This window comes from Bradyrhizobium sp. 170, from assembly GCF_023101085.1.
Lineage (GTDB): Bacteria > Pseudomonadota > Alphaproteobacteria > Rhizobiales > Xanthobacteraceae > Bradyrhizobium.
The window spans coordinates 2,223,006-2,338,348 of sequence record NZ_CP064703.1 but is presented as its reverse complement, the minus strand read 5'-3'; the positions used below and the strand labels follow the sequence as shown (position 1 = coordinate 2,338,348).

At 62.2% G+C, this 115,343-nt stretch carries 84 protein-coding genes, 1 tRNA gene and 4 pseudogenes (1 of these 89 only partly in view); 27 read left to right on the top strand and 62 right to left on the bottom strand.

What is annotated here, in order from left to right; all coding sequences use genetic code 11:
• Together IVB05_RS10835 and malQ are read right to left on the bottom strand one after the other, a co-directional pair.
• A protein-coding gene (locus tag IVB05_RS10835) for a glycoside hydrolase family 15 protein (RefSeq protein WP_247784142.1) crosses the window boundary here: on the bottom strand, positions 1–1,630 show its 5' portion. 170 nt of this gene lie to the left of the window's left edge; 1,630 of the gene's 1,800 nt are visible here — the first part of the coding sequence; the start codon lies at positions 1,628–1,630; its stop codon lies beyond the left edge, outside the window.
• A gap of 18 nt (positions 1,631–1,648) precedes the next feature.
• Positions 1,649–3,598: a 4-alpha-glucanotransferase gene (gene malQ, locus IVB05_RS10830; RefSeq protein ID WP_247784141.1), complete on the bottom strand. Its 1,950-nt coding sequence runs from the start codon at positions 3,596–3,598 to the stop codon at positions 1,649–1,651.
• Positions 3,599–3,909: 311 nt separating this feature from the next.
• On the opposite strand from malQ, the gene treS reads away from it, so the two are divergent.
• The 5 genes from treS to treY are packed head-to-tail and all read left to right on the top strand — an operon-like array spanning position 3,910 to position 15,957.
• Positions 3,910–7,185 (top strand): maltose alpha-D-glucosyltransferase, encoded by a 3,276-nt coding sequence (gene treS, locus IVB05_RS10825; RefSeq protein ID WP_247784140.1) that lies wholly within the window; start codon positions 3,910–3,912, stop codon positions 7,183–7,185.
• The gene (glgB, locus tag IVB05_RS10820; RefSeq protein WP_247784139.1) at positions 7,182–9,329 is read left to right on the top strand and encodes a 1,4-alpha-glucan branching protein GlgB; all 2,148 of its coding nucleotides are present in this window, start codon (positions 7,182–7,184) and stop codon (positions 9,327–9,329) included. Before treS ends, glgB begins: the two co-directional genes overlap by 4 nt.
• 3 nt (positions 9,330–9,332) lie before the next feature.
• Positions 9,333–11,408, top strand: coding sequence for a glycogen debranching protein GlgX (glgX, locus tag IVB05_RS10815; protein ID WP_247784138.1), 2,076 nt, complete (start codon positions 9,333–9,335; stop codon positions 11,406–11,408).
• A complete protein-coding gene (treZ, locus tag IVB05_RS10810; RefSeq protein ID WP_247784137.1) occupies positions 11,405–13,162 on the top strand; it encodes a malto-oligosyltrehalose trehalohydrolase in 1,758 nt (585 codons plus the stop codon). The genes glgX and treZ overlap by 4 nt, the downstream gene beginning before the upstream one ends.
• A gap of 5 nt (positions 13,163–13,167) precedes the next feature.
• Positions 13,168–15,957, top strand: a complete 2,790-nt coding sequence (gene treY / locus IVB05_RS10805) for a malto-oligosyltrehalose synthase (RefSeq protein WP_247784136.1) — start codon at positions 13,168–13,170, stop codon at positions 15,955–15,957.
• A 94-nt stretch (positions 15,958–16,051) separates the two neighbouring features.
• On the opposite strand, the gene IVB05_RS10800 is transcribed toward treY, so the two are convergent.
• Positions 16,052–16,363, bottom strand: coding sequence for a polyhydroxyalkanoic acid system family protein (locus IVB05_RS10800; RefSeq protein WP_247784135.1), 312 nt, complete (start codon positions 16,361–16,363; stop codon positions 16,052–16,054).
• A 167-nt stretch (positions 16,364–16,530) separates the two neighbouring features.
• Between IVB05_RS10800 and IVB05_RS10795 the strand changes: the two genes are divergently transcribed.
• Positions 16,531–16,695 (top strand): DUF3309 family protein, encoded by a 165-nt coding sequence (locus IVB05_RS10795; protein WP_082649702.1) that lies wholly within the window; start codon positions 16,531–16,533, stop codon positions 16,693–16,695.
• 223 nt (positions 16,696–16,918) lie between these two features.
• On the opposite strand, the gene ligD is transcribed toward IVB05_RS10795, so the two are convergent.
• On the bottom strand, positions 16,919–19,564 hold the full coding sequence (ligD, locus tag IVB05_RS10790; protein WP_247784134.1) for a DNA ligase D: 2,646 nt from the start codon (positions 19,562–19,564) through the stop codon (positions 16,919–16,921).
• A gap of 99 nt (positions 19,565–19,663) precedes the next feature.
• Between ligD and IVB05_RS10785 the strand changes: the two genes are divergently transcribed.
• Positions 19,664–20,548, top strand: coding sequence for a Ku protein (locus tag IVB05_RS10785; RefSeq protein ID WP_247784133.1), 885 nt, complete (start codon positions 19,664–19,666; stop codon positions 20,546–20,548).
• A 170-nt stretch (positions 20,549–20,718) separates the two neighbouring features.
• On the opposite strand, the gene IVB05_RS10780 is transcribed toward IVB05_RS10785, so the two are convergent.
• Entirely contained in the window at positions 20,719–20,964 is a 246-nt protein-coding gene (locus IVB05_RS10780) for a DUF6496 domain-containing protein (protein WP_247784132.1), read from the bottom strand.
• Between the two features lie 176 nt (positions 20,965–21,140).
• Between IVB05_RS10780 and IVB05_RS10775 the strand changes: the two genes are divergently transcribed.
• The 4 genes from IVB05_RS10775 (at position 21,141) to IVB05_RS10760 (ending at position 26,332) form a co-directional block, all read left to right on the top strand.
• Positions 21,141–22,748 (top strand): AMP-binding protein, encoded by a 1,608-nt coding sequence (locus IVB05_RS10775; protein ID WP_247784131.1) that lies wholly within the window; start codon positions 21,141–21,143, stop codon positions 22,746–22,748.
• 418 nt (positions 22,749–23,166) lie between these two features.
• Positions 23,167–24,240 carry a TRAP transporter substrate-binding protein gene (locus IVB05_RS10770; protein ID WP_247784130.1) on the top strand — a complete coding sequence of 358 codons (1,074 nt, stop codon included), beginning with the start codon at positions 23,167–23,169 and terminating at the stop codon, positions 24,238–24,240.
• Positions 24,241–24,377: 137 nt separating this feature from the next.
• Positions 24,378–24,929, top strand: a complete 552-nt coding sequence (locus IVB05_RS10765) for a TRAP transporter small permease subunit (RefSeq protein WP_247784129.1) — start codon at positions 24,378–24,380, stop codon at positions 24,927–24,929.
• Positions 24,930–24,949: 20 nt separating this feature from the next.
• Positions 24,950–26,332: a TRAP transporter large permease subunit gene (locus IVB05_RS10760; RefSeq protein WP_247784128.1), complete on the top strand. Its 1,383-nt coding sequence runs from the start codon at positions 24,950–24,952 to the stop codon at positions 26,330–26,332.
• Positions 26,333–26,407: 75 nt separating this feature from the next.
• On the opposite strand, the gene IVB05_RS10755 is transcribed toward IVB05_RS10760, so the two are convergent.
• The 9 genes from IVB05_RS10755 to IVB05_RS10715 form a co-directional block, all read right to left on the bottom strand.
• The gene (locus tag IVB05_RS10755) at positions 26,408–27,058 is read right to left on the bottom strand and encodes a pyridoxamine 5'-phosphate oxidase family protein (RefSeq protein WP_247784127.1); all 651 of its coding nucleotides are present in this window, start codon (positions 27,056–27,058) and stop codon (positions 26,408–26,410) included.
• 149 nt (positions 27,059–27,207) lie between these two features.
• Positions 27,208–27,897 (bottom strand): response regulator transcription factor, encoded by a 690-nt coding sequence (locus tag IVB05_RS10750; protein WP_247784126.1) that lies wholly within the window; start codon positions 27,895–27,897, stop codon positions 27,208–27,210.
• The gene (locus IVB05_RS10745; protein WP_247784125.1) at positions 27,894–30,605 is read right to left on the bottom strand and encodes a sensor histidine kinase KdpD; all 2,712 of its coding nucleotides are present in this window, start codon (positions 30,603–30,605) and stop codon (positions 27,894–27,896) included. The genes IVB05_RS10750 and IVB05_RS10745 overlap by 4 nt, the downstream gene beginning before the upstream one ends.
• A 41-nt stretch (positions 30,606–30,646) precedes the next feature.
• Positions 30,647–31,249 carry a K(+)-transporting ATPase subunit C gene (locus IVB05_RS10740; protein ID WP_247784124.1) on the bottom strand — a complete coding sequence of 201 codons (603 nt, stop codon included), beginning with the start codon at positions 31,247–31,249 and terminating at the stop codon, positions 30,647–30,649.
• A gap of 134 nt (positions 31,250–31,383) precedes the next feature.
• Positions 31,384–33,498 (bottom strand): potassium-transporting ATPase subunit KdpB, encoded by a 2,115-nt coding sequence (kdpB, locus tag IVB05_RS10735; RefSeq protein ID WP_247784123.1) that lies wholly within the window; start codon positions 33,496–33,498, stop codon positions 31,384–31,386.
• 25 nt (positions 33,499–33,523) lie between these two features.
• Entirely contained in the window at positions 33,524–35,227 is a 1,704-nt protein-coding gene (gene kdpA / locus IVB05_RS10730) for a potassium-transporting ATPase subunit KdpA (protein ID WP_247784122.1), read from the bottom strand.
• Positions 35,228–35,343: 116 nt separating this feature from the next.
• Positions 35,344–35,433 (bottom strand): K(+)-transporting ATPase subunit F, encoded by a 90-nt coding sequence (locus IVB05_RS10725; RefSeq protein WP_016846764.1) that lies wholly within the window; start codon positions 35,431–35,433, stop codon positions 35,344–35,346.
• A 575-nt stretch (positions 35,434–36,008) separates the two neighbouring features.
• Positions 36,009–36,170, bottom strand: a complete 162-nt coding sequence (locus tag IVB05_RS10720) for a hypothetical protein (RefSeq protein WP_247784121.1) — start codon at positions 36,168–36,170, stop codon at positions 36,009–36,011.
• 1 nt (position 36,171) lies between these two features.
• Positions 36,172–36,438, bottom strand: a complete 267-nt coding sequence (locus IVB05_RS10715) for a hypothetical protein (protein ID WP_247784120.1) — start codon at positions 36,436–36,438, stop codon at positions 36,172–36,174.
• A 259-nt stretch (positions 36,439–36,697) separates the two neighbouring features.
• On the opposite strand from IVB05_RS10715, the gene IVB05_RS10710 reads away from it, so the two are divergent.
• Both IVB05_RS10710 and IVB05_RS10705 read left to right on the top strand, forming a co-directional pair.
• Positions 36,698–37,714, top strand: a complete 1,017-nt coding sequence (locus tag IVB05_RS10710) for a magnesium and cobalt transport protein CorA (protein WP_247784119.1) — start codon at positions 36,698–36,700, stop codon at positions 37,712–37,714.
• Positions 37,715–37,828: 114 nt separating this feature from the next.
• Entirely contained in the window at positions 37,829–38,980 is a 1,152-nt protein-coding gene (locus IVB05_RS10705; RefSeq protein WP_247784118.1) for a LysM peptidoglycan-binding domain-containing protein, read from the top strand.
• A 57-nt stretch (positions 38,981–39,037) separates the two neighbouring features.
• On the opposite strand, the gene fdhF is transcribed toward IVB05_RS10705, so the two are convergent.
• From fdhF to mobB, 8 genes are all read right to left on the bottom strand, one after another.
• Positions 39,038–41,803 carry a formate dehydrogenase subunit alpha gene (gene fdhF, locus IVB05_RS10700; protein WP_247784117.1) on the bottom strand — a complete coding sequence of 922 codons (2,766 nt, stop codon included), beginning with the start codon at positions 41,801–41,803 and terminating at the stop codon, positions 39,038–39,040.
• On the bottom strand, positions 41,800–43,518 hold the full coding sequence (locus IVB05_RS10695; RefSeq protein ID WP_247784116.1) for an NADH-ubiquinone oxidoreductase-F iron-sulfur binding region domain-containing protein: 1,719 nt from the start codon (positions 43,516–43,518) through the stop codon (positions 41,800–41,802). The genes fdhF and IVB05_RS10695 overlap by 4 nt, the downstream gene beginning before the upstream one ends.
• Positions 43,519–43,838: 320 nt before the next feature.
• Positions 43,839–45,491, bottom strand: coding sequence for an OFA family MFS transporter (locus IVB05_RS10690; RefSeq protein WP_247784115.1), 1,653 nt, complete (start codon positions 45,489–45,491; stop codon positions 43,839–43,841).
• A gap of 378 nt (positions 45,492–45,869) precedes the next feature.
• Positions 45,870–47,873 carry a cache domain-containing protein gene (locus IVB05_RS10685; protein ID WP_247784114.1) on the bottom strand — a complete coding sequence of 668 codons (2,004 nt, stop codon included), beginning with the start codon at positions 47,871–47,873 and terminating at the stop codon, positions 45,870–45,872.
• A 13-nt stretch (positions 47,874–47,886) separates the two neighbouring features.
• Positions 47,887–49,320 carry a sigma-54 dependent transcriptional regulator gene (locus IVB05_RS10680; protein ID WP_247784113.1) on the bottom strand — a complete coding sequence of 478 codons (1,434 nt, stop codon included), beginning with the start codon at positions 49,318–49,320 and terminating at the stop codon, positions 47,887–47,889.
• Between the two features lie 87 nt (positions 49,321–49,407).
• Positions 49,408–49,659, bottom strand: coding sequence for a sulfurtransferase TusA family protein (locus IVB05_RS10675; protein ID WP_247784112.1), 252 nt, complete (start codon positions 49,657–49,659; stop codon positions 49,408–49,410).
• Between the two features lie 41 nt (positions 49,660–49,700).
• Complete coding sequence (gene glp / locus IVB05_RS10670; RefSeq protein WP_247784111.1) at positions 49,701–50,957, bottom strand: gephyrin-like molybdotransferase Glp; 1,257 nt, start codon at positions 50,955–50,957, stop codon at positions 49,701–49,703.
• A 7-nt stretch (positions 50,958–50,964) separates the two neighbouring features.
• Entirely contained in the window at positions 50,965–51,492 is a 528-nt protein-coding gene (gene mobB / locus IVB05_RS10665; protein WP_247784110.1) for a molybdopterin-guanine dinucleotide biosynthesis protein B, read from the bottom strand.
• Positions 51,493–51,584: 92 nt separating this feature from the next.
• Here mobB and fdhD point away from each other — a divergent pair, with 92 nt between their 5' ends.
• From fdhD to IVB05_RS10650, 3 genes are all read left to right on the top strand, one after another.
• Complete coding sequence (gene fdhD / locus IVB05_RS10660) at positions 51,585–52,472, top strand: formate dehydrogenase accessory sulfurtransferase FdhD (RefSeq protein WP_247784109.1); 888 nt, start codon at positions 51,585–51,587, stop codon at positions 52,470–52,472.
• On the top strand, positions 52,465–53,082 hold the full coding sequence (mobA, locus tag IVB05_RS10655) for a molybdenum cofactor guanylyltransferase MobA (protein WP_247784108.1): 618 nt from the start codon (positions 52,465–52,467) through the stop codon (positions 53,080–53,082). Before fdhD ends, mobA begins: the two co-directional genes overlap by 8 nt.
• A gap of 192 nt (positions 53,083–53,274) precedes the next feature.
• Positions 53,275–53,958, top strand: a complete 684-nt coding sequence (locus IVB05_RS10650; RefSeq protein WP_247784107.1) for a hypothetical protein — start codon at positions 53,275–53,277, stop codon at positions 53,956–53,958.
• Between the two features lie 7 nt (positions 53,959–53,965).
• Here the strand turns inward: IVB05_RS10650 and IVB05_RS10645 are convergent, their stop codons facing one another.
• From IVB05_RS10645 to IVB05_RS10635, 3 genes are read right to left on the bottom strand one after another with little or no spacing between them, the layout of a single operon-like run.
• Positions 53,966–55,096 carry an FAD-dependent monooxygenase gene (locus IVB05_RS10645; protein ID WP_247784106.1) on the bottom strand — a complete coding sequence of 377 codons (1,131 nt, stop codon included), beginning with the start codon at positions 55,094–55,096 and terminating at the stop codon, positions 53,966–53,968.
• A gap of 51 nt (positions 55,097–55,147) precedes the next feature.
• The gene (locus IVB05_RS10640; protein ID WP_247784105.1) at positions 55,148–57,097 is read right to left on the bottom strand and encodes a molybdopterin biosynthesis protein; all 1,950 of its coding nucleotides are present in this window, start codon (positions 57,095–57,097) and stop codon (positions 55,148–55,150) included.
• A 13-nt stretch (positions 57,098–57,110) separates the two neighbouring features.
• A complete protein-coding gene (locus IVB05_RS10635; RefSeq protein WP_247784104.1) occupies positions 57,111–58,223 on the bottom strand; it encodes a molybdopterin-binding protein in 1,113 nt (370 codons plus the stop codon).
• 181 nt (positions 58,224–58,404) lie between these two features.
• Between IVB05_RS10635 and IVB05_RS10630 the strand changes: the two genes are divergently transcribed.
• Positions 58,405–59,616, top strand: coding sequence for an ABC transporter substrate-binding protein (locus IVB05_RS10630; protein ID WP_247784103.1), 1,212 nt, complete (start codon positions 58,405–58,407; stop codon positions 59,614–59,616).
• 157 nt (positions 59,617–59,773) lie between these two features.
• On the opposite strand, the gene IVB05_RS10625 is transcribed toward IVB05_RS10630, so the two are convergent.
• On the bottom strand, positions 59,774–60,751 hold the full coding sequence (locus tag IVB05_RS10625) for a TAXI family TRAP transporter solute-binding subunit (RefSeq protein ID WP_247784102.1): 978 nt from the start codon (positions 60,749–60,751) through the stop codon (positions 59,774–59,776).
• A gap of 169 nt (positions 60,752–60,920) precedes the next feature.
• Between IVB05_RS10625 and IVB05_RS10620 the strand changes: the two genes are divergently transcribed.
• Positions 60,921–60,996: transfer RNA gene (locus tag IVB05_RS10620), tRNA-Ile, on the top strand.
• A 55-nt stretch (positions 60,997–61,051) separates the two neighbouring features.
• On the opposite strand, the pseudogene IVB05_RS10615 reads toward IVB05_RS10620, so the two are convergent.
• A pseudogene (locus tag IVB05_RS10615) lies at positions 61,052–61,579 on the bottom strand (tetratricopeptide repeat protein); the annotation flags it as partial.
• 110 nt (positions 61,580–61,689) lie between these two features.
• Here IVB05_RS10615 and IVB05_RS10610 point away from each other — a divergent pair.
• Entirely contained in the window at positions 61,690–61,884 is a 195-nt protein-coding gene (locus IVB05_RS10610) for a hypothetical protein (RefSeq protein WP_247784100.1), read from the top strand.
• Between the two features lie 136 nt (positions 61,885–62,020).
• On the opposite strand, the gene IVB05_RS10605 is transcribed toward IVB05_RS10610, so the two are convergent.
• Entirely contained in the window at positions 62,021–63,112 is a 1,092-nt protein-coding gene (locus IVB05_RS10605; RefSeq protein WP_247784099.1) for an IS5 family transposase, read from the bottom strand.
• Between the two features lie 154 nt (positions 63,113–63,266).
• Between IVB05_RS10605 and IVB05_RS10600 the strand changes: the two genes are divergently transcribed.
• From IVB05_RS10600 to IVB05_RS10575, 6 genes are all read left to right on the top strand, one after another.
• Positions 63,267–63,728 (top strand): hypothetical protein, encoded by a 462-nt coding sequence (locus tag IVB05_RS10600; RefSeq protein WP_247784098.1) that lies wholly within the window; start codon positions 63,267–63,269, stop codon positions 63,726–63,728.
• 82 nt (positions 63,729–63,810) lie between these two features.
• A complete protein-coding gene (locus IVB05_RS10595; protein ID WP_247784097.1) occupies positions 63,811–65,391 on the top strand; it encodes a hypothetical protein in 1,581 nt (526 codons plus the stop codon).
• Between the two features lie 298 nt (positions 65,392–65,689).
• Positions 65,690–67,408, top strand: coding sequence for an SIR2 family protein (locus IVB05_RS10590; protein WP_247784096.1), 1,719 nt, complete (start codon positions 65,690–65,692; stop codon positions 67,406–67,408).
• Positions 67,405–67,980, top strand: a complete 576-nt coding sequence (locus IVB05_RS10585) for a hypothetical protein (protein ID WP_247784095.1) — start codon at positions 67,405–67,407, stop codon at positions 67,978–67,980. Before IVB05_RS10590 ends, IVB05_RS10585 begins: the two co-directional genes overlap by 4 nt.
• Entirely contained in the window at positions 67,977–70,400 is a 2,424-nt protein-coding gene (locus IVB05_RS10580; RefSeq protein ID WP_247784094.1) for an AAA family ATPase, read from the top strand. Before IVB05_RS10585 ends, IVB05_RS10580 begins: the two co-directional genes overlap by 4 nt.
• Before the next feature lie 422 nt (positions 70,401–70,822).
• Complete coding sequence (locus IVB05_RS10575) at positions 70,823–71,497, top strand: hypothetical protein (protein ID WP_247784093.1); 675 nt, start codon at positions 70,823–70,825, stop codon at positions 71,495–71,497.
• A gap of 370 nt (positions 71,498–71,867) precedes the next feature.
• Here the strand turns inward: IVB05_RS10575 and IVB05_RS10570 are convergent, their stop codons facing one another.
• Both IVB05_RS10570 and IVB05_RS10565 read right to left on the bottom strand, forming a co-directional pair.
• A complete protein-coding gene (locus tag IVB05_RS10570; RefSeq protein ID WP_247784092.1) occupies positions 71,868–72,908 on the bottom strand; it encodes a hypothetical protein in 1,041 nt (346 codons plus the stop codon).
• Between the two features lie 155 nt (positions 72,909–73,063).
• Entirely contained in the window at positions 73,064–77,137 is a 4,074-nt protein-coding gene (locus IVB05_RS10565; protein ID WP_247784091.1) for a type II TA system antitoxin MqsA family protein, read from the bottom strand.
• A 409-nt stretch (positions 77,138–77,546) separates the two neighbouring features.
• Between IVB05_RS10565 and IVB05_RS10560 the strand changes: the two genes are divergently transcribed.
• Positions 77,547–78,515 carry a hypothetical protein gene (locus IVB05_RS10560; protein ID WP_247784090.1) on the top strand — a complete coding sequence of 323 codons (969 nt, stop codon included), beginning with the start codon at positions 77,547–77,549 and terminating at the stop codon, positions 78,513–78,515.
• Positions 78,516–78,542: 27 nt separating this feature from the next.
• Here the strand turns inward: IVB05_RS10560 and IVB05_RS10555 are convergent, their stop codons facing one another.
• From IVB05_RS10555 to IVB05_RS10530, 6 genes are all read right to left on the bottom strand, one after another.
• Positions 78,543–79,205, bottom strand: coding sequence for a hypothetical protein (locus IVB05_RS10555; protein ID WP_247784089.1), 663 nt, complete (start codon positions 79,203–79,205; stop codon positions 78,543–78,545).
• 13 nt (positions 79,206–79,218) lie between these two features.
• Positions 79,219–80,301: a Wadjet anti-phage system protein JetD domain-containing protein gene (locus tag IVB05_RS10550; protein WP_247784088.1), complete on the bottom strand. Its 1,083-nt coding sequence runs from the start codon at positions 80,299–80,301 to the stop codon at positions 79,219–79,221.
• A 68-nt stretch (positions 80,302–80,369) separates the two neighbouring features.
• Positions 80,370–84,029 (bottom strand): SbcC/MukB-like Walker B domain-containing protein, encoded by a 3,660-nt coding sequence (locus tag IVB05_RS10545; protein ID WP_247784087.1) that lies wholly within the window; start codon positions 84,027–84,029, stop codon positions 80,370–80,372.
• A gap of 18 nt (positions 84,030–84,047) precedes the next feature.
• Positions 84,048–84,797, bottom strand: coding sequence for a DUF4194 domain-containing protein (locus IVB05_RS10540; protein WP_247784086.1), 750 nt, complete (start codon positions 84,795–84,797; stop codon positions 84,048–84,050).
• A gap of 3 nt (positions 84,798–84,800) precedes the next feature.
• A complete protein-coding gene (locus IVB05_RS10535; RefSeq protein ID WP_247784085.1) occupies positions 84,801–86,252 on the bottom strand; it encodes a Wadjet anti-phage system protein JetA family protein in 1,452 nt (483 codons plus the stop codon).
• A 600-nt stretch (positions 86,253–86,852) separates the two neighbouring features.
• Positions 86,853–87,032, bottom strand: coding sequence for a helix-turn-helix transcriptional regulator (locus tag IVB05_RS10530; protein ID WP_247786653.1), 180 nt, complete (start codon positions 87,030–87,032; stop codon positions 86,853–86,855).
• 153 nt (positions 87,033–87,185) lie between these two features.
• Here IVB05_RS10530 and IVB05_RS10525 point away from each other — a divergent pair, with 153 nt between their 5' ends.
• Positions 87,186–87,623: a hypothetical protein gene (locus tag IVB05_RS10525; protein WP_247784084.1), complete on the top strand. Its 438-nt coding sequence runs from the start codon at positions 87,186–87,188 to the stop codon at positions 87,621–87,623.
• Positions 87,624–87,730: 107 nt separating this feature from the next.
• Here IVB05_RS10525 and IVB05_RS10520 read toward each other — a convergent pair whose 3' ends face one another.
• From IVB05_RS10520 to IVB05_RS10395, 26 genes and pseudogenes are all read right to left on the bottom strand, one after another.
• Positions 87,731–88,033 (bottom strand): DUF2274 domain-containing protein, encoded by a 303-nt coding sequence (locus tag IVB05_RS10520; RefSeq protein WP_247784083.1) that lies wholly within the window; start codon positions 88,031–88,033, stop codon positions 87,731–87,733.
• 2 nt (positions 88,034–88,035) lie between these two features.
• Positions 88,036–89,226 carry a TrbI/VirB10 family protein gene (locus tag IVB05_RS10515; protein ID WP_247784082.1) on the bottom strand — a complete coding sequence of 397 codons (1,191 nt, stop codon included), beginning with the start codon at positions 89,224–89,226 and terminating at the stop codon, positions 88,036–88,038.
• Between the two features lie 83 nt (positions 89,227–89,309).
• On the bottom strand, positions 89,310–90,335 hold the full coding sequence (gene trbG, locus IVB05_RS10510; protein WP_247784081.1) for a P-type conjugative transfer protein TrbG: 1,026 nt from the start codon (positions 90,333–90,335) through the stop codon (positions 89,310–89,312).
• Complete coding sequence (gene trbF, locus IVB05_RS10505) at positions 90,332–91,036, bottom strand: conjugal transfer protein TrbF (protein ID WP_247784080.1); 705 nt, start codon at positions 91,034–91,036, stop codon at positions 90,332–90,334. The genes trbG and trbF overlap by 4 nt, the downstream gene beginning before the upstream one ends.
• A gap of 3 nt (positions 91,037–91,039) precedes the next feature.
• Positions 91,040–92,203, bottom strand: coding sequence for a P-type conjugative transfer protein TrbL (gene trbL / locus IVB05_RS10500; protein WP_247784079.1), 1,164 nt, complete (start codon positions 92,201–92,203; stop codon positions 91,040–91,042).
• Between the two features lie 11 nt (positions 92,204–92,214).
• A complete protein-coding gene (gene trbJ / locus IVB05_RS10495; protein WP_247784078.1) occupies positions 92,215–92,967 on the bottom strand; it encodes a P-type conjugative transfer protein TrbJ in 753 nt (250 codons plus the stop codon).
• 34 nt (positions 92,968–93,001) lie between these two features.
• Positions 93,002–95,563 (bottom strand): conjugal transfer protein TrbE, encoded by a 2,562-nt coding sequence (gene trbE, locus IVB05_RS10490; RefSeq protein ID WP_247786652.1) that lies wholly within the window; start codon positions 95,561–95,563, stop codon positions 93,002–93,004.
• Positions 95,557–95,814 carry a VirB3 family type IV secretion system protein gene (locus tag IVB05_RS10485; RefSeq protein WP_246924998.1) on the bottom strand — a complete coding sequence of 86 codons (258 nt, stop codon included), beginning with the start codon at positions 95,812–95,814 and terminating at the stop codon, positions 95,557–95,559. The genes trbE and IVB05_RS10485 overlap by 7 nt, the downstream gene beginning before the upstream one ends.
• Positions 95,814–96,110 carry a TrbC/VirB2 family protein gene (locus IVB05_RS10480; RefSeq protein ID WP_247786651.1) on the bottom strand — a complete coding sequence of 99 codons (297 nt, stop codon included), beginning with the start codon at positions 96,108–96,110 and terminating at the stop codon, positions 95,814–95,816. The genes IVB05_RS10485 and IVB05_RS10480 overlap by 1 nt, the downstream gene beginning before the upstream one ends.
• Before the next feature lie 89 nt (positions 96,111–96,199).
• A complete protein-coding gene (gene trbB, locus IVB05_RS10475; protein ID WP_247784077.1) occupies positions 96,200–97,183 on the bottom strand; it encodes a P-type conjugative transfer ATPase TrbB in 984 nt (327 codons plus the stop codon).
• Entirely contained in the window at positions 97,176–97,727 is a 552-nt protein-coding gene (locus IVB05_RS10470; protein WP_247784076.1) for a CopG family transcriptional regulator, read from the bottom strand. The genes trbB and IVB05_RS10470 overlap by 8 nt, the downstream gene beginning before the upstream one ends.
• 12 nt (positions 97,728–97,739) lie before the next feature.
• Complete coding sequence (locus IVB05_RS10465) at positions 97,740–99,761, bottom strand: conjugal transfer protein TraG (RefSeq protein WP_247784075.1); 2,022 nt, start codon at positions 99,759–99,761, stop codon at positions 97,740–97,742.
• Between the two features lie 608 nt (positions 99,762–100,369).
• Positions 100,370–101,509: a GSU2403 family nucleotidyltransferase fold protein gene (locus IVB05_RS10460; RefSeq protein WP_247784074.1), complete on the bottom strand. Its 1,140-nt coding sequence runs from the start codon at positions 101,507–101,509 to the stop codon at positions 100,370–100,372.
• Between the two features lie 114 nt (positions 101,510–101,623).
• Complete coding sequence (gene rlxS, locus IVB05_RS10455; RefSeq protein WP_247784073.1) at positions 101,624–103,594, bottom strand: relaxase/mobilization nuclease RlxS; 1,971 nt, start codon at positions 103,592–103,594, stop codon at positions 101,624–101,626.
• 342 nt (positions 103,595–103,936) lie between these two features.
• Entirely contained in the window at positions 103,937–104,476 is a 540-nt protein-coding gene (locus tag IVB05_RS10450; RefSeq protein ID WP_247784072.1) for a S26 family signal peptidase, read from the bottom strand.
• Positions 104,466–104,684, bottom strand: coding sequence for a helix-turn-helix domain-containing protein (locus IVB05_RS10445; protein ID WP_247513406.1), 219 nt, complete (start codon positions 104,682–104,684; stop codon positions 104,466–104,468). Before IVB05_RS10445 ends, IVB05_RS10450 begins: the two co-directional genes overlap by 11 nt.
• A 153-nt stretch (positions 104,685–104,837) precedes the next feature.
• A complete protein-coding gene (locus IVB05_RS10440) occupies positions 104,838–105,644 on the bottom strand; it encodes a DUF2285 domain-containing protein (RefSeq protein ID WP_247784071.1) in 807 nt (268 codons plus the stop codon).
• Positions 105,645–106,176: 532 nt separating this feature from the next.
• Entirely contained in the window at positions 106,177–106,326 is a 150-nt protein-coding gene (locus tag IVB05_RS10435; RefSeq protein WP_247513408.1) for a hypothetical protein, read from the bottom strand.
• A 311-nt stretch (positions 106,327–106,637) separates the two neighbouring features.
• Positions 106,638–106,808, bottom strand: a pseudogene (locus IVB05_RS10430) (DUF736 domain-containing protein); the annotation flags it as partial.
• Between the two features lie 368 nt (positions 106,809–107,176).
• Positions 107,177–108,384 (bottom strand): annotated as a pseudogene (locus IVB05_RS10425) (IS91 family transposase).
• Positions 108,385–108,395: 11 nt separating this feature from the next.
• Entirely contained in the window at positions 108,396–109,274 is an 879-nt protein-coding gene (locus IVB05_RS10420) for a site-specific integrase (RefSeq protein WP_247784070.1), read from the bottom strand.
• A gap of 332 nt (positions 109,275–109,606) precedes the next feature.
• Entirely contained in the window at positions 109,607–109,903 is a 297-nt protein-coding gene (locus IVB05_RS10415; protein WP_247784069.1) for a DUF736 domain-containing protein, read from the bottom strand.
• A 479-nt stretch (positions 109,904–110,382) separates the two neighbouring features.
• The gene (locus IVB05_RS10410) at positions 110,383–111,390 is read right to left on the bottom strand and encodes a tyrosine-type recombinase/integrase (RefSeq protein WP_247784068.1); all 1,008 of its coding nucleotides are present in this window, start codon (positions 111,388–111,390) and stop codon (positions 110,383–110,385) included.
• Positions 111,387–112,307 (bottom strand): tyrosine-type recombinase/integrase, encoded by a 921-nt coding sequence (locus IVB05_RS10405; RefSeq protein WP_247784067.1) that lies wholly within the window; start codon positions 112,305–112,307, stop codon positions 111,387–111,389. The genes IVB05_RS10410 and IVB05_RS10405 overlap by 4 nt, the downstream gene beginning before the upstream one ends.
• Entirely contained in the window at positions 112,301–112,948 is a 648-nt protein-coding gene (locus IVB05_RS10400; protein ID WP_247784066.1) for a tyrosine-type recombinase/integrase, read from the bottom strand. Before IVB05_RS10400 ends, IVB05_RS10405 begins: the two co-directional genes overlap by 7 nt.
• A gap of 131 nt (positions 112,949–113,079) precedes the next feature.
• Positions 113,080–114,275 (bottom strand): annotated as a pseudogene (locus tag IVB05_RS10395) (DUF932 domain-containing protein).
• Positions 114,276–115,343: the final 1,068 nt, after the last annotated feature.

The window sequence follows — 115,343 nt, the reverse complement described above, 5'->3', positions numbered from 1 at the left end:
CAACAACGCGGGTAAGCAGCTCCTGGGCCTTGTCAAACTCGCCCGCCAGCACATAGGCGTCCGCCAGCCATAGCGTGCAGGCGAGGAACGCGCCTTCGGCCGGTTGCTGCTCCACTTCGCGGGGATCGTGCCGCAGCACAAAACCGTCGCGCATCAGATGCCGTTCGACCGCGACCAGCGTGCCGCAGACGCGCGGATCCTCCGGCGGCAGGAATCCGACCGACGGCAGCAGCAGGATGCTGGCGTCGAGCATCTTCGAGCCGTAGGACTCGACAAAGGAATTCAGTTCGGGATCAAATCCTCTTGCGCAGACATCGAGATGAATGGCGTCGCGCAGCACACGCCACTTCTCGAGCGGCGCTTTGAAGCCGAACGTCTCGGCGCTCTTGATGCCGCGGTCGAACGCAACCCATGTCATCACCTTCGACGAGACATAATGCTTGCCTGCGCCGCGGCGCTCCCAGATGCCGTGATCGGGCTTGTCCCATTGCCCGGCGAGGTGCTGCAGCACGGCGCATTCCATCGCCCAGCTGGTTTCATCCAGTTCGAGTTTTGCCACGCGCCACTGATGAAAGGCGTCGATCAGTTCGCCGTAGACGTCGAGCTGCAGTTGCGCGTGCGCGGCGTTGCCGACCCGCACCGGCTTTGCGCCTTCGTAGCCGGGCAGCCATCTGGCCTCCCATTCCAGCAGGCGACGCTGGCCCATGATGCCGTACATGATCTGCATGTTGGCGGGAGAACCTGCCGCCGCCCGCAATAGCCAGCGGTGCCATGCCGACGCTTCCTCCGTGTAGCCGGAGTTCATCAGCGCCAGCAGTGTGAAGGTGGCGTCGCGCAGCCAGCAGAAGCGATAGTCCCAGTTTCTGGCGCCGCCGAGCTTTTCCGGCAGCGAGGTCGTTGGCGCGGCGACGATGCCGCCGGTCGGGGCGTAGGTCTGCGCCTTCAGCGTGATCAGCGAGCGCATCACGAGGTCGCGGTTCTCGCCTTCATAGGTGCAGCGGCTGGACCATTCGGTCCAGAACGTTTCGGTATCCTTCAACGCATATGAGGGGTCGATCGGCTTGGGCACGGGCAGATGCGAGGGGCCGTAGGTGAGCACGAAGGGAACGGTGTCGCCCTCGCCCACCTCGAAATCGGCGACCGTCGTCAGGTCCTCGCCGCGGGTCTCGACCGGCGTCCGCAACACCGTCATGTCCTGCCCGCAGATCGCAAGCAGCGCCGAACCGTCTTCGCTTTTCTTGACCCAGGGAATATCGGTGCCGAAACCGAAGCGGATCACCAATTGCATGTGCATCCTGACCCGGCCGCGAACGCCGCGCACCAGCCGCACCACATCGGAGGCGTTGCCGCGCGGCGGCATGAAATCGATCAGGTCGACCGCGCCGTCAGCCGTCTCGAACCGGGTCTGAAGGATCAGGGTGTCGTCCCAATAGCGGCGCGAGGTGCCGGTAATCTCCCCCACCGGTGCGATCAACCAGCGGCCGTGCTTCTCGCTGCCGAGAAGTGCGGCAAAGCAGGCGTCGGAATCGAAGGCCGGCCAGCACAGCCAGTCGATCGATCCGTTCCGGCCGACCAGCGCCGCGGTTTCGCAATCGCCGATCAGCCCATAGTCTTCGATACGGCACGGCAAGATGCTTCACCGCCTGGGTCAAATCGCGGCGCGCGACCGCTCATGGGTTGCCGCCTTGAGCGCGGCGACGTCGACCGTGGATGTCGTTTCCTCGATCGGCACCGGAAGCCGGCGCCGCCAGTTCGGATGCTCGTCGATGGTGCCGGGGATGTTGGGCTGGTCCACCACGCCGAGCAGGTCCTCCAGCGAGATCGCGAGCAGCCGCGACCTGGTGCGCGCCAGAAAATTCGCCACCGAATAGAGATCGTTGCGGCCGATGGTGTGATGGCTCAGCACGTCGTCCAGCATCGCCAGCGCATGCCAGCGCGCATCGTCGGTTTCGCCCGGATCGATGCCGAGCGAGCGCTTCAGCTTGAGATCGCCGAACGAGCGCCAGCCGGCATAGGTCGAGAGATCGTGGGTGTTGAAGGTGACGAGCGCATTGGTCAAATAGTGGTCGATGTGGCGGAACGAGCCGGCGTCGTCCCGCTCGAACATCATCACGAGATACGACCAGATGCCCCAATCGGCGATCTGGTCGCGAAAGCCTTCCGGCACGGTGCCGAGGTCTTCGCCGATCACGACGCAGCGGTTCGCAACGCTTTCCTGCGCAGTCACCGCCAGCAGCGCCTCGAACGGCATCTGGACGTAGACGCCGTCGCGTGCGCTGAAGCCTTGCGGCACCAGATAGAGCCGCTTCAGCCCGAGCACGTGGTCGAGGCGGATGGCGCCGGCGTGGCGCATCGAGGCGCGCAGCATGTCGCGGTATGGCGCAAAGGACTCAAGCTCGAGCCCGACGGCATTGAAGCCGGCGAGGCCCCAGGTCTGACCGGCGGTGTTGAGCGGATCGGGCGGCGCGCCGACGCCGAGATGGCGGGATATCGCAACCTGCTCGTTCCAGGCGTCGAACCCATCGGCCTGCACACCGACCGCGACGTCGAGATAGAGCCCGACCTTCATGCCGAGCTGCTTCGCCAGTTCGGCGGCGGCCCCCAACTGGCGATCGGCGGTCCATTGCACGAATTCGACGAACTCGATTTCGTTGGCCCCCTCGCCCTGGCGCAACGCGGCGCATCTGGCATCGTCCGGCTGCCGCCACGCTTCCGGCCATTCCCACCACGGCTTGCCGAATTTGCGCCGGAGCACCTCGAAGCAGGCAAAGTGCGACAGCAACGCGCCGCGCTCGGCGCGGAATTTGTCAAAATCCTGTTGGCGGCCCGGCTTGGCGTTGCCCTTGAAAGCGGCAAAGGCCCTGCGGAGCGCCCGCCACTTCAGGGCGGCGACGCCGACGTAATCGACGACATCGCCGGCCCGCAACGGCGCCAGCGCCTCGCTTGTTTCGGAATCGGGCTGAAATTCGGGAAGCTTTTCGACGTCGATATAGAGCGCGTTGAGAAACAACCGGCTGTTCGGCGAATACGGACTGCAATCGCCCGGACGATCGTCGAACAGGGCATGCAGCGGATTGAGGCCGATGCCGTCGGCGCCGAGATGATCGGCGAGTTCGATCAGGCTGGCGAGGTCGGTGAAGTCGCCCATGCCCCAGTTGCGCGCGGAGCGGACGCCGTAAAGCTGGACCGCGAGCAGCCAGCAACGGTCGAACTCGCCGCCAAACGCCCTTTCCGGCGCCGAGATCAGCGGCACGTCCTCGTCGGTCGCAGCGTCGCTCACCTGAAGCCGGTAGACGCCATGCGGCAGGTCCTTGGGCCAGTCGATGGCATGATCCGAGCTCTCACCCTTGGCGATAACCCCTGAGTCCGCAACGATTTTCCACGCCGCCGGAAGCCTGGCTGTAGCCGGGAGCTCGGTTCGCGACGGCCGGCCGGAGCGGACCACGACTGGATGGCCGACCAACGGTCCCGGGGCCTGCGGCGGCAGAGCATCCAGGATGATTTTGAGCGCGGCGGCGTCCGTCACACGGCGGTGACCCTGGCCGTCCAGGAACTCGGTCTGGATTCCCTGGGCTTTGGCTTGAGCAAAAAGGTCCATTCGGCACGTACTTTGCACGCAAACATCAAACGGATGTCGCGAAATTGTCTAATTACGGGAAGGAGATAGACGGTGTCTAACGCTCGGGCCCAGCAACGGTTCCAAGGGAACCAAAGCGAGTCGAGCGGCTTTCTATCTCAGTTACGTCTCCCTTTCTGCAAACGAAACGGGGACGTCATTTCCATGGCAATGGCATCACCGTGAACAAAAAAGCGCAAACCGCCGAGAGCTCCAACGCCGGCGTCTCCCTTCCTATCGACGGTGCCTATCCGCTGAATCCGGATGGCACCCTTGTCGTCGAAGCAAAGGGGATGCCAGCCACTGAGGCCGTCACCGACGAGCTCTGGTACAAGGATGCGATTATCTATCAGCTCCACGTCAAGGCCTTCGCCGACAGCAACAATGACGGCATCGGCGACTTTGCCGGGCTGACCGAGAAACTGGGGTATCTGCAGGATCTCGGCGTCACCACGCTGTGGCTGTTGCCGTTCTACCCCTCCCCCGGCCGCGACGACGGCTACGACATCGCCGATTATGGCGACATCAATCCCGATTTCGGGACGATGAAGGATTTCCGCCGCTTCATCCAGGAGGCGAAAAAGCGCGGCCTGCGGGTCATCACCGAGCTCGTCATCAACCACACGTCCGACCAGCACGACTGGTTCAAGCGCGCCCGCCGCTCGGACCCGAATTCCTCTGCCCGCAACTGGTATGTCTGGAGCGACACCGACCAGAAATATCCGGGCACGCGGATCATCTTCACCGATACCGAGAAATCGAACTGGACCTGGGATCCGGAAGCCGGCCAGTTTTACTGGCACCGCTTCTTCTCGCACCAGCCGGACCTCAATTTCGACAATCCGCGCGTGGTGAGCGCGCTGGTGCAGGTGATGAAGCGCTGGCTCGACACCGGTGTCGACGGCTTCCGCCTCGACGCCATCCCCTATCTCTGCGAGCGCGACGGCACCAACAACGAGAACCTGCCCGAGACGCATGCCGTCATCAAAGGGCTGCGTCGCGAGCTCGACAATTATGCCAAAGGCAAGGTGCTGCTGGCCGAGGCCAATCAATGGCCGGAGGACGTGCAGGAATATTTCGGCCGCGGCGACGAATGCCACATGGCCTATCATTTTCCGCTGATGCCGCGCATCTACATGGCGATCGCGCAGGAAGACCGTTTCCCGATCACCGACATCCTGCGCCAGACGCCGGATATCCCGGGCAACTGCCAGTGGGCGCTGTTCCTGCGCAACCACGACGAGCTGACGCTGGAAATGGTCACCGACGTCGAGCGCGACTATCTGTGGTCGACCTACGCCAACGATCCGCGCGCCCGCATCAATGTCGGCATCCGCCGCCGGCTGGCGCCCTTGATGGACAATGACCGGCGCAAGATCGAATTGATGAACTCGCTGCTGCTGTCGTTCCCGGGCACGCCGATCATCTATTACGGCGACGAGATCGGCATGGGCGACAATATCTATCTCGGCGACCGCAACGGTGTCCGCACGCCGATGCAGTGGACGCCGGACCGCAATGGCGGATTCTCGCGCGCCGATCCGGCGCGGCTCTACGCGCCGACCATCATGGACCCCGTCTATGGCTATGAGTCCGTCAATGTCGAGGCGCAGTCGCGCAGCCTCTCCTCGCTGCTCTCGGCCACCAAGCGGCTGATCGCGGTCCGCAAATCCACGCTCGCCTTCGGCCGCGGCACCATGACGTTCATCCGCCCGGAGAACCGCTCGGTGCTGTGCTATGTGCGCCAGTACCAGGGCGAAGTCATCCTGTGCGTCGCCAACCTGTCGCGATCGGCGCAGGCGACCGAACTCGACCTTTCCGCCTTCAAGGACCGCATCCCGCTGGAAATGCTCGGCCGTACCCGCTTCCCGCCGATCGGCGAACTGCCCTACATGATCACGCTCTCACCTTACGGCTTCTACTGGTTCGAGCTGCAGGAGCGCGACAAGTCGGCACCGGTGGTGCAGCGCGCCGTGCCCGAGTTCGAAACGCTTGTCGTGCCGCTGAACGCGACCTGGGTGTCGCTGGCGCGCGAACGCGGCGTGTTCGAGCGTGACGTGCTTCCGGGACATCTGGCGCGCAGCCGCTGGTATCCGGAACGATCGCCCAAGGCGATCCGGCCGACCCTGACTTCGGCCATTCCGTTCTGCGACATCGGCGACAACCGGCCGTGGCTCGCCTTTTTCGAAACGACGCAGCGCGGCGTCAGCACGCGCTACGTGCTGCCGATGCAGATCGAATGGGTACGCTTCGACCGCGAGCGCTACAATCCGCAGGCGCTGGCTGCCGTTCGGCAAGGCGCCCGCGAAGGCACCCTGCTCGACGTCGCCACCGACCAGATCTTCATCGCGTTGCTGTTGCGCAATCTGCAGCAATCGCTGACGGTCGACGAGAGCGAACAGGGCTTGCGGCTCGAATTCCGGCCAACCAACCGCTTCGGCGACAAGCCGATCCGGCAGCCTGAGCACATCCGCATCGTCGATTCCGAGCAGCCTCGCAGCACTGCCCTGGTCGACAACGACTATGTCGTCAAGATCTACCGGACGCTCCAGGCCGGCCCCAATCCCGAAATCGAGATGGGGCGCTTCCTGACCGACGTCGCAAACTTCCCCAACGCGCCGGCACTGCTTGGCAGCGCCGAGCTGGTCGAGGGCAACGAGAAAAGCGCGATCGGCGTCGTTCACGCCTTCGTCGCCAATCAGGGCGACCTCTGGACCCTGAGCGCGGGCTATCTCGATCGCTTCGTTGAGGAGCAGCGCCTGCTGGCGGCGAGCATGCATCCCGGCGAGCGCGAGGAAGAGATCCCCTATCTGCGTTACATGTCGCAGGCCGGGCGGCGCGTGGCGGAGTTGCACATTGCGCTTGCCGGCAACAGCGAGCTTGCCGAATTCGCACCGGAGCCGACCGGCCGCGACGACGTGCAGCGCTGGATCGACGATTTGATGCTCTGCGCCGGACGCGTTTTCGATGCGCTCCGGCTGCGGCGGGAGACGCTGAAGGAAGCCGACCGCCCGCTGGCCGACCAGCTGCTGGCATTGCAGCCGGCCCTGCCGGATTGGCTGGAAACGCTGCTGCTGCGCGAGGCCGATGCCGCCAACATCCGCTGCCATGGCGATCTCGATCTCAGTCAGTTGCTGATCGTCAAGGACGACATCTTCATCGTCGACTTCGAGGGCGCGCCGCGGCGCAGTATTGCCGAGCGCCGGCGCAAGGCGCCCGCGGCGCGGGATGTAGCCAGCCTGGTTCGATCGATCGATTATTCGGCAACCGCAGCCCTTGAGCGCGCACTCAAAGTGGCCCACGATGAGCAAGGCAAGCTCGGCGCGGCGCTTGGCGAGTGGCGCGACCGGGCGACGGCCGCATTTCTCGCCGCCTACCACGAGGCCATGACCGATCAACGGCTGTGGCCGGCCGATCCGAAGGCGGCAGACGGCTTGATGACCTTCTTCCTGCTCGAGAAGGCCTTGGACGAGATCGAACACGAACTGTCATTCCGGCCGGAATGGCTGCGCGTGCCGCTGACCGGGATCATCAGAATGTTGTCACAACCGACCTTCGAGGCCTCATGACCAAGCTGCCCGCCGAGGCCTACGCCATCATCGAAGGCAAGCATTCCGATCCGTTTCGCTATCTCGGCTTGCACAGCGAAGGCGGCCATACCGTGGTGCGCGCTTTCATCCCCGAAGCTTCCAACGTGGAGGCGATCGGCGAGCATGGCGAGACGGCGCCGCTTCAACGGATTCACGATGCCGGGCTGTTTGCAGGCGCGCTGCCGAACGGCTCCAAACGCTATCAGCTCCGCGCCCGCTTCGGCGAGAACGTCGTCGATCTCGACGATCCCTATCGTTTTCCGCCCGTGCTCAGCGACTTCGATCTTTATCTGCTGGGTGAAGGTACCCACCGGCGGATCTACGACAAGCTCGGCGCGCATCCGATGACGCTCGATGGCGTCGATGGCGTGGCGTTCGTGGTGCTGGCGCCGAACGCCAAGGCCGTCAGCGTGGTCGGCGATTTCAATTTCTGGAATGCGCGGCGGCATCCGATGCGGGTGCGCGGCGTCGGCTATTGGGAATTGTTCGTGCCCCATGCCCACGCCGGCGACCGCTACAAGTTCGACATCACCGACTCCGACGGACGGCATCTGCCACTGAAATCCGATCCGGTGGCATTTGCGGCGGAGGTCCGGCCCTCAACGGCCTCGATCGTCGTCGACGAAAGCAGAATCCCGCATCCGCGCGCCGCGCCGTCGGGCATCAACGCGGTGGGCGCGCCGATCTCGATCTACGAGGTGCATCTCGGCTCCTGGCGACGCAAGAACGGCAACGAATGGCTGAGCTATCGCGACCTCGCCGAACAGCTTCCGGCCTATGCGAAAGATATGGGCTTTACCCATATCGAGTTTCTGCCCGTCAGCGAGCATCCGTTCGATGGATCATGGGGCTATCAGCCGACCGGCCTGTACGCACCGACCAGCCGGTTTGGCACGCCGGAAGACTTTTCCGCCCTCGTCGATGCCTGCCATCGCGAGGGGGTCGGCGTATGGCTCGACTGGGTGCCCGGACATTTCCCCGACGATCCGCATGGGCTCGGCTATTTCGACGGCACCGCGCTCTATGAGCACGCCAATCCGCTGCAGGGCCGCCACCTCGACTGGGGCACGCTGATCTACAATTACGGCCGCACCGAAGTGGTGAACTTCCTGGTCTCCAATGCGCTGTTCTGGTTCGATCGCTACGGCGTCGACGGCCTGCGCGTCGATGCCGTCGCCTCGATGCTCTATCTCGACTACAGCCGGCCCGCCGGCGAGTGGATTCCGAACCGGCATGGCGGCCGGGAAAACCTCGAAGCCATCGAATTCCTGCGCCGCTTCAACATCGAACTGTTCGGACATTTTCCTGAGGCCACCACGGCCGCGGAAGAATCCACCGCATGGCCGCAGGTCTCGCAGCCGGTCGAATATGGCGGGCTCGGCTTCGGCTTCAAATGGAACATGGGCTGGATGCACGACACGCTGAAATATATCGGCAAGGATCCGGTGTACCGGAAGCACCATCACGGAGACATCCTGTTCGGCCTGCATTACGCATTTTCGGAGAATTTCATTCTGCCGCTGTCGCATGACGAAGTCGTGCACGGCAAACGCTCGATCCTCGGCCGCATGCCGGGCGATGAATGGCAGCGGTTTGCAAACCTGCGCGCCTACTACAGCTTCATGTTCGGCCATCCCGGCAAGAAGCTGTTGTTCATGGGCTGCGAGTTCGGCCAGGAGCGCGAATGGAATCACGATCATTCGCTCGACTGGCACCTCTTGGGACAACGCCGCCATAGCGGCATCCAGAACCTGATCCGCGACCTCAACCACCTCTATCGCGCCGTGCCGGCGCTGCACGAGATGGACTGCAACCAGGCGGGGTTTGAATGGGTGATCACCCATGATTCCGGCAACAACCTCTTTGCCTGGCTGCGCAAGGGTTACGACGCGCACGCGCGCTGTCTCGTGGTCGTGAATTTCTCGCCGAACGTCTATCACAATTACCGCGTCCGGGTGCCGTTCGCCGGCAAGTGGAAGGAAGCACTCAATTCCGATTCCGCCCATTATGGCGGCAGCAATGTCGGCAATGTCGGCGAAGTCCACACCCTCGAAGGCAGCATCCCCGAGCTCAGCCTGACCATCCCGCCGCTGGCCGCGATCTTTCTCGTACCGGAAAGCTGACGCATGCGATTGTCCGCGGGAAGCCCCGCCCGCCTAGGTGCAAGCTGGGACGGACGGGGCACCAACTTTGCGCTGTTCTCGGCCAATGCGGAGAAGGTCGAGCTTTGCCTGTTCGACGGTCAGGGCCGCCGCGAACTCGAGCGGATCGAACTGCCCGAGCGCAACGAGGACGTCTGGCACGGCTATCTCAACGACGTCTCGCCCGGGCAGCTTTATGGCTATCGCGTCCACGGCCCCTATGCGCCCGAGCGCGGCCACCGCTTCAACGCCAACAAGCTGCTGCTCGATCCCTATGCCAAGCGGATCGCCGGCCGGCTGGTGTGGAGCGACGCGCATTTCGGCTATCGAACGGGAAGCGCACGCGAGGATCTTTCGTTCGACCGCCGCGACAATGCCCGCGGCATGCCGAAGGCGGTCGTGGTCGACGAGACCTTCAACTGGGGCCGCCGCGAGATACGGCCGAACATCGCCTGGGAAGACACCATCATCTACGAGGCCCACGTCAAGGGCCTGACGCAAAAGCGGGGCGACGTCGCGCCGGGCTGGCGCGGCACCTATGGTGGGCTGTGCTCGCCGGCGATGATCGACCATCTGAAGCGGCTCGGCGTCACCACCATCGAATTGCTGCCGATCCACGGGCTGATCGACGACCGCGTGCTGGTCGAGCGGAAGCTTGCGAATTACTGGGGCTACAACACGCTGGCGTTCTTCGCGCCGGAGCCGCGCTATGCGCAGGACAACGCGCTCGACGCGTTCCGCACCACGGTGGCGCGGCTGCACGACGCCGGCATCGAGGTGATGCTCGATGTCGTCTATAACCACACCGCCGAGGGCAACCATCTCGGCCCGACGCTGAGTTTCCGCGGCATCGACAACGCGTCCTATTACTGGCTCAGCAAGGACAACCCGCGCTACTATGACGACTTCACCGGCTGCGGCAGCTCGGTCAACCTCGCCCATCCGCGCGTGCTGCAGATGGTGATGGACTCGCTGCGCTACTGGGTCGAGGTCTGTCACGTCGACGGTTTCCGCTTCGACCTCGCCACCACGCTGGCGCGGACGCCGAACGGCTTCGACCGCAACTCCTCGTTTCTGACCGCGGTGCGGCAGGACCCGGTGCTGGCAACCGTCAAGCTGGTCGCCGAACCATGGGATCTCGGCATGGGCGGCTATCAGGTCGGCGCGTTTCCATCGCAGTGGTCGGAATGGAATGACCGCTATCGCAGCGCGATGCGGCGTTACTGGAGCGGCGAAGGCAGCCTGATCGGCGACGTATCGCGCCGGATGACCGCCTCATCCGACCTGTTCCATCACGACAACCGCGCGACGCGCGCCGGCGTCAATCACATCACCGTCCATGACGGATTCACGCTGGCCGATCTGTTCAGCTACAACGACAAGCACAACGAAGCCAACGGCGAGGACAATCGCGACGGCTCAAACGACAACCACAGCAACAATTGCGGCCATGAGGGCCCGACCCACGACGCCGCGATCGTTGCGCTGCGCCGGCAGCTCCGCAAGAACCAGCTCGCCTGCCTGTTCCTCGCGCAAGGTACGCCCTTGCTGCTGGCTGGCGACGAGGTCGGCAATTCGCAGAACGGCAACAACAACGCCTATTGCCAGGACAACGAGACCGGCTGGGTGAATTGGGACAATCTCGGCAAGCCAGGCGACGACCTCACCGATTTCGTCGGCCACATGACGACCCTGCGCCGGCGCTTCGCGCAACTGCGCTGCCAGCGCTGGCTCTCCGGGCGCCGCAAGGATGGCTCCTACGGCGTGCTATGGCTGACGCCGGCGGCCGAGGAGATGCAGGAAGCCGACTGGAATTTTCCGGAAGGACGGTTCCTCGCCTACGTACTGGGGCCGATGGAACAAGGTCAGCCGCCGATCTTTATCGTGCTGAACGCCGCCCCCGAAGAGATCGCTTTCAAATTGCCTGCGATGCCCGAGTACAAGAACTGGCACCAAGTGCTGAACACGACTGAGGCCGTGCTGAGCCCCACCGCATTCGCTTCGGGCGCCGCGTCCAGCGCGCCGCCGCGGTCGGTGCTTGCCTTTGCGGGCATGGCATGAATGACCGGCAATTCGGCCCGTGTCTGGCAAATTACGGCACGCGGTTTCGGCTGTGGGCGCCGGCGGCCAACCGCGTCGAGGTGATGCTGGAGCAACCTCACGCGATGAAGCGCGGCGAGGACGGCTGGTTCACCGCCGACATCGCCGGCGTGAAGGCCGGCGCGCGCTACAAATTCCGCATCGATGACGAGATCGACGTGCCGGATCCGGCGTCGGCGTTTCAGCCCGATGACGTCTTTGGCCCCAGCGAAGTGATCGATCACGAAGCCTATCCATGGCGCGCTACGAACTGGCGCGGACAGCCGTGGCAGGAGGCCGTGATCGTCGAGGCCCATGTCGGCACCTTCACCAAGGAAGGCAGCTATCGCGCGATGATCGACAGGCTCGATCATCTCGTTGAAACCGGCATCACCGCGCTGGAATTGATGCCACTGGCGGACTTCGCGGGCTCCCGAAACTGGGGCTATGACGGCGTGTTGTGGTACGCGCCCGACAGCGCCTATGGACGGCCCGAAGATCTCAAGGCGCTGATCGACGAGGCGCATCTGCGCGGGCTGATGGTGATGCTCGACGTGGTCTACAACCATTTCGGCCCCGAAGGAAATTATCTTGGCCGCTATGCGCCTTCCTTCTTCACGGAGGCGCACACGCCCTGGGGCAGCGCGATCGATTATCGCGTGAAAGAAGTCCGCGCCTTCGCGATCGGGAACGCGCTGCACTGGCTGCGCGACTATCGCTTCGACGGGCTGCGGCTCGATGCCGTCAACTCTATCGTCGAGCCGGGTGGGCTGTCGCTGCTGCACGATCTCAGCGCCGCCGCCGGCCAGCTTGCCGCAGAAACCGGCCGGCACATTCACGTCGTGCTGGAGAACGGCGACAACCGCGCCAGCATTCTGGACGCCACGCAGGACCCGCCGCAGGGCAAATACCGCGCGCAGTGGAACGACGATTATCATCACGCCTGGCGCGTGCTGATGACCGGCGAAAAGCAGGGTTATTATATCGACTACCAGCGCTCGCCTAGGTCTGACATCGCGCGCTCGCTGTCATCAGGCTTCGTCTATCAGGGCGAGTTATCTACGTTCCGGCGCGGCAAGCGTGGCGAACCGAGCCGCCATCTGGCACCGATCGCCTTCATCAATTTCCTGCAGAACCACGACCAGATCGGCAATCGCGCGTTGGGTGACCGCCTCGAAGGCAATGCCGACGCGCGGATGATCGAGGCGGCGCTTCAGGTCCTGCTGATCGCACCTCACGTTCCCATGCTGTTCATGGGCGAGGAATGGGGCTCAACTGTCCCCTTCCCGTTCTTCTGCGATTTCGGCGGCGATCTCGCCGATGCCGTGCGCAAGGGCCGTCGCGTTGAACTGGCCTGGGCCTATGCGGAATATGGCGATGAGGTCCCCGACGCGCTCGCGGCTTCCACGAGGGACTCTGCGGTGCTCGACTGGGACAGGCGCGAGGCGCCCGCGGGACGAAAACGTCTGACGCTGGTGCGCGAACTGCTGCGAACTCGGAAGCAACAGATTGTACCCCGACTGGTCGGCGCCGCTTTCGGGAAGGCTCAGGTGGCAGACGATGGTTTGCTGACGGCCGATTGGCGGATGGGCGATGGCGCCACGCTTCGCCTGCTCGCCAACCTGTCGGACCAGGCCATCAGCCATGCGCCCGGTGGGCCGGCGGGAACCCTGATCTGGGGCAGCGAGTTGGGCGGCAGCGTCCCGCCATGGACGGTGCTCTGGCGCATCGGATAGGAAAAATGCCCCCGGCGATCCCGATCGCGACTTACCGCCTGCAATTGTCGGCGGATTTCGATTTCGACGCCGCCGCTTCCGTGGTGCCTTACCTGAAGGCGCTCGGCATCACCCATCTCTATGCCTCACCCTTCATGCGGGCCCGCAAGGGCAGCACGCATGGCTACGACGTCACCGACCACGCCCGGTTCAATCCGGAGCTCGGCGGCGAAACCGGCTTCGAGCGGCTGAGCGCCGTGCTGCGGCAACACGATCTCGGGCTGATCCTCGATTTCGTGCCCAACCATGTCGGCGTGCACTATGACGATAATCCATGGTGGCTCGACGTGCTGGAATGGGGTCCCGCCTCGCCGCACGCCGCATCCTTCGACATCGACTGGGAGCAGTTGCCATACCGCGCCCGCGGCGGCGTGCTGCTGCCGATCATCGGCTCGTCCTACGGCCAGGCGCTGGAAAATGGCGAGATCGAGCTTCGCTATGACGCCGGCGAAGGCAGCTTTTCGGCGTGGTATTTCGAGCATCGGTTGCCGATCGCGCCGGAGCGTTATGGCGAAATCCTGCGCATGATCGTCAAGGAGGCGGGCGCGGAGGAAAGCGTGCCCGGCAAGGCGATGCTTGCGCTGGCCTCCCGTTATCAGGGACCGCGACGCCCCAACCGCAAGGAAGCGCCTGCCTTCAAGGCCGAACTGAAAGGCATCGCGGGAGCCTCTGACATCATCGCCCGGGGGCTGGAAGCCTATCGCGCCGGAGCGGATCGCACCGCGGCAACGCTTTCGCTGCATCATCTGCTGGAGCGCCAGCACTACAAGCTCGGTCATTGGCGGCTCGCTTCCAGCGACATCAACTACCGGCGCTTCTTCGACATCAATATGCTGGCGGGCCTGCGCGTCGAGGACGCCGGGACCTTCGAGGCGATCCATCGGCTGGTCAAACGGCTGATCGCGGAGGGAAAGCTCGGGGGGTTGCGGCTCGACCACATCGATGGCCTGCGCGATCCCGTCCAGTATTTTCAGCGCCTGCGCCGGCTGGTCCGCGAGGCACAGGGTGATCGCGGCGGCCCGTTCTACCTCGTGATCGAGAAAATTCTCGGCGAGCACGAAAAACTGCCTTCGTTCAGCGGCGTTCATGGCACGACGGGTTATGAGTGGCTGAACGCAATCACCCAGGTGCTGACCGACGGAAGCGGCCTGGAGCCGCTCGACGAGATCTGGCGGCAGCTCAGCAACCAATCGCCAAAACTCGAACCGATCCTGCGGGACGCAAAACGCCGCGTGCTGGAAACGCTGCTGACCAGCGAGTTCACGGTGCTGACGCGCCTGCTGGCCCGGATTGCCAGCGGACATTACTCCACCCGCGACTATTCCGCCGACAGCCTGCGGCAGGCGCTCGAACTCTACGTGCTGCACTTCCCGGTGTATCGCACCTACCTGACATCCTCAGGGCTATCAGCGCATGATCGCCAGTTGATATCAGGGACGATCGAACGGGCGCGCGCCGACTGGTTTGCCGCCGACGACGGCATCTTCGACTTTCTCCGCGACACCCTGACGATGGACCTGATCAAGCCCGGGCGCGCGCACCACAGCGCGCCGCGCGTGAGACGTTTCGCGTTGAAGGTGCAGCAGTTCACCGGCCCCATGATGGCGAAGTCGCTGGAGGACACGACGTTCTACCGCTACCATCGCCTGCTCGCGCTCAATGAGGTCGGCGGCGATCCGGCCGCAACAGCGCTTTCGGCCGGCGAATTTCACGGGATGATGCGGGCTCGCGTCAGCGAATGGCCGCATGGCATGACGGCAACCGCGACGCATGACACCAAGCGCGGCGAGGACGCGCGGGCGCGCATCATGGCGCTGGCGGAAATTCCGGGGGAATGGACCAGCGCGGTGGCCCGATGGAAGCTGCTCAATGCGCCGCATCTTTCGGTCGATGGCGATTTGCGCGCGCCGTCGGCAACGTTCGAATACATGCTGTATCAGGCGCTGCTCGGGGCATGGCAGCCGGACGACACCTCGTTTGCGGAGCGGATGCAGGAGTATGCGCTGAAGGCCGCGCGCGAGGGCAAACAGGAAACGAGCTGGCTCAATCCCCACGCGGCCTATGAGGCGGGCGTAAAGGGTTTCATCGAAAAAATTCTCGATCCTTCGCTCTCAGGCGAATTCCTGAACTCCCTGCAAACGCTGGCGCAGCGGCTGTCGCTGCTGGGCGCACTGAACTCGCTCAGCCAGATCACGCTGAAGGCCATGATGCCGGGCGTGCCGGATTTCTATCAGGGCACGGAGCTCTGGGATTATTCACTGGTCGATCCCGACAACCGGCGGCCGGTCGACTTTGCCGAACGCGCAGGGCGGCTCGACGCGCTGGAGAAACCGGATTGGGACCGGCTGGTCGAGAAGTGGCCGAGCGGTCATCTGAAGCTGGCCTGGACACGGCATCTGCTCAAGCTTCGGACCGAACTCGCCGATGTATTCACGGACGGCGATTACGAGCCATTGGAAGTGAGCGGACCGCATCGCGATCATTTCATCGCTTTCGCCCGGCGGCGAGGCCGCGAGGCCGCGGTCACCGTGGTCACGCGCTGGTTCGCGCCGTTGACCGACAGCGGCAGGCATTGGCCTGGTCCGGAGAAATATGACGCCGCGCTGAACGTCGAAGGCTATGCGGTGGAAGGCTTTGCCGATGCCGATGCCAAACAATTGCGCCTGTCCGACCTGCTGACGCATCTACCGATCGCCGTGCTGAAAGCAAGATTCACCGGCGCGGTAAAGCCGCCGCGCAAACGTGCGCGCACCTAGCGATTCATGTTTTGATGCGTTTTCTTGACGCGAACCGGTATCCACCCCGGATCAAGTCCGAGGGCATGCTTCGCTCGAAAACGCTATGGCGACGTCAGCTTTTCTTGGTCAGCAACAGCTTGCCGCGGTTCTGGATCGCAGTCTGGGCCACCTCGGCAAAGCGCTGCAACAGCCATGGCAGCACGACTTCCACCTGCACGTGATCTTCCGCCACGTCGACATGGCCGGCCGCCGCCTGGCCTAGCGCGCGAACGCGGAAGATCATGCGGTTGTCTTCCCATCGCTCCTCATCGACGCTCAGCACCGGTACGCCGGAGGCGGCGCGCGACAGCCCGGTCTTCAGGCGGCGCATGGCTTCGTCGCGTCCGAGGCTATGCGGAATCGAAACTACCAACGGTTTGGTCATTGGCGAAAATCCTCCCCTCAACTTGAGCGTATGTAACCACACACGGTTCGAAGGGAAGAGGCGCGCCGATTATCGCGGTGCAATGAGGAACCTTGATGAATCCGATTTGTTGTTCCTGTCTCAGGGCAGAACAAACAAAAGGGCCCTACCGGGCTGAGGAGAGACTCATGTCAATCGGCACCATCATCCTGATCATTCTCATCATCGCCCTATTGGGCGGATTCAGCGGCGTTGGCGGCGGACCGTTCTATGGCACCGGCTACTACGGCGGCGGCGGGCTGGGCCTGGTGATCGTGATCCTGCTGATCCTGCTGCTGCTCGGGAAGCTTTGAGCGGAAATCGCAGGGTGGGCAAAGGCGCAGCCGTGCCCACCGTTTCATGCGCGATCAAAGATGGTGGGCATGCTTCGCTCCTACAAGCAGCAATCCAAGCAGAAGCTGTCGTCACCCGCGAAGGCGGGTGACCCAGTATTCCAGAGACAGCAGTGATTGAACCGAAACGCCGCGGCGTACTGGATACCCCGCTTTCGCGGGGTATGACAGCATAGGACTACTTCTACATCTTCCCAGCCAATTTCTTCATCGCCGGCTTGATCGAGGCCGCCGCATCGTCGTAGCCGTCCCACGCCTTGGTCTTGGCCAGCAGCGAAGGCACCGTGCGCACCGTGTACTTCTTCGGATCGAGGTCGCCGCGCACCTGTGGCCAGGTCAGCGGCATCGAGACGGTGGCTCCCTCGCGCGCACGCGGCGACAGCACAGCGACCGCGGTCGACAGCCGGTCGTTGCGGAGATAATCGAGGAAGATTTTTCCCTTGCGCAGCTTCTTCGACATGTTGAGCAGATAGCGCTCGGGATCATCATTCGCCATCCACTGGCAAATACCTTGCGCGAAGGCCTTGGCCTCCTTCCACGTGACCTTGTCCCTTGCGCCGTGGAGCAGCGGCGTCACGACGTGCAGCCCCTTGCCGCCGGTGGTTTTGCAGAAGCTTTCGAGGCCCACCGCCGTCAGGCGTTGCCGCATGTCCTTTGCCGCCTCGATCACTTCCGAAAATTCAACGTTCGGGGCTGGATCGAGATCGAACACCAGCCGCCCCGGCGTGTCGTAGTCATCAGGCGCGCAATTCCAGGGATGCAGTTCGAGTCCGCCGATCTGCGCCACCGCCGCCAATCCCTCGACCTGATCGATCTGCAAATAGGGTTTGCGGTCGCCCGCGACCTTGGCGAGTTTCAGGAGATCGGAACCGCCCTGCATGGCGTGACGCTGGAAGAATTTTTCGCCGTTGATGCCGTCGGGCGCGCGGAGGATCGAGCATGGACGGCCCTTGAGGTGGACGATCATCCACTCGCCGACCGACTCGAAATATTGTGCAAGATCGAGCTTGGTAACGCCCTCGCCGCCGCCGCCATCGGGCCACAGCGCCTTGTCGGGTTTTGAGATCGCAACACCCATCACCTCGGCGGATTTGGCCGATGATTTCGCGGACCGCGCTACCGGCTTCGCAATTTGGGTCATGGCAGGCCTCTCCGCGCGTATCTCCTTCGCCGGCTTGTCCTGACGCAGCCCCTTGAACGCGGCCTGCCTGATGTTGCCGCCATCAGTCCAGCCGGCGAACTCGACCTCGGCGACCAACTCAGGTCTCAGCCAATGCACGTCGCGGGCCTTCTTCGGCGCATCCTTGCCGCCGAACGGGCTCTTGTCCGAGGCCGCCGCCTTCAACGCCGGCGTGATGCGCCGGACGACGTCCTGCCCGAAGCCGGTGCCGACGAGGCCGACGAACACCAGATGACCGCCGCGATAGACGCCCGCCATCAGCGAACGGAATTTGCCGTTGGTCGTCTTCCAGCCACCCAGCACCACCTCCTGCCCGCCGCGGATCTTGGCCTTGGTCCAGCTCTCGGTGCGTCCCGAGCGGTAGGGCGCATCCAGTTTCTTGGAGACGATGCCTTCCAGTTCCAGTTTCTTTGCCGATTCCAGCACGGTAGGGCCGCGGTCCTCGAAATGATCGACATAGCGGATCAGTTTTTCCTTTCCGCTCCGTTGCTCCAGCAGGCGCTTCAAGCGTTCCTTGCGTTCTCGCAGCGGCAGCGCGCGTAAATCCTCACCCTTGGCAAACAGGAGATCGAACGCAAAGAAAATGAGGTTACCGGTCTTGTTGTCGGCGATCGCTGCCTGCAGCGGCGAAAAGCTGGGCACGCCGTTGTGGTCCAGCGCGACGATTTCGCCGTCAATCAGCGCATTGGGCAGCGCCTTGGCTGCTTTCGCGATGGCGCCGAACTTGTCGGTCCAGTCCAGCCCCTTGCGGGTCAACAACGCGACATCGCCATCCTCGATCCGCAGTTGCACGCGGTAGCCGTCGAACTTGACTTCATGGCACCAGCCGTCCGCGTTCGGTGGCCGCTCGACGGAGGCGCAGAGTTGCGGCGCGACGAAATCCGGCATCGCGGAAACCTTCTTCGGCTTGGCGCTTGGCGCTGGCGCGCGGGTCCTGGTCTCCGGCGTGGCGCGCAGGGCTGCTGTTTTCCTGCTGGCGCGCGCGTCAGCCGCTTGGCCCCGGTTCGAATGCCAGACTGCGTCGGCCTTTGTCTTGCCTTTGGCCAGCATGAACGGCTTTGGCGCCCTGCCCTTGCCTTCGGCAATCTGCGCCATCGATCGCCCGGAGGCGACGGAGCGATCCTCTTCCAGGATGTCGTTGGCCTCGCCTTCCTTCGCGAACTCGTCGCGGTGCTTGATCAGGAGCCAGTTGGTGCGCTTGCCGCCGTAGCGGTCACCCTTCATCCGCACCAGCACCCAGCTGCCGTGCAGCTTGTCGCCGTGCAGGGTGAACTTCAGATCGCCCTTCTTGAAGCCGCGCTCGGGATCATCGGATTCCCAAGTGCCGCGATCCCAAAGCTGAACGGTGCCGCCGCCATATTCGCTTTCGGGAATGGTGCCTTCGAAATCGCCGTAATCGAGCGGGTGATCCTCGACCTCCACCGCGAGCCGCTTGTCATGCGGATCGAGCGACGGCCCCCTGGTGACCGCCCAGGATTTGAAGACCCCGTCGAACTCCAGCCGCAGGTCGTAATGCAGCCGGGTTGCGTCATGCTTCTGGATCACGAACCGCGGCTGTTTGGCGGGTGCGACCCTGACGTCGCCGGAGGGCTCCGCGGTCTTGTCGAAATCGCGCTTCTTCCGGTAGGTGCTGAGTTTCTTCAACGCCACGGCCAACCCTCAAGCTTCAAGACCGCCCCGCTGCAATACCGGAACGAAAACCCATACTAACCGTTGAAGTTCCCAAACCCAACCATGCCGGAGACAGCAATGGCCCCCCGCGCCTATTGGAAAGGCACGCTAAAACTCTCTTTGGTGTCGTGTCCGGTCGTGCTGTATCCGGCCTCGACATCGCTCGAGAAAACCCGCTTTCACATGATCAACAGGGAGACCGGCAACAGGCTCAAGCAGCAGATGATCGACGCCGAGACCGGCGACGTCGTGGAGAGCGACCAGAAGGGCCGCGGCTATGAGTTGAAAAAGGGCCAGTATGTCGAGATCGAAAAGGAGGAACTCGAAGCCGTCCAGATCGAGAGCAACCACACCATCGAGATCGACAGTTTTGTGCCCAGCGACGAAATCGACAAGCGCTATTACAACCATCCCTACTACGTCGCCCCCGACGGCAAGGCCGCGGTCGATGCCTTCGCCGTGATCCGCGACGCCATGAAGGATGAGGAACGGGTCGCGCTGGCGCGCATCGTGCTGACCAACCGCGAGCACGTCATTGCGATCGAGCCGCTCGGCAAGGGCCTGCTCGGCACCACGCTGCGATATCCTTACGAGCTGCGCGACGAGGAGGACTATTTCGACGGCATCAAGACGCCCAAGATCACAAAGGACATGATCGAACTCGCAGGCCACATCCTGCACACCAAGGCCGCGCATTTCGATCCCTCGAAATTCAAGGATGAATACGAGGACGCGCTGAAGGCGCTGGTGCGGCGCAAGGCCTCCGGCAAGCCGATCAAGGCCGCCGAGCGCGAGGAAAAGCCTGATAACGTCATCAACCTGATGGATGCGCTGAAGGCGAGCCTGAAGGGCAAGCCGGCGGCGAAACGGCGGGCACATGCCCCGGCGTCGCGGCGGGCGCCGGCACGCCGGACGGCAAAGAAAGCGCACCGGTCCGCGGCCCGGCACCGCAAGGCGGGGTGAGACCTATCCCCTCGTCTTTGCCTGCGACAAACGCGAAGCGTTTGCGCAAGGGAGCGAAGCGACGAAGCAATCCATGTCTCCGCATGCAGCGCTATGGATTGCTTCGCGGAGCCTGTCATCGGGCGCGCATTCGCGCGACCCGTTGGCTCGCAATGACGGCAGTTGCTGCCCTACCGCTTCGACTTCTTCGCCTTCCGCTTCTTCGCTGTCTTTTTCTTCGCCGTCTTCCGCTTCTTCGCAGCCTTCTTCGGCACCTTCTTGCCCTTGGCCCTCGCCTCCGACAGCCCGATCGCAATCGCCTGTTTGCGGCTCTTGACCGTCCTGCCCGAACGGCCGCTCTTCAGCGTACCAGCCTTGCGCTTCTTCATCGCGCGCCTGACATCGGTCGACGCCTTCTTCGAGTATCTGCGTGCCATTGCTTTTCTCCGGCTTTCCTCCGTTTGGCGAAAAAGTAATCACCGGTGGCATGCAAAGTTCCTCGCACCTCATAGTCCGCTTGCATTGACCGGCGACGGAAGGCATTTTGGCCGCCGGGGGACGACTGAAACGCCGGCAGCAAGAACGGCGCCGTCCCCGGACCGGGGAGGATTTTATGACATTGACGAAGTCGCACGTCGCGGGCCCAACGACACCTGCGGTGCGGGAGATGACGTTCGGCGATCTCTTGCGCAAGGCGGCTGAGGCGGCGCCCGATCGCGTGGCCCTGATTGCGGGCGTCCCCGATCCGAAGCTGCGCCGGCAATGGACCTACGCGCAGTTTTATCGTGAAGCCCAGCGCACCGCCCGCGCGCTGCTGTCGCGCTTCAAACCGGGCGAGCGCGTTGCCGTCTGGGCGCAGAACCTCCCGGAATGGGTGATGCTCGAATTCGGCGCCGGCATGGCGGGCATGGTGCTCGTCACCGTGAACCCGGCCTTTCGCGCCAGGGAAGTCGAATATGTGCTGAAGCAGTCGCGCTCGGCCGGCGTCTTTGTCGTCAGCAGCTTTCGCGGCAACCCGATGCTGGAGACCGTGCAGGCGGTGGCGCCGAACTGCCCCGAGTTGCGCGAGATCATCTCTTTCGACGACTGGGATTCCTTCATCGCGGCAGGCGACGATGATAGCATCAAGCTGCCGGCGGTCAGTCCCGACGATCCCGTCATGATCCAGTACACGTCAGGCACCACGGGCTTTCCGAAGGGCGCCCTGCTCCGCCATCGCGGATTGCTCAACAACGGCGCCGACACCGCCGACCGGATGGGCGTCGATCCCGGCGACGTCTTCGTCACCACGATGCCGCTGTTTCATACCGGCGGCTGCGTCTGCTGCATGATCGGCGCGGTATCGAAAGCCTCGACCCAGGTGCTGGTCGAAGCCTTCGAGCCTGGACTGGTGCTGGAAATGCTCGGGACCTATCGCGGCAATGCGATGCTCGGCGTTCCCACCATGCTGGTCGCGATGCTGGAACACCCGACATTCGCGGCGACCGACCTCTCGTCGGTCAAGGCGATCTGCTCCGGCGGCTCCACGGTGCCGGCTGCGCTGGTGCGGCTATTGGAGGAAAAGCTCGGCGCACCCTTCACGATTGTGTTCGGTCAGACCGAATGCTCCCCGGTCGCGGCGCAAACCCGCACCACCGACAGCGTCGAGGACAAGGCCAATACGATCGGCCTGCCGCTGCCCAACATGGAAAGCAAGATCATCGACCCCAATACCGGCGAGACCGTTCCGGTCGGCACTGTCGGCGAATTCTGTACCCGCGGCTATCACGTGATGCTCGGTTACTTCGAAATGCCTGACGCGACCTCGGCCGCGATCGATGCGGACGGTTGGCTGCATAGCGGCGATCTCTGCGCGATGGACGCCCGCGGCTATTGCACGGTGGAAGGCCGGCTGAAGGACATGATCATCCGCGGCGGCGAGAACATCTATCCGCGCGAGCTGGAGGAGCTGTTGTTCAAGCATCCGAAGGTCGGCGAAGTCGCCGTCATCGGCGTTCCCCACGAGAAATGGGGCGAAGAGGTCGCGGCCTTTATCCGCCCGGCGCCCGGCGTAACAATCGAAAAGGAAGAACTGATCGACTACATGCGCGCCTCGCTCGCCCCGCACAAGACGCCAAAACACTGGTTCGTGGTGGACGCGTTCCCGCTGACGGGATCGGGCAAGATCCAGAAATTCAAGCTGCGGGAAGCCTGGACCAAGGGCGAGATGACGGCGATCTAGTCTGGAGCACGGTCCTCGCCCCTTCGAGGAGCCGCCCAAAGCACGGCTGAGGCCAAGTCGCGCATGCCGCTCCCCAGTTTCCAGGCCAATCGACAATTGTCCGGATGAGATCCTCGCTTGGCGATGGCTCGCGTCTTCGCGGCGCACCATATCGGCGTTGCGACCGGCTCCGGGAAAATACGGGCGTGGAAGGAATTAAGACGCGACTGCAAATTGCGTCGTCTGCCAAGCGCTTCTTTTTGACAGCTGTGCGCCTTCATGCCACGTTGCTGGGAATGGGGTGAGACAACGTCCGTCCCGGCACCTTCCAAGGCCAAAAAGAAACGTAGCCACCTCATCGAGCGTACCGCCGAACAACCATTGCAGCCGTGTGAGCTGCGGGGCACCGGCATTGCGTGAAACGAAGGGAGGAGCTGCGATGATTAAATCCACACTGATATTGGGATTCGCGGGGCTAGCCGCCTTGGCCCTCACGGCGGTGACCACAGATGCCAACGCGCAGGAAAAAGTCCGCTGGAAGATGCAGAGCGCGTTCGGCAGCCAGCTGCCACACCTCGGCACCTCGGCCGTGCGCTTCGCGAAGAATGTCGAGCGGTTGTCGGGCGGCAAGTTGGAGATCAAGTTCTACGAGCCCGGCGCGCTGATCCCGCCGCTGGAGTGCTTCGACGCAGTGTCCAAGGGCTCGATCGAATCGTGCTGGACGACGCCGGGCTACCACACCGGCAAGTACCCCGCGCTCGCCTTCTTCACCACCGTGCCGTTCGGCCCGCCCGTCGGCGAATTCCTCGGCTGGAAGTGGTTCGGTGGCGGCAACCAGTTGCGCAACGAGATCTACGCCCAGCACGGCCTGATTGCGATCGACTCCTTCGCCATCGCGCCCGAGACCTCCGGCTGGTTCCGCAACGAGATCAAGTCGGTCGAGGAGCTCAAGGGGCTGAAGATGCGGTTCTTCGGCCTTGGCGCACAGGTGATGCAGAAGCTCGGCGTCTCCACCCAGCTGCTGGCAGCGGCCGACATCTATCCTGCGCTGGAGCGCGGCGTGATCGACGCGACCGAGTTCTCGATGCCGACGATGGACACCAAGTTGGGCTTCCATCAGATCGCCAAGTACAACTATTTCCCAGGCTGGCATCAGCAGACCTCGGTGAGCGAGCTTCTGATGAACAAGGCGGCATGGGACAAGCTGTCGGATCAGAACAAGGCGATCATCGAGATCGCCCTCGGCGAATCCGTCATGCACACCTACGTCGAGAGCGACCACGCCCAGTTCGCGGCGATGGCCGAGATGCGCGACAAGCACAAGGTTCAGGTCAAGCGCTGGAGCGACCAGGACCTGGCCGCGCTGGAGAAGGCCTGGCTGGAAGTGCTGGCGGAGGAATCGGCCAAGGACCCGCTGTTCAAGAAGGTCGCTGACCACTACCTGGACTACCGCAAGAAGTTCGCGGTGTGGGGCGTGTCGCAGACGATGAAGACCACCTACCAGAAGGATTGAGCGGAGGCAGCCGGTGCAGCGCGGCTGCGCCGGCTCCCGCCGGGGGGTTGCCTCGCCGGCCGGTGATGAGATCAGCCGGCTGCGCACGGTGCGCTGCCGCGGGGTGCGCCACAGCAGGACTTGTCGCGATGAATGCATTGCTGAAGCTGGCCGAGAGTATGCGGCGGGCGCTCGAGGTTGTTGCCCTGGCGTCCGGCTGGCTGCTCGTTATCATGGCGTGCGTGACCACGTTCGATGTCGTCGCGCGCAAGTTTGGCTTGCAGCTGCCGTACACCAGGCTGCAAGAGCTGGAATGGCACTTCCACGCCGCGATCTTCTCGCTTTGGATGGGCTACTGCTACACGATCAACGCGCATCCGCGGGTCGATACATTCACCGAGATGATGTCGTATCGCCGCAGGGCATGGATCGAACTCGCCGGCTGCCTCCTGCTGGCACTGCCCTACATGGCGCTGGTCGCCTACTACAGCCTGGATTTCGTTGCGCAGTCCTATCGGCTCGGCGAGCAGTCAGACAGCACCGTCGGGCTGACCCACCGCTGGATCATCAAAGGCATCTACGCAGCCGGCCTGTGGATGGTGGTGCTCGGCATCCTCAGCGTACTGCTCCGCGTGATCGTCTTCCTGTTCGGCCAAAAGTCGGAGCGGGAAGTCAATCTGCAAATCGGACATGTGATTACCGACGTCTAATCCAACCGGGGGACCGCAACGTGCTCGACTGGCTGGCCGACAATCTCGCTCTGATCATGTTCGTGTCGATGTTTTTCTTCATTTTCATCGGCTACCCGGTCGCCTTCATCATGGGCGGACTGGCGCTCGCCTTTGCGGTCTTCGGCGCCTGGCTCGGCACCTTCAACCTGATCGGCCTGTCCGATATCGTGCTGCGCATGTGGGGCGGGGTCGCCAACGATCCGGTGCTGGCGTCGATCCCCATGTTCATCTTCATGGGCGCGATCTTGGAGCGATCGGGCTCCGCCAAGGACATGCTGGACGCAACCGAGGTCCTGCTCAAGCGGTGCCCGGGCGCGCTGGCGGTCTCCGTGATGGTGATGGGCACGATCCTGGCGGCGCCGATCGGCGTGGTCGGCGCGGCTGTCATCACGCTGTCGGTGATCGCGCTGCCGCAGATGCTGGCCGCGGGCTACGACAAGCGGCTTGCCATCGGCACCATCGCCTCGGCCGGAACGCTCGGCATCCTGATCCCGCCGGCCATCATGCTGGTGGTGATGGCCGAGATGCTGGCGACCTCGGCAGGTAATTTGTTTCTCGCCGCCATCATGCCGGGCTTTCTGCTCTCCGGCCTCTACCTCGTCTATATCGTGCTCGTCGCGATCTTCAGGCCGGGCGCCGCGCCGAAGCTGCCGCCTGGCTACGGGCCGCAGACCCGCAGTGCGTTCTGGTACGCGCTCTGGCGGGGCCTGTTCCCGATGACGGCACTGCTGGTGATCGTGCTCGGCTCGATCTTCGCTGGCTGGGCGACGCCCACGGAGAGCGGGGCTGTCGGCGTGCTCGGCTCCATGTTCATCGCCGCGCTGAACCGGCGCATGACGTTCAAGATGATGAACGAGGCGATCTATGCCTCCTGCCGCGCCAACGGCCTGGTGTTCCTGATCTTCCTCGGCGCAACCGGCTTCTCCTACGTGTTCCGCGTGCTCGGCGGCGACGACCTGATGATCTCGACGCTCACCCATTTCGGCATCGACACCAAGTGGGAAATGCTCGGCTTCGTCATGGTGCTGATCTTCTTGCTCGGCTTCCCGTTCGAGTGGATCGAGATCTGCCTGATCGTCCTGCCGGTGTTCGGGCCGATCCTGTTGAGGTACGACTTTTCCGACCACATCGGCAACAACGCTGCCCTGATGACCTGGTTCGGCACGCTGGTTGCGGTCAATCTGCAGACCGCGTTCATGACGCCGCCGTTCGGGGCGACGCTGTTCTACATGAAGGGCACGGCGCCGCCGGGCGTCACCATGAACGACGTGTTCACGGCCATGTATCCGTTCGTCGCGCTGCAGGCGCTCGGCTTGATGCTGTGCATTTATTTCCCGAGCATCAGCCTGTGGCTGCCGAGACTGGCCGGCTTCATCGAATAGCCGCCAGTTCGTTGGGGAACGGAAGTGCGGCTTCGGGAAGGGCTTGCGTCACCACGCGCAACTCGTCGTCCCGGCCTAGACTACCCGCAGGCCGAGCGATTTTGCGAACGGTTGCCGTCCCCACCCCTTGAAGGTCGGCTGCCGCGGGTGGATGCAGTCCTTGAAATCCGCAAAGCCCTTCCAGGCCGGCTCCGGCGCGTCCTGGCCGGCGATCGGCACGTAGATCGACGGTTCTATCGAACTCATCGTCGGAATATAGCGCGGACAGTTTGGGAAGATCGCGCGCGCGGTCACGCGAACGATGAGCTGCGCGCCGACGGTCTCCGATAGCAGCGGGTCGCGGTCGCTAGCGCTGGCGCTGCCGTTGACCCGCAGGCGCCGCGGCTTGTCGTGCATGGCGATGAACAGCAGGCCGACATCGGCATTGGCGACAATGTTGCCGAGACTCTTGAACATGCCGTTTCCGTCATAGTCCGGAAATGCAATCTCGGAAGGCTCGGTGATGCGCACAAAGCCCGGCGCACCGCCCTTGAACGAGCAATCGGGCCGGCCCTCGGCGTCGGCCGTCGCCAGGAAGAAGTAAGGAAGGCTTTCGATGAACTGCTTGTCGTCAGCCGAAAATTCCTTGCGCATCAGCTTCTCTTCCAGCCGGTCCGAAATCCGGCGGCTGTCGAACTGATCCTGTAATTGCCGATTGCCTTCGTGATACATGACGCTCTCAGCCATGGCCGTGCTTCCTCCTGCCTGAGTTTCCTGCGCGCGCGAGCTCAGTCTCGATCAAATCCCGCAATTGAGCATACCACTTTACGGTTGCAGCGTCTGGGGCAAGCTGACCCGCACGATGAACCGGGGACGCGACCACCTGCGCGATCTAATCAATCCGGCGCGCGCAACCGGTAGCCGATCCCGGTCTCGGTCAGCACGAATTGCGGACGCTCCGGATCGGCTTCGATCTTCTGCCGGAGCTGGCGGACATAGACGCGCAGATATTGCGCATCCGTCAGTTCGTCCCACAGCTCCTTCAGCAGGAAGCGATGGGTCAGCACCTTGCCGGCATGCTGCACCAGCACGCGCAGCAGATCATATTCCTTCGGCGACAGTTTCACCTCGCGCTCGCCGGTCTTGACGATGCGGCGCACCAGATCGACGGAGAGATCGCCGGCGCGAAACACCGGTCGCTCGCCCTGCACCTGCAACTGGTGCCGCAGCGCGGCGCGCATCCGCGCCAGCAATTCGTCCATGCCGAACGGTTTTGTCAGATAATCATCGGCGCCGAGGTCGAGCGCCTGCACCTTGCCGGCCTCGTCGCCGCGGCTCGACAGCACCACGATCGGCACGCTCTCGTTGCGGCCGCGGATCATGCGCAGCAAATCATGACCTTGGATATCAGGCAGGCCCAGATCGAGGATGATCAGCGCCGGCCCCTCGGCCAGCTTCTCCAGCGCGATCTTGCCGTTGGAGGCTTCCAGGATGTCGTAACCCTGCGTGCTCAACCCCATCCGCAACAGCTTGCGGATCGGCGGTTCGTCGTCGATGACCAGAACCTTGATCGGGGTGGCATTCATGCGGCGGTATCCAGCGCATTTGACGCCGCCGGTACAGGCAGCCGAATGGTTATCACCGCCCCGCTGCGATCGGTACGGTTGGCGGCCACGATCGTACCGTGCATCGCCTCGACAAAGCCGCGAGAAATCGCGAGCCCAAGGCCGGTACCGGGACGGACGTGATCGCCCTTCTGCGCGCGATAGAATTTATCGAACACACTTTCCAGTTCTTCGGACGGAATGCCGTTGCCTTCGTCCATGATCTGCAGCGAGACCTTTCCATGATCCCGTGCGCCCCTGATTGAAATCGTGGTGCCTGATGGCGCGTATTTGGCGGCGTTGTCCAGCAAATTGAACAGCACCTGCTCGAACAGCACGGCATCGAGCTCCAGCATCGGCAGATCGGAGCCGAGCTCCAGCGACACCTTGTGATGCACGAGAATCTTTCCGGCGCGCCGCAGCGCACTGCCGACGATCTCGCCGACGTCATGCCGCGCGGCATTCGGCACGATGGCGCCGGATTCCAGCTTGGTCATGTCGAGCAGATTGGCGATGAACCTGTTCAGCCGCTCGGATTCGTCGATCATGGTGGCGAGCAGCTCGTTCTTCTGGGCGTCGTTGAGGGCGGCGCCGAGATCGCGCAGGGTACTGGCGGCGCCGAGCACCGAGGCCAGCGGCGTCTTCAGATCGTGCGAGATCGAGGTCAGCAGCGCGCCGCGCAGGCGATCAGATTCCACCGTGCGCTTGACCCGGTCCATGTCCTCGACCAGCAGCACCCGCTCGATCGCAAGCGCGCCCTGATCGACCAGCGCATCCAGAAGGCGGCGCTGGTCCGGCGTCAGCAACGGGCCTGTGCGGTCATCGTCGATGCCGATGACGCCGATCGCGCCACGCCCGGTTCGCATCGGCAGGAACAGCCGCTTCGCTCCCGGCAGCGTGTCCGAACCGCGCCCGGCCGGACGGTCGTTGCTCCACGCCCAGTTGGCGGCGGCGAGATCGGCCTGGTCGAGTTCGTCCTCCGGCGGATAGCCGGACTTCACCGTCAACACGCCTTCTTCCGTCAACAGCAACACCACCCGCACCTTCAGCATCAGCGCGATCTGATAGGCCGTCGCCCACAGCACGTCGTCGAGCGTCGCAGTACCGGCCAGCTTGCGGCTGAAAGCGTAGAGCGATTCGGTGGTGCGCACCCGGCCGATCGCGGTATCGGCCTGCGAGCGCACCCGCGCCGCGACGTTGGAGACCAGAAGCGCGATCAGCATGAAGAAGAAGAACGCCGCGACATTGGTCGGGTCGGTGATAGTGAAGGTATAAACCGGCGGGAGAAAGAAGAAATTGTACGACAGCGACGCTGCGACGCTGGCCAGCAGGGACGGCCACAGGCCGAAGCGGGCAGCGACGGCGACCACAGCGGTCAGGAACACCAGATCGACGTTCTCGATGCCACCGAACATGGGTTGGATCAGCGTGGCGGCAGCGAGGCCGATCGCGACGAACAGCAGCGCCATCATATAGGGCCGCGGGTTGAACGGTTCCTGCCGCGCCGCGGTCTGCACCGCCGGCTTCGCCACGCCCTCTTCGTCGCCGGCAATGACGTGGACGCTGATATTTCCGGCGCGCCGCACCAGATCGTGCACGACAGAACCGCGCGTCAATTCGAACCACCACGAACGCGTCGACTTGCCGATGATGATCTGGGTTACGTTGTTGGCGTGCGCGAAATGGATGACGTCGTCGGCGATGCGGCGGCCGACGCCGGGAATGGTCAGCGCCTCGCCGCCGAGCGCTTCCGCCAGCCGCATGGTGTCGGCCTGCCGGTCGCGCTCCTCGTCGGTCAGTTGCAGGCTGCGTCTCGTCTCGATGCTGATCGCGGTCCATTGCGCGTGCAGCCGGTCGGCCAGCCGCTTGGTATAACGCACGAGCCCTGCCGCCCGCGGGTCTTCGCTGACGCAAACCAGCATGCGCTCGCCCGCAGCCCAGGGACCTGCGATGGCGTTGGCCTGCATATGGGTGAGCAATTGTTCGTCGACCCGCTCGGCGGTGCGCCGCAGCGCCAGCTCGCGCAGCGCCGTCAGGTTGCCCGGCGAGAAATAATGCTCCAGCGCGCGTTCGGCCTGTTTGGGGACGTAGACCTTGCCTTCCTTCAGCCGCTGGATCAGGTCGTCGGGCGTGAGGTCGATCAGTTCGATAGCGTCGGCGCGATCGAACACCTTGTCCGGCACGGTCTCGCGCACCCGCACATGCGTGATCTGCGCGACCACGTCGTTGAGGCTTTCGATGTGCTGGATGTTGACCGCGGTGTAGACGTCGATGCCGTGGGATAGCAATTCCTCGACGTCCAGATAGCGCTTGGGATGACGGCTGCCCGGCACGTTGGTATGGGCGAGTTCGTCGACCAAAGCTATTTGCGGCCGCCGCGCGATCAGCGCGTCGAGGTCCATCTCCTCGAGCGTCTGGTCCTTGTAGCTGATCCGCTTGCGCGGAATGACTTCAAGGCCGTGCAGCAGCGCTTCGGTCTCCACCCGGCCATGGGTCTCCACCACGCCGACGACGACATCGACGCCCGCCTTCCTCTTGGCGTGCGCGCTTTGCAACATCTCATAGGTCTTGCCGACGCCGGGGGCGGCGCCGACAAAGATCTTCAGCCGGCCGGCGGTGTCACTTTCCCGCCGGGCGGCCTCCAGCAGCGCATCCGGCGAAGGCCGCTGTTCAAGGTCGCGATTTGCCATAGGGCATTATAGTAGCCGCTTCCGGTTGAGCCTAGTCACCGTCACTTGGATGCTGCGTCCAGCGCCAGGTTGAGCGCCAGCACATTGACGCGCGGCTCGCCAAGAAACCCGGCGAAGCGGCCCCTGGTGTTCTCGATGACGAACTGGCGGACCCGATCCTCAGGCATATTGCGGGCTCTGGCCACGCGCGGGACCTGGAACAGCGCGCCCTCCGGCGAAATATCGGGATCGAGGCCGCTGGGGGATGTCGTGACGAGGTCGACGGGCACCGCCGCAGAGGGGTTTTCGGCCTTCAGCTTCTCGACGTCCTCCTTGACCCGGTCGTTCAGCGCCTTGCTGGTAGGGCCGAGGTTGGAGCCGCCGGAATTGGCCGCGTTGTAGGGTGCTGACACGGTTTTGGTCGAATCGGCAGGATCAGGCGCCAGCGTCGCCGAAGGGCGGCCGTGGAAATACTTGTCGTCCTTGAACTCCTGCCCGATCAGCGCGGAGCCGATCACCTTGCCGTCCTTCTCGATCAGGCTGCCTTGCGCCTGTTTCGGGAAGATCACGCCGGCAATCGCGGTCATGGCGAGCGGATAGGCAAGGCCTGTGATCGCGGTAAGCAGGAGCAGGATGAGGATAGCGGGACGGATTTCTCTAAGCATGGTCGTTCTCCGTAAGTTTCTCCGTCATTGCGAGCGAAGCGAAGCAATCCATGGTGCGGCAAAGGAAGAATGGATTGCTTCGTCACTTCGCTCCCTTGCGCAAACGCTTCGCGTTTGTCGCAGGCAATGACGCGTTATGCCAAACCAAGCGCCGCAACCGCGAGGTCGATGGCCTTGATGCCGATAAAGGGAACGATGATGCCGCCGAGGCCGTAGATCAGCAGGTTACGGCGCAATAGAGCCCCAGCGCCTACCGCGCGATAGGGCACGCCTTTCAGCGCCAGCGGAATCAGCGCGATGATGATGAGCGCGTTGAAGATGATCGCCGACAGGATGGCGCTCTGCGGGCTCGCCAGATGCATGACGTTGAGCACCTCAAGCTGCGGATAGAACGCCAGAAACATCGGGGGGATGATGGCGAAGTATTTCGCGACGTCGTTGGCGATCGAGAACGTGGTCAGCGCGCCACGGGTCATCAATAGCTGCTTGCCGATCTCGACCACCTCGATCAGCTTGGTCGGGTTGGAATCGAGGTCGACCATGTTGCCGGCCTCGCGTGCGGCCTGTGTGCCGGTGTTCATGGCGACGCCGACATCGGCCTGTGCGAGCGCCGGCGCGTCATTGGTGCCGTCACCACACATCGCCACCAGCTTGCCCTTGGCCTGCTCGTCGCGGATTAGCTTGAGCTTGTCTTCAGGGGTCGCCTGCGCCAGGAAGTCGTCGACGCCGGCTTCGGCGGCGATCGCAGCGGCCGTCATCGGATTGTCGCCGGTGATCATCACCGTGCGGATGCCCATGCGGCGCAGTTCGGCAAAGCGCTCGCGGATGCCGCCCTTGACGATATCCTTGAGGTGAATGACGCCGAGCAGGCGGCCATCCTTGGCCACCGCGAGCGGCGTACCGCCGGCCTTGGCGATCTCGTCCACGATGGCCTGGAGTTCGCGGGCCGCTTCCGTGCCGACCATCGGCTGGATGGCGCGGACCGCGTTGCCGCTCGCCATGGTCTGCGCCGTGCCGCCGCCGATATAGTTGAGGATCGCATCCACCGCACCCTTGCGAACCGATGACGACCCGGCGTCGATGCCGCTCATGCGGGTTTGCGCCGTAAAGGGCACGAATGTCGCGGCAAGCTCATGCATCTCGCGGCCGCGGATGCCGTACTTCTCCTTGGCCAGCACGACGATCGAGCGGCCTTCGGGCGTTTCGTCGGCTAGCGAGGCGAGCTGGGCCGCATCGGCCAGCTCCTGCTCGGTCACACCGCGCACGGGACGGAACGCGGTGGCCTGCCGGTTGCCGAGTGTGATGGTGCCGGTCTTGTCCAGCAACAGGGTATCGACGTCGCCCGCGGCCTCGACCGCGCGGCCGGACATCGCCAGCACGTTGAAGCGCACCAGCCGGTCCATGCCGGCAATGCCGATGGCCGACAACAGCGCGCCGATCGTGGTCGGAATCAAGGTCACGAACAGCGCCACCAGCACGACCACCGAAATCGAGCCCCCGGCATACGCCGCATAGCTCGGGATCGTCACGGTCGCGAACACGAAGATGATGGTCAATCCAGCCAGCAGGATGTTGAGCGCGATCTCGTTCGGCGTTTTCTGCCGCTCTGCGCCTTCCACCAACTTGATCATGCGGTCGATGAAGGTCGAGCCCTGCGCTGCGGTGATGCGGACGCGGATCCAGTCGGACAATACCTGCGTGCCGCCGGTCACCGCCGAGCGGTCGCCGCCGGACTCACGGATCACAGGCGCGGATTCACCCGTGATCGCGGCCTCGTTGACGGAAGCGACGCCTTCGATCACCTCGCCGTCGGAGGGAATGTTGTCGCCGGCCTCGACCAGGACGATGTCACCGACCTTGAGCGCGGTGCCGGGCACCAGACGAAAGGTCTTGTCCGAACCCGTCAGCAGCTTGGCCTGGCTCTCGGTGCGGGTCTTCTTCAGCGACTCGGCCTGTGCCTTGCCGCGGCCTTCGGCGACAGCCTCGGCGAAATTGGCGAACAGCACCGTGAACCACAGCCACAGGATGATCTGGAACGTGAATCCGAGGTTTGCACCGCCGGTGACGAGGTCGCGCAGGAAGATGACCGTCGTCAGCGCCGCCACGACCTCGACCACGAACATCACGGGGCTCTTGATCATCAGGCGCGGATCGAGCTTGACGAGGGCCGATTTGATGGCAGGCACCAGGATCTTGGGGTCGAGCATCGCCGACGCCGTCACCTTTTTCTGCAGTTTCATGGCTTCCATGGACGTAACTCCGAAGAGGGATCTATCAGAACAGGGTGTTGGCGTTCATTGCGAGGTGCTCGACGATCGGCCCGAGCGCCAGCGCCGGGAAGAAGGTGAGGCCGCCGAGGATCAGGATGACGCCGACGACGAGGCCGACGAACAGGCCCCCGGTGGTCGGGAACGTGCCCATCGATGGCGGGATTGATTTCTTCTCCGCGAGCGAGCCCGCGATCGCCATGGCCGGCACGATCATGAAGAAGCGGCCGACGAACATCGCCATCGCCCCGGTCAGATTGTAGAAGGGGGTGTTGCCGGTGAGCCCCCCGAAAGCAGAACCGTTATTCGCGGTTTGGGAGCTGTAGGCGTAAAGCACCTCGGTGAAACCGTGCGGCCCGGCATTGGCCATCGACGCCACTGCCGGCGGGAATACGACCGCAACGGCCGTCCAGCCCAGGATCATCAGCGGCAGGATCAGGATCGCGAGCATCGCCATCTTGACCTCGCGCGCCTCGATCTTCTTGCCGACATATTCAGGCGTGCGGCCGACCATCAGCCCGGCGACGAAGATCGCCAGCACCACGAACAGCAGCATGCCGTACATGCCGGCGCCGACACCGCCGACGATGATCTCGCCGAGTTGCATGTTGATCAGCGGGATCATGCCGCCGAGCGCGGTGAACGAGTCATGCATGGCGTTGACCGCGCCGCAAGAGGCCGCGGTGGTGATGACCGCAAAGAGAGAGGAAGCAACGATGCCGAAGCGGACCTCCTTGCCTTCCATGTTACCGCCAGTCAGGCCCAGCGCACTCGGCGCCGAGGTACCGTTGGCCTCGGCCCAGTAGGTGATGGCGACGCCAGCGACGAACAGCACGCCCATGACAGCGAGAATCGCCCAGCCCTGGCGCTGGTTGCCGACCATGCGGCCGAATACGTTGGTGAGCGCCGCGCCGAGTGCGAAGATGGAGATCATCTGAACGAAGTTCGACAGCGCGGTGGGGTTTTCGAAGGGATGCGCGGCATTGGCATTGAAGAAGCCGCCGCCATTGGTACCGAGCATCTTGATCGCGACCTGCGACGCAACGGGGCCGACCGCAATCGTCTGCTTGGCGCCCTCCAGCGTCGTGGCTTCGACGTAGGGGCCCAGCGTCTGCGGCATGCCCTGCCAGACCAGGAACAGCGTATAGACGATGCAAATCGGCAGCAGCACGTAAAGTGTGCAACGGGTTACATCGACCCAGAAATTGCCGATGGTGCGCAGCGACGAACGGGCGAAGCCGCGGATCAGCGCCACCGCAAGTACAATACCGGTCGCGGCCGACAGGAAATTCTGGTGCGTCAGGCCGACCATCTGCGTCAGGTACGACAGCGTGCTTTCGCCGCCGTAGTTCTGCCAGTTGGTGTTGGTGATGAAGGAAATCGCGGTGTTGAAGGAAAGGTCTGCGGCGACCGCGGACTGGTCCTGCGGGTTGAACGGCAACACCGCCTGCAGCCGCATCAGCCCATAAATGATGAAGAAGCCGCCGACATGGAACAACAGCATCGCCACCGTATAGGTCAGCCAATGCTGCTCACGCCTCTCATCGACGCCGCCGATCCAGTAAAGCCCGCGCTCGACCGGGCGCAGCACCGGGGACAGAAAGGTGGACTCGCCGTTGAAGACGCGGGTCATGTACCAGCCGAGCGGATTGACCAGCGCGACCACGATCGCGCAGTACAGGAGAATTTGAATCCAGCCGATGACGGTCATTGTCGGGAATCCTTCAGAATTTTCTTGCAGGCAGCAGCAGGCGAATGAGCGCGATCAGGAGCGCCGAGGTCACGACAAACGCCAGGACGACTTCGACCAGCGTAAGCATGGCGCGCTCAGAAGCGCTCGGGCCGCAGCAGTGCGTAGGTCAGGTAGAACAGCAGGCCCAGCGAGACGAGACCGGCGAGTGAATAATCGAAGATCATGGCTCCGCTCCGTTACAGCCGTTCGCAGGCATAGGCGTAGCCAATGCCCGCCACGAAGAAACCGAGGCCGAGCGCCAGCATGACGATGTCCAACATGGGATGTTCCTGTGCGACGTGATCCGCGAACCGAATGGACGGTTTTCGCGTCTTTACCGGGCTGAGGTGCCACTGGGCGTATAGGTTTTCGAGACGGGAGGGATGGCGACGTTATAGGATTCTCATAAAGATCCCGCCGCTGACGCATCATTTCGAAGATTCGCTTCATTCGCCGAAACGGCGGAACATCGGCGGAGCCGGTACGGCAAGAATGCGTTTGGCGGCAATCAAGCGGTTCTGCCTTGGCGCGCTTCCGTTACTTTTGACAGCAGGGCTGCTTGTCGGACTGGTTGCGCTGAGAACAGCGATCTATTTCTCGCGTTTTCACTATTGATCGGCTCGACATCGTGCAGCCCGCGACGCGCTCGCGCTGCCTGGCCTGCTTGGGCCCGATACGCGTCTGCCGCTCGTGCCATTGGGCGAAGCGGCCAAGCCCCTGGTCGAGGCCGCGGTCGCCCGCCTTTGCGACGAAAACCTGGTCAACCCTCGCCGTGTTTGGCCCGCCACGCCGGTCCCGGACCGCGCATGTAGTAGGCTTCCGGACGATAGGCCCTGATCGGCTCGTTGCCGAGCAAGGTCAACAGACGGGTTAGCGCGCGCAACAGCAACGCCATGAACGGTATTGACGAGGGTTGTCGCATGTCAGAAATCCCATTTCTCGCCGAGATGCAGCGGCGGCTGCGGAAAACGGTCGCCATGCGCTTCCGGGTCGGGTTGGTGCGGGCGCGCCCACTTCGCGCGCGTTGCGGCGTGCAGCCGCAATTCGTTGCGCAGCCGCCGGATCTTTGCGGCAGCGATCGCGCGATGGATTATCTTCAGTGCGGTCCGCAGGCGGCGTACCGCGCGGCCTGCGGAAAAGCCGCCGGTCGAACCGTACCGCCGGTCATGGTGCGTGTAGAAAAGCGTCATGGTCGTCTTCCCAATGGCGGCGCGAAGCGCGCGCCTGACAAGCGAACATGCAAAGGCAGGCGTAGGATTTCGAGAGGTCCGGCGAGCCTTTCGCATAGGCACGGCATAAAGATCGACAGGTCGCACCGGCATGGTCGAAGGGGCCCTGCGGGAACATCGTCACCCCGATCGCATTGACGGCGGATTCCATGGTGCTAGCCTCATTCGAAAAACAGCGCCGCGAAGCAAGGTTCGGCAACAATCATCGAGGGTGGAAGCCATGAACGTCGCATCGTCAGGCATCATGAAAACCGAACCCGCCGTCTCCGGCGGCGTGGTCGCAGCCGGCGTCTACGTCGAGGGCCGGCGTGTCGCCAACATCGCCATCGATGAAGCCTCGAGCTGGCGCAGCAAGCCCGACCACGTGGTCTGGATCGGCCTGCACGAGCCGGATATGTCGGTGCTCAGCCGCGTGCAGCGGCAATTCGAATTGCACGATCTCGCCATCGAGGATGCCGACCACGCCCATCAGCGGCCGAAGATCGAGCAATATGGCGACGCGCTGTTCATCGTGGCGCGCACTGCGCAGCTCGACGGCGACAGCATCGCATTCGGCGAGACGCACCTGTTCGTCGGCGAAGGATATATCGTGTCGGTCCGGCACGGCGCCTCGACGTCCTACAAGCCGGTGCGCGAACGATGCGAAAGCTGTCCTCGGGCACTGGCCCGGGGCGAGGATTACATTCTCTACGCCATCCTCGACTTCATCGTCGACAACTACTCCCCCGTGCTCGAAACCATTCAGGAGGAAGTCGAGGCGATGGAGGCGCAAGTGCTCGCCAGCGCCATGACGCAGGCGCAGATCGAGCGCCTCTATTTGCTCCGGCGCGACCTGCTGCGGCTGCGCAATGCGGTTGGGCCCCTGGTGGAAGTCTGCCGCCGGCTCGAGCATGACAATCTGCCGATGGTGCGATCCACGATGCAGCCGTTGTTTCGCGACGTCACGGACCACGTCCGGACGGTGCAGGAGCAGATCGATTCGCTTCGCGAGGTGCTGGCGTTTGCCTTTGAGGCAAGCCTCCTGGTCGGCCAGGCACAGGAGACCGCAGTGTCCAAGAAACTGGCGTCATGGCTCGCCATCATCGCGGTCCCGACGGCGATCGCCGGCATCTACGGCATGAATTTCAAGCACATGCCGGAGCTGGAGTGGCAATATGGCTATTTTGGCGTAATCAGTACGATCCTGCTCGTATGCTCAGGCTTGTTCTGGCGATTCCGGCGCGTCGGCTGGCTATAAGCCTGCAAGCTGACCCACCAAAGGCCGCATTTTCTTGTCGCAAACCGGTACCCACCCTGCTCGAGACGATATAGACTATCGGCGAGCCAACGATCCGGCAGACGGGTGAATATCATGACTGCCATATCGGCGAGCCGAACGATCATCCCCATCCTGGCGTTTGTCGCCTGTGGCGCGGCGCTCGCTTTCGCCATTCAGCACGTCCGCGTACCCCCGGCTGACAGCCTGGCGGCAACGACAGCGCCGATGATCTCAAAGCCTGCATCGGACGCGCGAGAGCAAAGTCCCGCCCCGCTCGCAACGGCGAAAGCGGAAGCCAACGCCATCGTGGACGCGCTGGCCGGATCACCCCCACCGCCAGAGAACAGCGACGGCGTGCCGACGTTCGACGTTGCCCGCATCGAGCCGACAGGCGAGGCCGTGATCGCGGGTCGGGCGGCGCCAGGCGCAACGGTGGAGCTGCTGCGTAACGGCGAGGTGCACGATCGCGCGGTCGCGGATCAATCCGGACAATTCGTCATCGTCCCGCCCCGGCTTCCTTCAGGCACCTATGACCTGACGCTGCGCGCCAGGCAGCCCGACGGCAAGCAGGTCACGTCCAAACAAAGCGTGGCGGTGGCGCTTGAGCCGAAAGCGACCGACCGGCCGGTCGTGGCGCTGATCACGCCGGACAAGCCCACCGTCGTGTTGTCGCAACCAGCGGCGCCAAAACCGGCGGCCGGCGCAGTGGTCGTGGAAACGGTCGAGATGGAGCCGGGCGGCAAGTTCCATGTCAGCGGCCAGGCGCGTCCCGGCGCAGCGCTGAGGCTTTACCTCAACGATAGTTTTATTACGTCGGTAACGGCCGGCACGGATGGACGTTTTGCAGTCACCATCAATGAGGGGGTCGCAGCGGGCAGCTACCGTGTCAGGGTGGACGAGGCGTCGAGCTCCGGCACGGTGCGTGCACGCGCCGAGGTGCCGTTCAGCGTTCCCGACACAACCGCGTCCGTGACGGCGCAGGCCAAGCGCGCGGACATAGCCGCTCCGCGGCTGGCTGCCGCAGGGACTACCGTTTTGCCGGACAGCGGCTCGCCGCCCTCCACCGTGGTGGTGCCGAAGATAGCGACCACCACCGTCTCCCGCGGAGATAGCCTCTGGCGTCTCAGCCAGGTCTCGTACGGCGCGGGCACGCGCTATGCCGTCATTTACAAGGCGAACCGGGAACAGATCCGCAATCCCAACCTGATTTATCCCGGGCAGGTGTTTGTCGTTCCGGCGAAGTGAAGCGCCACCATCATCGCGATGACGCGATCTTAATTGCTGTTGTCGATTGCCTCTCGCCTACTCCGCCGCCGACTGCAATTCCACCTTTTCGGCGCGCACGGCGCAGAACTTGAATTCAGGGATCTTGCCGAACGGATCGAGCGCCGGGTTGGTCAACAGGTTGGCCGCCGCCTCCGCGTAGCAGAACGGCATGAACACCATGTTCTCCGGCACGTCGCGGTCGGAGCGCACCTTGACCTCGACGGCGCCGCGGCGGGTCTCCAGCTTAATGAAATCGCCGGGCCAGACGCTTAAGCGCCGCATGTCCTTTGGCGACATGAACGCCACCGCCTCCGGCTCGATCTGGTCGAGCACGCTGGCGCGGCGGGTCATCGAGCCGGTGTGCCAGTGTTCGAGCACACGCCCCGTGGACAGCACCATCGGATATTCGGTATCAGGCACCTCGTCCGGCGCGATCACCTTCGCCGGCACGATTTTTCCGCGGCCGCTTTCGGTCGGGAACCCCGTCGTGAAGATGATCTCGTTGCCGGGCTTGTTCGGATCGTCGACCGGATAGGTCACCGCACCCTCGCGTACCAGCCGGTCCCAGGTGATGTTGTTCAGCGACGGCATCACCTGCGTCATCTCGGTGAAGACGTCGGCCGGACCGTCATAGTTCCACGGCAAGCCCATCCGCTTGCCGATTTCCTGGATGATCCAGAGATCCTGCCGCGCATCACCCGGCGGCCGGATCACCTCGCGCGCGAGCTGCACGCGGCGGTCGGTGTTGGTGAAGGTGCCGGACTTCTCGGCAAAGGCCGAGGCCGGCAGGATCACGTCGGCGTGGAACGCGGTTTCGGTGACGAAAAGATCCTGCACGACCAGATGGTCGAGCATCGCCAGCGCCCCGCGCGCGTGCTGCAGATCGGGATCCGACATCGCGGGGTTTTCGCCCTCGATATACATGCCAGTGATTTCGCCGGCGTGGATCGCGTTCATGATCTCGACCACCGTCAAACCACGCACGGGATCGAGGTCCTGATGCCAGAGCTTCTCAAAGGGCTCGCGCAGATCGGTGCGCCCGACCGGCTGGTAATCCGGCAGGAACATCGGAATCAGGCCAGCATCGGAAGCGCCCTGCACGTTGTTCTGGCCGCGCAGCGGATGCAACCCGGTGCCGGGACGGCCGACCTGACCTGTCGTCAGCGCCAGCGCGATCAGGCAGCGCGCGTTGTCGGTGCCGTGGATATGCTGGCTGATGCCCATACCCCAGAAGATGATGGAGGACTGCGAGCGGGCATAGACCCGCGCCACTTCCTTCAGCGTCTCGGCCGGAACGCCGCAGATCGCTTCCATCTTCTCCGGCGGGAATTCCTTGATGCGCTCGGCGAGCTCATCAAAACCTTCGGTATAGCCCGCGATGTACTGCTGGTCGGTCAGCCCTTCGGTGATGATGGTGTGGAGCATCGCGTTCAGCATCGCAACGTCGCTGCCGGGCTTGAACGCCAGATGCCGCCAGGCGTGACGCGACAGTGCCTGCCTGCGCGGATCCATCACGATCAGCTTGGCGCCGCGCTTGGCCGCGTTCTTGAGATAGGTCGCCGCGACCGGATGGTTCACGGTCGGGTTGGCGCCGATCACGATGATGACTTCGGCGTCCATCGCCGCGGCAAACGGCGCCGACACGGCGCCGGAATTCAGGCCTTCCATCAGAGCTGCGACCGACGAGGCATGGCACAGCCGCGTGCAGTGATCGACATTGTTGGAGCCGAAGCCGGTGCGCACCAGTTTTTGGAACAGGTACGCCTCTTCGTTCGAGCCCTTGGCCGAGCCGAAGCCGGCGAGCGCCTTGACGCCCTTTTCGTCGCGGATTTTCACGAGCCCCTTGGCCGCGATATCGAGCGCCTCTTCCCACGAGGCTTCGCGGAAATGCGTGAACGGATTGGCCGGATCGACCTGGTCGTTGGCGTCCTTCTTCGCGTTCGGCAGCCGCACCAGCGGCTTTGTGAGACGATGTGGGTGATGGATATAGTCGAATCCAAAACGGCCCTTGACGCAGAGGCGGTTGTGGTTGGCAGGGCCGTCGCGGCCTTCGGCGTAGATGACCTTCTCATCCTTGACCTGATAGGTGACCTGACAGCCGACGCCGCAGAACGGGCACAGCGAGTCGACTTTCTTGTCGGCATAGGTGACGCGGGTCTGGTTCTCGTCCAGCATCACCGAAGGCATCAGGGCGCCGGTCGGGCAGGCCTGCACGCATTCGCCGCAGGCAACGCAGGTCGATTCACCCATCGGGTCGTCGAAATCGAACACGATCTTGGCTTCGTGGCTGCGGTAGGCCATGCCGATGACGTCGTTGACCTGCACCTCGCGGCAGGCGCGCACGCACAGCCCGCACTGGATGCAGGCGTCGAGATTGACGCTCATCGCGGGGTGGCTGCTATCGCCCCGCCAGCGCTCGGCGGCCGGGAAACGGCTCTCGGTCACCTCGACCTTTTCTGCCCAGTGCCAGAATTTCGAATCGGGATCGTGCGAGGTCTCGCGCGCCGGCTGGTCGGCGACCAGCAATTCCATCACCATCTTCTGCGCCGCGACCGCGCGCGCGCTCTCAGACTTCACCTTCATGCCGACGGTCGGCGTGCGCTTGCAGGACGCAGCCAGCACGCGCTCGCCCTCGATCTCGACCATACAGGCGCGGCAATTACCGTCGGGCCGGTAGTCCGGCTCCGGCGAATAGCAGAGATGCGGGATTTCCTTCTCGTGGCGTTTTGCCACTTGCCAGATGGTCTCGCCCGCGTTGGCCTCGACTTGCTTGCCGTCGAGTTCGAACTTGATCTTGGTCATTCCGCGGCCTCTTTCGGCACGAATTCTTCCGGAAAATATTTAATCACTGACGTCAGTGGATTCGAGGCGGCTTGTCCAAGCCCGCAGATCGACGCGTCGCGCATCGCCTGGCTCAACTGGTCGAGCAACTCGCGGTCCCAGACCGGCTTTTCCATCAGGATCGCCGCTTTCTGGGTGCCGACCCGGCACGGCGTGCACTGGCCGCAGCTCTCATCCTCGAAGAATTTCATCAGGTTCAGCGCCGCGCCTTTCACGCTGTCCTGCTCGGACAGGATGACGACGGCGGCGGAGCCGATGAAGCAGCCGTATTTTTCCAGCGTGCCGAAATCGAGCGGGATGTTGTCCATCGATGCCGGCAGGATGCCGCCCGATGCGCCGCCCGGCAGGTAAGCGTGGAAGGTGTGTCCATCAGCCATGCCGCCGCAGAACTCGTCGATCAGTTCGCGCACGGTGACACCTGATGGCGCCAGCTTCATGCCGGGATTTTTCACGCGGCCCGACACCGAATAGCTGCGCAAGCCGTGACGGTCGTTGCGGCCGTGGCTCTTCCACCAGTCGGCGCCCTTCTCGACGATGTCGCGCACCCACCACAGCGTCTCGATATTGTTGATCAGCGTCGGCAGGCCGAACAGCCCGACCTGGAATGGATAAGGCGGCTTGTGCCGGGGCAGGCCGCGCTTGCCTTCGATGCTTTCGAGCAGCGAGGATTCCTCGCCGCAGATATAGGCCCCTGCCCCGCGGCGCATGTGCAGCACCGGGCCATCAGGCGGCAGCTTTGCAATTTCGCGTTCGAGAATTTCGCGCGAGGCCGGGTATTCGTCACGCAGGTAGATATAGACGTCGGTGGCCTCAACGACGTGGGCGCCGATCAGCATGCCCTCGAGGAAGCGATGCGGATCGGTTTCGAGATAGAAGCGATCCTTGAACGTGCCGGGCTCGCCCTCGTCGCCATTGATCGCCATCAGCCGCGGTCCGGGCTCGCCGAGCACCGCGCGCCATTTGCGTCCCGTCGGGAAGCCGGCGCCGCCGAGCCCGCGCAGCGAAGCGTCGTCGAGCGACTTCAGCAGGTCTTCTTTCGTCATCGCGCCGGAGCGCAGGCGGTTCAGCAGCGCATAGCCGCCGCCGGCCACATAGGCGTCGTAGTCGACATATTTGGGCAAATGCGCGTGGGTCTCGCCGGCCTTCGCGGCGGCGAGCACATTCGTCACGGTCGCATGATCGACAAAGTGATGGCCGACTTCGGCGGCAGGCGCGGTGTCGCAGCGGCCGACGCAGGGCGCGCGCACCACGCGAATGCCGGGACCCGCGCTGTCCTGCAATTCGCGCAGCAGCTTTTCCGCGCCGAGCATTGCGCAGGTGAGCGAGTCGCAGACGCGAATGGTCAGCGGCGCGATGTCAGGCTCGCCTTCCTTTACCACGTCGAAATGGGCGTAGAACGTCGCGGTCTCGAACACTTCCGCAAATGACAGCTTCATCTCGTCGGCAAGGGCTGCTAGATGCGCCGCCGAGATCTGGTGATACTTGTCCTGGATCAGGTGCAGGTGTTCGATCAGGAGATCGCGCCGCCGCGACCGCTCGCCGAGCAGAAGTTCGATCTCATGGGCGGCGGTGGGGTCAACCTGGCGGCCCTTCGGGGTCGCCTTGGCCCGCTTCCGTCCCGCGCCGGGATGTTCGAACGAGCGGACTTTCTGTAAGTCCTGTACGTCGTGATCCATTGAAAAATCTCATCCCTGCTTATCGTCTAGCGCAAGTCGTCTAGCGCAAGCTTAGTTCGTGGCATGCCAGATGCCAAGCGAATTGTGGCGTCTTGATAAGCGTTTAAGTTGCTGCCGGTGGCGCGGCTTGGCGTTCGAGCCCTCAGCGTTCCTCGCCGGTGCCACCTTGGCTGCTGGAAGGATGAGTACTCGAAATGACCGCAAGATCAATAAAGCCATCGTATGCTGCGATTGCGAACACCTATCGATCGGCCGGTCGGAACCGAGGTCGGAAGACGCCGCGGGAGACGCTGGCTGGCGGTCCCGCGGCGTCATTGCGCTCAGAGTATCTTGACGGCGCTTTCCAGCGTCTTCCACACGCCCCAGGCCAGGGGAATGCCGACGAAGGCCCAGAACAGCGCGGCCTTGGCGTCGAGCCCGCCGAACCCGATGCCGTAGGAGCCCGACGGACCCGATGCCCCGGCGTTCGCCGTCGCCGCCTGCAACTTGGCGACCTCGGCGTCGCTCATGTGCCATTTTTTATCGACCGGCTTGATCAGATAGTTGCAGATCAGGCCCGCGATCAACATGGCACACAGGATGTACATCGTGGTGTTGTAAAGTTGGTCGCGCGGAACGCCGGCCGCAAGCTGGAATTCGCGGATGTAGTTCACAACCACGGGACCGATGATGCCCGCCGTCGACCAGGCCGTCAGCAGCCGGCCGTGGATGGCGCCGACGAACTGGGTGCCGAACATGTCGGCGAGATAGGCTGGCACGGTCGCGAAGCCGCCGCCATACATCGACAGGATGATGCCGAAGCCGAGCACGAACAAAAGCTTCGAGCCCATCGCGGCGAAGGTCGGCGCCAGCGCATAGAGCGCGATGCCCAGGATGAAGAACGTGTAGTAGGTGTTCTTGCGGCCGATCTTGTCCGACAGCGACGCCCAGAAGAAGCGGCCGCCGATGTTGAACAGCGAGAGCAGGCCGGCGAAACCGGCTGCGATGCCGGCGATCGCGGCCTTTTGCGTCGCGTCGAGCTGGTTGAAGCCGATGTCAGGCAATCCGATCAGCTTGCCGGCGAAGATTTCCTGCAACATCGGCGAAGCCATGCCGATCACGCCGATGCCCGCCGACACGTTGAGGCAGAGCACCCACCAGATCAGCCAGAACTGTGGCGTCTTGTGCGCGTCTTTCAGATGAACGTGGTTCTGCGAGATCATCGCATTGGCTTTTGCCGGAGGCGTCCAGCCCTCGGGCCGCCAGCCGGCCGGCGGAATCCGGTAACGGAAGGCGCCGATCATCATGAACACGAAGTAGATGACGCCCATCGCGACAAAGGTTTCCCAGACACCGACGGAGCTCGGCGACTTGAAATAGTTCATCAGCAGGTTCGCCAGCGGGGCGCCGATCATGGCGCCACCGCCGAAGCCCATGATGGCCATGCCGGTCGCCATGCCGCGGCGGTCAGGGAACCATTTCACCAGCGTCGACACCGGCGAGATGTAACCGAGACCAAGACCGATGCCACCGATCACGCCGGAGCCGAGCCACAGCAACCAGAGCTGATGGGTGTAGACGCCGATCGCGCCGAGGAAGAGACCGCCGCACCAGCACAGCGCCGAGACGAAGCCCGCCTTGCGGGGGCCGACGCGCTCGAGCCAACCGCCCCACACCGCGGCGGCAATGCCGAGCAGCACGAAGAACAAGGTGTACATCCAGCCCATGCTGGCGACCTTCCAGTCGCAGGTGGTGGTGAAGAGCTCCTGCACCAGCGACATGTCGGGGCATGCCTTCGGCGCGCTCAGCCCGAGCGCGCGCGACAGCGGCAACCAGAACACGCTGAAGCCATAGGCCATGCCGATGCACAGATGAATGCAAAGCGCCGCCGGCGGCACCAGCCAGCGATTGAAGCCGGCGGTTGCGATCGTTCGTTCCTTGTCGAGAAGCCCGAGCGCACCGGATGGTGCAAGTGTGGCATCGGCTGTTGTCATAGAAAAAACCTCCGGGTTCGTGGCCTTACCGGCACGTCAGTTGGAAAGTTGGAAGGTTGGATGAGGGGCCGCGAAGCGTCGACCACATGCGCAGGACCTGTGGTGCACATGCGACTGACCGGATCTCGAGGCAAAATCGTTTGGAGTGCGGCGCAAGCGCGTCAGCAAAACAGCAAGCAGCGAACGACCTCGCTCGCGCGGTCGTCCGCCTTGCGACCGAACATCCGGCCATCGCGCCCCCTCCCCACTCCAACTCTTAGGTAGGAGGAACAGCAATCCGCGTGCCAAATGGCGCGATACAGAAAATCAATCACTTAGTGGAGGAATTCCCACAGCCATGGACAAAATGTCCGGACGGGCCATGGACAAAATGTCCGATCAGCTCGCTTCCGGCAGCCATATGCGGAATGTGCTTCCCGAGCCGATCTGGCTTTCGACAGTGATCTGGCCGCGTTGGCGCTTCACCAGCGTCTGACTGATGGACAGACCAAGGCCGGTGCCTTCCCGGCGTTTCGACGTGAAGAAGGGATCGAACACCTTGTCCATGATATCCGCGCTCATGCCGATGCCGGTGTCGGCCACTTCGATTGAAATGCCCGCGTTGCCGTCGCGATCGGCGTCGAAGGAACGGAGTGTCAACGTGCCGCCGTCGGGCATGGCATGAATGGCGTTGACGATCAGATTGATCACCACCTGCTGAAGCTCGGTGCGATTCATCAGGACCAGGCGGTTCGCCCGATCTTCTCTCACAACCCTGATTTCAGTCTTGTTCAGGAGATGCTGGACCAGCGGCAAACAATCCTGAACGACGTTCCCCGGCGCATGGCGCTCGATATAGCCAGCATATTCCTCCGGTCGCGCAAACTGGAGAAGTTTCATGACGATCTGGCTGATGCGGTGAATCTGCTCGTCCAGTAGACGGAATTCGACCTTCGCCTTGTCGGCCTCGTCGCCGATCACGCTGCGGATGACGTCCAGGTTGCCCTGCATCACCGCGATCGGATTGTTGATCTCATGCGCCACGCCGGCGGTGATCTCACCGATCGCGGCGAGCTTCTCGGACATGATGAGCTGCTTGGTGGTCGCCTCCAGCTTTAGATTGGCGTGTTCGAGATCCCTGGTTCGATCGCGCACCCGCGTGTTCAATTCCTCGTTCCACTCGCGCAATTGCCGGTCGCGCTCCTGGATCTGGTCGAGCAGGGTATCGAGATGAAACGCCACGCGGCCGATCTCGTCGCTAGATGCCGGCAATTTTGTGCGGGCGGACAGGTTGCCGCTTTCCACTTCGCCGATCGTCGTCGTGACGCGTTCGAGCGGCATGAATATCGACTGCGCCCAGCGCAGGAAGATCGGCACGGTTGCTGCCGTGATCACGATGAATGCGAGCGCGATGATCAGGAGCGTCTCAAACTTCGCGTCGTTGAACGGTTTCTGCAGAAACCCGACATAGAGCATGCCGACGCGCTTGCCATAGCTGTCGACGAGCGGCTCGTAAGCCGAAATGTACCAGTCGTTGACGACGAACGCGCTGTCCAGCCAGGTGCGCCCCTCACCCATCACTGCAGAGCGGACCGCTGCCGATACCCGCGTCCCCAGCGCGCGCCGTCCCTCGAACAGGCGGACGTTGGTCGAAATCCGCACGTCGTCCAGAAACAGCGTCGCGGTTCCCTGGCTGCCCTCGGGAAGGCTCGCCGACTGATAGACGAGGTCGTTGATCGTATCGATGAACTCCAGATTCTGATTGAGCAGAATGCCCCCGACCAACGCAGCCGGCGCTCCTGCGGGGGTCGTCGCCCGGCTCGCCGCATGCACGACCATGCCGTGCGTTTCCGTGCTGCGATCGGTCGGCACCGCGTTCGGCGTCGGCACCAGGTCGAGACGCGCACGCTCGGCAAGATCAGGCGAAATCGCCGCAAGCTCGTCATTGCTGAAGATATCGATGCCGGCTGACGGCGCTTCCCCCGACAACGCCGAAGTGATGATCGGCCAGTCGCCCTTTGGCCGTCCCGGAAACGGGGGTGACGAGGCGAGGATCTTTCCGCTGGAGTCCATCAGGTAGAGAAAGTCGAGACCGATCTCCTTGCGGGAAGCTTCAAGCAGGTTGCCCACGGCGGACAGCGGATCGTGCTCTTCCACATCGCGGAAGCGTGCGGAGAGGCCGAGCGCGCGGATCTGAACGCCGGTTTTTTCCAGAATGCGGGCCAGATATTGATGCGCGATGGTAAGGTCGCCATTCACCTTCGAAATCAGCGTGGCGTCGAACCTCGCATTCCAGCGATAGATGGCAACTCCGAGCAGCAGCGGCAGGATGACCAGCATGGGCAGCAGCGCGATCGCCAGCAGCCGGAAACGAACGGAGCGCCCGCGCGCCGGCTCGTTCATGCTGCTTGCCCGCTCATACGTTCCATTGCGCGCATTTGCGATCGATGGTCTTGCGCGAGACCCCAAGTCTGCGCGCTGCTTCCTCACGGTTGCCGCCGGTCTCTTTCAGGACAGAAAGAATGTGCCGGCGCTCCAGATCGGCCAGGCTGTCAGCGGCGGCCGGCTGGCCATCGCTTCGCGGCCCGGCGAAATCGTCCGGGAACGCGCCGAGGATCAGCGTGCGTTCGATCAGATTGCGTAGCTCCCGCACATTGCCCGGCCAGTCGTAACTCGCCAAGGCGGCGCGGACCGCGCTGTCGATCGCAACCGGCGGCATGCCGAGCTGCGTCGAGAGCTTGTTCATGAAGATCGTCGCGAGTTCCTGTACGTCTTCGCCGCGATCCTTCAGCAGCGGCAGATGAATCTGCATGACGTTCAGGCGGTAGTAGAGGTCGGCCCGAAAGCGTCCCTTCTCCACGCCCTTCTGCAGATCGGCATTGGTCGCAAAGATGAGGCGAAGGTCGACCGGCACTTCACGCTCGGAGCCGACGGGACGGACGCGGCGATCCTCCAGAACGCGGAGCAGCTTGCTCTGCATCGGCAGCGGCAGTTCGCCGATTTCATCCAGGAACAGCGTGCCGCCATGCGCATAGAGGAACAGGCCCTCGCGTCCGCTGTCTGCGCCGGTGAAGGCTCCCTTGATGTGGCCGAACAGTTCGGCCTCGATCATCTCGGGCGGAATGGCTGCGCAGTTGACCGGCACGAAAGGCTTGTCGGCGCGGTCGGACAGCGAATGAATCGAGCGCGCCGCGACTTCCTTGCCGGTGCCGGATTCGCCGGTCAGCAGGATCGACGTCGGTAGGCGGGCGACGCGGGCAATGGTTTCCCGCACGCTGCGGGTCGCCGGCGACGCCCCGATCAGATTGTCGCGCAGGAACGTGCGATCGGAGGAAGCGCGCAGCGCATAGCGCAGCACATAATTCTCGCGCTGCAACCGGACCCGGTCGAGACAGCGCGCCACTGCATTCAATATCTGGTTCGAGCGGAACGGTTTCAGCACGAAATCTGCCGCGCCGGCGCGCAGCGCCTGAATTGCGGTGTCGAGATCGGCATAGGCCGTGATGAGGATGGCGTCGGCGAAGAAACCGACGGCCCGCTGCTCCGCCAGCCAGTCGACGCCATTCTTGCCCGGCATGATGTTGTCGAGGATGACGACGTCGAACCGGCTCTTGTCGAGCAGGCGCGAGGCCTCGTCCGTGTCGGCCGCCTCCGCCACATGCTTGCAGCGCGGCCCCAGCGTGCGCACGAGAAAATTGCGCATCCCGGGCTCGTCATCGACGATCAGGATCGAGGCCTGCGCGAGCGCGCCGAACTCGGGGCCGCCGGCCGATTTGCCAAGTTTTGCCGCCGGCTCATTGACCGTGGCGGGGGATGCCGCTGCGCTCGCCTTCGATGTCGGGAAGTTCATGCCGGGATTTGTAGGACCGAATGTCGCACCCGGCAATCGCTCGGTTGTCTAATCGACGAGCGAGGATTTTGCCCGCGCCCGGACCGCTCAAGCACTTGTCTGTTCCGCGGAACCATTTGATTTTTCTATCAAAAATATGATGCGGCCTTGGCTGCGCTCGGTAATCTCGACCTTGTCGCCGGTCTCGCGAATAAGGTTCGGGATATCGATCACCGACAGCGGATCCGTGCAGAGCACTTCCAGCCTGTCGCCGGGCGGCAGCGTCTTCAGCGCCTTGCGCGTCTTCAGTGCCGGCAAGGGACATTTCAGCCCGGCAAGATCGAGTTTTGTCGTCGTCATGTTCCGACCATGGCGAAGGGGGCCTGCATCGTCAACGGACATCAGTTGATGAGGCTTGCGTAGGACAGGAACCCGACCGTCTGGCCGGGCGTCACCTGTGTGATTTCTTCACCAAGCTCGACGAGGCCGTCGGTGTCCGCCAGCGAAGACAAGAGACCCGCACCTTCGCGTGGAAACTTCACCGCTTCCAGCGCGCCGTCGGCCGCTTTGCGCAAGCTGACGCGGACATATTCGCGGCGGGCAATCTTCTTCTTGTAGCTGAAGGCGGCGCGAACCGGCATCGGCATCAGCGGCTCCGGCCGCGCACCTAATAGCGCCAAAATCGTGGGGCGCACCACGTGAACGAAGGTGACAAAACTCGCCACCGGATTGCCGGGCAATCCGATGAAAGGCGTGCCGCCGATGATCCCCATCGCGACGGGACGTCCCGGCTTGATCGCCATCCGCCACAGCACCAGCCTGCCGACGCTTTCGACGCTCGCCTTGACGTGGTCCTCCTCGCCGGTCGAAACGCCGCCGGTGGTGAGGATCAGGTCATGGCTACCGGCCACCTCCTGCAGGGCGCGCGCGAGCGCTACGCGGTCGTCCCTGAGGATGCCGAGATCGCTGATCTCGCAGCCAAGCCGCGACAGCATCGCCATCAGCATGAAGCGGTTGGAATCGAACAATTGCGCTGCGGCGCGTGCGTCACCCGGCGACGCCAGTTCGTTGCCGGTGGAGAACACCGCGACGCGAATGCGCCTGACGACATCAAGTTGGGTCAGGCCGAAGGCTGCCGCGAGCGCAACGTCCTGCGGCCGCAGCCGCTGGCTGGCCTGCAGCGCCGCGAAGCCTAAGGGGATGTCTTCGCCCGCGGGCCGTACATTGGCGCCAGGCTTGAGGCCCGCGGGAAGCACGACCTTGTCGCCTTCGACCCGCACGTCTTCCTGCATGAACACGGTATCGGCGCCTTCGGGCATCGGCGCGCCGGTAAAGATGCGCACCGCCTGCCCCGGCTTGAGCGGCGCAGGCGCGGAGCTACCCGCCTGAACGCGGCCGATCACCGGAAATGCCTGTTCTTCCTTTTGCGGCAGGTCGCGGCTGGAGACCGCATAACCGTCGACGGCCGAATTGGTGAAGGGCGGCAGAGGCAGCGGCGCCAAAATGTCGTGCGCGAGAATGCGGCCGTCGGCGCGGGCGAGCGTGACTGTCTCGACATCGACGACCGGCGTCACGCGCGTCGCAATGAGACCCACGGCCTCATCGACCGACATCATCGGCCCGCCGAAGGCAAAGCAATCGTCGGACAATTGCGCCATGGCCTGATCAGCCCTCAGCTTCGCATTTCGCCAGCACGTCCTCGAGCGATATCGCCGATTTGAGCATCATCGCCGCCACCGCCTCGATATCATCGAGATGGGCGGTCGGCAGCGTGGTTTCAACCGGGGTATCGGTCGCTAGCCCGACGATCCCGGGATCGTCGGGGAACAGCAGCGGCTTTCCATTCGCGGCGCGATAAACCTCGATCTTGCGGTGCGGCTCGCGCTTGAAACCCTCGACCACGACGAGATCGACCGTCGACAGCTTTGCCAGCAGTTCCGGCAGCCGCGGCTCGGCGGCCCCGCGCAGCTCGTGCATCAGGGCCCAGCGCTGGCTGGAGGACACCAGCACTTCGGCCGCGCCGGCCTCACGATGCTTCCAGGAGTCCTTGCCGGGCACATCGACATCGAAGGCGTGATGGGCGTGCTTGATGACGGAAACGCGCAGGCCGTCTTTCAGGAAATGCGGAATCACGCGCGTCAGCAAGGTAGTCTTGCCGGCGCCGCTCCATCCCGCGAGGCCTATTACTTTCATCGCATTCTCCGCTGTCCTGGCCGGACCGGGCTAGGCATTCTCCAAAGGTGCTTTATATCGGCTGACAGCCATTGTCATGCTAACCTGCGGATATGATGAAAATCGAAAAAGCCCCCGCCCCCCTGATCGTGCCGAATCCTGAGGATCCGCGGCTGACCGAGCGTGTTGCCGGGACCGACCAGGCCGGCGCCGCCGTAGAGATCCGGGTGCCGGTGGAGCGGCCGCTGACGCTCTATTTGAACGCGCAGGAGATCGTCACCATGATGACGATCGGCGACTATCCGGAATATCTGGCGCTCGGCTACCTCCTGAACCAGAACATGCTGAAGTACGACGACGTCGTCACCGAGGTCGAATATGACGACGACCTTCAGGTGGTGGTGGTGCGCACCGAGCACCACACCAACTTTGAAGCAAAACTGAAGAAGCGCACGCAAACTTCAGGCTGCGCGCAGGGCACAGCATTTGGCGATCTGCTCGAAGCGGTCGAAAGCGTGGCGCTGCCGAAGGCGGAATTGCGCACGTCCTGGCTCTACCAGATGACGCATGCAATCAACACCATGCCCTCGCTCTATATGGAAGCCGGCGCGATCCATGGCTGCGTGCTGTGCAAGGAAGGCACGCCGGTGTGCTACACCGAGGACGTCGGTCGCCACAACGCCGTCGACAAGATCGCGGGCTGGATCTATCGCCACGGCGTCGATCCCGCCGACAAAATCCTCTACACCACCGGCCGCCTTACCTCGGAGATGGTGATCAAGACGGTGCGGATGGGAATTCCCATTCTCGTCTCACGCTCGGGCTTTACTGCGTGGGGCGTCGAACTGGCGCGGCAGGTCGGACTGACGCTGGTCGGCCGCACGCGGGGAAAACGCTTCATCGCGCTGTCGGGACAGGAGCGGATCGTGTTCGACCAGAACCTCGATTATGTCGCGGAAGAATCCGCCCGGCACAAGCGCAAGGGCGAAAGCGATGACTGACATTCCCGGCGTGCTGCTCGCCGGCGGGCTGGCGCGACGGATGGGCGGCGGCGACAAGCCGATGCGCACCATCGCCGGCCGCACCATTCTCGACCGCGTGATCGCGCGGCTGAAGCCGCAATGCGACGGTCTCATCCTGAACGCCAATGGCGACCCCGCGCGCTTTGCCGCGTTTGGGCTGCCGGTGATCCCTGATGGCGTCGCGGATTTTCCGGGACCACTCGCCGGCATTCTGGCAGCGTTGGACTGGGCTGCGGCCAACCGGCCAGATGTAAAGCTTGTTCTCAGCGCCGCAGCCGATTGCCCATTCCTGCCGCGCGACCTGGTGTCGCGGCTATACGGCGCGCTGGAAGCAGAGGAGGCCGAGCTTGCGGTTGCCGCCTCCGACGGGCAATCGCATCCGGTGATCGGGCTATGGAGCGTGCGCTTGCGCGAAGAACTTCGCCATGCGCTTGTGGTCGAAGACATCAGGAAGATCGACCGCTGGACTGCCCGCTACAAACTGGCGACCGTGACATGGCCGATTACGCCGCTCGATCCGTTCTTCAACGCCAACACCATGGACGATATTGCCGAGGCCGAACGGCTGGCGGCGCTGGACGGAGATTGACTCAACTCTCTCCGTCGTCCCCGCCTAGTGCGCAATTGCGCACTAGGCGGGGACGACGGCGGGATAGACTCAGCAAGCAATCGTCTTAACTACCCGGAGATTGAAGAATTCGATCATGATTTCAGCTTCAGATTAATGCAATTTAACATGTCTGCCCGTAGGGTTGCCGTGACGGATTTATCGCGAGGCACCGTGGCAATATTCGGACGCAGGCAGCCGCAAAGCTTTACCGAGTTCAAAGAGATCATGCGTCCGACACCGGACGCAGATGGTGTGACACGCGTTTTCCCCAAGGAACTCTGGGACGATCCAAAGATCGGAAAATTTCTGCAGGAAGTTGGCTTTGCCCCGGATGATGCGCGCAACATCCTGCCGACAGCGGAAGACTATATTGCTCTTTTCGCCGCCGCCAAGAAGCGGCTGGATGAGCGCACCGAGGCCTTCAACCGTGAAATGACAATGCGCCATGGCTATTGCCGTGCCGTGCCTTTTCTGGTCATCGACCACACGATCTGGGACGGCGAACATGGTGCGTTTTTGTATGCCCAGCTGAAGCTCATCGGATACGATGACTGGAACGTACTCATGCTGGCAGCGGATGTACGTACCAAGGAGGCCTGTGATCTGGCAGGCCATCCCGGCACCGTGCCGGCGGTTACGGAAGTCATGACCAAGCGCGTGATCGATTGGAAGCAGCGCTATGACCTTGCGCTGGAAGCATTCGGAGTTACAGCGACGGGCGGCCAAGGAATCATCCAGGGCATGACCCGTGAGCAGTTCGAGACAGAGCAGGACGATCTGCGCAGGGAGATCGTGGACAACGTCGGCTGGATGAAGCCACGGATCATCGGCGAGCTGTTGCGCATTCAGGGTTAAGAGCAACTTACGCCGCGAGCGGCACGGTCCAGGCGTCGTAGCCGTAGACCCAATCAGTATCGGTTCTCCCGCTGAGCCAGGTGTTGGCGCGCGAGGTCTGCTGGATGCGCGCCGTCCGCGCCTTGCGCGTCGCCTCGAAACGGCGAAACGCGTTCGCAACACCGTCACGTTCGACGCCGTCAAGGCAGCGGGACAATACGGCCGCGTCCTCGATCGCCATCGCCGCGCCCTGCGCCATATAGGGCGTCATCGGGTGACAGGCATCTCCAAGCAGCGTCACGTTGCGATTCCCCCATCGCTCCAGCGAGTTGCGGTCGACGATCGCCCATTTGTGCACGTCGGGGCACGCGGCCAGCACCTGCTCGACCTGTCGGTCGAAGCCGGCGAACGCCTTGCGCAAATCCCTGACGTCGCCCTTCGCCGACCAGGACTCGATCCGAAAGTCCGGCTCCGGCTGGCTGGTGACGAGGTAGATTTCGCTGCGGTCCGGCTTGACGTAATAGATGACGATGTGACGGTCCTCGCCCCACCATTTGGTGCAGTCGTCGATCTTCTCACCGCCGAGCAGCGCGGCCGGATAGGTGGTGCGATAGGCGATCCGTCCGGTAAAGGTGACCGGCGAAGCGCCGAACAGAATGTCTCTCACGAGGGAATGGATCCCGTCGGCACCAACCACGGCATCGGCTGTTGCAGTTGCGCCATTGGCAAAGGCGAGCCGGACGCCCTCGCCGCTTTCCTCCAGCCCGACCAGTTTGTGGTTGAGCCTGACGCATTCATCTGGAACGGCGCTGGCGAGCGCCGCATGAAGATCGCCGCGATGCGCCAGCAGATAGGGCGCGCCAAACTTCTGTTCGGCGCTCTCGCCGAAGATCATGTCGAACTTGACTTCGCCGGTGCGCCAGTCGCGATTATTCCAGGAGCGCGGATAGAACGATTGCGCGCGCAGCCTTGCCTCCAGCCCCAGTCCACGCAGTACCTTCATGGCGTTGCAGCCGATCTGGATGCCGGCGCCGATCCGCGCGAATTGCGTGGCCTGTTCGTAGACGGTGACGTCGATGCCGACCCGCCGCAGCGCCGCGGCGGTCGCGAGCCCACCCATGCCGGCGCCGATGATCGCAATCGATAGCGATCTTGCCATTCCCGTCCCTGCCCGAGCCGTTTCTGTTGACGGCTTGTTACATGTCGCGCGTCAGGCCGGCCGAAATCCCGCCTGCTCCAGCGCCGCGCGTCCCTCTTCCGATGCCAGCGCATCGAGGAAGGCCTGCACGGCCGGTCGTTGCTTGCGCGCCTTTACCAGAGCGAAATCATAATGCTCTTCGGCGAAGGGAATGAAACCCAGGTTTGACGCATGCGCGACCGGCGCAATGGTCATGCCCCAATCGGCGCGGTGCTGCGCGACCGCAGCCGCCACCGCATTGTGCGAGCGCGGCTGATTCCAGTAGCCGTCCGGACGCGCACCGCCGAGCAGCCGGTCGATCAGGATCCGCGTGCCCGCCCCCTGGTTGCGGTTGACCATGATGCAGGCCGGATCGGCCAGCGCCGCGCGGACCGCGTCTTCGGCATTCAGACCTTCGAAGCGCCGATCGCCCTTGCGGAAGACAATGCCCTGCATGCGACGCCAGCCCGGCACCAGTTCGAGCCCCTCGCTGAGATAGGGCGTGTTGTAGGTCTCGGTCTTCTCGTCGAACAGATGAATCGGCGCAAAATCGCACTCGCCGCGCTTGGCGGCGGAGAGCCCCCCGAGACTGCCGACGGCGATCGAGCGCACGACGAGCCCGGCATGCGCCAGCGGCGCGGTGACGAGATCGAGCCCGGTGCAATGGCTGCCGACGATGACGAGATCCGGCACCCGCACATGCGGCGTGAACAGCGTCACCTCGGCCTCGCTGCCGGCCGGCATCTGATCGGCCAGCGCATCGATGCGCAGAAAGCCGTCGGCCTGCGCGAATGATGTGATGGCGCCGGAGCCCTTGCCTGTCGGGTACGCGATCAATCCGTCCGCCCCTTCGACCAGCGACACCATGACGAATTCGGTGCGGCCGAGTTCGGACGCGATCCGCACCGGTACGCGTGCATTGACCTTGGCGTCCGAACGCGGCGGCAGGCCCGCCATCCGCCGCAGCACCGGCACGATCATGTCGTGGAAGGTGAACATGGCCGAGGTCGGAAATCCCGGCAGGATGATCACGGGCTTGCCGTCGCATACCGCAAGGCACAGCGGCTTGCCGGGCTTCAGCGCAACGCCATGCGCGATGATGCCGGGCTTGCCGAGCCGGCCGATGATGCGGTGGGACACATCGCCCGCGCCCTTCGACGTACCGCCCGACAGCACCAGCATGTCGCTGGTCTCGAGCGCCCGGCGCATGGCAGATTCGAGTGCTTCCTCGTCGTCGGGAATCGCGCCCAGAAACACCGCCTCGCCGCCGTTCTCGGAGATCGCCGCGGTGACGATGGCGCCGTTGGTGTCGTAGATCGCGGCCGGGCGCAACGGCGGGCCGGGCTGCATGAGTTCGTCGCCGGTGGAGATGACGGCGACGCGCGGAGGCCGCGCGACGGTGACGTCCGCGATGCCGCAGGCCGCCAGCATGCCGATCTCGCGCGAGCCGATGATGGTGCCGGCGCGCAGCAGCGCCTCGCCACGGGCGATATCGGAACCGGCATGGGACACGAATTGCCCTGGGGAAGCGGCGCGGCGGATTTCGATCGCGCGAGGTCCGGATGGCTGCGTATGCTCCACCATCACGACGGCGTCTGCCCCGCGCGGCACCGGACCGCCGGTCGCGATCGGCGTGGCCGTCCCCGACAATACCGGCCGCGTCGGCGCGGTACCGCAGGCGATCACCTCGTCGTTCAGCATCACGCGCACCGGTAAAGCCTCACCGGCGGAAGCAAGATCGGCCGAACGCACCGCAAAACCATCGACATTGGAGCGGTCGAACGGCGGCACGTCGATCGGCGCCACGACATCCTCGGCAAGCGCGCAGCCGAGCGCGTCGGCGAGCGGGCGCTTCTCTGCCGGCACCGCACGCGGGAACAAGGCGGCCTCGAAACGCGCCAGCGCATCCTCGCGCGACAGGATGGTCAGGAACTGATCCTGTTCGTTACTGTCGCGATCTTTCGCCGAAGGCGTATTGGTCATTCCCGAACTCATATCACTCCCGCAACATATAGGCATCGACCGGCGCGCTGGCCGCAAATCCTTCCGAGCCGCCTGATACCACGAGCCAGGCTTCGGCGCGGGCGATCGCCTCCAGCGACAATTCGCCCACCGCCAGCGTGGACCACATATCCTGCTTCCGTTCCAGCAACACGATCTCGGCGATGCCGACGTGAGATGCAATCTTGCGCGCCAGCGGCAAATTGACTGCTTTTCGCAAGGCTCGGTCCGAGAGGCGATCGAGTACGGGAAGCGCCAGCGTCCACCATGCCGCAAAAGCCTGATCCGGTGCGCCCGGCAGCACCACGACGGGCGTCTTGCCGACGCGCCCGACGGCCGAGGTACGGCCGGGCAGCAGCGCAATGCCATGGGCGAAAACTTCGCCGCGCGCAGCCAAAGCCGTCACCGCCGCGTCGGTACGGCCGACGCCGGAGCCACCGACGATCAGGAGCAGGTCGCACGCGCCATCATCGAGCGCCGCCGCAATGGATCCGGCATCGCGGCCCGCGGCGGTCGACAACACGGCGTCGGCGCCCGCGGCCCGCGCGCTTTCCGCGATCAGATCCGCTGCCAGGCTGCCGCCGGGGACATTGACGACGCGCAGCCTCGGACGGCGGACGTTCAACCGCGCCAATCCGGCCGCGCGTGCCAGCAGGAGATCGCGCGGCAGCACGCGCCGCCCGGCCTCTGCGACGAGGCTGCCCGCGGCAATATCGCTGCCGGCCCGGCGCACGCCCTGCCCCGGAATCGCCTCCGCCAGCACCTGCGGCATCGGGCCGGACACGTCGACGGAATCGGAATCGAGCACGCAGTCGCAAGCCTCCGGGACGGCCTCGCCGGCCTCGACCCAAAGCGGCAGCGCCGATAATGGCAGCGGCGAATAGGAGGATGCGCCGACGAGATCGCGTGCGCAAAAGGCGTAGCCGTCTGCAGTGGCAATGTCGCGCGGCGGATAGGCAGGAAGCGGCGGCATCTCGGCGGCGACGCAACTCAGCGCTTCCCCAAGCATTAATTCCACCGGCGCGACCGGTTCCACGCCGTTCAGCAGGGCATCGCGCGCCCTATCGAGCGGTGTCAGCGAGGTCGGCAGGCGCTGGGGCGAGGTCATGGCCCGGCTATGCCCTGAATCGGGGCGGAAATAAACAGAACCGGATACCGCTGGCAGGCCAGCCGTCCATTCGGCTACGTTGACGCCGTCCCAAAATAGTTGCAAATGAGACCAATTGGCGGATCAAACCGCCTGCGAAAACCAACGGCCAACGTGCCGATTCCAGGGAGGAGAAGACAGGATGTTCGCCAGGAACCTATCCAGGCTGGGAATACTTGCTGCCGCGATGCTGGCATCGACCGCCGCGCTCGCGCAAATTTCAGACGATGTGGTCAAGATCGGCGTGCTCACCGACATGAACGGCCCGGCGGCGACGCCGACCGGCCAGGGCTCGGTCACATCAGCGCAAATGGCGATCGACGATTTCGGCGGCAAGGTGCTGGGCAAGCCGATCACCATCATCGTCGGCGACCATCAGCTCAAGCCGGATATCGGCGGCGGCATCGCGCGGCGCTGGTACGACGTCGACCAGGTCGACCTGATCGTCGACGTTCCGGTTTCGGCGGTCGGTCTTGCGGTGCAGAACATCGCCAATGACAAGAAGAAACTGTTCATCACGCATTCGACGCTGGCCGCGGATTTCCATGGCAAATTCTGCTCGCCTTACGCGATGCAGTGGGTGATCGACACCCGTTCGCTCGCCGCAGGCACCGCGCAGGCCGTGGTGAAGCGCGGCGGCGACAGCTGGTTCTTCATCACCGACGACTATGCCTTCGGCCACTCGCTCGAACGCGACGCTTCCAGCGTCGTCACCGCCAATGGCGGCAAGGTGCTGGGTTCGGTGCGGCCGCCGCTGGCGACGCCGGACCTGTCGTCCTTCGTGCTGCAGGCGCAGGCCTCGAAAGCAAAGATCATCGGCATCGCCGCCGGTCCGCCCAACAACATGAACGAGATCAAGACCGCTGCTGAGTTCGGCGTGCTCAAGGGCGGCCAGCAGATGGCCGCGCTGCTCGCGCTGATCACCGACATCCATTCGCTGGGATTGCCGGCAGCCCAAGGCCTGTTGCTGACGACGTCGTTCTACTGGGACATGGACGACAAGACCCGCGAATGGTCAAAACGCTATTTCGCCAAGATGAACCGGATGCCGACGATGTGGCAGGCCGGCGTGTATTCCTCCGTCATGAGCTATCTCAACGCGATCAAGGAAGCCGGCACCGACGAGCCGCTGAAAGTGGCGGCGAAGATGCGCGAAAAGCCGATCGAGGATTTCTTCTCCCGCAATGGCAAGCTGCGCGAGGACAATCTGATGGTGCATGACCTGTGGCTGGTGCAGGTCAAGAAGCCGGAGGAATCGAAATATCCGTGGGACTACTATCAGATCCTCGCCAAGATCCCGGGCGACGAAGCGTTCGGCCCGCCCGATCCGGCCTGCGCGATGGCGAAGAAGTAAATCTCTCCGTCGACCCGGACAAGCGAAGCGCGATCCGGGACCCATAACCACAGGCCCGGATTGTTGCGAAGGCTGGAGCCGCCACCGATGCAACAACAAACGTCGGTGGTTATGGGTCCCTGCGTTCGCAGGGACGACGAACGGAAAGAGACGCGCCCTATTTCACCACCCCCGCCTCCTGGAAATATTTCATCACCCCGGGGTGGATCAGCGCCGCATTCGGCGCGGCCGCAACCGTGTTCGCGGCCGTGGTCTCGCAGGCCTGCGGCAGCTTCTTGCACAGCGCAGCTTCGGCCCCATGCAGCGTGCGCGCCAGCCGGTAGGCGACGTCGTCGGGCAGGCTTTCGCGCGCGAGCACAAAACTCCATGAACCGACGGAATCGATCGCCGCCGGCTGGTTCGGATAGCTGTTGGCGGGCACCGTCAGCGGCTTGAGGAACGTGTGCTTGGCGCGGACGCGCGCGATCTCGTTCGCATCGGGCGCGATGAACCGTGCGCCGCCTGGCGCCTGCGCCATCGTCGCAAAACCGGGCCAGCCGACGCCCGCGCCCCACAGCGCCGCGGCGCGGCCGTCCTGCACCATGGCGGGGCCGTCGCCGGCGCGGTCGAGATAGATCGACTTGAAATCCTCGTCCTGCTTCAGGCCGATACCGTCGAGCATATAGCGCGACAGGATCGGCAGGCCGGAGCCCTTGGCGCCGAACGCAACCGGCTGGCCGACGAGATCCCTGATCGTCTTGTAGGAACTGTCGGCGCGCACCACGAACATGCCGGGACTGGAATACATCGCGGTGAGGATTTTCAGCTTTGTTGCGGCCCGCCCGATGCCCATGAAGGCTTCGTAGGAGGGCTCGCCGGCCACCAGCGCGATGTCGAGCTGGTCGGATTCCAGCAGCGGGATGTTTTCGCTGGAGCCCTTGGTGTTGCGCGGCTCGATCGAGAGCCCCGGATCAGCCGCATTCAGGATTTCCGCGAACGCGTTTCCGTAGACCGGGAAGCCGCCGCCCGGCGTCGCGGTCCCAAGGCTTATCTGGGTGCTGATTGTGGGTTTGGTAATGGCCTTGCCTCCATCCTGCGCCGCGGCGGCGCCCGCAAAAAGAAGGAGGCTGGCGCAGGCGATCCGAGCGAGTTTCATTGTTGGCCTCAAGCGTTCGTGACGAATGACGCGAGACAGGTTGTAGGCAAGCGCGGGGGTTGATGAAAGCCTGTTCTTGGGTCCCAACCCGGCATTGCCGTATCGCTGTCATGCCTGTAAACGATGCCAGCACCGTTGCCGGCCGCCCCACCCGCGGCCGCTCGCGGCGGGGCCTGTAGCTCAATGGTTAGAGCCGGCCGCTCATAACGGTCTGGTTGCAGGTTCGAGTCCTGCCGGGCCCACCAGTGATTACAGGAGCTTACTCAATTTCTAAAGGTTGTATATTTGGAGCCGCCTCCGTTATCGCCACAGAATTGATTGCCGTTTTGTTCGCATGATGGTCTCGAGAAAGAAAGAACGCGCCGTCTTGGCCGCGCGGCACGATCCGCCGCCGGCGTCTTTGAGTAGTTCCCACCTCGAGGCCGGTTTCTTGGGGTTCGCCTCTACATAGCGTTGCCAGAAGGGTGCAGCTTGCCGGGCGTTGTCCGCACTCGCCCGCCCGAAACCGGCGACTAGGCGGCGACACCAGGGCCAAATCCAACCGAGGCGGTCAGCATGAACTATCAAGCCATTGATTTCGCGAAATGCCGCACGGTCGCCAAGGTTGAATAGAACATTGGCGCGCCATCCGCTTACCGCAGAAGTCCGGCCCTGCTTCTGATCCGAGAAGATGACTTGGTCGAGATGACGCAAGGCGTCCTCATACTTTCCGAGGCGGACATAGTGGTTGTCCAGCGTGTTGTGGGCTTCGGCAAGGTCGGGGTTCAACCGCAACGCTTCGTTGTAGTGCTCCACTGCCTGTTCATGGTCGCCGAGTAGCTCGTGACTAGAGACAAGGTTTTGTGGACTAGAGCCGCTAGCTCTGGCGAGGCAGCAAGCGCTGGGTCGACGAGCGCGGCTTCGAAGGCGCGCTTTGCTTCCTGTTCGTTACGGAGAGCATGGAAGGCGTTTCCAATCTTGTAGTGCAGATCGCCGACCTGGCGACGATCGTCGGTGAGCCTCCTCCGGAAAAAGTCGACGGCCTCCTCGATCCGCTTTGGGTAGCCCACCTGTACTGGCGCTTGTCAGATTCTGATCTTCTGACGAATGTGATATCAGCGATTCGATTACGACAGCCAACGCGCATAGGCTGAATGCCATCGCCCACGAGTACCACCGGTCTAGCAGGCTGTTGAAGAACTCAGCCTAGCTCACCAAAGTAGCCTGATGTCCATTTCGACGATGCGCCAGTGGCCGGCAAGGCCTTGGCGAAGCCGGTCCACTTGGCCATCAGCCGGCCCCCGCTATCAGCTTGGGTAGCCGTACCAGATTGTAGGCGGCGGCAGCGAAGGTAAAGGCCCATCCAACGCGATCACGACCCCGGAACCTGGACTTTTCTTGCCCGGCGATTGTCTTGATCCAGCCGAATGCCTCCTCGATGCGCTTACGGATGCGCTGGCTGACGGCATAGCCGCCGTGCCGGGTTGTTCGTCCGTCGATCGTAGAGCTGCGGCCGCTGGTGTTCTGCGCAACGTGCGGTGTCACGTTCATCGAGCGCAGTTCGTTGACGAAGTCTTCTGCGTCGTAGGCTTTATCGGCGCCAAGCGTAATCGCTGTGGGTCGATCGGCACGAGGCTCGATCATGTGCAGCGCGGCCACCCGTTCGGCATGCCCGTCAGCCAGCGTTAGGCAGGCGTCGATCAGCAGGCCGTGACGGTTCTCCATCAGCCCATGTCCAATGAAGCACAGCTTCGTCTCCTTGCCTTTACCCTTGCGGTAAAGCCTGGCGTCCGGATCGGTGGTCGAGGCATGGGTATCGTTCGAGCGTTTCTGGCCATGGAAGTTTGCTTCGGCATTGCGCCCGCCGCCTTGAGCCGGCGGCTCGCCAGAACCGTCCTTCGGCTTTACGCTCTTCATCGAGGCCCATGCCTCGATCAGTGTGCCATCGACCGAGAAGTGGTCGTTCGATAGGAGCTTCTTCGCTTTGGGCTGCGCCAGCACCGCCGTGAGGAACTTCGCCGCGATATCGCCTTCCAGCAGCCGGTCGCGGTTCTTCGAGAACACCGAATGGTCCCAGGCCGCGTCATCAACGCCGATTCCGACGAACCAGCGGAACAGCAGGTCGTATTCCAGCCGCTCCATCAGAAGCCGCTCCGAGCGGATCGAATAAAACGCCTGCAACAGCATCGCTCGCAGCAGCTTCTCCGGCGGGATCGACGGCCGCCCAATCGGCGAATAGAGCACGGCAAACTCGCGCTCCAGCGCTGCCAGCGCCTCGTTCACCATCGTCCGGATCGCTCGCAGCGGATGATCCCGCCGCACCCGCGCCTCCAGGTCAACGTAGCTGAACAGTTCGCCCGTTCGATTGTCGCCGCCGCGCATGAACCACCCCGAATCCCGTCGGAGCTAATGAATCACGGTTGCCTGTCGGCGGCGAGAGCCCTTTTTCAACAGCCTGCTAGGGACTGCGCTGGGCGAGGCCGGCGGAGCTGAAATCGGAATATACACGCCATAAAGACGGGAGGCGCACAACCACATGCCTAATGAAATCGATCGCTATGGCCCGCTGGGCTTCTATCACTTGGCCGAGGATTTTTGCCGAGCCGCGGTGCATTCTGCCGGCCTTGAGAAATCCAAGCCGCGGCTGCATTACACTCTGGTGCTCTACCATCTCCATACGCATTCGATTGAGTTGACGCTTAAGGCCTTCCTGCGCGCCAAAGGGATCGACGTGAAGGAACTCAAGAACAAATTCTCGCACGGGATGATGGGGCTGATGGCGGCGGCGAGCGAGCGCAAGCTGAAAGTCAGGAAGCCAAAACGATCATTACAGATCGTGGAACGCCTTGATCAACTCGGTAAAGTACAGACGTTCCGATACTTTGAGGCCGGCTTTCTGAGCCTACCCACGCTAGATGAGGTCCGACAGCTTAACGAACGCATGCTTTCATCGGTTCGGCCTGCCTGCGTTGCGACGCTCAAAGTAGCACCCAAGTAGTATCTCCTCCGCGCTCTGGTCCCTCCCCGCGTGCGGAGTTCCGCATTGGTATGTGCTGGCGCGTGCGGCCAGGGAGAAGTCCATGGACGAGGTATTCGATGCGGACGACGACATCCCCTTCTCCGGCTGTGATCCGGATGCTAAAGCGTGGTTTGCCAGCCTTCTGTTCTGGCGGCCCTCACGTCTGTCAGATGAGGAAATGCAGCTTCACTTCGGCCATTGGGATGGGCGATGGAGCGAGCAAACCAAGTGCGCCACGCAGCGCTTTGAAGCCAAGTGCCTCGATCTCAACGAGAACTGGGCCTTGTGCGCTCAGTACTGGATCTGTCCGGCGTGCCGCCGCCACAAAGACGATATTTTCCGCCTCTCGAAGCGAGGCATCCTGCTCGCCAAGCTAGAATTGCATCACGACCACATGCGTGATTTCGTTTGGCCTCGCATAAGGGATCTGTATGGCAAGGACTGGCTGGAGACGCGCCCCAAGTCGTCGATCATCATTCTCGACCATATCCGAGAATTGACATCACGTTTCGACGTGTGCCTCGTCTGCTCGGAATGCAACGCGGCCGATGGAAAGGCCAAGATGCGATTTCGGAACGAGATTGACTCTCGCTTCAGTTTCACCGCGCAGGAAATCGGCACATTCATCCGCCCGAATGGCGGCAAGGATCACGAAATCGACTACGAACAAGCTCTCGCCGCATGGGAAACGGAACGGAGGAGCTTCCAGGCACGCCTGGTCCTTCTCGATGAGCTTCTTGGCCATCTCGTCCATGGACGCTTGGCGCGCGATCATCAAGGCATGGCCAGCACCAGGATTATGAATGGCGCCTTTGACGCCTATTCCCTTCTCATGCGCTCGTTCGAACAAGATACTAAAAACACCGAACGAGCGCAGATGATCTGGACTCTTCGTGACGAATTTCTGGCGCGCTCGACGCGGCGCGATTCCGCGACCCTTGCATCGGTTGATCCGGCACGCCGCCTGGCGGTCGCGCCCACCGACGAAGAGTACGCAGCCTATGTTGATCCTGTCTCGTCTAAACGCTGGCTCGCTATCCCATCCGACTGGACTTGCCCGATCTGCGCGCGGAGCAAGCGCCAGCTCATGCGCAAGAGCAAGAGCGGAAGATGGTCGGGGGGCGTTCGGTCGCTCTATGAATGCACCCTGGAGCGAGATGACCTAACGATCGCAAATCGGCAAAGGCTGTTTCCGGACTTCCGGAACGATATCTTCGTGCGGGACATTTCGCAGGTTTCCGTGTGCGCGGACTGCGCGGGAGTCAGTTCTGCGCTCATGCAGAAGGACCAATCGATCCGCGATCCCTATCTAAGTAGCGAGGACCGCCGCGCTTCTATCGTGAGAAGCCAACCCCACAGCACGCATGAGATCGATTTTGACGCGGCACGGAACCGCGCGCTCGCAAACGAGTCCTACGCGGCCGCTTTGGCGGCCTTCCACGCTTTCCGGGAACGTGTACGCATTTTTGCTGGGCGGTTCGAGCGCGGGCGTCGATGGGGAAACACAGAGAAGCTACTTGACGAATTCGCCGACGATCTCCGTGTCTTTCACCACATCGAAAACTCCGCGGAAGCCATGAATCTTGTCAAATGGCTCCTGACTCAGGCTGCCAACAGCGACAGCGAGGACGAAGCCAGCTAATTGATCCGGTTGGAGCGGCTCACTTGGAGACGTCGTTGGCCGTCCGGCGTCGAGCCCGCCGCCTCCAGCACGCGCCGCTGCAGCTTCGACGCTCGTTCGGCCAACTCCGAATTTCGGCGAAAGTCGTTTGTATTCATGAGGTTAATGATGTTGCTGCGAAGCGCTATCGTGCGGTAGCATTGTCGGCCGACGCAAACGCTTTGATTGGGACGGGCCGATGTTGCTACCGTGCAGAGCGTTCACTTTATTTCTCGTATTGGCCCTTTGATTTTTTATTCGGCCCGACCAAAGGCTTTAAATGTCCGGTACTCCCCATGCTGCCAGTATCTCGGTTCGCGAAACGCTTGAGCTCCTTGACGGTCCCTTCGCAGAGATGGCTTCAGGCATCGCAGAAGATCGCTATGCGTTGTGGTTGGGATCCGGAATATCGCTAGGGAAAATCCCGGGCCTGAAGGTCCTTATCCGGAATGCTCTCGAGCACCTGCAAGGTAAGGTAGCGGTGGTGGACGCCAACTGCCGTTTCCGCGCTACGATCGCTGAGATCCTGAGCACAGCGGCCGGCCTGTCCCCCGCCGAATGCGGCACGATCGACGTACATCAACCGGTTGCGAGCTGGCCCAACATTGACGCGATCATTCAACGGCTGGCCTCAAACTATGCGCGCTTCCTCGAAATTGGCGTGGCGGGCGAACCCGACGACTACATTCTTTGGACAGGCGCGGACCTTCCCAACGCCTTTGCAGATCCCGCTTCCGAGCCTGATACCGAACACCTCTGCATCGGTCTTCTCATCCTTGAGGGAATTGCCTCACGAATCGCCAGCGCAAACTGGGATGGACTTATCGAAAAGGCCGTCGACGAACTGTCTCCGAGAGCAAATGCGCTCGTGGTATGTGTGACTGGTACGGATCTCCGTCAGCCGCAGCAACAAGCATTTTTGTACAAGTTTCACGGCTGTGCCGTGCGCGCCCGCGACGACGAAGCAAACTTCCGCGCGCGGATCATCGCGCGATTGTCCCAGATCAATGCCTGGCGCGACGATCAGGAGAACGCCGCAATGGTGGCTCGCCTCGTGGATCTTGCAGTAAGTCACGAGACATTGATGATCGGCCTTTCAGCCCAGGATTCCAACATCCAAACTGTGTTTACTGCTGCGGAAAACCAGATGGGATGGCCCTGGCCGTCACATCCCCCTGCCTACGCATTCTCGGAGGACAGGCTCGGGGTCGACCAGAGAGCATTGCTTCGGAACGTCTACAGAAGCAGTTATTCGCCGGCCAATCGGGACGCCATCTACCAATCCGCGTTGATTCGCGCTTATGCCAAACCCCTACTGACTGCACTCGTGCTCCACGCGCTGTGCGCAAAGCTGTGCCGCCTGGTCGAGCTCGCCCCCGGAGGACTGGGAACCCCCGACAGTAGCGCGATCAAGGAAGGTTTAAAGCACCTCCGAAACGCAGTTGGATCCCATCCCGACGCTGGCGCCGTCGCGTTCATCCGGATGATCGTGGCCCGAGCCAGTCGCCTCATGGCACTCTACCATACGGGCGACGCGACGGCGCCTGACCTGCCCTATTTGCCGATCACGTCGAGGCCCGTTCAGGCGATGGCTACCGACCCCATGATTGCCACAGCCGGGCTGCGCGAACTCGCAGTTGGGCTTTCACTTCTGGGGCTTGGGCACCGCGATGGCAGCTGGGCCGTGCAGCCGGCCCCGCCTGCCCGAGAGCAGGGCGCCTTGCGCATCGTCACTGCGACCAATAACCTAAAGCTGGTCTTCGCGTCGACCGCGCAGGCAGCCATACGGCTGGGTGCAAACGGCCATATCGGCCCTGACGACGACGTGATTGTAATGCATAGCCAGCAAGTATTTCCGACGATGCCGCGATCTCCTCGCGCGACGCGGGGCAGGCTCGGACGCCCCGGCCGGCGCGACGTAAGCGTCACAGAGTTGTTAGACAGCGCAGCAAACGCCAACGAGCTCCTCGACGGGTTCCGAAAGGCAGCGGGCATATGATAGCGGCGACCACACCTGTCGATGCGATTTCCGCCTTCCTTGAGCAGGCCGGATACCGGCGCCTGCCCAGTCCCCTTGAAATCGCCGGGATGAAATTCGCGGTAACGGCTGCCCTCGTCGGCACCGGGACACAACCTGATCTGATCATTGTTGCGGACACCGTTTCGGATCCCGAAGAGCGCACCCGTAGCAAGTTGGAAGCGATCGCGCGGGCGCTTGACAGCGTGAAATCTCGCCGCCCCCTGACAGCCGTGTTGGCGGGGCCTCGTCCCTCGACATCCGCATTGGATGCAATTTCCAAAATATGCCGTGTTTTGCCTGTCGGCAGCAGCGACCCTGACGAGGCCGACGCCACGATCAAAAACTGGCTGGCCGTCCTAACGCCCCTCAGCATACCGCAAGGCATCGATACGATTTCCGAACCCATGCTTGAGCTCCAGCGTGCGGTCGCCAATGACGAACCCCTGCTCGCCGAACTCGTGGCGGCCTCCGCGCAAGGTAAGGATGCTGTCGAGACGCTTCTGCATCAAAAGATTGCCGCCTCGATCGCCGAGAGCGAGGCGACGACATGACACGCAGGCGTCTTACCTCGATATCTCTCACGGACTTTAGAAGCATCCGTGGAACCGTCTATACTTCCCTGGACGCTCCGGTTGTCCTGATCCACGGCCCCAACGGGGCAGGCAAAACGAGCGTCCTATCCGGCATCGAACTGGCTCTGACCGGCAGTATTCCTTCGTTGGCGCGCGTCGAGCCGGAATATCTGAAGCACCTGGTTCACAAACAGGCCAGGCGCGCGGCCGTGAAACTCGAAACGACCGGATTTGACGTCTCGCCTGCTGCGCTGGAAGTTGACGAAAAGGGGATCCGAGGAAGACCGACCTTGGACGGCCAGCTCGCTGGCTTGTTCAGCGAGCGATGTTATCTGGCACAATCTGCTTTGGGACGGCTGCTCGAAATCTATCAGCATAAAGACGCGCGCAAGTCTGACTCGCCGCTGACTCAATTTGTGAAAGATCTGCTTGGACTTGATCGTCTGGACGGCCTGATCGACGGCTTGCACACGGCGGGCCACATTAGCCGTCTGCGCGGGCCGGTTCCTGAATTCCACGAGTTGCGAGCAGACATTGAGTCTTTGGAGAAGGATATCAATGGGCTGACTTCGCAGGCAGGGCAGATGAAAACGTATCTCCAAGAGACTGGAGACAATCTCAGCAAGCGCGCCGGCGAGATACTTCGGTCGTCGGTCGAGCTTTCAAACTTGCCGGGGATTATCGCCGAGCTACAAAAATCTCCGGAAGAAGGCCGGCTATCGGCTCTCGCCCGTATTCGCCGCGATATCGACGCCGCTATTGCCGACTGGCAATCTGTTGCCAACGATCCGATAACGGAAGATCGCGAGAGAAGCGAAAACGAAGCACACGCCGCGCAGTCGGAATTGAACGAATGGCGAGCCGGCCCGGGCGTGGCCCTCGCGAATCTCATTGCAGAGGTCGCGACGATATTTCCGGACTTGCAGCTTCCTGCATCGACAAACCCGGATCTCGCCCGGACGACAGCGCTACGTACCGCGGAAAAGGAACTCGCCCGGTGTACGAGCGTTCTTAGTGAGGATCAACGTTCGACCACGCGCATTTTGGCGATCACGCAAGAGCTGGAGCGTGGTGCGGCGCGCGTTCGTTTACTGGATCAGCAGATTCAAGGTATCAGCGCAGATACGGCTCAACTTGCCCAAAGCCTCGCTGAACTCCTGCCGCACATCCACAGTGACGATTGCCCCGTCTGCGGCCGCGATTTTAGTGAGGTGTCCCGATCACCCCTGAGCGACCGCGTCTCGGCGCGCATCGCGTCATTGACCGAAAGCGCAGGTCGTCTCGAAGCGCTGTCGAAGGAAAAAGCAAACGCAGCAGGTGCCAGCGCGCCCCTGGAGCGCGAACGGGCACAGCTCACCGCGCGTCTTATTTCTGACGATACCCGTAATGAACTGAAGAACCGGCAGGCCCGCCTGGGTGAACTCGTCGCTCAGTTGACCAGCATCGAGCCTGAAGCAACGCGCGGCATGACCTTGCTTGCGCAAGTCAATGCGACTGCAGCCCGGCTCGATCAGCTCAGGAGCCGTAATCAGCGGGTCACAAACCTGCAGCAGACAGTAACGGCTATCGCAAAGGACCTGGGTATAACCGTTGACACTGCGGTCGTGATTGGAAACGCTCTTGCTACGATGAGCGATTGGCGATCTCAGGAAGAGGCACGATTAATTGCATCTCAATCCGCCCGCAAGACTGCGCTGGAGCAAGCCCTTGAATTTCAGCGCTCGCGCGATCATCTGGCCAGTTTCAATCTGGATATCGATGGAAAGCGAACGAGGCTAGCAAAACTGATCCAAGCAAGGGAAAGCGCGGAAGAAGTCATTCACTTCGCACGCGGCTTGGCTCAGAAGGCTTCCGTGGTCCGAACCAATATCGTCAGACGGGTGTTCAACGAATCTCTCAATTCGATCTGGCGCGACCTCTTTGTGCGACTTGCACCTGAGGAAACATTCGTACCCGCCTTCGCGCTGCCGCCGGGGCCCGGTCCCGTTGAAGCGGCTCTTGAGACAGTTCACCGATCAGGCGAAAAGGGTGGCAATCCGCGGGCGATGCTCAGCGCCGGCAATCTAAATACCGCAGCGCTCACTCTGTTTTTGTCTCTCCATTTGACTGCCAAGCTTCAGTTGCCCTGGCTGATTATTGATGACCCGGTGCAGAGTATGGACGAGCTTCATATCGGGCAGTTCGCGGTGCTCCTTCGTACGCTTTCAAAAGCGCATGGAAGACAGATCATTTTGGCCGTCCATGAACGTGCCCTGTTCGACTATTTGGCGCTTGAACTAAGCCCAGCTTTCCCGAACGACCGCCTCGTCACATTGGAGCTTGGGCGGAGCGCCGATGGGACCACGACACACAAGTGGCAAACCCACATTTACGAACCCGACAATGCGATCGCGGCGTGATTTGTGACCACCGCATCAGACTCACGCAGCGACAACTGGAAGCGAGTTTCCGCGACCGTCTTTAATCGCGGCCAAAGCGTACAAGAGTCATTCTTCCGCTTGTTCCCTATCCGGGTCGCCCGCGCACGCGCGCATCATTACGCTGGACGAGATCGACTTGAACGTTGAAATGCATCGCCTCGGCAAGGCCATTGAGAACAAGCACTGACGACAACGGCTTTCAGCGGGGGAAGCATTGCGCTACTTCATTCATGTCAGTAACCATGGCTTCGAGCCGAGCCAGGTTCTCGGCGTTTGGGAAGTTGGTGAATCCATGGCCAAACGCATCGACGTTACGGACTCAGAGCAGAACCGGGTTCCCGCCCCGCCAGGCAAGACAACGCTCGAAACCCTGCGCGGGCACAATCCCACGACTATGTTTGATGAACTCGAGCTTGAACCCGGCGTATACTACGCTGGCATGGCCCCGCCCGATCCTTGGGGAAAGCCAGGGGCGCAACTGCGATCAGAGCCTTGAGGCGCTGAGCCACCGCGCGAGCGCAAGCGGACAGCTTCACGCTCTTATCCAGCAGCTCGAGCAGATATGCCGCGTTGTTCAGCAAATGGAGGCCAACTTCAAAGCTTACGGGCACGAAATGCGGAATGTGCTCATACTCGCCTGCACGGAATTGGAGTCACAATGGAAAGCCATTCTCGGGGCTCACAAAGCGCCAGCCGAAAATACAACGCATTATGTCAAGCTGTGCTCGGCGATGAAACTGGCAGAATATGCGGTGGAGTTTCCGTACTACCCATGGATGACTGAACGCCGCCCCTTTGTTGGCTGGCGACACGGCACGAAAGACTTGCCATGGTACGGCGCGTATAATGGAGTAAAGCACAATCGGGACAGCAATTTCCCCCAAGCGTCGCTTGATGCTGCGTTCGACGCCCTGACGGCCTTCTTCATCATGCTCTGTGCGCAATATGGCTGGGACTTCGCACTCACAGGTGATGAAGCTTCTCGCGCCTTCTTCCGGCTCAAAGCTTCTCCGCAGTGGTCGCCCTCGGAATATGGCAGCACGCTAAGGGAGCGAGGGTATAAGTTTCCGGCTTGATGCAGCCCGACTGAAGTGAGACATTATTATGCCGGGCACGAGTTGACCGGGGCTTCTTCGCCAAGCGCCGATTGGCTCTTCCGAACCGAGCCGACCCGACTTTCCAGCTTCGATCCTTGCGTGCTCATAATGTGTCGCTCGCCGGAGGCACTCGGGCGAAGGTCCCGCCGTCATTTCATGCCGTCGTCGCTATCACTGCCCGTCGCCCGGGTGCCTTGTTAACCGGTCTCGCGACTGCACTCGCTCTCGTGTCCCGCCTTCGGCGTCGCTATCACTGCCCCGACAGCGGGTGCCTCTGCTTCTTTAGTCGCCAAGGGCTCGGTCATTTCTGCGAGAGCGTCGCCAGGAGCGCGCCAAATGCTCAATCTGGCTAGGGCATGTCCGGCATGGTTTCAGGCGTGAACGGGATTTTCACGGCAAATCCGCCGTCGTCGCGGTCGCCATATATAATGACGCCGCCGTCGACGACGATCTCGTCTGCCAGATCGCCCAGCGCCTCAAAGATGCTGCGATCCTTCCACGTCCCGTAATCCTCGGCGATCGCAGCACAAGTTTCTTTGAGCTTTTCAAAGTAAGGGGCGAACCAATGCCCTTCGAGCGCGGCTTTCGTCATCGGTCGATCATCGAGCGTCAAGCCCAGCCCGGTCATGTTGCCGAGATGATAGGCTGCGAATTTCATCAGTTCGCCATAGGCGCCATAAACCTCACTCGTGATCCGGCCATGGTCGGCGTGCAGACGGTAGGCTTTGATGAAATTGTTCGCGTGTTGCCGGGTCTCTGTGAGAGCGGTGATGAATGTCTCCTCGTAGTCATCGGTCGGGCGGCGCCCGAAGGGCGAGCAAATTTGCGTCACCGCATACTCGTCCCAGCACGCGTTGATGATGTCCCAGCGGTAGCGCTCATGCGCCCCGACCTTGGTTTGCAAGAGCATGCCCGGGAAGGCCGCGTTGAAGCACTCCGTGACTTCAACATGCGCGCATTCGTGCGCGAGCATGTGAAGCGCCTGCCCATAGAGCTCGTGCATTTCGTCTTCGAGCGCAAGCAGGACGCCTGCATGAAAGAGCATATGGCTTTCGACGCAGCCCTCGCGCATGACAGAAGGCGTCATGGCCACCCCATACGCAATGCCGTCCGAGGGGGTCAGTTTATGGCATGTCGCATACCCACGATCCAGGTCAAGCAGCGCCTGCGCGTAGTTGAATGCGACAGTAATCCCATCCAACGCGCTGAGGTCGATATGGCGGCTGAGCTCCCGTACATAGGTCGCAAGCAAATTGCCGAAAGCGCGAGCATGATCCTCGGTGTCGAAACCCCGCAAGCTTACGGAAATATTCTCAGGCGCGCTCGGCGGCGGCAGATCCGCCTCAGGCGCGCCAGATTGCTCTTTCTCCGTCGGGATCGAATCGCTCATCAACTGCATTATAACGCGTGAAGCGTGCGCGAATTGTCAGCCCATGTCACTTTCATTGCCCTCAGCGGCGCTAAGCTACTTCATGTCTTGATGCGCTGGTCGACAGGCGCGGCCGGTTGACGTTGCGAACATTTCCGTTTTTTCCGGCGGCAAAGTCATGCGTTCCATTGAGCATCTTGCTCGTCATCATCACGTTTGGCGGACTCAACCTGCTTGCGTATTTGCGTGTGTGCGACCGTTGCCCAGCGCCGCAGGGCTCCGATCGGATGCTCGAAGAGCGAGCGGAGCGGCTCTTCGTAAAGTGCAAAATAGGTGGTCAGCGACCCGGACCAGCCGAACGTGTGCATATTCTGCATGACGTAGCGCCGCACATCGTCACGGTCACCGAATTCGTTCAGGAGCCGCATCATAAGAGGATGGAAGCTTCGTTCGGTCCCCGGCGCACGCGAGTTCAGAACCGGCAACGTACGCGCGAGGAACGCAGACCCCCCTTCGGGATTGGCGTGCGCCCAGGAAAACAAGATATCCTCGGGGACGTGCAAAACGGCCGGCTGCTTGGTGTCGGCGAATGAAAATCCATCGCCGATTGCGTGTTCGATGCGCCATGCCGTCGCACGGTCCCGAATGATCGCGTTACCGAACACCGGCCAGACGATGGACGCAAAGTTTTTGAACATGATTGGCAGCAGCGGCTTGATCATCTTGGCCGCATCCCCGTCCGGGCTTGCCGCAAGATAGTTCGCCAGCTTGCCGGCCGCCACGCGGGCGTCGGTGTCGTCCCGTCCCTTCTTGAGGAGCCAGGCCACCACGTGCTCGAAGTGATGTGCGCTCATCTGCGAGCCGCGGCGCTTCGGCCGCTTACCGACGTGGTCAACCGCCAGCATGATCTGGGGCCGCAATTCCTCAAGCCGATCGCGATTGCCATGGACGAACATTCCCATGACGTCGAGCGCCACCGAATAGGCTACGCTGTCCATGCTCAGGAGCTGGTTGAACAAGGGCGCTGCCGAGGCGGCGTCAAGCTTGGCGAACACCCCGCCCATGCTCCAATGCGACATCGTGCCCGGCGGCAGCGTGCCCGATTTCAGGCCCTTGCATACCAGCCGAACATCGTCTGCCGTGATGCCGAGCAACAGGCACAAGAACGGCAGCGTCGGCGCGAAGACGTTCGAGTTGATGGCCTCGTTCTTGTAGGCGTCGACCGCGCCGGGGTGCTGCGCAGCGAGGCCTGAATAGTAACCGGTGACCAACCCGTAGTTCCGCTTGCCTTCGGCGGTCGCAGCATAGGCGCGCTTGATCGACTCTTCCCACGCAAGCGGGTCGCCGGCAAGCTCGCCGATGGCTTTGCCGAACGCGACTGACATTCGCTGCTCATCGCAGGACAAGGCGTCAAGCGCCGCCCGTAGCGTCTCGGGCTGCCCGAGCGCCTCTTTGGCCAAGGCGCGCACCGTGTCGGCCTGGTGCTTTTCCCGCTCATGAAATTCGAGCTTCGCATGGGCGGGATAATCCCAGGGCATCTCGGTGACGAGCAGGCGGATGCGGCCGGCGATATCTTGCGGAGAGAGAGCGGCAATGAGCTTGCGAACGCGCGCCTCTTCGTCGTTCTTGAGCGAGGCTAAGTCGTACTGCAGCACATCGCCCAGCGCGTTCAGGGCAGCAGGCCAGTACGGATGAACCGCTTGAACCTGCGCAACCCACCTCTCGACGTGGTCGATCAGGCCGCCGTCCACGTATGAGCGAAATTCCTGCGCGATCCCGTTACGCGCACTTGAGCCGAGAGCGTCGTCGCGCAAGCCGATCGCAACCAACCGGTCGACGCAGGCAATCACGTAGTCCCACGCATCCTTCCAGTATTTCGGTTGCCAGGGAGCCAGTTGCGGACGGCTGCCATGCGTTTCCGCGCCCATGATGCTTGCATGCGAGTGCATGCTGGATGCGTCCAACAATGCGTCGATCACAATCGGCATTTCCTGCGGGTCATCCCTCTGCAACAACTCGTCCAACAGGCGTAGGCGGGGCCCGGCCGGGGCGGTCGTGTTCCCCCCGAATACCGGAAACAAGGCCTTGAACTGCCCAACGGAGTTGTTACCCCACTGCTCGTTTTCGGCGACAGCGAGTTTGAGCAACAACAGCGCGGCACGCTCGAAGGCCGTGTCGATGAAAGCGATCTTCTCAAGCGCATGAACAAGGCCCCGCCGCAAGTCGCCCCGAACGTCTTCAAGTTCCTTGATGGAGAGCGGGTTCAGGATGTGTTCGAGGAGCGTCACGACCGCTTCGGCATCAATCTCCGCCAAGGCGCTGACGACGTCGCCGGCACCTTCCTGGCCGAGAGCTTCCAGCGAGGCGAAGGGGCCATCAAAACGCATCACGTGGCGCGCAACCTGCGGCGCGACCGGACCTGTGTTCAAGAGGGCGAGTTGCCACGCGGCATTCTGCCGAAGCCGTTCCGGAAGATTGCCAGCGAGAATGCCGTCCCATGTTGCTTGCCCCCATTGCCGCCATTGCCGCTCGGCAAGCGCCAGCGCGAGCGGCTTGGGTTGAAGGCTGGCAAGACGCCCGTGCTGTTGCACCACGCCGCGCCCCTGCAGGTCGGCGAACGCAGCACGGAGATCATCGACGGACCGGCCCCGCGTAAACTGTGCAACCTGCGTAAGGTCGTTCAATTCATCGGTGGTGCCGAGAAGCCGGAACGCACCCAGGAGCATTCCCGCATCCTTCAGCAGCACCGGATCGGCTGGCCTTCGACCGAGAAGAATCCGATCGATAAGCTCATCATCCGTGGCCGCCGCGATGGGCATATCGTTGAGCCATGCCTGGCCAAGCAAGGTCGCCATCTGTGGGAAACCGCGCGCAAATCTTAAGAGACGGCGATGATCCTCGCTCGGCAGGTCAGGCGCGATCTGCTTGATCATGCCCTCCACGACGGTATCGCTCGCCGGATCGACCATCAGCAACTCGTCGTCGCCCTGAATCGATGGGGGAACGTCGTGGTCGATGGTGATGAGCGACACGCGGCTGCCCGCACGCCTCACCATCGCGACGAGATCATGATGCGAGTCCAGCGGGCAGCGATCGACGACAACGATCGCGCGGAAGCCCGAGTCGACGAGGCTCTGCACGATGCTCTTGATGGCAACCGGCCCGGCCTCGGATTCCACCGAGTAAAGAACGAGGTCGGAGAACTGAACGCCCGACGCTTCTTCCTCTTCCGTGGGACCGAGCGCCTCATGCGTCAGGCGCGACTTGCCGACGCCCGAAAGGCCTACGACGCGAGCAACCCCGCGCGGCTTGCCCACCAACGAACGGAGCTTCTCGCGGAACGGAGGCAGGCGCGGATCCGGGACCCAGAACGAGCCTTCAAAGCGACCGGCCCAGTGCGTCCAGTCCTTGAAGGGCCCGACCAGGCCGGGCTGCGTCTGCTCGAGCACCCAGGTCGCAACGGGCGGCAGGATATTGACCCACGACGCGAGCTGATCGGCATCGCGGAACTGAACTTGATTGGGGCTGACCTTGAGGCCGGCTTTTGCGAGTGCTTTGCGGATGGCTTCGGCGCGCGCCTTGACAAGCTTGTTCTCGTAGGAGCGGCCGCACGCCATGACGTAGCTGCCACCCTTTTCCAAAGCGTCGCGCACCATCGACTTGACCTCGCCGGTGGGCGTCAGGACGTCCGCGCCGGCTTCCGCCGGCGAGATCGGACCAGCCTTTAGTTGGAACTGCGAGATGCGGCTCGGCAAGAACTTGGTCCGCTCGGGGCCGTTCTGCCACTCGATGCGCGCATCCTCGCCGCCGTCGGCGGCGGTGATGTTGGCAGCAACGTGGATGCCGTCCATCGGCAGGTTGCCGCTCCATGCCTCGCCGTCGAGCAGCCGCCGCATGAGCAGCACAAACTTTCTGGGGCTGAGCGCCGCGATGTGCTTGCCCGTGACCTCGAACGGCCCGGTACTATTCGCCTCCATCGGAGCGATCTTGCCGCCGGATAGCGTGATGATGGCGGAGGGGTTGGCGTCCAGCAGGCGCAGGATATTCGCCGTCGCTGACGCCGGCTTGATCGTGCCGGACTCGTATTTTGTGAAGGCGCGCGGGCCGCCCCCAAGCAGCTCGCCAGCCTCGACCTGCGACAATCCGATTTTCTCACGGATGCGGCGAATTTCGTGCGGCGTCAGCTCGTTCGGCTTAGCTTCGGTCATGTAGACCACCACAATGGTCCATAAATCCACTAGATGTACCATCGTGGTCCCTTAACGGATCAAGCTGTTATTTGCAACCCTACCTCGTACTCCATTGATTTAATTTTAGTTATTTAGATTCCCGCGTCGCCGATCATCAAGGGCATCGAGAATCAGTTGCTTGGTGCAGTCAACTGTCAGCGAACCCAACTGGAGCACCGCGCCAGGCGCGGCTAGGCCCAGCAGACCCCGGGCGTGCTGACAGGACGTTCTGTCACGGATGCTGGGCACGTTTGGCCCTGCGCGTGGAGCGGCCTCGCATCCCGCTTGAAATGCTCCATCCGGATCTCATGCAGGCCGACCAGCGCTGCCAAGCCACGTCAAAGCTGGCCGACCGCACGAGGACATGATGCGCGCTCGAGGTTGACCAAATGCCGTGCCCTTATGGAAACTGGCTGATGTAGTATGAGCAATGCGGAAGACGATCGCCGATTTGACCAGCGGGGTCTACGACCATGGCGCCCATGCTGACCTCGCCGATCATGGGTTTCGCCGCTACCATCCGTTTTCGTTTGATTTTGACTCGACGCCTTTGAGCCTTGCCGAAGCCGAGGACCATTGGGACGAGCCGGTCAAGCGAAACCATCAGGAGAACCGCGCGCAGGCGATCAAGCGGCTTGAGCAGCAATACGGCTCGGCGCACATCGACATCGTCATCAAGAATGTGACGGACCTCGGCCCGAAATCGATGTCGCTGCTGGCGTATCACAATCAATTCCACGAGCAGGCACGCCGGTCCTTTGTCGCTGGTCTCTATTACCCGGCCCTGGTCGCGGCCTGCGCGCTCGGCGAGCGCATTCTCAATCACCTCGTGCTGGACCTGCGCCACAGCTTCAAATCGTCCGTGCATTACCGGAAGGTCTATCGCAAGGACTCCTTCGACAACTGGGCGTTCGTCATCACTGTTCTGACTGACTGGGACGTCCTGGCGGACGGTGTCGGTGCGGATTTTCTCGTGCTCGGCGAGCTTCGAAACCGGTCCATTCATTTCGATCCGGACACTTACCATTCCTTGCGCGAGGACGCGCTCGCGGCGCTGCAGCGGCTGAATGCCATCATCGCAAAGCAGTTCGGCTATTTTGGCTCCCAGCCCTGGTTCATCGAGAATACGGCCGGCGCCCAGTTCGTGAAACGCGCCTACGAAACCGTTCCGTTCGTCCGTGCCTATGTCATCCCGCGGAGCGGCTTCGTCGGTCCCCTCTATGGCATGGATCTCAGCCAGGGAGGCTGGCAGCACCTTGATTACGCCGATTATGGCAATGGCGAGCTCAGCGACGAGGAATTTGCAACGCGCCATCGGGAGCGCGACCCCGAAAAAGTCGTGTCCCGCGCCATGATCGAGAGAGCGCAGCAGGAGCCCAAACGCGACGGCGGCGTTTAACTCCGTCTTCGGAGCTGACTCGGAAGCTCACCGCTTCAGGGGGCCGGACTGCGGAGTTGGTCCATAGCTACCGTCCGCCCGGAATTCATACCCAGCGAACTCGCGGGAGAATTCGTGGAATAGCTTGATCGCACGCGTCAGCCGCTCCACCGGCAGTATTTGCTTGCCAATCGATATGATATCGCAAGCCGAGCTCAGCTCGGGGCTTATCGGATCGCCGAACACGACCACGGAAGCGCTGATATCCTTATCCATGTGAATGATGAGGTCGCGCACGTCCATGATGGCTTCATTCAACGCCTCGATCCGTCGCTTGACCAAGCGGTCAATCGGAAAGCCCGGTGTGTCGCTCTTGACGCGATCGAAATAGTCGAACAGACGCCGTAAGGAAATAATGCAATCTTCGAGCTTGTTGGTGATGATGTTCATGATGGCCCGGCCGTCAGGAATCCCGAGAGTGCCAGCCTTCTGCTTGTCGATGATCGATAGCGTGGCGCTCCTCGCATCAGAATAATCGCGCACGACCTTGTCGGCCAGGCGCAGGAAATTTCGCCGATAGATAAGCATCTTTTCGGGAAACCCTGCCTCCGAACCAACGAGTTGCTTCGTCAGGAAAGAACGATCGATCGATGATGCCAAAAGACCTGAGAGGTCAGGCATCATGCAAGTGGTCGGCAACATGGCAGTCAATCCCTCCTGCCGATTACTCTTGATCCAGGAACATGCCAGTTACCCGCAACGCCGGAATGAGTTCTTCATCGGCATAGGTGCAGCCGGTAGCCTCGATCACGCGCTGCCGTTCCTTGCCACTCTCGGCGGGAGAATGGCCTCCCCCCGCGTTTAGCCGCGAAAGCATCGGTTCGTAACCGGGTTTCCAGGCTTGAGCAGAAGGAAAAATGCTACGCAGCGACGCGAGGATCGCCATGCCGGAATAGTCGAGGTCGCCCCAAAAGTAGACTGGAATATCGGCAGGCGAAAACAGCCTGCGCTCCAATTCTGCTACCGCCGGCGGCGCGCTTGCGCGTGAATAATAGGCGCTGCATCCATTAGGCTTCCGCAAGCGAGCCGCTGCACCTCGAAAGCCGCTTGAGAAGATCAGCGCCGTATCGCCGAGACTGTCTCCGCTTCTCAATCGTTCAAACGCAACATGATTCTCGATGAAGAGAAATGCTCGTGGCAGAATGGGGACATGCACGTTGAGAACAACTGGCTGTTCGGCGAAAGGACATTCATCGCTATCGAGGAGGGCTGCCACGGCATCGGCGCGGCCATCAAGGATTTTGGAAAGTCCCCAAAAGACACGCGAAGATACCTCGCGCAAGAGCAGCGGCTCGCTGGCCAAGTCCCTGATCGAGAGAAAGCGGCAAAGCACCTCCTCAATCGAGCGCGTGCTGATTTCTATGGGTGCGGATAGAATTCTGGCAAGCGACGATGCTGAAATTGGCAGGTTTTGCGCTGCAAGCCGAATGCGCCATTGGGACGCGTACGATTCTGCCTTGCGCGGCCTGTTCAATTTCTCCCGCATGAGTTCTTCGACGGCGTCCGGCCACTGGAAATCCAGGTAAGGCTCGCGCTCCTCGCGCGCGCCGTGCCGGCGATGTTTTCGGTAACCGAGCGTTGCCCAACCGGCAACTACGGTCCCATCGATCGCTGCCCAGGCCACGGCACGCGCCGAAAGGGAATCAGCCGCATGGATTTCCGGGGCCGTCTGCATATCAAGATTGATGCGGATGGAATGCGTACGCTCGGCTTGGGGCTGGGCGTCAAGGCGATCGATAACTCGCATCAGGACCCGCCGAACAAGAGGTTCGTTCAGCGCCGCTTGGGGCGCCATGACTGCAGTCGGCGCGGACGTCATGAGGTGCCGGACTGGACGGTTCGCACGGAATCCGCTGCAATGACATGGACTGGAGGTTCGTTCTCCTTGAAGGCGGCCTCGGCTTTAGCCGACACGTTCTCCCGATGCGTCTCGTAGAGCGCGCGGACACGAGCTTTGTCCAGGTCGATGACATTGACATCGGACGAGTCACCCGATGCCGTCTGGTAACGCGAGAAGTTGATCCTTGTGTCAAATTCGTCGAGCACGGCGGCCATCGACCGCGTCGGCGCGGCGCATACGATCTGCAGGCCAAGTTCCTTCAGAAAGCCAATGACCCGGCGCGTCCGTGCTTCGTCCATGGTTGAGAAGACCTCGTCCATAAAGATGGAACGGAAATGAGCCTTCTTTTGCTGCGAGAAGATCTTGAACGCTGATGCCATCACGGCGACACGAATGACATACACCGGTGTTTCTGTCTCTCCACCGGAACCCGTGCCCCAACGGGATAGCTCGACGCGGTCCTCGCCGCGGCGCCGCTCAAAATCATAGGAGCGGTAGTTACGATAGTCCGCGATGCGCCGGAGTTCGTCAACCGCTTGCTCGGTGTCGCGCTCGTCGAGCAGAAGAGCGCGAATGCGCTGCAACGTATCGCGCTCCGTTGCATTGAACTCGGCGGCGTTGAACAGATCGAGCTCGCCCTTGCGAACTTCGGCAAGTCCGCGAATTTTCCGGAATAATTCAATGTAGTCGCCGTATTCCGGCTTCAAGGGGTTGATGAGGAAGTAGCTGTCACCACCAAAATTGATCCGGCTCAGGTTGGTGTTGAGCGCGAGAATCGTGTCGTCCCGCCCTTCGACGTTGCTCAGAACCGTCGAACAGAAATCGGTCGTAAAGGACGACGTAAAGCTGCGCTCCGCGATGTCACAGTCGCGCTTGCGTTCGGGCAAGCCGGTATCTCTCTGAGCACGCATTTGCTCGCGAATTTGCCGCCACGTGTCCTCCATCCAGAACATGGCCGTATCGGCCGCAAAACTCGGATGGTACGCAAACGGCTGGACGCTCAGTTGCTGATAGTCGAGCGCATCGTGCTTGTAAGCGTTCAGTTTAAGAATGGTCTCGTTGGTCAGGTTCGTTGCGTGCGTGGCCTGGTCGTTTCGCCGATTGGTATAGGTGTCGACCGACCACGGCTCCTTGAATTCCTTCTCGAAGCGCTTCTCCCATTCCTCGCGGTCGATGAACGCGCTAGCTACCAAAGTCTGATACTGGTCTGTCTCAGCTTCGGCTTTGGGTTCCACGTCAGCAAGTTGCTCATGAAGGTCCGCAAGCTGATTGTCGATGCCGTCGACGATTGTCTGAACACCTCCCTTGTGAATGCCGAGTTTGAAGACGTCCGACCGCAATCCCTTAAGATCGCTTTCGATGTCCTGGGCCTGCTTGATCAGAGTAGCGATGGTGGAAAGATCGAGGCCGGCGAGATCGTCCGAGGCCATACGGCGAAGCGCGGCGGCTTCATCGAAAAACCGTGGGTCATCGGCCTGCAAGAGAATGGCTGACGGACCCGGGATCTCAATGGCCTTCGCCAGCAAGGTTTTGCGAACCGTCAGGGCGTCGATCTCTTTCCTGAGCTGTTCGCCCCGACGAAGCAGCGTATCGCGCTGCTTGCGGCGGATCTCTGCTCCGAATACCAGATCCTCGTCGGGACTGAGCCGCTGCTGATACCGATAGCCTTGCGTCGACCAGCCATCCTGCATGATGCCGCTGCGGGTTCTTCGCAGGGTCTCGGTGTCCCGGACCGTAAGGGTCCGGCCGTATCGAGCCTTGAGGTAGCCATCTGCCTCGGGATCTCCGGAAACCGCGAGAACATGCACAATCGAGGTCGTGTCCACGCGCGGGTGATCCTCAATCGCAAGAGACAACTGAGGTACGGAGATATTGCCGCGCCTGCCCGGATTGTCGCGTCGAAACGCCTTGGCGAGCGCAACGACCTGGGTTTCGTAGTTCCGGTCGTAAAGGATCGTGTAGCGATCCCAGCCAAGATATCCCTCGATAGCCGGTTGCCATTCGGGCTTGGTGACTTCGACGACGTCGCAAAGCACCCGCGGCTTGCATTGAGGAAGCTGAGCCTGAAGCAGCGGCAGAAAATACTCTACGGGCTCCGGATACTCAATCTGCCCGACTTTTAGTTTTTCGACACGCCGCAGAATGCTCCTCGCCTCTTCCGCCTTGGCGTCATACTGGCCTTCGATCGCACGAAAGGAACGGTTAAATGCAGTTCGCAGACCGGACTCGCCGTTGACCGCCTGCCCCCAAGTCTCACCGAGCGCGCCGTGCATCGCCGTGCATTGCTCCAGCATGACTCGAAGTGAATTCTCGCCGACACCGTCGCGGACGGCATCAATGGCACCGTGGAGTGCCGCAAGAGACACCGAAGACAGTGCCGCGCGCAGATTGGTTAGCGCGGACGTGCAGTCGCTTAACTCATCGATAGTTCGAACAACGCCTTCCATATAGGTAACATCGGCTTCCGCCGTCTTGAAGGCCTGCTCGGTGCTCTGGACGCGAGCGAGGATCGAGGCCATCTCGCGGTCTTGTTCGGCAATCAGCCGCTCAAGGTTTGTCTTGGTGGTGTTAACGTCTTCCTTGGCGATACGCGCCTGGATGTCGCCGTGCTTGCCTTCGAGCGTTTGAATTTCCTTGTTCTTTGCAAGAATGGCCGCTTCGGTTTGGCTAAGATCGTCCGCCTCTATCTGGCGCTCATCGAATTTTGCCTCCGCTTGGGCTTGAATGTCCCGGACTCTGCGAACCTCGATCAGGGCGCGCGCCATACGTTCCTGCATAAACGCGGAAAAGGCGCCGCGAAGGTCGATTTCGGCGGCTTCAAGCTGCGCGATGTTCGCCTCCATCCGCGCCGCTTCTGTTTTCAGCCGGTTGACCTCCCGGATTGTTTCCATAAGACGCTGGATCAGCGCGTCATTGTCGACCGGATCAAGAATTTCTTCGCGTATGAGCCCATCGATATCGTTCGGCTGGCGATAAGCGATCGCGCTCACGAAAGCCTTGATCGCGGCGTCCGCCTCTTCGCGCGAGACGGGGGTCGTATCGCCCTTGAGGAACGCGTATAGCATCGCGAGGTATTCGCCGCCGGTCTTGAAGTCGCGGACGGCCGATGTACCGTATTTTGCGCGCAGGGCTACGACCAGGTCATGCCCGGGCATGACGGTGCCGCCCGCACTCATCAAGTCGCCGTGCCCGACGAGATGCCCTCGGACAAGGATGCGAACCAACTCCCCGCTGAGGGATGGCGTTTTTTCCACATCACGGTCGAGAGTGGCCTCACCGCCGATGATGGCTGTGAAGGGCATGCCAAAGGGGCCGTCGCCCGCATCCTGAATCCAGGCAACGCAAACATATCCGTGCGCGCCATTCGGCCGGAGAAACCGGCCCATGCCATTGCTGCCGGTGATGTAGGATGGGATCGTCCGTTTGCTCTTCTTTGCCGAGGGCGCACTTTGCGTCTGCGCGGTATTGAACTTCGATTTGCGGCTATCGCCACCTGCCATGACAGCGACGATGGCGTCGATCAGGGATGTCTTCCCGGACCCCGTCTCTCCGGCAAGCAGGGTATGCCCGCCGAACGCGTAGTCGATGTTCGGCAGACCGCCCCAGTGCATCGTTGTCGCTTGTGCAATACGCATGAATACCGGCTGTCTCGATCAGGGGCGGCTCGTCGAGCCGCGTTCCGTTCGTTCAAGGGTTATGATTTGCGCGGAATGTGAATCATTCGGCGCCTCCGCCGCCGCCGGGGCTATATCCCCAGGAAGATCATTTGAGGAGGCCTCGAACGCCGCTTGCGCGGCACGAACGTTCTGCTCCAGCACGAGGGTAAGAATTTCGGGGCGAATCACGATGACGGCATCCTCGTCTCCAAGTGCTTCAATCCGCATGTCGAGAGCGCCGTGCTTCTTCAGCTTCATGAAGAGCGCTCTTTGCTCAGTCTTCGTTAGCGGAAGGCCCACGCCGAATGTTGTATTCATAAACAAGGCAAGTTCGGTCAGTTTGACGCTGATACGCCCCGACACGTCGATCTTCTTTTCCAGAAGCTGCTCATCGTAAAGCATACGCAAAGCGAGCAGCGAGGCGGCAAGCGCCTGCGCGACGGACTGCTTTACTTCGCGCCGCATCTCAAGGTCTTCATCGGGCTCTACCAAGCCCAGGTCGCGATGATGAGACGGAACCAGCCGAAAGTGCGGCGGCCGGAGCGTGTTGAGGAGCACGACCGGAAAGGCAAACGCAAGGTACTCGGAGAGTTCGGCTTCGCAACGCGCAGCAACGTCATAGAGCCGGGTGGAGTCGCCTCCATCGGCGCGGCTGAGAAAGCCCTTGCTGAGGAGCACGCTGCAAACCGCGCGAAAATCGTCGGGGCGGATGCCCTTCGTTTTCAGGCGTGCTTCGATATCCTTCATCGCTTAAGTCCTCTGGCTGAAGCGATAGTCGTTCGCCTCGAAGACGCCATTCGTGCGCCGTTCGCTGCCGCGCGTAACATCCAGGCGGGCGGTATCCCGGTCGGAGCGGATCGCTTCCACGGCGCAAAGTGCGAGAAGGAGGGACCGAGCATCATCGACGGGCAAATCGAGCAGATCAACTGCGCCACTCTCCTTCACCAATTCCTCGAGATGATCGACGACATCCTTCGACGAGACCGCGAATGCCTCTTCCAAAGCGCTGCGGATCGTGGATCGCAAGCGTTCGTCTCGCGTTGGATTGGTCGTGTGCACATCAACGGGCGTTTCACGGCGTTCTGCCCGCTCGGACAAGAAAACCTTGCCCGGATCCAGCAGGTCGGCCCGGAGCGGAAAGACATTGCGAAAAACCTCGCGGGTCAATCTCTGCCGGTCCTCGCCTGAAAGGGCCCGGAACAGAGTTGCAATTTCGAGAAACGAATTCCGCCCGGCCGACTGCAGTCGAATGATGCGCATGATCAGGCTGGTGAATCGGCTCGTAAATTGACCGACGGCCTGGGTCAGTTCCTCGTGCTTGGTGCGCCGCGTCGACCGAACGATGTCGCGGATGCGCTCGACGATGAAGACGTGCGGCGGCGCCCCATGCGCATCTTCGTCGATCCCCGGGTTGTCAATGGCGATCTCCTTGTCGACTTTCCCAAGGTCGTCCGGATGCATCGACTCGATCTCATGGGTCAGCCGAATAATCTCGGTCGCATGATTGTGAATGTTATCGCTGGTCAGGTATCGTTCGCCGCGGCGCTGGAAATCGTCAACCCCGTGAAAATAGTCCGCGATGGCATCCTTCGAGCCGGCGTAACTGCGCAGCAAGAGCTGCCGCTGATGCTCATGGAATAGATCAGCGACCTGGCAAACATCCTCAAAGATCGACGTCGAATACTCGTAGGCATCGACCAGGTATTCGTGGTTTTTGTCCCGCAGGAACGATTCCAATGCCGTGCGGCACGCGCGTATGCTGCGTTGGCGGCCGCTGGATGTCCGTCGCCGCGTCTCCGCGAACATCTTGGCGATCCGCTTGCCCTCGATGGTGAAGCGCCAAAGTACGGTGAGGTGGGTTGCGTCGGAAAAGGACTCGATGATGCCGAAATGGGTCAGGCGGGAGACAAGCTTGCGGGCGTAGTCGCGGTCATCAATCGATTGATCGAGGTCTTGGTCCTCATCGCCGTTCGGCTGACGCAGCTCGGCGGAATGGACAATCAAATCCCGGTTCTTGGCAATCGTTGTCGCAACGATATCGGTCAGGCGCTCACGATTGAGGACCAAGTCATAGTCCGCGGTTGCGCCGAGTATGCGGTCGTAGAGGTCGACCGTTACCTCAAAAGCAATGCCCCGATGCCGGCCGGTGAAGGGCCGGAAGATGTCCTGCTGGACACGGGAAAAGAAACGATCACCTGCCATAGCACGCCAAAGTAGACCCAAGACGGCGAGCCTGCCACAACATAAACTTTCGGCGCTTTGCGGTACTATAATACTGAGACCGAGGCGGCTTGCCGACCTGCCTTCCCTGAGCTGCATCGACATCCAGCGACGGAGGGCTCGGCATCGCCTGTTCCGATGCCTTACGGTTTCACGCGCGAGGATGACAGGCTCAACTGGGCCAGCTGCGCCTTCCGCGTAGCTCCGCGGTTCCAGTCGCAACCGATGACTACCGATTTCTGCCTGTAAAGCGATCTGCAACGAGTCTCGCGATCGAGGAAGACTGCAACGGGTCTTTGATGTTCATCTGCCCGCGTGGATTAACCGATCAACTGTCCAGCCACCCGAGATAGCGCGCGGAGCCAAGCCGCACCAGCCTCAGGAGTGTCCGTTGGTCGCACGTAGATCGCGCCGGATTATTCAACGCCGGAAGCGCCTTCCAGCGGGCAAGCGGATCACCGCCTGATTTGCAGATTGCCTCCCGCATTCGGGCGAAGGCCGTATCCTGTGTCATCAGAGCGATCTCAGCCGGCAAGAGGGATCCGTCCGCGAGATCGACGGGGCCCTCTGCACCTACGAGACCTACTCGTCTCTCAAGAGCTTCCAAGCCTCAACGCCGAGTCCTTTTGCAATGCGGGCAATGTTGTCAATCGACACGTTGCGCTCCGAACGCTCGACGCCGCTCAGGTAAGTACGGTTGATTCCACACTCGAGCGCGAGAGCCTCTTGGCTCAAGCCACGCGCAGCGCGTAGCCGGCGCATATTTCTCGCCACGATATCGCGCAATGGGCCTTTGTGCGTCCGTTTCACCGGCACACATCGTGCGGATTGACGCTTTTAAGGCGACCGCTTTTAAGTTACATAATGCACGCGATGAGGTATTTCCCCCGAGAAACGACGTCCTCGTTTGGTCAGATGAAGCACAGCACGAGTACCGTGGAACCTTTTTTAGAGGTGGCCGGCAACGCTATCGGCACAACCGGTCCGATCTCCTACCGTGCTGGATATCGCTGTGTTGAAACGGGTGAGATTATCTGCGCCATAGAGCTACCTGCATCAATTGCAGAGCCGACAATCTTCGCACATTCAAGCCTGGTGATCGTGACAACACCTGACGGACACATCGTATCAACGGTGAGAGGTGTTGCAGGTTGCGATTTGCACGAACGCCAACCGATTGTTGCCGAGCCTATTGATTCAATTATCGCTCGATCGCTCAATTCAGAGAATCTTCGGATGGAAGAAGCAACGGTCGCAGACCTAGAAAAACTGTTGAAGCGCCTCAATCATTCGGCCAGCCTCGTCAGCAAGACAATTGTCCAAATGGCAGATAGTTGCAAAGACAACTTCTAAGCTAACAACTGAAAAATCTTGATCCACCTGTCCCTGACGAGTCGGCCCCTTGCGCGCGCTCGTAACAAGCGCAGGAGGAGAAAACTTGCAACATGGCCGGTGTCCGCCTAATCTTTACGCGAACTCTCCCCACCGTGATCCTGCCCTTTGCGGGTCCAGCGATCTTCAGCAATACGGGGAGCGGCGTCGGCCGTATCCTTCACTCCACCTGCCCGGCAGGCTCGCCTGAAATCCGCATCACCATCAAGAAACGCCTCAAGCATGAACGGTATCAGCTCAGCTACTTCTTCCTTGTTGCCGTAGGTCTCCGCATAGAAGGCAGCATACTCGCGCAGCCGCTGCGCCAAGCCCGGCGTAAGCGCAACATTCATCTTCACCGGTGTCCGATCAGGCAGCTTCGCAAGCTTCATCCCTACCTGCCCTTCGCCATTGTCTGAACGTCCTGGTAGGGCTTCAGCACCAGATCGTTAGAAACAATCACCCGCAGCGGCCATCCCGGCCTGACCGTGATCGTCGGCTGCACGTCGAGCTCACGCTCCACCAGGCGCTGTCCCGCACGATTAGTCGTTTGCTGTGTGCTTTCCCGCAGCGCTTTCACGAGATCGCTCTCGTCGTTGCCGATCGATAGCTGTGTCCCCACCCCGATCAGAGTCGCCAGGGCCACACCCTTGAGCAACTGCCAGGTATGGAAGTCCACCTGGTCCTCGAGCCCGGCGTAGCCTGCAACGTCTGTAGCCGGAAGGTTTTCGATCACGATCGAATTGCCGTTCGGCAGGATGAGCCGGTTCCAGATGACCAGCGCCCGCTTCTGGCCGAAGGCGACGACGCTATCGTATTTGCCCACGATCCTTGTCCCCTGCGGGATCAAAAGATGTTCGCCAGTGACCGTATCGTAAACGTTCTCGGTGACCTGGCCGATAGTTGCTCCAGGTAAGTCCGAATTCAGCCCCGTGACGAGGCTCGCCGGGATGATCGACCCCGCCATCACCGCATAGGTGGACGGCGCTGGTTTAAGCGCATGGGCATTGGTCGTTTCCGTGTCGGCTTTCGCGCCGACGAAGGCCAGCTTTCGCGCCTGCGACGAGGGAATGATTTCGCTGGAGCGGTCGATCATCGCCTGCGCCATTTTTGCAAGTTCCGCAGCAGATGGACCGGTGTCGGGCGTTGGAGGCCGGAATGCCGATGGAGTGGTCGCTGGCGCTTCAGTCGGGCTTGCCTGCTTGCGCTTCTCCTGTTTCTCCGACAGGCGGACGAACAAGCCCGACTCCTTTGCCTGCTGAGCAACACGCGTCTGGCGGATCCGCTCGGCCCGTTCGGCATCTTCCTCCGGACTAGCCCGGAAACCACCTTCCGATGAGACCCCAGCCTTCTTCTCGTTCTCGGCAAAGGCCCGTCCGATATCCCCAGGCGACGGCGGCCCGAGCCGCGGCGTCGATGGCGGCAACTCCTCGTAGGACTTTGGCAGCTTGCTCAAGCCCTCGGCGGTCTGCTTGCGGTCGGTATTATAGAGCTCCGTCCGCTCCGACTGCTTGAAGGAGTGCGGCCGGAGCGCAATCAGTATCGCCCCGCCAACGAACAGCGCCGCGACGGCGCAGCCGGTCATGAGGGCGCGCCTGTTGAGGCGCCGAACGGGCCGCGGACGCGCTCGCAGTTCCAACGGCTCCGGATCCTGATCCAATCCCGTCGTCATGAGGCGCTCGCGGCGCTGAAGACCTGCGACACCGGTCGCGCGTCGATGCGGATGATCCGGACAATTCGCTGCGGATCTTCGCCAAGGCGAAGCTCGGCGGCGCCGAACATCCGATCAACGATGTAGTAGGAACCGCGGACGCGGTAGTTGACGAGGTTCGGCCGGCCATCGGCTCCTGCGACGAACAAGGGCGGCGCCTCACCTTGCGACAGGCCCGTTGGCATCTGGATATAGACCTTGCGACCGTCGTCAAAGGCGCGCAGCGGCCGCCACGGCGGATCGTCGCCTTCAATCCGGTAGCGGAAATTCAGGCTGTCGAGCCGGACACCACGGTCGGCGACCCGCTCTTCGCTTTCCTGGGCGACGACGTTCTGCTTGTGGAGCGCGACAAGCGTATCTGTCGGATACGTCCACGAGATGGACGCCATGTAGGTCTGCTTGGTCGAGACGAGCTCGAGGTGATAGGCCCGCCGGTCAGTCAGGACGACAAGGTTCGTCTGAATATCCGGAAGCGTCGGCTTGACCAGGATGTGCACTCGCCGGGCACTCCCCTGACCGCTCAAGGTATCACCAACCACCCAACGAACCGTGTCGCCTGTGGAGACGTCGATCAGTTCCTCGCCCGGCTGAAGCGCGATAGTCGATACCTTCTCCGGGCTTGCATAGAGCCGGTAGAGCGCACCTTCCGTCCATGGGTACACTTGGATGGCGTTGATATAGCCGGCGCGCGTCGGCTCCATCCGCGCCGCCTTGTTCGCCTTGGCTATCGCCTGCTCCGGCGGCAATTTTTCCTCTTTGCCACCCTTTGTCGGAAAGGGCTTCAGCTGGCCCGGCAACGGCAAGACCTTGGGCGTTTCGACGATTCGCACCGGCGCCGGCGGATCAGTCTCTGGAAGCGCCTTCTCAAAGGTCATCTCGTCATAAGGCGCTTCGAGATTGAGCTTGGTGGCACATCCGCCAAGCCAAAGCGACAAGGCAAGGACGCTGGCCGACGCGAGCTTGGTAAGGGCTTTGGAATTCATTTGGCGTCTCCAATGAGGTCGCGCGACCAGTTGAGGGAATGGACATAGAGGCCGAGGGGGTTCTTCCGCAGGGTTTCGGCATCCGCAGGCGGCTTGAGAACCGTGGTGACAAGACCCGTGAAGCGCTCTGTCTTTGCGATCGAGCCGTTCTCGTAGGCGTTCTCTTTCCAGCGGATTTCGAAGCTGTCGCTGGACGCACGGACCACGGATGTGACTTCGGCTGTTACCGTCTTGGAGCCGATCTTTGTGAACGGATCGGCTTCTCGCGCGTAGTCGTTCAACGCCTGCGCACCGCGGTCGGTGACAAAGTCGTAGGCACGCAGCCAGTTCGCACGGACGATGACCGGATCAATCGACAGGGAGCGAACGTTCTCGATGAACCGCGCGAGAAAGTGCGCAATCTGCGCGTCTGACGGTTGGTAGGCTTCGAGTGCCGGCCCGACTGCGCGGACTTCACCGAGCCGATCGACCTCGACCACGTAGGGAACGACACCCGAGCGAGCGATCTGGGTGAAGATCGTCAATCCGAGGACGCTGGACAGGCCGATGGCTGCCAGCGCTGCCAGCCGCCAGTTGCTGGCCTGAACACGGGCGGACCCGAGCCGCTCGTCCCAGACCTGGGCTGCCTTCTGATAGGGCGTGACCGGCTGTGGCGTCTCGCCGTAACGGACGGACACGCGCTGAAAGGGGTGACTAGCCATATACTACTCCTCCCCCAGCTTCGGGCCCGACGAATGCCCACCTTTGTCGCCCTCTTTCAGGGTGTGAGCGGCGACTTGTGCCGCTTCCCTCGTGTGCCCGCGCGCGGACGGCCCCGCGGCACGCCCCGGGCCTGACGCAGTAGCTGCGTTCGTTGCGCCGCCAGTGCCCGCGCTCGCTAGCTGATCCACCGTTGAGGCCCGGGCCGATCCGCCGGCGGCTGAAGACGCACCGGTGAGCGATGCTGCGGAGCGAACCGCAGTCATTGAACCACCCGCCGCAAGACGCAGCCCACCCGCGGCCGCCGCTCCGCCGCCGATCACGACAGCCGCCGCACCCGCCACCGTTCCCGCGGCTGCGCCGGCGCCCAGCTGGGGTGCACCCGAGACCAGGCCCGCCGCGATTCCCGGGCCAAAGATGCCAAGGCCAAACAGCGAAAGGGCCGCAAGCAACAAGCTCATGGCCGAGACGATATCGACTGGCCGGGTCAGCGTGCTTGCGAGCTGACCGAAGATGGTCGAGCCGATGCCGATGATGATCGCGAGAACCATCACCTTCACCCCCGAGGCGACCACGTTACCGAGTGTCTTTTCCGCCAGGAACGCGGTCTTTCCCCACAGCGCGAAGGGCACAAGAATGAAGCTTGCAAGCGTCGTCAGCTTGAATTCGATCAACGTAACGAAGAGCTGCACCGACAGGACGAAGAACGCAAGCACGATCAGGATCCAGCAGAACAACAGGATCAGGATCGTCGGCAGGTTAGTAAGCACGTCAAAACCCGAGAATTGCCCGGTCTCCTCCAGAAGAGGATGGGCGGCCGTAAAGCCGGCGGAAGCAACAAAACCCGGCCGCGCCAGATCGGCGGCGCTTAAGCTCCCGCCAGACGCCTTCAGTCCAATGCTGGAGAACGATGCAAAGACAATATCGGCGAGGCTCTTGAAGTTGCCGATAATGAACGCGAAGGCACCGACATAGAGCACCTTCTTGGCAAGCGTCACCAGGATATGGTCGTCGGCGCGCATGCTCCAGGCAAGGCCGGCAAGCGTGAGGTCGATGCCGATCAACGTTGAGCTCAGGAATGAGACGTCGCCGGACAGAAGACCGAACCCAGAGTCGATGTAACGCGAGAAGGTCTCTGTAAAGCGGTCAATGACGGAGAGATCAGCCATGGTGCCCTCACCTATTTGCCGCTGGTGTAGGCGTGGCCATCGCCGATGAAGCGGATAAAGCGCTCCTTCGCGGCGGCGGACGACGCTTGCTGTTCGGCCGCTCGCAACGTGTCCGCGCGCGCCTGGGTCGCCAGAAGTGCCTGGGTCTGCAACGACTGCTTGATCTGGAGACCGAGCAGTTCGTTACCGGACTGTTGGGCCTGCAGCGAGCCGACCGCAGCGGACGAATTCGCCATCAGCGTTCGAAGCGTCTGGCCATCTTGATCCAGAGAACCGACGATAGCCGACTGGATGGTGAGCGCCTGCTTCAGTCCGTCGTAGCTGTTGTCCCATCGCGACGTCGCATCCAGAACCATCTTGTCGGACGAAACGGCTGCCGCATATTGGCGGGGATAAAGCCGCTCAAAATCCTGCTGCGTCTTCTGAACATCGAATGAGAGGTTTTTCGCCTGAGCTATCAGGTTGTTCATCTGATTGATCGTCGACGTGAGCTGACCGACAACGCTTGTGGGCAGGCTCGAGAGGTTCTTGGCTTGGTTGAGCAACGACTGCGCCTGATTTTCGAGGCTCCGGATCTGATTGTTGATCTGCTCAAGCGCACGCGCGGCGGTCAGAAGATTCTGGCTGTAATTGGTGGGATCAAAAACGATATCGAACGCGCCCAGCCGTCGCGACCCATTCACCGCAATGACAAAAGATAGCAACGTCGTCATGATAAATCTTGAGGTTGTTCCCATGAACATGCGACCGGTACTTTCGAGCATGGAAGACTCCAGGGGTTGGGAGTTGGGGTTGAGGTCAGGCCTTATGGGCCTGTTCGAAGGTGCTGATGAGATTGGCGGCCCAGTTCAGACCGCGTTCGGCGAGGTAGCGCTCGGCGAAATGGTGGGCCCCAGTGCGGGCGAGAACGGTGTCAATGGCTCGCTGATCCTCTGGTGAGGAGGCTCCGACGAGCGCGAGCGCGACCGGTCCAAGGCCAAGCTCGAACAGGCGATTGCCGGCACGAGACTGCAGATAATACTCGCGCTTTGGGGATGCTTCCGCGACCAGGCGCACCTGGGTGTCGTTCAAGCCGAACCGGCGGTAGGTCTCGATCTGGGTCGGCTCCAGTGCACGTGGGTTCGGCAGGAATATTCTGCTTGGACAGGATTCGATGATCGCAGGAGCAATCTGGCTGTCGGCGACATCGGCGAGCGACTGGGTCGCAAAAATGACCGCCACGTTCTTCTTGCGCAGCGTCTTTAGCCATTCGCGAATGCGGCTTGCGAACAGTGGGTCGTCCAGAAACACCCAAGCCTCGTCTAGCACCAGCAGCGTGGGCCGGCCGTCGAAGCGGTCTTCAAGGGTGTGAAAGAGATAGGTCAGGACCGGCGCCACCAGGCCAGGCAACGTCATCAATTCTTCCATCTCGAAGGTGAGCACGTCCGCACCGGAAAGGCGGTCGGCGTCCGCGTCCAGGAAGCGGCCGTAGGGTCCTTCCAGCGTGTACGGCTGTAGCGCCTGCCTCAGCGCGTCGCGGGCAAGCAACGCCACGAGCCCAGTCATCGTCCGCTGCGAGACGGGCGCGGACCCGAGACTCCTCAGCGCCGACCAGAGCGTCTCCTTGACCTCAGGCGTTACGGTCACGCGCTCATGGGCGAGCACACCGCAGAGCCAGTCGAGCGCCCAGAGTCTCGCTCTCTCTTCCGCGACATCCTTGAGCGGCTGAAAGGCGATACCGCCCTTTGCGCCCAGCTCATACCAAGCCCCCGACAACGCGAGCGTGGTGGCCCGCGCCGACCGGCCCTTGTCAAAGGTGATGAGTTGGGCGTTTGGGTAGCGCCGGAATTGAAGGGCCAGCATCGATAGCAGGACCGACTTGCCCGCCCCCGTGGGACCGACAATGATGGTATGCCCGACGTCGCCGACGTGGAGCGACAACCGAAACGGTGTCGCTCCCTTGGTCTTGGCGATGAGAAGCGGCGGGCCATCAAGATGGTCGCACCGCTCGGGTCCAGCCCATACCGCCGACAATGGGCACATATGGGCGAGGTTCAACGTGTGAACGATGGGCTGGCGGATATTAGCATAGGCCTGCCCCGGCAGGCTGCTGAGCCAAGCCTCAACCGCATTGACGCTCTCGCGGATCGCCGTAAAGCCCCGGCTATTGATCACCCGCTCGACCGCGCGGATTTTCTCGTCCGCCTGATGCGAGTCCTCGTCGCTTACCGTGACGGTCGTGGTGATATAACCGAAGGCTACCAGATCGTCGCCAAGCTCGGAGAGTGCCGCGTCGGCGTCCAGGGCCTTGTTGCAGGCGTCGGTGTCGAGCAGCGCCGCCTGCTCGTTGAACATGACCTCTTTGAGGATCGCCGCAAGCGACTTCCGCTTGGCAAACCATTGTCGCCGATAACGCGCAAGCGTTGCGTTTGCCTGCGTACGGTCAAGGGGAATGAACCGCGTCGCCCAGCGGTAGGCAACGCCGATCCGGTTGAGTTCGTCGAGCAGGCCGGGAAAGGTAACGTGTGGAAACCCAAGGACCGTCAGGGCGCGAAGATGGCTGCGCCCAATGGCCGGGGACAATCCACCTGTCAGCGGCTCATCGCTCAGGAAGCAATCGAGATAGGCCGGAATCTTGGGAACGCTGACCGGATGGCGCTTGGTCGAGACGCAGCTATGGAGATAGGTGAGCGTCTCCGCGTCGTCGAGAGGCCAGATCTCAGGCAAGACCGACGAGAGCAGGTCGATCGCCCGGTCGGTTTCCTGGACGAATCTCTGAAGATGTTCGCGATAGCCTTTCTCATTGCTGCCAAATCTCTGCTGGTCATCAATCTCGCCGTCATTTTGCGCAGGACTTTCGATCGATTGGTCGCGACGAATGCGCTTCCCCTTTCCCCCAACGCTATGCCTCTCCTTGGGGCGCTCGAGAAATAGACCTTCGAGACGCGAGACCCTTTCGGCAGGCGGCAGATACATCAAGGTCAGATGGAGCACGCTCTCGAAATGCTGCCCACCGGGGCGGGACGGGTCCTCCCACGCCACCCCAGGGGCGCCTGAGAACGCGGCTCGTCGCTCTTCATCCACCAGCCAGGACACCGCATCAGGAAATTCCGACCGCGGATATTCGGAAGCCGGAATGCGTGTGGCATCAAAGAAGAGAGCCCAGCCTGAGCCAAAGCGTTTCAGAACGTTGTTCACGCGTGAGGTGACGCTCATCAGCTCAGCCTCGGTCGCACTGTCGAGGTCCGGTCCGCGGTAGCGTATGGTCCGCTGAAAGCTGCCATCCTTGTTCAGGATGACGCCTGGGGCGACCAGGCAGGCCCATGGTAGCCAATCAGCCAGCCGATAAGCGTTGCCGCGGAATTCTCTCAGGTTCAGCATGCGAGCCGCCCCTTGTGCTTGGTGTGACGGATAGCGACTTCGACGAAGGCCGGGTCGCGCTTGGCGAGCCAAACGGCCGCGCTGTGGCCAATGACCCAGAGCACGAGGCCTGCGAGCCAAAGGCGCAGGCCGAGCGCCAGCACGGCGGAGAGTGTCCCGATCAGAATGGCGGCGGCACGCGGGGCGCCGCCGATCAGGATGGGCTCGGTCAACGAGCGGTGGAGCACGAGTTCAAAACCTTCCGCGCGCATCAGATCAGTGCTCCGCCACCGAACGAGAAGAACGAAAGGAAGAAGGAGCTGGCGGCAAATGCGATCGACAGGCCGAAGACGACTTGGACCATCTTGCGAAACCCGCCCGAGGTGTCGCCAAAGGCGAGTGAGATGCCAGTCACAGTGATGATGATGACGGCGACGATCTTGGCGACCGGTCCCTGGATGGATTCCAGGACACGCTCGAGCGGGGCTTCCCATGGCATGCCTGAACCCGCGGCGTGTGCCGCCGAGGCGCTGAGAAGCATGCAGGCCGAGACCGCGCCGAGCTCCATCAAGGGAAGCCCGCGGATCGAGCAGAAGCCACGCAGGCGCGAACGCACGTATAGACGCAGTCGAACGGACATATTGCAGTCTCCTGGGGTTAAGGACGGTGGGCGGTATTGGGAAGTCCGGGCGGAGTTTCGAGCAGATAGTCGCCTGACGGATCGAGGCCTTTGAGCTCGGCGACGGCCTCGATGCGCCGTGCGGGACCCCGTCCCTTGATGAAGACGATCAGGTCGATTGCCTCGGCTATGAGCCGGCGTGGCACGGTTGCGACCGCCTCCTGGATAAGTTGTTCGATCCGGTAGAGAGCAGCGCGTGCCGAGTTGGCATGGACCGTGGCAATTCCGCCGGGATGGCCCGTATTCCAGGCCTTCAGCATGTCCAGGGCTTCGGCGCCTCTGACCTCACCGACGATGATGCGGTCAGGTCGTAAACGCAGCGTTGAGCGGACAAGATCGGCAAGGCTCGCCACGCCCGGCTTGGTCCGGAGCGTCACGGCATCCTTCGCATCGCAGCGCAGCTCGCGGGTGTCCTCGATGATGACCACCCGCTCTTCGAGACCGGCGATCTCCGCAAGGAGAGCATTGGCGAGCGTCGTCTTGCCCGACCCGGTGCCGCCGGCGATCAGGATGCTGCGCGCCTCGCTGACGGCGGCGGTCAGCACTTTCGCCATTAGCGGCGAGGCAATCTGCGCCTTGACGTAATCGGACAGGCGGAACGTGGTCGTTGCGGGCTTGCGGATCGCAAAGCACGGCGCGAGCGAGACCGGCGGCAAGACGCCTTCGAAGCGTTCGCCCGTTTCGGGAAGCTCCGCCGAGACGATTGGAGACGAACTGCTCGCTTCCGCCCGCACGTGACTGGCAACCAGCCGAATGATCCGCTCCGACACCTGCGGCGTCAGAACGACGCCAGTGTCCGCGCGGCCCGTCCCGTGCCGGTCAAGCCAAAGCTTCCCATCGGGATTGACCATGACCTCGACGACGTCAGGCTCTTCCAACGCGAGCGCGATCGCCGGTCCCATCGCGGTCCGCAGCATGCCGCGACGCCGTTCGCGGGTCTCTGGCGAGAGGAGATCAGACATTGCCGACCTCCTCTCGCCCTGCCGGAGAATGCTCCGGCGGCTCGCCCGCCGCGTTCTGCGCACGGGATTTTGTGTCTCCAGCTTGGGCTGTGCCTAGCGGGGCGCCCTCCTCGAGGTTCCGCATGAAGAGATCGGGCTTCGAGGCGCTGACGCGGTCCATGACGTCAGCGACAAGCCGGCCGCCGGAGGCGACGCGTTTGCCAACCTGGGCGACAAACATCTCGAACCGTTCGCGGCCCAGCGCCCGCGCTGCGTCCTGATCTTGCGAAGGCAGCGGCGGGGTGATGGTCAGGTAGTAGCGGATGAAAAGCGCAATCGTCTCCGCCAGGACGCCAACATCGCGGTCGGTCCGTTCCAGTTGCCGGCTCATCCGGTCCAGCCTTCGGATCAGTGCCGCATCGCCGCTGGCGTCCCGCTCGGGATTGAGGAAGCGATCCAGCGCTGCATCGACAATGGCTGACTTGTTGGCTCCGGGACGTTTGGCGGCGAGCTCGAGCCGCTGTGCCACGCTATCGCTGACATAGGCCGACAGTTTCGGTTTCATCGGGGAATGCTCTCAGAACGAGGGGAGAAGATCGTCGTCGTCGCGGGTGACGGCATGGGCTCGGCGTACAGTGCTGGATGCGTTTGCGGCTTGCTGCATCTGGTTGCGGTCAGCGGCGACGTCGGACTCATCATCGAGCAGCCGATCCTCCATGGGGCGAGCCTCGTTCGTCGCCGCCTCGTCGAACAATGGCAATTGCTGCTTGAGGCCGCCCTCCTCGCCGCCTGCCTGCATGAGCTCGCGATACGGCAGCGTCGCAAGGCGAAGGTCGATGGAGCGCACCTGACCCCGCCAATCGTCAGTGCGGGCCGGCGGTCGGTCTGCATATACGTCGTTCGACAGAAAAGGTGGCTTGCGCAGGCGGCTGACGAAGTTTGCGTCTTCGTAGTGCCGCAGCTTGGTAGCCCGGACCGGGGCAAGACCAGACACCAGCACGATGGCCTGGTCGGGCGGCAGCTGCATCACTTCGCCGGGCGTCAGCAATGGACGCGCGGTCTCCTGGCGGCTGACCATGACGTGGCCAAGCCAGGGAGCCAGCCGATGACCCGCATAGTTGCGCTGCGCACGCAGTTCGGTCGCTGTCCCGAGCGCGTCCGAAATCCGCTTGGCGGTACGCTCGTCATTAGCGGCAAAGGCAATGCGGACGTGGCAATTGTCCAGGATCGCGTTGTTCTCGCCATACGCCTTTGCGATCTGGTTGAGCGACTGCGCGATCAGATAGGCGCGGATGCCATAGCCGGCCATGAACGCGAGCGCGCTTTCGAAGAAGTCGAGCCGGCCGAGCGCAGGAAATTCATCCAGCATCATCAGGAGCTGGCGGTGCGTGTGGCCGGCCGCCTTGGTATTCAGCGTCTCCGTCAGCCGGCGGCCGATCTGGTTGAGGATCAGCCTGATCAACGGCTTGGTGCGGCTGATGTCCGAGGGTGGAACGACGAGATAGAGCGTGACCGGCTTGGCAGCACTCACGAGGTCGGCGATGCGCCAGTCACAACTCTCAGTGTTCCGGCTGACGACGGGATCGCGGTAGAGCCCGAGAAAGCTCACGGCGGTCGACAGAACGCCGGAACGTTCGTTTTCGGACTTGTTGAGCAGCTCTCGGGCAGTCGCAGCAACGACGGGATGCACCTTCGGCTCGGCCTCGGTGCCCAGATGATTGGTTGCCAGCATGATCCTGAGCGTCTTCTCGAAGGACTGCGCAGGATCGGCGAGGATCTCGGTGACCCGGGTAAGGGTCTTCTTCTCTTCCGCGTAAAGGACGTGGAGAATGACGCCGACCAGCAGCGAATGACTGGTCTTTTCCCAATGGGTTCGGCGTTCGAGCGCCCCCTCGGGGTCGACCAGGATGTCGGCGATGTTCTGGACGTCGCGGACCTCGGCGGCCCCCTTGCGCACCTCGAGCAGAGGATTATAGCGGGCGCTCCGCGAATCCGTGGGATTGAACAGGAGGCAATGCGAGAACGTCGAACGCCAACCGGAGGTCAATTCCCAGTTTTCGCCCTTGATGTCGTGTACCACCGCCGACGACGTCCACGAGAGCAATGTCGGCAACACCAGTCCGACGCCTTTGCCCGACCGGGTCGGCGCAAAACACATGACGTGTTCCGATCCATCGTGGCGCAGATAGTTGTTCTCGATGCGTCCTAGAAACACGCCCTTGGACGCGAACAGGCCGGCCATCTTGATTTCCTTCGGTGTCGCCCACCGTGCCGAGCCGTAAGTCGTCACCAATTGGCTTTGGCGCGCACGCCACACCGAGTTAACGATCGCAAAGAGCGCGCCCGCGATGCCGCCGCCGGCGGCGATGGCTCCGCCCTTCTCGAAGATCTCGGGCGCATAGGCTTCAAAGGCGAACCACCATTCGAACAGCCGCCAAGGCAGATAGACGCGATAGCCGACGATCAGGAACCAGGGTTCGCCGAGGCGCTGCTGATAGCCGAGAGCCGCAGCGGTCCATTGCGTCGCGCCCCAGGTCGAGACGACGACGATGCCGAGCACGACGGCGATCTGACCGACATAGATTTTTGCTGGAAACATCCCGCTCGCCCCATACTCACGCAACGTGAGCGGCGCGATGAAAACGGCGAATGCCGCGAGGCTTCAATCGAAATAAAAAGTCGCGCCTTCAGTGAGCGCGAGATTGATCAAGTCTGATCAGGCAATGGACTTGAAAATCAAGGTCAACGCAGTGTCATCGAACGCCTCAACAGCGTGTGAACACTTGGCGCAAGTAGTATCTCGTTGGCATTTCATCCACTGAACCCTGTCGTTTGGCGCTCAACACAGTAGCGACCATGCGCGAGTCGGCGCGGCCACGAAGCGCCACGATGTGATTCTGCAAGACTGAGCTGGATCTAATTGTATTCAGCGCGAAGTGTCGAATGGGTCAGTGATCAACATGCAGTTTGGCAAGCAAAAGCCAGCAAGGCGCGGACAGCCTGATCACTGCCACGATCATGTTGCGCCAGACGCAGTGTCGAGCATGATCTTTGGCGTCGACGTGATCGGCATGCCGATATGGGCATCTTCATCGGCAGCACTTGCGTGACAGAGGCGATCATGTTGACGCCGGGCCTGTGCTGCTGCTGGTCGAGATGACGTTGGAGCAGGAAACGCGAGGCAGAACTTGGCCTGCCCGTCACATGTCATTTTGGCGGAGGAGCGGGCTTGTCGGTGGACTTGTCTACCAAATCGTAATTGGCCGGATCGGAGCCGAACTCGGATACACCCTTCGCAAATTCGCTTCGGAGCAACGTCTGGAAGTCGTCGTCATAGGTTGCAATGCTGGTACGGATCGCAGCTCTCCACTGGTCACCACGATCCCATGCCTCCATGAAGACGGAAGCAAGATCGGCGTGCTGCCGGTTCTCGATCATTGATTCAATGATCGATCTGGCTTGAAGTCGATCCTTCGCGCTCTTGGCCGTCCCGTCGCGGTCTTGCTTCCGGCGCGATCCGACGATCAGCTTGTGGATGGCATATCGCTCTGGAGATGGAATGAGAACCGGCACGCCTGCACCGTGGAGCAGCACGGCACGGATGGGCTCGTAAATCAGGTAATCGAGAAAGCGCAGCGGAAATGCCGCCGCACCACCGAGCGCCGGCATCGGAACTGGCTTGCCTGCCTGATCATCGGACCACTGGTTCGGCGTCAGGAATTCCACCTTGAAGTTGTCCCTCGACACGAATTGAGTGGAGACCCTGCCGTCGGCCTGGCTCGGAACCTCGCGAAAAGTCGGATCGACATGTCGAAGTACCTCCAGGATCGGAGGCATGGAATCTTTGATTGCGACCGAGATTTCATGGAATTGCGCAAAGTCGGCATCGCCAGTCTGCATGGCCACGGCATCAAGGCGTCGGCCGAGCACGGCGGAGTAACATTGGTAGGCCACTGTTCCCACGAGCACCCCCCTCATGCGGAAAAAGCCAGCCTTCGCCAGTTGCTCCACGACTTGGCCAACCATGGGTAAGGGGCGCGGTAGATAGGCCTCGCGGGTCAGCGTGGAAACAAGGCGGCGACGTCCCTTCAGGTCGGCCTTCAGATCTTTGAATGCCTCAACCCGCTTGGTGATTTCCGGATCGTCCACTGGACCGACGTAGCGGCGATCCTGGCCGCCCCCCTCTGGCTTGGGTGTGTCGAAGTACCAGTATTTCTTGTTCTTGACCTCGACAGCCACGAATCTTCCATTCGAGGAGAATTCGGAGGTGAAGCTCTCATCGAGGCTACGCTGGGCCAATTCCGAATATAGCGTTTGATAGGTGATATCCAGGCGGGCGGAGGTCATGCATGGAACCCCAGTTATACTATTTCCGTGAAAATAGTATAGCCAACTTCGTGCAGCGGCAAGTCCGTTATACTACTTCCGCAAAAATAGTATAACTTCAGTAGCTTATGCGCTCTAAAGGCCCAATCCGCGCTTCATGCCGATCGACCAGGAAATGCCTTCCCCGCCGACCTGGCCGGTGACCAATTGCCCGCGAGCCCGCTCCAGCACCGGCCGCCAAGGCACCAGAGCAAACTCGCGGGATCGCTCGATCAGTGCGAACCGCCCGCTGTTCAGCGTCAGCATACGCCGGTAGATGCCGTCGATCTTGTCGCCCGCTTTGACATGGACATGTTCAAGGCCGGTGCGCGCGGATATGTCGGTCGCCGTCCGGGCCAGTTCGCGCGCCTCGAGCGTTTCGAGCATGTTCCGAGCGAAACGCACCTGGCCACCTTCCTCTCGCGCCAGCCCCTGCTCGATCAGCCATTGCCGTCTTGTTCGGAGCGCTGTCTCGACTTCCGCGCCAAAGCCGGTCGACGCGAGCTCATCGCGCTCCTTCCCAACGAGCTTGCGATCAAGCCAGGTTGCGCCCAGCGCCTGCGGTAGATCTTCAAGTCTTTGCCATGACAGCACCGCGACCCGCACAGGATTGCGCGATCGCTGGAGCTTCTCGTATCGAAGCGCCCGGTCCAGATAATCCTGCCCGGCGCGCCAGCTGCCATCGGCAAGGCGGCTGACCATTCCTTCGCGCCGCATCGCCTCCAGGCGCCGCACGTGGGATCCGACAAATTCGCCCGAGGCTTGCGGATCGAATTCTCGATGCAGACGGTCGCTGTAGATGCCGCCATGGCGGGCCGCGATCTCTGCAATCGTCCGATCGATTGCGCGCGGTTCAGCGGCCCGCGGTCGGAGTTCCAGGATCGTGTTGCGGACCGGGGCTTCCTCTTTGGCACTGAGGGTACCGATCTCGACATAGTGCGTCCGTCCGTCCACCCCATCGATCACGACATAGCGGCGCTCCGTCAGTTCGTCGGCAAACCCCTCGCCAACGACCCGCCCGACCAGGCGACGATCGCCTCGTTCCGGATCGAAAATCGCATAGTTGCCGGCCACCCGCGCAATTCCCGCCGCGGCCATCTCACGGTGCATGGTCTTGATGATGTCACCGCGTTCGCCCATGCGTCTGAGCTTTGGGGAGAGCTCAGGGTCGATCTGCCAACGCCCGGGTTCTGTCTCCTCTGCTAACCCCATTCGCTCCAAGGTTCGCAACCGTCCGATCCGCGCCGTTTGCCAGGCGGCCTCCCTTCCGGACAGGGCACCCGGCTCAAGCATACCGCTAGGCGCATCCCGCAGGATGCTCCGGTCGAGCCGCGTCAGCCGCTCGGCCGTGATCTCTTGCTGAAGCTTGCGCGCTACCTCGATCTCCGTTTCAGGGCCGAGCTCTCGCGTGATGAGCTCCGCTGCCCGCGACCGAAAGCCATGAGCGATATAGTCGCGTGCGATGACGAGGTCGCTTCCATCACCGTCCTTGCCGCGAAGGACGATGTGGGTATGGGGATGGCCGGTGTTGAAATGATCGGCGGCGACCCAGTCGAGCTTGGTGCCGAGATCCTGCTCCATCTGCAGCATGAGGTCGCGGACGAAGGGTTTCAGGTCCGCCAGCTCCGCGCTGTCCTCCGGCGCCACGATAAACCGGAACTGGTGGCGATCGCCGGCGCTGCGCTCCGCAAAACTCTTGCCATCGGCGCGGTCATTGCCGGCGTCGTAGAGCTCCCCCGCCTCGCCCTCGCGTGTGACGCCGTCGCGCTGGACGTACCGCAGGTGAGCCCGCACGGCACCTAGGTCACCGGACTTGATCCGCACGATCCGGGCCTTGACCACGACACGGCGTTTGCCTCGGCTTCGTCCGCGCTGTGCGAATATCGTCCCTTGCGCGCGGCCGCGGCCGATGCGGCCGCCTTTGAACGACGAACCGGCCCGCGCACTGGCGCCGGCCTTGCTCGCTTCCTGCCGAACGCGTCGAAGATAGCTGGTCGCTTTCCCAGGCCTGCGATTGCCGATCCGCCCAAGCTTCACTTCGAATTCGTCGTCGTCGATGCCGGCCATGACGCAAGTCCCCGTTGCAAGAGCGCGGATATGTGAATCCAGCCCTCGGCTGCCAAGCCGCAGACGCAATCAATGAGCGCGATCGTTGCTTTAGAACTCGCTTGGCGACATCGCGGTCAGCCGTGTCGCCAACACTTGGATGTGCAGGCAACAGCTTAAGCGCCCTCAAGCGCCAGTGCTTTTATCTTGCTCTCCCGCTTCGTTCGTTTCAACCGTTGATCTAAATGGAAGAGCTTGCTTGACCCGTGAGCTCGCGATCTGCCCGAACGGGCGGCCCGGCGGCAAGGGTGAAGAGGTGCGCGCCCGTTTTCCGACGCGCACGATCGTCGTCGTGAGCCACTTTCAAATATCCGACTTCCAAGTCCAGAGCGGGTGCGCCACGCCCAAGACATCGCAACGCAGGACCGGCCCGAAGTATCGCGAGTCGAACGAATGAGGATGCGGCTGCAGCAGGAAAAATTCCCCCTCGACCAGTCTCATGCAGCCTTCCCAGGAGGGAAGCGGCAGCCCCTCCCGGTCCTTCTCCAGTACCTCAGCGACGACCTTGCCGTTGATGGACATGGTGCCGATCGGCTCTTTCGCGCGGCAGACTTCGTCTCCACCGCTCGCTTCGACCCGCTTCAGAAGCGGTACCGGCACAGGCAAGATTCTGTGCGCGATGATCAAGAGTTCGATCGTTGGTGGCGGCTTGAAGACGGCGAGTTCGCCGCGCACTGGTAAGCGTTGCTCCAGATAATAAAACCCCAGCGGAGCGCTGCCGGATGCATTGTAAATCAAGAGCGGCACCGAGGGTGCAGAGGACATCAGAAGAGTGATGATGCCGGCGCACATGGCCGAAAGAATGCTGGCCTGCCGCCACAGTCTTGTGCGATCAATCTGCATCGGAGGTCGACCTCCGCTTGCTTGCCTGCGACCATTCGACGAGATCTTCGATGTGGTAGCGGACATAGCGTCCGTGCTTGCGGTAAGCGGGCCCTCTGCCGTTCACCCGCATCTTCTCTAGGGTGTTTTTGGTAAGCCGGAGCCAGGCGGCGGCTTCCACCGTGTTGAGGAACGGCTTTTCCGGTTCTTTGTCGTCACTTTTTGTCATCGTCCAACGTCCCCTTATCGAATCTCGCACAAGCAAGAGGTGCAAGGGGAAGCGTCGTCAGATCGGGACTGTTTTTGGAGTGGCGAAGATGGCGGACCTTGTTTCGCCATCCCACGCGAGCAAAACTCGTCAAAGCGAGAATGGCGGAATCGTCTAACTCAGGAGATCGCGATAACCGCCCTTCATCAACTCGGTGCCTTTCGCGACGAGGCGCCGCGTGCGGTCCTTCAAGAATTGACTAGGCCCCAGCCATTCTTCAGCAACTTTCTTATCTCCAAAGAGAGTAATCGCGATCTGCCGATACGTCTTGCCGTTCAGGCTTTCATCGAGCGCGATCAGGGCCTGGCGGAGGCGTTCGTCGCCTGAAAAAGTTGATCTTTGAAGGGCTGTAACATTGGTATCAGTGAACCGATGAAGACGCTTCAGGACCTCGGTCTGCCCTGAGAGGTCGTCGAGGTCATGGAGTTCAAAGATCGCAGCAAATGGCGCGGTCAGGACGGAAAGGCCTTTGATTTCGACATTGACGCGAACGCCCATGCCTTTGATCGAAACGTGCTGAACGGTATCAATCACCGCTAGTCGATCGCCATTGAAGTCGGCGAGCGCGCGCGTCATGGCACCACTGTGCTCATTCGGCATCCTAGCACTCAGCCGGACCACGCGTTTCAAGGCATTGGCATGCCAGACCACGGTTGCGTCAAGGGCGCAGCGTCTCGGATCGGCGAAGGCGTAAAGCCCCCACTTCTCCGCACGCGGAAATCGCTGCCTGAGGCGCAACAGCCGCGTGCCGTCCTTCAACGTAATGCATGGCAGGTGCCGCGGAACGGAGCTTCGCCAATCGGCGATATAGTCCTGATTTCGGCGTAAGAACTCCCACGCCCAATCGGCCCCATCGTAATCGGTGGCTCCACAGGAAAGCGCGTCGGTGCGACCACGCGAAGAACCGACGGAATGATTCAATAGCCGCCCCTGCAGATAGCTTTTTCGGCGAGGATCCTTCGGCCCAAATGGGGCAAGAGAACGGCCCTCAGGGATTGCGTTGCGGCACTGTTCTTTTGCGCCGTGCATTGCCTCCTGGAAGAGACAAGCGGTTCGGAAGCTCTAAGCGGGTGAGCGACATGTCTCAATGTCAATATTGCAAATTTGATGTTACATTTTCCGTCGTGCACGCCGATTCTCGGCCTGCACTATTTCAGATGTGAATCATGGAGGGGACATGGCTAAGAAAGCGAAGAAGACCAAAAAGACGACTGCGAAAAAAGCTAAAAAGAAGAAAAAGTAGCTGCTTTCCGTGACAACGTGCTATCATCTATCGAGGCGCTCCGGGCGGTGAGCCACCGGTGTAGTTGGTTTAACCGCTCTGACTAGATGAGCAACGAAGACACCTAAGCCGAATCGCATACGCCTTGCGCTATGCGGTTCGGCTTTTGATTTGTTGACTGCTGATTGGGCCAAACGATGGCGGTCTTCAACGCAGTGACACCATAATCACTTAGTGAAAGTCATTCATCATCGTCGGCAAGAGCTTCGATAGCAGCAGGGCAGTCGATGTCAGCGCCGAAAGGCTGACGATCGCTTGAGCGACGCAGATGCGTTTGAGCGTTGCGCCTTCATCGTGAAACGCGTTGAACGAATGCGCCATCATTCCGCTCCATGATACGATCCAGACTTTCTGTGGGCAGAGTTATAGAGCGAGTCGCGCCGATCGTTATTGACCTAATTTGCTGTTACGAGCTTGACTCTTCAGCGACTCAGACGAGCGCTCCGTGACGCGGGAATGGAGCTTCTGCGCCGAATCGTTTGCGCGAAACCTGAGTAAAGAAAAAGTTAAACGGAGGCCGGAGCGGCCGCCCGGCAAGGTCGCAATGCGATTGGAAGGCAAAGCCTGACGGGCTGACGGATCCAAGGAAGGCCCCGCCCGGAGAAGACCGGGCGGGACCTGAGAGCTTGCTCTCACTCTCCGCTCTTGCGCGGCCGCGACCAAAGGAGGGTGTAGCCTTCCCCGCTTTCCTCATCGAACAGGTTCGCGTAGATCGGGGCGTTGAACGAGGGGTCGTCGAGCTTGAGCGAGAGATAGTCACGGCCCTCCTCGGAGCGCTTCGACCAGGCCGCTCCGATCTTGGCCTTATGTGGTGCACGACATAATAGAGAGCGTTTTTAGATTGGCGGCGCGGTACCGAAGCTTCAAAGTGCGCCGCTGTGAGTGCGCCGGTAATCTAAAAACGTGTTGGACGAAGCCGCCTAGCGCGCCGGTGCCGCTATGGAAATTGGATGCTGCATCCCAGCGGATAATGCCGTCGCTGAGGCTTCGGGGACATGCTGGATGCGGTCTTGATGGCGAAACATTCTAATCGAGATATGGTCTCCCGGTCGGAAAGACCGGCGACGCCTGCGCTTGGAGGGCTCGAAGTCGGAGGCGTGACAATAGGATTCCTGCTGCCTGCCTCGGCAGACGGAAAGCACGATGATCAATGAGTTGAAAAGCCCGGCCGTCATGAAGTATCCATAAGAGGTGGGTCTTGTGACGCAACGGGCGCGAGCACCTCGATGCACACCATCTGCCCTTGACGGCAAAAGGGACATTCCCGCAGGGAAACGCCGGTCAGCTCCTCGACCTTGTCACGATAATCGCGCCCTTCCTTCGGTTTTACGGGCGTATCGGGCTGCTGCATTCCGAGCAGTTCGCGGCAGCGGGCGAGCTTTTGCTTGCGGTAGCGGTTGCCCATGAAACCATAATAACGGATGCGCTGAAATCCCTCGGGCAAGACATGGACGAGGAAACGCCGGATGAACTCCCCGGCCTTGAGCGTCATCACCTTTTGCCGGTTCTCGTTGCGATAGTCCTTCCACTGAAAGCGTACCTTGCCATCCTCGATATCGACGATCCGGTTGTTGGCGATTGCCACCCGGTGTGTGTAGCGTCCGACATATTCCAGAACCCGCTCAGCGCCCGCGAACGGTGGCTTGGCATAGACCACCCAGTTGACCCCTGGCGGGTGGGATCCAGATAGCGCCGGAATGCGACGGGATCGTGCAGCCGTTCCAATGACGAAAAGAATCGCAACTCGCCGGCATCGAATGCCTTTTGCAGACCTTCGAGAAACAGTCGCCGGAATAGTCGGGAGAGCACGGCGACTGGTAGGAAGAAGCCGGGACGGCACGCGACCCAGCGGCTCCCGTCCGGCGATAGCCCGCCGCCGGGCACGACGCAGTGGAGATGGGGATGATGGCTGAGATTCTGACCCCAGGTATGAAGTACCGCGAAAAATCCGATCTCCGCGCCGAGATGTCGCCGATCGGCAGCGATGGTGCGCAACGTCTCGGCGGCTGCGTGGAACAGGATCTTGTAGACCGTGCTGGCATTCTGGAAGGCAATCGCGGCGATCTCGTCGGGAACGGTGAAGACGACATGGAAATACTGCGTATCGAGAAGCTCTTCCCGCCGAGCTTCGATCCATTCCGCTCGGGCGAGCCACTGGCACTTGGGGCAACTGCGGGAACGGCAGCTGTTGTAAGCGATCCGTCGTTCGCCACAGCGGTCGCGCTGTTCGACATGGCCGCCGAGCGCCGAAGTTCGGCAGCGCTCGATGGCAGTCATAGCTGCGCGTCGGTCGGTCGATAGCGAGGCCCAGTGCTGCTCGCGCCAGGCAGCACCGTAGCGACGGAATATATCCGCGACCTCCAGACCTGAGCGGCCCATGAGGCTGGCCGTCAAAAATGTTCGAGCGTTGGCGGCGAGGAAGCCTTGGGGATCGGACGCGGCAGCAGTTCAAGCGGGCTCGTCGCTGCGCAGACCTTGTTGGTAGCGATCCGCAGATATTGAGCGGTCGTAGACAGGCTGCGATGGCCGAGCAGGAGCTGGATGGTACGGAGATCGGTTCCAGCTTCGAGCAGGTGCACCGCAAATGCGTGCCGCAGCGAATGCGGCGTCACCGGCTTGGTGAGTTTCGACATCCGATGTGCCTGGCGGCAGGTGGCATCTACGGCGCTTGTCGATATCGGTTCTCCAGCAACGGCGCCGGGAAACATCCATACCCCAGTGGGTCGCACGGCGCGCCAATAGGCCGTCAGCACCTCCAGCAACCTGGCCGACAGCATGACGTAGAGGTCTTTCTGTCCCTTGCCCTGCTGCAGCACCATGCGCTGGCGGTCGATAGCCTCAGGCTTCAGGCGGGTCGCCTCGGAAATACGCAGGCCGGCGGCATAGCATGTCGTCAGGATCGCCTGGTGTTTGAAGCTCTCGATGCAGCCAAGGAAGTGCCGCACCTCCTCAGGGCTGAGAATGACGGCCAGTGTCTTTGGCGCCTTTGGGCACGGAATGATCCGGTCGAAATCCAAATCGAGGCCGAGCGTGACGCGGTAGAGAAAACGAAGCGCTCTGACGGTCACTTGCACCGAACGTGGCGCCAGCTTCTTCTCGTTCGTCAAATAGACCTGGTAGGCGTGGATATCCTCCGGGCCGAGCAAAGCCGGCGATTTAGCGAAATGCCGGGCGAACTGCGAAACCTGCAGCAAATACGAATCCTGCGTGTGTCGCGACAGGTTGCGGACCTGCATGTCTTCCATCATGCGTAACCGAAGCGAGGTCATAGCGAACTCCTTGACAAGAGGGACGCTGCGCGCGGGCAGCAACACCATCTTGCCAAGGGCAAGCGCTTCTGAAATGGGGTGGATTACGTCGCTGTGCGGGTGGTGCCGGGTCACAGACGCGGGCTGGCTTCAAGGGGGATACCCCGCGCTCAACGCGGATACCCTCCCGCGGAGCGGGTTCGTCCAGCGCGGATTATGCGGAGCGTGGCGTTATGCGGATTGGCCTGATTTGAGCGCAGGTTTTTCGGCGCGTTTGGATGGCGGCGCTCCGCATAATATCGTTGAGGAGAGCCGCGGCGCCTCGCGCGAGGCGAGACGCCGCAAGCCGAGGGTCAGCGCGACCAGACGAGCGCGTAGCCGTCATCGACCGCGACGAGGTTGGCGTAGATCGGCGCCGGGAAGGACGGGTCGTCGAGCTTCACCGAGTGATAGACGGTGTTCTCTTTCGAGGTCCGCTGCCACGCGGCGCCTATCTCAACGTTGCCGGCCGTCACGCGCAGGTCCGGCGCCTTCTCGTTGCCGGAGGGTTCGGCCAGAAGGAAGCGTACCTTGATGTTGAGCAAGAGCGTCCTGATGGTGCCGGTGTACGAGCCATCTTCGGCGCGGGTGAAGGTGCCAATCTGAGCCATGGTGATCTCCTGTTGCTGTTTCCAAGCCCGCGACCATCGCGGCCTTGATGGCGATCTGTGAGCGCCGCAACGACCGCCCCGCAGCCTTGGCCCGCAGCGTGAGCGGAGGATGGCGGGCTGAGCGATTTTGTTGCCTCGCGAGGAATGCCGCCGATTGGCGGCAGGGGAAGAAGATCGCGAACGAGCCATTGCGGGTAAAGGTCGGCGAGCGCAGCGAGCGTATTGTGGCGCGTGATCCGCCAGCAAAAGGCCGGTATGGACGTGGGCCCAAGCAGCTTCACAGGAGAGCATCGGCTCACAGGCATCACCAAGGCCAATGACGGCGTCACCGCACCAACCAGGTTCACGCGCAACAACAGCGTCCTTCTCCGGTTCCAAGATCGAACGGGCGAAGGCTCAACTTGCTGATGTGGCCGGCACGATCGTGCAGCCGCACCGAACGGACCGAAGGCGTGTCACCGTAGCATGATAATGAAGCCTCACGTCGTATCGGACGTAGATTCCAACAAAGAGGCGATCAATGCATCCGGCGCCCTGAACCGACCGCGGCGTAGCTCCGGCGGAACGACCGCTTCCACTGCCTCGAGCTTTTCCGAGGGATCCATGCGGAGATAGACCTCGGTTGTGGTGCGGATATCGGCATGCCCAAGCCACAGCGCCACCTTCCGGATATCGTGCGTCGCCTGCAGCATGATCACCGCGCAGCTATGCCGAAGCTGGTGCGGAGAGATCGAACGACTGCGCAAAGACGGGCACGCCTCGGCCGCAGCACGAACGTGCTTGTCGAGCACGTACTCGAAGCCCGCACGGGTCATCGGCTCATCCTGTGCGTTGACGAACAGCTCCGGCACGCGGACTGCTCCCCTGACGCTCAACCAGGCGCGAAGGTCGCGCGCGGTGTCCTTCCAGAGTGGCAGGCAGCGTTCCTTGCGGCCCTTGCCCCGGATCGTCACGCTCGCTCCGTGCTGGAGCGACAGGTTTTCGGTCAGAACGCCGACCAGCTCGGAGACCCGCAAGCCTCCGGCGAAGCAGAGGTGCATCATCGCCCGGTCGCGCACGCCGAATCGTGTCGCAAGATCGGGGGCGTTGAGGATCGCGCGAACCTCCTCCATCGTCAGATGGCGGATGAGCTTCTGGTCGTGGCGCTTGACCGGGATGGCATGGACGCGACCGATCTGCTCCAGGGCGGAGGGCACACGGTGCTCCACATAGCGCATGAACGTCTTGATGGCGGCGAGCCGCAGGTTGCGCGTGGCGGCGCCATTGCCGCGCTCCTGTTCGATGTGGGCCAGGAAGGCGGCGATCAGCGGCGCGTCCAGGTCTTCGATCGTCAGCCGTGACGGACGCGTGCCGAGCCGTTTCGCGGCGAAGTCGAACAGCAGCTTGAAGCTGAACGCGTAGGTCTCGCAGCTTTCCGGACTGTAGCCGCGCTGGCGGGGCATGTAGTCACGCAGGAAGCCTGTGACGAGAGGGGCGAGCTTCGTCATGAGACGCTCCCTCCAACCAGCATTTCCGCCGCCGAGGCGATATCCGCCATCATCTCCGGCGTCGCCTGGAGATACCAATAGGTGTTCCGGATGTCGACATGGCCGAGATAGGTCGACAGAGCGACGAAGTGCCGGGCGACCGCGCCACGCTCGACGCCGCATTGTTCGAGCACGCGAGTTGCGAAGGTATGGCGAAGATCGTGGATGCGAGGCTGCTGGCTTCGCTCCGGTGCAATTCCCGCTCGCCGCAAGACGCAGCGGAATGTGTAATTCACGGTCGTCGGGCACAGCGCCCCGTGCCGGACGGATGGGAACAGCCAATCGCTTTCGCCGGCGCGTTGGCGGCGGGCCTCAAGATAGCGGCCGAGCGCCTCGATGACCGTCGGATGCAGCGGCACGAGCCGGCTCTTGCGGAACTTGGTCTCGCGAATGTGCAGCACACCATCGGGCCCAATGTCGTCGAGCTTGAGCGCGATGGCCTCCGAGACACGCAGTCCCGTGGCCGCGATCAGCCCGAACAGCATGACGTAGAGTTGGCGACGCAGGGGATTGGGCTTCTGCCGCCGGAGCCTGCCGGCGGCATCGAGGACGCGGGCGATCTCGTCCGCGGTATAGATATAGGGGATCGGTCGCGTTTGCCGGCTCCGCGCGAAGTCGGCGCGCGGGATCTCATGCCGAGGATCTTCGGCATGCAGGAAGCGCGCGAACAGGATCGGGTCCGTCAGGCGCCGCTCGCGTGCGCCCGGCGTCCGGGCGACCGTCGCCAGCCAGGCGAGAGCGGATGCGGTGCGGATGTGCGCTTCGTCCCGCCCGGCGGCGAAGCGCGCGAAGGCACGAAGATGCCGCTCGGCCTTGACCAGCTTGTAACCGAGCGTGCGGCGAAGGGTGATGTAGCGGTCGGCGTCCTCGCTCAACATGGCAGCCCCCCACCCCAGGGCTGCGCGATCTCCGACAGGAGACCGATGTCCACCTTGGCATAGAGCGCTGTGACCGACGGGGAGCGGTGCCGCAGCACGGCGCCAACGCCGGCAAGGCTGGCGCCGTTGCGCAGCATGGTCGTCGCGGCGGAGTGGCGCAGAACATGAGCCCCGCGATGGATGCTCTTGACGCCGGCTCTGTCGAGGGCACGGCGCACGATGCATTTCACGGCGATGCGGCTGAGCGGCCTGACGGGCGCAGCACTCGTCAGGAAGACCCGCGTTGTCGCGACGCGCGGCCGTGCCCGCTCGATATAGGCGAGGATGGCATCGCCAATCTCCTGAGTCAGTGGCAGGCGCTCCTCGCGCCGACCCTTGCCGGCACGGGTTATTCTGCCAGCCACCCAGTCGATCTCACCGAAGGCCAGATTGGCGACTTCGCTTGCCCTGAGGCCCAAGCGGGCAAGGAGCAGGATGACGGCCCGATCGCGCAGCCGATCCTCGCCGTCACAAGCGGCAAGAAGGCGGTCGATGTCGGCTTGCCCGAGGAAGCGTGGCGTCGTCGCCAACTGCCAATTCGCGAAGCTCGGAACAGCCTGTTCCCGGCCGACCGGGCACTTTTCTCCGCGACGGACGATCAAAGAGCCTTTCTCTGGATCACCTGGCCCGTCACGAAGTGGGGCGCCGCCCTCTTCCTCTCGCCGGGCGACGCCGAAGCAGAAACAAAGATTGAAGTGGGCCGCGCGGAAACCGCCGAGCGGCCCGACGGGTGTCAACCGACCAGGTCGAGCAGCTTCTTCGCCCGGGTCTCGAGAGTGAGCCGGACATCCTGGTGCGGTTTACCGCGTGCAACGGCCGTGATGCCTTGGACAAAGTCGAACCACTTTCAGGTTTTCTACCTTCTTCGGCGAGCACCGTCTCAATGATCTTCACCGTCGCCGATTTACCAAACCCGCGCTTGCGCAGGAATTCGGTTCGATCATCGTCCGTGCGCGCAACGACGCATTCGCGCTCAGCCTTGATGCCACTAACGAAAGGCATGGGCGAAGAATTGGCGAAGCGGGTGAGCGCAGGTGCTGCTTCGTGGGCGAAGCGGGAGGCGGCGTATTTCGAGTCGCGGATGGTGATTTCCTCAAAATCCTCCACTCCCCAAAGATTGCGATTCTGGCGGACGGCCCGGAGATAAAAGCTCGCGATACCAAGCGCCTTGGCGCCCACCTCGGAATTCCAGCAATAGAAGCCGCGGAAATAAAGGTCGGGCGAGCCGTCCAGGCAACTTGCCCGCCTCGATCGGGTTGAGGTCGTCCACCAGGAACAGGAAAACGTCACGATCCGAGGCATAGAGCGTGGTGGTGTTTTTCGTGACATCGACCTGCGGGTTATAGATGCTCGTCGACCAATCGAGCACACCAGGATCTTCCAGCGTGTATCGCCGGTGCCGTTGCCAGCTATGCGCTGGACCGCGGCGACCAGTTCATGGTCGTAGATGCGACCGTAATCGGGGCCAGTGACTGCGCGCAATTCGACGCGTCCGTCTTCGACCGCGAGCGTCTTGATCAATTCGGCGCGATGCGAGGTTAGCCCATACTGGAGATTGATGGCGGCGAGAGTTGCTGGGAGCTGGCGCAAATAGGTGGACGGCGCACCAACCATAGTCGTGAGCTGACCGAAGCTCCAGTGGGTCGGCACAAGGGGCACATCGTCGCCCGGTAACATCAGCGTCAGCCGATCCGCGTCGTCGCGATTCGCTTTCACCCTGATCGCGGAGCTCGCGGCGGTCCGGGTGCGGCTTAGCTCGGCGCGGCCGCGCACGGCGGCATATAGTTCTGACAGCGACGGGTACCTCTCGTCCGCCGGCCGGGAGAACCATTCGGAGGACACGCGGCCAATCCGCTCTCCTCGTCTCACATCCACTTTGTAGCCGCCAAGCTCACCGCGAGTGGCGTCCAATACATTCAGCTGGCTCATGGGTTATCTCCATGACGGGCGGCGCGAGCTTCTCTCGCGACTTCTAACCCGTCATGGAAATCCCGGCCAACCTCTCACTCTGTGGTGGCCGGCTGATCGCTCGGACGCCGCAAGAGACTCCGCCAATACCCAATCTACATGCTCTCGTGGCGAGTCAAGCGGAGCGACTTGTGGGCGCGAACCTGCAGAAGAGGCTGCCGCAGGAGCGTCAGCATAGCGCCGTCCCTCGGTGGGACGCGGGACCGATTGCAGTCCGAGACCTGTTAAGGAACTCGCAGGAGGATCCGCGCCGCGCCGACGCGAAGCGCGGCGGGATCCGTAGCCGAGTGGCTCCGACGAGAGACACACTTAGTGCGACGCACCGAGCCACAGGCGAGACCTTGTGCGGCGCCTGCAGCAGCGTATCAAACCCCTTCGACGGGCATCCAAGCTCGTGGAAGCGATATCTCTTCTCGAGTCATGGTATGCGCATCGTAGATTCTGACCTGAAGCATTGGAAACCGCTTCTTCAGCTCTTCTGCCTCTGTCTTTGCTCCGTCTCTGGTCCTAAACTCGGCTTTCACGCGACCATCCACTTCGAGCGCGTAGCCTGACGTGGGCCGTTTGCGGGCGGCAGCAACCATCTCGCTCCTCTTCTCGCATTTTGGCTGTTGGACGATGTTGGCTTAACGTGAGTCGCTCAAATCGCGCCGGCGGCAGAATGAGTTTGTGTGAATCGTCGCGAGGCGGTAGCTAAGAGAAATTGGCCATCTGCTTCGATACATCGGGAATTCCTTGATCTCTTCGCAGAGACAAGAACGGACGGATGGCCGGCCCTGCCAACGTGATCGCGGGCACCAATTGGAATTGCACGCGGCCGATGCCGACCAAGGTCGCCCAATACGGGAAAAGCGCTTGGAGCCGGCGATGCGGCAATCAGGTTCGTATGAATGCCAGCGGTCTTCCATTCTGCTCCTCTTCAAAGGGCTTGAATCGTACGTAGCGTCATATTGTAGGATCTCCTAGATCGCGACGGTCTCTGGCAACCCGAACGGAGACCACTCCGGGTATCTGGCTATGGCACGGCCT

What these genes read in the sequence shown, in the direction of transcription:
- trbB (WP_247784077.1), bottom strand. Translation starts at nt 97,183, where the DNA reads ATGTCTGATCTCCTCTCGCCAGAGACCCGCGAACGGCGTCGCGGCATG.
- rlxS (WP_247784073.1), bottom strand. Translation starts at nt 103,594, where the DNA reads ATGGCCGGCATCGACGACGACGAATTCGAAGTGAAGCTTGGGCGGATC.
- malQ (WP_247784141.1), bottom strand. Translation starts at nt 3,598, where the DNA reads ATGGACCTTTTTGCTCAAGCCAAAGCCCAGGGAATCCAGACCGAGTTC.
- IVB05_RS10585 (WP_247784095.1), top strand. Translation starts at nt 67,405, where the DNA reads ATGATAGCGGCGACCACACCTGTCGATGCGATTTCCGCCTTCCTTGAG.
- IVB05_RS10525 (WP_247784084.1), top strand. Translation starts at nt 87,186, where the DNA reads ATGAAGCACAGCACGAGTACCGTGGAACCTTTTTTAGAGGTGGCCGGC.
- IVB05_RS10725 (WP_016846764.1), bottom strand. Translation starts at nt 35,433, where the DNA reads ATGATCTTCGATTATTCACTCGCCGGTCTCGTCTCGCTGGGCCTGCTG.
- IVB05_RS10415 (WP_247784069.1), bottom strand. Translation starts at nt 109,903, where the DNA reads ATGGCTCAGATTGGCACCTTCACCCGCGCCGAAGATGGCTCGTACACC.
- IVB05_RS10570 (WP_247784092.1), bottom strand. Translation starts at nt 72,908, where the DNA reads ATGAGCGATTCGATCCCGACGGAGAAAGAGCAATCTGGCGCGCCTGAG.
- trbF (WP_247784080.1), bottom strand. Translation starts at nt 91,036, where the DNA reads ATGGCTAGTCACCCCTTTCAGCGCGTGTCCGTCCGTTACGGCGAGACG.
- glgX (WP_247784138.1), top strand. Translation starts at nt 9,333, where the DNA reads ATGCGATTGTCCGCGGGAAGCCCCGCCCGCCTAGGTGCAAGCTGGGAC.
- kdpA (WP_247784122.1), bottom strand. Translation starts at nt 35,227, where the DNA reads ATGACCGTCATCGGCTGGATTCAAATTCTCCTGTACTGCGCGATCGTG.
- treS (WP_247784140.1), top strand. Translation starts at nt 3,910, where the DNA reads ATGCCAGCCACTGAGGCCGTCACCGACGAGCTCTGGTACAAGGATGCG.
- IVB05_RS10685 (WP_247784114.1), bottom strand. Translation starts at nt 47,873, where the DNA reads ATGAACGAGCCGGCGCGCGGGCGCTCCGTTCGTTTCCGGCTGCTGGCG.
- IVB05_RS10705 (WP_247784118.1), top strand. Translation starts at nt 37,829, where the DNA reads ATGACTGCCATATCGGCGAGCCGAACGATCATCCCCATCCTGGCGTTT.
- IVB05_RS10560 (WP_247784090.1), top strand. Translation starts at nt 77,547, where the DNA reads ATGCGGAAGACGATCGCCGATTTGACCAGCGGGGTCTACGACCATGGC.
- IVB05_RS10720 (WP_247784121.1), bottom strand. Translation starts at nt 36,170, where the DNA reads ATGCGACAACCCTCGTCAATACCGTTCATGGCGTTGCTGTTGCGCGCG.
- glp (WP_247784111.1), bottom strand. Translation starts at nt 50,957, where the DNA reads ATGGCGCAATTGTCCGACGATTGCTTTGCCTTCGGCGGGCCGATGATG.
- IVB05_RS10480 (WP_247786651.1), bottom strand. Translation starts at nt 96,110, where the DNA reads ATGGAGCTCGGCGCGGTCTCGGCCTGCATGCTTCTCAGCGCCTCGGCG.
- IVB05_RS10520 (WP_247784083.1), bottom strand. Translation starts at nt 88,033, where the DNA reads ATGAAGCTTGCGAAGCTGCCTGATCGGACACCGGTGAAGATGAATGTT.
- IVB05_RS10485 (WP_246924998.1), bottom strand. Translation starts at nt 95,814, where the DNA reads ATGCGCGCGGAAGGTTTTGAACTCGTGCTCCACCGCTCGTTGACCGAG.
- IVB05_RS10470 (WP_247784076.1), bottom strand. Translation starts at nt 97,727, where the DNA reads ATGAAACCGAAACTGTCGGCCTATGTCAGCGATAGCGTGGCACAGCGG.
- IVB05_RS10590 (WP_247784096.1), top strand. Translation starts at nt 65,690, where the DNA reads ATGTCCGGTACTCCCCATGCTGCCAGTATCTCGGTTCGCGAAACGCTT.
- IVB05_RS10690 (WP_247784115.1), bottom strand. Translation starts at nt 45,491, where the DNA reads ATGACAACAGCCGATGCCACACTTGCACCATCCGGTGCGCTCGGGCTT.
- treY (WP_247784136.1), top strand. Translation starts at nt 13,168, where the DNA reads ATGCCCCCGGCGATCCCGATCGCGACTTACCGCCTGCAATTGTCGGCG.
- IVB05_RS10465 (WP_247784075.1), bottom strand. Translation starts at nt 99,761, where the DNA reads ATGTTTCCAGCAAAAATCTATGTCGGTCAGATCGCCGTCGTGCTCGGC.
- trbG (WP_247784081.1), bottom strand. Translation starts at nt 90,335, where the DNA reads ATGAATTCCAAAGCCCTTACCAAGCTCGCGTCGGCCAGCGTCCTTGCC.
- IVB05_RS10625 (WP_247784102.1), bottom strand. Translation starts at nt 60,751, where the DNA reads ATGAAACTCGCTCGGATCGCCTGCGCCAGCCTCCTTCTTTTTGCGGGC.
- IVB05_RS10450 (WP_247784072.1), bottom strand. Translation starts at nt 104,476, where the DNA reads ATGCAGATTGATCGCACAAGACTGTGGCGGCAGGCCAGCATTCTTTCG.
- IVB05_RS10770 (WP_247784130.1), top strand. Translation starts at nt 23,167, where the DNA reads ATGATTAAATCCACACTGATATTGGGATTCGCGGGGCTAGCCGCCTTG.
- IVB05_RS10740 (WP_247784124.1), bottom strand. Translation starts at nt 31,249, where the DNA reads ATGCTTAGAGAAATCCGTCCCGCTATCCTCATCCTGCTCCTGCTTACC.
- IVB05_RS10540 (WP_247784086.1), bottom strand. Translation starts at nt 84,797, where the DNA reads ATGAAGGATATCGAAGCACGCCTGAAAACGAAGGGCATCCGCCCCGAC.
- IVB05_RS10605 (WP_247784099.1), bottom strand. Translation starts at nt 63,112, where the DNA reads ATGCGCGGCGGCGACAATCGAACGGGCGAACTGTTCAGCTACGTTGAC.
- IVB05_RS10405 (WP_247784067.1), bottom strand. Translation starts at nt 112,307, where the DNA reads ATGTTGAGCGAGGACGCCGACCGCTACATCACCCTTCGCCGCACGCTC.
- treZ (WP_247784137.1), top strand. Translation starts at nt 11,405, where the DNA reads ATGAATGACCGGCAATTCGGCCCGTGTCTGGCAAATTACGGCACGCGG.
- IVB05_RS10630 (WP_247784103.1), top strand. Translation starts at nt 58,405, where the DNA reads ATGTTCGCCAGGAACCTATCCAGGCTGGGAATACTTGCTGCCGCGATG.
- IVB05_RS10755 (WP_247784127.1), bottom strand. Translation starts at nt 27,058, where the DNA reads ATGGCTGAGAGCGTCATGTATCACGAAGGCAATCGGCAATTACAGGAT.
- IVB05_RS10775 (WP_247784131.1), top strand. Translation starts at nt 21,141, where the DNA reads ATGACATTGACGAAGTCGCACGTCGCGGGCCCAACGACACCTGCGGTG.
- IVB05_RS10675 (WP_247784112.1), bottom strand. Translation starts at nt 49,659, where the DNA reads ATGACGACGACAAAACTCGATCTTGCCGGGCTGAAATGTCCCTTGCCG.
- IVB05_RS10635 (WP_247784104.1), bottom strand. Translation starts at nt 58,223, where the DNA reads ATGACCTCGCCCCAGCGCCTGCCGACCTCGCTGACACCGCTCGATAGG.
- IVB05_RS10530 (WP_247786653.1), bottom strand. Translation starts at nt 87,032, where the DNA reads ATGCGCCGGCTACGCGCTGCGCGTGGCTTGAGCCAAGAGGCTCTCGCG.
- IVB05_RS10680 (WP_247784113.1), bottom strand. Translation starts at nt 49,320, where the DNA reads ATGAACTTCCCGACATCGAAGGCGAGCGCAGCGGCATCCCCCGCCACG.
- trbL (WP_247784079.1), bottom strand. Translation starts at nt 92,203, where the DNA reads ATGGCTGATCTCTCCGTCATTGACCGCTTTACAGAGACCTTCTCGCGT.
- IVB05_RS10710 (WP_247784119.1), top strand. Translation starts at nt 36,698, where the DNA reads ATGAACGTCGCATCGTCAGGCATCATGAAAACCGAACCCGCCGTCTCC.
- IVB05_RS10695 (WP_247784116.1), bottom strand. Translation starts at nt 43,518, where the DNA reads ATGGATCACGACGTACAGGACTTACAGAAAGTCCGCTCGTTCGAACAT.
- IVB05_RS10645 (WP_247784106.1), bottom strand. Translation starts at nt 55,096, where the DNA reads ATGGCAAGATCGCTATCGATTGCGATCATCGGCGCCGGCATGGGTGGG.
- IVB05_RS10780 (WP_247784132.1), bottom strand. Translation starts at nt 20,964, where the DNA reads ATGGCACGCAGATACTCGAAGAAGGCGTCGACCGATGTCAGGCGCGCG.
- IVB05_RS10580 (WP_247784094.1), top strand. Translation starts at nt 67,977, where the DNA reads ATGACACGCAGGCGTCTTACCTCGATATCTCTCACGGACTTTAGAAGC.
- IVB05_RS10600 (WP_247784098.1), top strand. Translation starts at nt 63,267, where the DNA reads ATGCCTAATGAAATCGATCGCTATGGCCCGCTGGGCTTCTATCACTTG.
- kdpB (WP_247784123.1), bottom strand. Translation starts at nt 33,498, where the DNA reads ATGGAAGCCATGAAACTGCAGAAAAAGGTGACGGCGTCGGCGATGCTC.
- IVB05_RS10445 (WP_247513406.1), bottom strand. Translation starts at nt 104,684, where the DNA reads ATGACAAAAAGTGACGACAAAGAACCGGAAAAGCCGTTCCTCAACACG.
- IVB05_RS10420 (WP_247784070.1), bottom strand. Translation starts at nt 109,274, where the DNA reads ATGACCTCGCTTCGGTTACGCATGATGGAAGACATGCAGGTCCGCAAC.
- IVB05_RS10715 (WP_247784120.1), bottom strand. Translation starts at nt 36,438, where the DNA reads ATGACGCTTTTCTACACGCACCATGACCGGCGGTACGGTTCGACCGGC.
- IVB05_RS10410 (WP_247784068.1), bottom strand. Translation starts at nt 111,390, where the DNA reads ATGACGAAGCTCGCCCCTCTCGTCACAGGCTTCCTGCGTGACTACATG.
- IVB05_RS10795 (WP_082649702.1), top strand. Translation starts at nt 16,531, where the DNA reads ATGTCAATCGGCACCATCATCCTGATCATTCTCATCATCGCCCTATTG.
- IVB05_RS10460 (WP_247784074.1), bottom strand. Translation starts at nt 101,509, where the DNA reads ATGACCTCCGCCCGCCTGGATATCACCTATCAAACGCTATATTCGGAA.
- IVB05_RS10435 (WP_247513408.1), bottom strand. Translation starts at nt 106,326, where the DNA reads ATGGCGCATTCGTTCAACGCGTTTCACGATGAAGGCGCAACGCTCAAA.
- trbJ (WP_247784078.1), bottom strand. Translation starts at nt 92,967, where the DNA reads ATGCTCGAAAGTACCGGTCGCATGTTCATGGGAACAACCTCAAGATTT.
- fdhF (WP_247784117.1), bottom strand. Translation starts at nt 41,803, where the DNA reads ATGACCAAGATCAAGTTCGAACTCGACGGCAAGCAAGTCGAGGCCAAC.
- IVB05_RS10745 (WP_247784125.1), bottom strand. Translation starts at nt 30,605, where the DNA reads ATGGCAAATCGCGACCTTGAACAGCGGCCTTCGCCGGATGCGCTGCTG.
- IVB05_RS10750 (WP_247784126.1), bottom strand. Translation starts at nt 27,897, where the DNA reads ATGAATGCCACCCCGATCAAGGTTCTGGTCATCGACGACGAACCGCCG.
- IVB05_RS10545 (WP_247784087.1), bottom strand. Translation starts at nt 84,029, where the DNA reads ATGCGTATTGCACAAGCGACAACGATGCACTGGGGCGGTCTGCCGAAC.
- IVB05_RS10550 (WP_247784088.1), bottom strand. Translation starts at nt 80,301, where the DNA reads ATGCGAGTTATCGATCGCCTTGACGCCCAGCCCCAAGCCGAGCGTACG.
- glgB (WP_247784139.1), top strand. Translation starts at nt 7,182, where the DNA reads ATGACCAAGCTGCCCGCCGAGGCCTACGCCATCATCGAAGGCAAGCAT.
- IVB05_RS10565 (WP_247784091.1), bottom strand. Translation starts at nt 77,137, where the DNA reads ATGGTACATCTAGTGGATTTATGGACCATTGTGGTGGTCTACATGACC.
- IVB05_RS10595 (WP_247784097.1), top strand. Translation starts at nt 63,811, where the DNA reads ATGGACGAGGTATTCGATGCGGACGACGACATCCCCTTCTCCGGCTGT.
- IVB05_RS10575 (WP_247784093.1), top strand. Translation starts at nt 70,823, where the DNA reads ATGAACTCGAGCTTGAACCCGGCGTATACTACGCTGGCATGGCCCCGC.
- IVB05_RS10515 (WP_247784082.1), bottom strand. Translation starts at nt 89,226, where the DNA reads ATGACCGGCTGCGCCGTCGCGGCGCTGTTCGTTGGCGGGGCGATACTG.
- mobB (WP_247784110.1), bottom strand. Translation starts at nt 51,492, where the DNA reads ATGAAAGTAATAGGCCTCGCGGGATGGAGCGGCGCCGGCAAGACTACC.
- IVB05_RS10610 (WP_247784100.1), top strand. Translation starts at nt 61,690, where the DNA reads ATGGAAGGCGTTTCCAATCTTGTAGTGCAGATCGCCGACCTGGCGACG.
- fdhD (WP_247784109.1), top strand. Translation starts at nt 51,585, where the DNA reads ATGATGAAAATCGAAAAAGCCCCCGCCCCCCTGATCGTGCCGAATCCT.
- IVB05_RS10535 (WP_247784085.1), bottom strand. Translation starts at nt 86,252, where the DNA reads ATGGCAGGTGATCGTTTCTTTTCCCGTGTCCAGCAGGACATCTTCCGG.
- IVB05_RS10640 (WP_247784105.1), bottom strand. Translation starts at nt 57,097, where the DNA reads ATGACCAATACGCCTTCGGCGAAAGATCGCGACAGTAACGAACAGGAT.
- trbE (WP_247786652.1), bottom strand. Translation starts at nt 95,563, where the DNA reads ATGCTGAACCTGAGAGAATTCCGCGGCAACGCTTATCGGCTGGCTGAT.
- mobA (WP_247784108.1), top strand. Translation starts at nt 52,465, where the DNA reads ATGACTGACATTCCCGGCGTGCTGCTCGCCGGCGGGCTGGCGCGACGG.
- IVB05_RS10800 (WP_247784135.1), bottom strand. Translation starts at nt 16,363, where the DNA reads ATGACCAAACCGTTGGTAGTTTCGATTCCGCATAGCCTCGGACGCGAC.
- IVB05_RS10785 (WP_247784133.1), top strand. Translation starts at nt 19,664, where the DNA reads ATGGCCCCCCGCGCCTATTGGAAAGGCACGCTAAAACTCTCTTTGGTG.